The sequence below is a fragment of the Loktanella sp. M215 genome (assembly GCF_021735925.1).
Taxonomy (GTDB): domain Bacteria; phylum Pseudomonadota; class Alphaproteobacteria; order Rhodobacterales; family Rhodobacteraceae; genus Loktanella.
Genome location: NZ_WMEA01000001.1, coordinates 403,822 through 515,472, shown reverse-complemented (window position 1 = coordinate 515,472; position 111,651 = coordinate 403,822). Strand labels below are relative to the sequence as shown.

At 63.9% G+C, this 111,651-nt stretch carries 113 protein-coding genes and 1 tRNA gene (2 of these 114 cut by a window edge); 75 read left to right on the top strand and 39 right to left on the bottom strand.

Going from position 1 to position 111,651, the window contains the following annotated elements:
- Positions 1-662: the 5' portion of an NAD-dependent epimerase/dehydratase family protein gene (locus tag GLR48_RS02495; RefSeq protein ID WP_237058377.1), read on the bottom strand. 346 nt of this gene lie to the left of the window's left edge; only the first 662 of its 1,008 coding nucleotides appear in the window; it begins with the start codon at positions 660-662; the stop codon falls past the left edge of the window.
- Positions 663-746: 84 nt separating this feature from the next.
- Between GLR48_RS02495 and GLR48_RS02490 the strand changes: the two genes are divergently transcribed.
- Together GLR48_RS02490 and GLR48_RS02485 are read left to right on the top strand one after the other, a co-directional pair.
- Entirely contained in the window at positions 747-1,238 is a 492-nt protein-coding gene (locus tag GLR48_RS02490; RefSeq protein ID WP_237058376.1) for a DUF421 domain-containing protein, read from the top strand.
- Positions 1,239-1,318: 80 nt separating this feature from the next.
- A complete protein-coding gene (locus GLR48_RS02485) occupies positions 1,319-2,533 on the top strand; it encodes an MFS transporter (protein WP_237058374.1) in 1,215 nt (404 codons plus the stop codon).
- On the opposite strand, the gene GLR48_RS02480 is transcribed toward GLR48_RS02485, so the two are convergent.
- Entirely contained in the window at positions 2,530-4,209 is a 1,680-nt protein-coding gene (locus GLR48_RS02480) for an acyl-CoA dehydrogenase family protein (RefSeq protein ID WP_237058372.1), read from the bottom strand. The two genes, GLR48_RS02485 and GLR48_RS02480, sit on opposite strands and share 4 nt — an antisense overlap.
- A gap of 151 nt (positions 4,210-4,360) precedes the next feature.
- Between GLR48_RS02480 and GLR48_RS02475 the strand changes: the two genes are divergently transcribed.
- Positions 4,361-5,131, top strand: coding sequence for a sulfite exporter TauE/SafE family protein (locus tag GLR48_RS02475; RefSeq protein WP_237058371.1), 771 nt, complete (start codon positions 4,361-4,363; stop codon positions 5,129-5,131).
- 45 nt (positions 5,132-5,176) lie between these two features.
- On the opposite strand, the gene GLR48_RS02470 is transcribed toward GLR48_RS02475, so the two are convergent.
- The 5 genes from GLR48_RS02470 to GLR48_RS02450 form a co-directional block, all read right to left on the bottom strand.
- Positions 5,177-6,718: a phospholipase D-like domain-containing protein gene (locus GLR48_RS02470; protein ID WP_237058370.1), complete on the bottom strand. Its 1,542-nt coding sequence runs from the start codon at positions 6,716-6,718 to the stop codon at positions 5,177-5,179.
- 310 nt (positions 6,719-7,028) lie between these two features.
- Positions 7,029-8,303 (bottom strand): HlyD family type I secretion periplasmic adaptor subunit, encoded by a 1,275-nt coding sequence (locus GLR48_RS02465; RefSeq protein WP_237058369.1) that lies wholly within the window; start codon positions 8,301-8,303, stop codon positions 7,029-7,031.
- Positions 8,304-8,324: 21 nt separating this feature from the next.
- The gene (locus tag GLR48_RS02460; protein ID WP_237058368.1) at positions 8,325-10,901 is read right to left on the bottom strand and encodes a calcium-binding protein; all 2,577 of its coding nucleotides are present in this window, start codon (positions 10,899-10,901) and stop codon (positions 8,325-8,327) included.
- A complete protein-coding gene (locus tag GLR48_RS02455; RefSeq protein WP_237058367.1) occupies positions 10,898-12,703 on the bottom strand; it encodes a type I secretion system permease/ATPase in 1,806 nt (601 codons plus the stop codon). The genes GLR48_RS02460 and GLR48_RS02455 overlap by 4 nt, the downstream gene beginning before the upstream one ends.
- Positions 12,704-12,776: 73 nt before the next feature.
- Positions 12,777-20,357 (bottom strand): peroxidase family protein, encoded by a 7,581-nt coding sequence (locus GLR48_RS02450; RefSeq protein WP_237058366.1) that lies wholly within the window; start codon positions 20,355-20,357, stop codon positions 12,777-12,779.
- A 361-nt stretch (positions 20,358-20,718) separates the two neighbouring features.
- On the opposite strand from GLR48_RS02450, the gene GLR48_RS02445 reads away from it, so the two are divergent.
- The gene (locus GLR48_RS02445; protein ID WP_237058364.1) at positions 20,719-22,068 is read left to right on the top strand and encodes a sensor histidine kinase; all 1,350 of its coding nucleotides are present in this window, start codon (positions 20,719-20,721) and stop codon (positions 22,066-22,068) included.
- Here the strand turns inward: GLR48_RS02445 and GLR48_RS02440 are convergent.
- The 3 genes from GLR48_RS02440 to GLR48_RS02430 all read right to left on the bottom strand — a co-directional run bounded on the left by GLR48_RS02440 (position 22,049) and on the right by GLR48_RS02430 (position 25,145).
- Positions 22,049-22,726: a response regulator transcription factor gene (locus GLR48_RS02440; RefSeq protein ID WP_237058363.1), complete on the bottom strand. Its 678-nt coding sequence runs from the start codon at positions 22,724-22,726 to the stop codon at positions 22,049-22,051. The genes GLR48_RS02445 and GLR48_RS02440 overlap by 20 nt on opposite strands.
- Positions 22,727-22,949: 223 nt before the next feature.
- Entirely contained in the window at positions 22,950-23,486 is a 537-nt protein-coding gene (locus tag GLR48_RS02435) for a DUF3859 domain-containing protein (protein WP_237058362.1), read from the bottom strand.
- Positions 23,487-23,546: 60 nt separating this feature from the next.
- Positions 23,547-25,145 (bottom strand): phosphoenolpyruvate carboxykinase, encoded by a 1,599-nt coding sequence (locus tag GLR48_RS02430; RefSeq protein WP_237058361.1) that lies wholly within the window; start codon positions 25,143-25,145, stop codon positions 23,547-23,549.
- Between the two features lie 294 nt (positions 25,146-25,439).
- Between GLR48_RS02430 and GLR48_RS02425 the strand changes: the two genes are divergently transcribed.
- The 7 genes from GLR48_RS02425 to GLR48_RS02395 are packed head-to-tail and all read left to right on the top strand — an operon-like array spanning position 25,440 to position 30,776.
- A complete protein-coding gene (locus GLR48_RS02425; protein WP_237058360.1) occupies positions 25,440-26,141 on the top strand; it encodes a response regulator transcription factor in 702 nt (233 codons plus the stop codon).
- Positions 26,142-26,143: 2 nt separating this feature from the next.
- Entirely contained in the window at positions 26,144-27,877 is a 1,734-nt protein-coding gene (locus tag GLR48_RS02420; protein ID WP_237058359.1) for a sensor histidine kinase, read from the top strand.
- Positions 27,878-27,880: 3 nt separating this feature from the next.
- Positions 27,881-28,303, top strand: coding sequence for an HPr kinase/phosphorylase (locus GLR48_RS02415; protein ID WP_237058358.1), 423 nt, complete (start codon positions 27,881-27,883; stop codon positions 28,301-28,303).
- The gene (rapZ, locus tag GLR48_RS02410) at positions 28,303-29,223 is read left to right on the top strand and encodes an RNase adapter RapZ (protein WP_237058357.1); all 921 of its coding nucleotides are present in this window, start codon (positions 28,303-28,305) and stop codon (positions 29,221-29,223) included. The genes GLR48_RS02415 and rapZ overlap by 1 nt, the downstream gene beginning before the upstream one ends.
- Positions 29,220-29,612: a PTS sugar transporter subunit IIA gene (locus GLR48_RS02405; protein ID WP_237058355.1), complete on the top strand. Its 393-nt coding sequence runs from the start codon at positions 29,220-29,222 to the stop codon at positions 29,610-29,612. The genes rapZ and GLR48_RS02405 overlap by 4 nt, the downstream gene beginning before the upstream one ends.
- Before the next feature lie 2 nt (positions 29,613-29,614).
- Positions 29,615-29,884, top strand: a complete 270-nt coding sequence (locus GLR48_RS02400) for an HPr family phosphocarrier protein (RefSeq protein ID WP_237058353.1) — start codon at positions 29,615-29,617, stop codon at positions 29,882-29,884.
- Positions 29,877-30,776: a lysophospholipid acyltransferase family protein gene (locus GLR48_RS02395; protein ID WP_237064302.1), complete on the top strand. Its 900-nt coding sequence runs from the start codon at positions 29,877-29,879 to the stop codon at positions 30,774-30,776. The genes GLR48_RS02400 and GLR48_RS02395 overlap by 8 nt, the downstream gene beginning before the upstream one ends.
- Here GLR48_RS02395 and GLR48_RS02390 read toward each other — a convergent pair.
- The gene (locus GLR48_RS02390; protein ID WP_237058351.1) at positions 30,743-31,618 is read right to left on the bottom strand and encodes a 3-hydroxybutyryl-CoA dehydrogenase; all 876 of its coding nucleotides are present in this window, start codon (positions 31,616-31,618) and stop codon (positions 30,743-30,745) included. The genes GLR48_RS02395 and GLR48_RS02390 overlap by 34 nt on opposite strands.
- A 163-nt stretch (positions 31,619-31,781) precedes the next feature.
- On the opposite strand from GLR48_RS02390, the gene GLR48_RS02385 reads away from it, so the two are divergent.
- Positions 31,782-32,630 (top strand): DUF6473 family protein, encoded by an 849-nt coding sequence (locus tag GLR48_RS02385; protein ID WP_237058349.1) that lies wholly within the window; start codon positions 31,782-31,784, stop codon positions 32,628-32,630.
- A 52-nt stretch (positions 32,631-32,682) separates the two neighbouring features.
- Here GLR48_RS02385 and GLR48_RS02380 read toward each other — a convergent pair whose 3' ends face one another.
- The 6 genes from GLR48_RS02380 to GLR48_RS02355 all read right to left on the bottom strand — a co-directional run bounded on the left by GLR48_RS02380 (position 32,683) and on the right by GLR48_RS02355 (position 36,831).
- Positions 32,683-33,609 (bottom strand): electron transfer flavoprotein subunit alpha/FixB family protein, encoded by a 927-nt coding sequence (locus GLR48_RS02380; protein WP_237058347.1) that lies wholly within the window; start codon positions 33,607-33,609, stop codon positions 32,683-32,685.
- Positions 33,609-34,367 carry an electron transfer flavoprotein subunit beta/FixA family protein gene (locus tag GLR48_RS02375; protein ID WP_237058345.1) on the bottom strand — a complete coding sequence of 253 codons (759 nt, stop codon included), beginning with the start codon at positions 34,365-34,367 and terminating at the stop codon, positions 33,609-33,611. Before GLR48_RS02375 ends, GLR48_RS02380 begins: the two co-directional genes overlap by 1 nt.
- Positions 34,368-34,546: 179 nt before the next feature.
- Positions 34,547-35,119 carry a cob(I)yrinic acid a,c-diamide adenosyltransferase gene (locus GLR48_RS02370; RefSeq protein WP_237058343.1) on the bottom strand — a complete coding sequence of 191 codons (573 nt, stop codon included), beginning with the start codon at positions 35,117-35,119 and terminating at the stop codon, positions 34,547-34,549.
- A gap of 3 nt (positions 35,120-35,122) precedes the next feature.
- Positions 35,123-35,323 carry a twin transmembrane helix small protein gene (locus tag GLR48_RS02365; protein ID WP_237058341.1) on the bottom strand — a complete coding sequence of 67 codons (201 nt, stop codon included), beginning with the start codon at positions 35,321-35,323 and terminating at the stop codon, positions 35,123-35,125.
- A gap of 61 nt (positions 35,324-35,384) precedes the next feature.
- A complete protein-coding gene (locus tag GLR48_RS02360; RefSeq protein WP_237058339.1) occupies positions 35,385-36,212 on the bottom strand; it encodes an SDR family NAD(P)-dependent oxidoreductase in 828 nt (275 codons plus the stop codon).
- A 40-nt stretch (positions 36,213-36,252) separates the two neighbouring features.
- On the bottom strand, positions 36,253-36,831 hold the full coding sequence (locus GLR48_RS02355; RefSeq protein ID WP_237058337.1) for an SH3 domain-containing protein: 579 nt from the start codon (positions 36,829-36,831) through the stop codon (positions 36,253-36,255).
- 148 nt (positions 36,832-36,979) lie between these two features.
- Here GLR48_RS02355 and GLR48_RS02350 point away from each other — a divergent pair, with 148 nt between their 5' ends.
- Complete coding sequence (locus GLR48_RS02350; protein WP_237058335.1) at positions 36,980-39,319, top strand: DNA topoisomerase IV subunit A; 2,340 nt, start codon at positions 36,980-36,982, stop codon at positions 39,317-39,319.
- Positions 39,320-39,432: 113 nt separating this feature from the next.
- A complete protein-coding gene (gene tuf / locus GLR48_RS02345) occupies positions 39,433-40,608 on the top strand; it encodes an elongation factor Tu (protein WP_237058311.1) in 1,176 nt (391 codons plus the stop codon).
- Positions 40,609-40,993: 385 nt separating this feature from the next.
- Here the strand turns inward: tuf (GLR48_RS02345) and GLR48_RS02340 are convergent, their stop codons facing one another.
- Positions 40,994-41,491 (bottom strand): ferritin-like domain-containing protein, encoded by a 498-nt coding sequence (locus GLR48_RS02340; protein WP_237058334.1) that lies wholly within the window; start codon positions 41,489-41,491, stop codon positions 40,994-40,996.
- A gap of 150 nt (positions 41,492-41,641) precedes the next feature.
- Between GLR48_RS02340 and GLR48_RS02335 the strand changes: the two genes are divergently transcribed.
- The 11 genes from GLR48_RS02335 to rpoC all read left to right on the top strand — a co-directional run bounded on the left by GLR48_RS02335 (position 41,642) and on the right by rpoC (position 55,867).
- Positions 41,642-42,610: a hypothetical protein gene (locus GLR48_RS02335; RefSeq protein ID WP_237058332.1), complete on the top strand. Its 969-nt coding sequence runs from the start codon at positions 41,642-41,644 to the stop codon at positions 42,608-42,610.
- Positions 42,611-42,679: 69 nt separating this feature from the next.
- A tRNA-Trp gene (locus GLR48_RS02330) sits at positions 42,680-42,755 on the top strand.
- Positions 42,756-42,787: 32 nt separating this feature from the next.
- A complete protein-coding gene (locus GLR48_RS02325; RefSeq protein WP_237058331.1) occupies positions 42,788-43,708 on the top strand; it encodes a hypothetical protein in 921 nt (306 codons plus the stop codon).
- Between the two features lie 63 nt (positions 43,709-43,771).
- On the top strand, positions 43,772-43,969 hold the full coding sequence (gene secE / locus GLR48_RS02320; RefSeq protein ID WP_237058330.1) for a preprotein translocase subunit SecE: 198 nt from the start codon (positions 43,772-43,774) through the stop codon (positions 43,967-43,969).
- A 210-nt stretch (positions 43,970-44,179) separates the two neighbouring features.
- Positions 44,180-44,713 carry a transcription termination/antitermination protein NusG gene (nusG, locus tag GLR48_RS02315; RefSeq protein WP_237058329.1) on the top strand — a complete coding sequence of 178 codons (534 nt, stop codon included), beginning with the start codon at positions 44,180-44,182 and terminating at the stop codon, positions 44,711-44,713.
- Positions 44,714-44,820: 107 nt separating this feature from the next.
- Complete coding sequence (rplK, locus tag GLR48_RS02310; RefSeq protein ID WP_237058328.1) at positions 44,821-45,246, top strand: 50S ribosomal protein L11; 426 nt, start codon at positions 44,821-44,823, stop codon at positions 45,244-45,246.
- Positions 45,246-45,944 carry a 50S ribosomal protein L1 gene (rplA, locus tag GLR48_RS02305; protein ID WP_237058327.1) on the top strand — a complete coding sequence of 233 codons (699 nt, stop codon included), beginning with the start codon at positions 45,246-45,248 and terminating at the stop codon, positions 45,942-45,944. The genes rplK and rplA overlap by 1 nt, the downstream gene beginning before the upstream one ends.
- 244 nt (positions 45,945-46,188) lie before the next feature.
- Positions 46,189-46,701 carry a 50S ribosomal protein L10 gene (gene rplJ, locus GLR48_RS02300; RefSeq protein WP_237058325.1) on the top strand — a complete coding sequence of 171 codons (513 nt, stop codon included), beginning with the start codon at positions 46,189-46,191 and terminating at the stop codon, positions 46,699-46,701.
- Between the two features lie 73 nt (positions 46,702-46,774).
- Entirely contained in the window at positions 46,775-47,149 is a 375-nt protein-coding gene (rplL, locus tag GLR48_RS02295; RefSeq protein WP_237058323.1) for a 50S ribosomal protein L7/L12, read from the top strand.
- Positions 47,150-47,399: 250 nt separating this feature from the next.
- Entirely contained in the window at positions 47,400-51,539 is a 4,140-nt protein-coding gene (rpoB, locus tag GLR48_RS02290; RefSeq protein ID WP_237058321.1) for a DNA-directed RNA polymerase subunit beta, read from the top strand.
- A 68-nt stretch (positions 51,540-51,607) separates the two neighbouring features.
- Positions 51,608-55,867, top strand: coding sequence for a DNA-directed RNA polymerase subunit beta' (gene rpoC, locus GLR48_RS02285; RefSeq protein ID WP_237058319.1), 4,260 nt, complete (start codon positions 51,608-51,610; stop codon positions 55,865-55,867).
- A gap of 60 nt (positions 55,868-55,927) precedes the next feature.
- On the opposite strand, the gene GLR48_RS02280 is transcribed toward rpoC, so the two are convergent.
- Complete coding sequence (locus GLR48_RS02280) at positions 55,928-56,902, bottom strand: cation diffusion facilitator family transporter (protein ID WP_237058317.1); 975 nt, start codon at positions 56,900-56,902, stop codon at positions 55,928-55,930.
- Between the two features lie 137 nt (positions 56,903-57,039).
- Here GLR48_RS02280 and GLR48_RS02275 point away from each other — a divergent pair, with 137 nt between their 5' ends.
- The 30 genes from GLR48_RS02275 to GLR48_RS02130 all read left to right on the top strand — a co-directional run bounded on the left by GLR48_RS02275 (position 57,040) and on the right by GLR48_RS02130 (position 76,378).
- The gene (locus GLR48_RS02275; RefSeq protein ID WP_237058315.1) at positions 57,040-57,942 is read left to right on the top strand and encodes a DMT family transporter; all 903 of its coding nucleotides are present in this window, start codon (positions 57,040-57,042) and stop codon (positions 57,940-57,942) included.
- Between the two features lie 286 nt (positions 57,943-58,228).
- Positions 58,229-58,600 (top strand): 30S ribosomal protein S12, encoded by a 372-nt coding sequence (gene rpsL, locus GLR48_RS02270; protein WP_072857149.1) that lies wholly within the window; start codon positions 58,229-58,231, stop codon positions 58,598-58,600.
- A 63-nt stretch (positions 58,601-58,663) separates the two neighbouring features.
- Complete coding sequence (rpsG, locus tag GLR48_RS02265) at positions 58,664-59,134, top strand: 30S ribosomal protein S7 (RefSeq protein ID WP_072857150.1); 471 nt, start codon at positions 58,664-58,666, stop codon at positions 59,132-59,134.
- Between the two features lie 18 nt (positions 59,135-59,152).
- Positions 59,153-61,276 (top strand): elongation factor G, encoded by a 2,124-nt coding sequence (gene fusA / locus GLR48_RS02260; RefSeq protein WP_237058313.1) that lies wholly within the window; start codon positions 59,153-59,155, stop codon positions 61,274-61,276.
- A 66-nt stretch (positions 61,277-61,342) separates the two neighbouring features.
- The gene (gene tuf, locus GLR48_RS02255; protein WP_237058311.1) at positions 61,343-62,518 is read left to right on the top strand and encodes an elongation factor Tu; all 1,176 of its coding nucleotides are present in this window, start codon (positions 61,343-61,345) and stop codon (positions 62,516-62,518) included.
- A gap of 197 nt (positions 62,519-62,715) precedes the next feature.
- On the top strand, positions 62,716-63,156 hold the full coding sequence (locus tag GLR48_RS02250) for a hypothetical protein (RefSeq protein WP_237058309.1): 441 nt from the start codon (positions 62,716-62,718) through the stop codon (positions 63,154-63,156).
- Between the two features lie 189 nt (positions 63,157-63,345).
- Positions 63,346-63,657, top strand: coding sequence for a 30S ribosomal protein S10 (rpsJ, locus tag GLR48_RS02245; protein WP_056032218.1), 312 nt, complete (start codon positions 63,346-63,348; stop codon positions 63,655-63,657).
- A gap of 15 nt (positions 63,658-63,672) precedes the next feature.
- Positions 63,673-64,539 carry a 50S ribosomal protein L3 gene (gene rplC, locus GLR48_RS02240; protein ID WP_237058307.1) on the top strand — a complete coding sequence of 289 codons (867 nt, stop codon included), beginning with the start codon at positions 63,673-63,675 and terminating at the stop codon, positions 64,537-64,539.
- Entirely contained in the window at positions 64,529-65,149 is a 621-nt protein-coding gene (rplD, locus tag GLR48_RS02235) for a 50S ribosomal protein L4 (protein ID WP_237058305.1), read from the top strand. The genes rplC and rplD overlap by 11 nt, the downstream gene beginning before the upstream one ends.
- On the top strand, positions 65,146-65,442 hold the full coding sequence (locus GLR48_RS02230) for a 50S ribosomal protein L23 (protein WP_237058303.1): 297 nt from the start codon (positions 65,146-65,148) through the stop codon (positions 65,440-65,442). The genes rplD and GLR48_RS02230 overlap by 4 nt, the downstream gene beginning before the upstream one ends.
- A gap of 181 nt (positions 65,443-65,623) precedes the next feature.
- Positions 65,624-65,986, top strand: coding sequence for a hypothetical protein (locus GLR48_RS02225; protein ID WP_237058301.1), 363 nt, complete (start codon positions 65,624-65,626; stop codon positions 65,984-65,986).
- A gap of 245 nt (positions 65,987-66,231) precedes the next feature.
- The gene (gene rplB, locus GLR48_RS02220) at positions 66,232-67,074 is read left to right on the top strand and encodes a 50S ribosomal protein L2 (protein ID WP_237058299.1); all 843 of its coding nucleotides are present in this window, start codon (positions 66,232-66,234) and stop codon (positions 67,072-67,074) included.
- Between the two features lies 1 nt (position 67,075).
- Positions 67,076-67,354, top strand: coding sequence for a 30S ribosomal protein S19 (gene rpsS / locus GLR48_RS02215; protein WP_072857159.1), 279 nt, complete (start codon positions 67,076-67,078; stop codon positions 67,352-67,354).
- 3 nt (positions 67,355-67,357) lie between these two features.
- The gene (rplV, locus tag GLR48_RS02210) at positions 67,358-67,738 is read left to right on the top strand and encodes a 50S ribosomal protein L22 (protein ID WP_090189709.1); all 381 of its coding nucleotides are present in this window, start codon (positions 67,358-67,360) and stop codon (positions 67,736-67,738) included.
- Positions 67,738-68,454 (top strand): 30S ribosomal protein S3, encoded by a 717-nt coding sequence (gene rpsC / locus GLR48_RS02205; RefSeq protein WP_237058297.1) that lies wholly within the window; start codon positions 67,738-67,740, stop codon positions 68,452-68,454. Before rplV ends, rpsC begins: the two co-directional genes overlap by 1 nt.
- 12 nt (positions 68,455-68,466) lie before the next feature.
- Entirely contained in the window at positions 68,467-68,880 is a 414-nt protein-coding gene (gene rplP / locus GLR48_RS02200; protein WP_072857162.1) for a 50S ribosomal protein L16, read from the top strand.
- A gap of 126 nt (positions 68,881-69,006) precedes the next feature.
- Complete coding sequence (locus GLR48_RS02195) at positions 69,007-69,630, top strand: TIGR02466 family protein (RefSeq protein ID WP_237058295.1); 624 nt, start codon at positions 69,007-69,009, stop codon at positions 69,628-69,630.
- 181 nt (positions 69,631-69,811) lie between these two features.
- The gene (gene rpmC / locus GLR48_RS02190; protein ID WP_237058293.1) at positions 69,812-70,021 is read left to right on the top strand and encodes a 50S ribosomal protein L29; all 210 of its coding nucleotides are present in this window, start codon (positions 69,812-69,814) and stop codon (positions 70,019-70,021) included.
- 3 nt (positions 70,022-70,024) lie between these two features.
- A complete protein-coding gene (gene rpsQ / locus GLR48_RS02185) occupies positions 70,025-70,255 on the top strand; it encodes a 30S ribosomal protein S17 (RefSeq protein ID WP_072857165.1) in 231 nt (76 codons plus the stop codon).
- 85 nt (positions 70,256-70,340) lie between these two features.
- Positions 70,341-70,709: a 50S ribosomal protein L14 gene (rplN, locus tag GLR48_RS02180; RefSeq protein ID WP_009574016.1), complete on the top strand. Its 369-nt coding sequence runs from the start codon at positions 70,341-70,343 to the stop codon at positions 70,707-70,709.
- On the top strand, positions 70,709-71,014 hold the full coding sequence (gene rplX / locus GLR48_RS02175) for a 50S ribosomal protein L24 (protein ID WP_237058291.1): 306 nt from the start codon (positions 70,709-70,711) through the stop codon (positions 71,012-71,014). The genes rplN and rplX overlap by 1 nt, the downstream gene beginning before the upstream one ends.
- Positions 71,014-71,577 carry a 50S ribosomal protein L5 gene (rplE, locus tag GLR48_RS02170; protein WP_237058289.1) on the top strand — a complete coding sequence of 188 codons (564 nt, stop codon included), beginning with the start codon at positions 71,014-71,016 and terminating at the stop codon, positions 71,575-71,577. The genes rplX and rplE overlap by 1 nt, the downstream gene beginning before the upstream one ends.
- A gap of 15 nt (positions 71,578-71,592) precedes the next feature.
- Complete coding sequence (gene rpsN, locus GLR48_RS02165) at positions 71,593-71,898, top strand: 30S ribosomal protein S14 (protein ID WP_237058287.1); 306 nt, start codon at positions 71,593-71,595, stop codon at positions 71,896-71,898.
- A gap of 15 nt (positions 71,899-71,913) precedes the next feature.
- On the top strand, positions 71,914-72,306 hold the full coding sequence (gene rpsH, locus GLR48_RS02160; RefSeq protein WP_237064300.1) for a 30S ribosomal protein S8: 393 nt from the start codon (positions 71,914-71,916) through the stop codon (positions 72,304-72,306).
- A 10-nt stretch (positions 72,307-72,316) separates the two neighbouring features.
- Positions 72,317-72,853, top strand: a complete 537-nt coding sequence (gene rplF / locus GLR48_RS02155) for a 50S ribosomal protein L6 (RefSeq protein ID WP_237058286.1) — start codon at positions 72,317-72,319, stop codon at positions 72,851-72,853.
- 1 nt (position 72,854) lies between these two features.
- Positions 72,855-73,214: a 50S ribosomal protein L18 gene (gene rplR / locus GLR48_RS02150; RefSeq protein ID WP_237058285.1), complete on the top strand. Its 360-nt coding sequence runs from the start codon at positions 72,855-72,857 to the stop codon at positions 73,212-73,214.
- A gap of 106 nt (positions 73,215-73,320) precedes the next feature.
- Positions 73,321-73,932 carry a 30S ribosomal protein S5 gene (gene rpsE, locus GLR48_RS02145; protein ID WP_237058284.1) on the top strand — a complete coding sequence of 204 codons (612 nt, stop codon included), beginning with the start codon at positions 73,321-73,323 and terminating at the stop codon, positions 73,930-73,932.
- A gap of 12 nt (positions 73,933-73,944) precedes the next feature.
- Positions 73,945-74,133: a 50S ribosomal protein L30 gene (rpmD, locus tag GLR48_RS02140; RefSeq protein ID WP_072857172.1), complete on the top strand. Its 189-nt coding sequence runs from the start codon at positions 73,945-73,947 to the stop codon at positions 74,131-74,133.
- Between the two features lie 224 nt (positions 74,134-74,357).
- The gene (locus tag GLR48_RS02135) at positions 74,358-74,579 is read left to right on the top strand and encodes a DUF1127 domain-containing protein (RefSeq protein WP_237058283.1); all 222 of its coding nucleotides are present in this window, start codon (positions 74,358-74,360) and stop codon (positions 74,577-74,579) included.
- 287 nt (positions 74,580-74,866) lie between these two features.
- A complete protein-coding gene (locus tag GLR48_RS02130; protein ID WP_237058281.1) occupies positions 74,867-76,378 on the top strand; it encodes an ABC-F family ATP-binding cassette domain-containing protein in 1,512 nt (503 codons plus the stop codon).
- On the opposite strand, the gene GLR48_RS02125 is transcribed toward GLR48_RS02130, so the two are convergent.
- Entirely contained in the window at positions 76,375-76,875 is a 501-nt protein-coding gene (locus GLR48_RS02125) for an Lrp/AsnC family transcriptional regulator (protein ID WP_237058279.1), read from the bottom strand. The genes GLR48_RS02130 and GLR48_RS02125 overlap by 4 nt on opposite strands.
- A gap of 154 nt (positions 76,876-77,029) precedes the next feature.
- On the opposite strand from GLR48_RS02125, the gene trxB reads away from it, so the two are divergent.
- From trxB to GLR48_RS02105, 4 genes are all read left to right on the top strand, one after another.
- The gene (gene trxB / locus GLR48_RS02120) at positions 77,030-78,034 is read left to right on the top strand and encodes a thioredoxin-disulfide reductase (RefSeq protein WP_237058277.1); all 1,005 of its coding nucleotides are present in this window, start codon (positions 77,030-77,032) and stop codon (positions 78,032-78,034) included.
- A complete protein-coding gene (locus GLR48_RS02115) occupies positions 78,031-78,483 on the top strand; it encodes an RES family NAD+ phosphorylase (protein WP_237058275.1) in 453 nt (150 codons plus the stop codon). The genes trxB and GLR48_RS02115 overlap by 4 nt, the downstream gene beginning before the upstream one ends.
- Before the next feature lie 141 nt (positions 78,484-78,624).
- On the top strand, positions 78,625-80,670 hold the full coding sequence (locus GLR48_RS02110) for a bifunctional sulfate adenylyltransferase/adenylylsulfate kinase (RefSeq protein ID WP_237058273.1): 2,046 nt from the start codon (positions 78,625-78,627) through the stop codon (positions 80,668-80,670).
- 167 nt (positions 80,671-80,837) lie between these two features.
- Complete coding sequence (locus tag GLR48_RS02105) at positions 80,838-81,785, top strand: response regulator (RefSeq protein WP_237058271.1); 948 nt, start codon at positions 80,838-80,840, stop codon at positions 81,783-81,785.
- 80 nt (positions 81,786-81,865) lie between these two features.
- On the opposite strand, the gene GLR48_RS02100 is transcribed toward GLR48_RS02105, so the two are convergent.
- The 3 genes from GLR48_RS02100 to GLR48_RS02090 are packed head-to-tail and all read right to left on the bottom strand — an operon-like array spanning position 81,866 to position 82,876.
- Positions 81,866-82,234 carry a hypothetical protein gene (locus tag GLR48_RS02100; RefSeq protein ID WP_237058269.1) on the bottom strand — a complete coding sequence of 123 codons (369 nt, stop codon included), beginning with the start codon at positions 82,232-82,234 and terminating at the stop codon, positions 81,866-81,868.
- The gene (locus GLR48_RS02095) at positions 82,235-82,459 is read right to left on the bottom strand and encodes a DUF1150 family protein (protein ID WP_237058267.1); all 225 of its coding nucleotides are present in this window, start codon (positions 82,457-82,459) and stop codon (positions 82,235-82,237) included.
- A 3-nt stretch (positions 82,460-82,462) separates the two neighbouring features.
- A complete protein-coding gene (locus GLR48_RS02090; RefSeq protein ID WP_237058265.1) occupies positions 82,463-82,876 on the bottom strand; it encodes an Hsp20 family protein in 414 nt (137 codons plus the stop codon).
- A gap of 216 nt (positions 82,877-83,092) precedes the next feature.
- Between GLR48_RS02090 and GLR48_RS02085 the strand changes: the two genes are divergently transcribed.
- The 4 genes from GLR48_RS02085 (at position 83,093) to GLR48_RS02070 (ending at position 86,600) form a co-directional block, all read left to right on the top strand.
- Positions 83,093-83,311 carry a YdcH family protein gene (locus GLR48_RS02085; protein ID WP_237058263.1) on the top strand — a complete coding sequence of 73 codons (219 nt, stop codon included), beginning with the start codon at positions 83,093-83,095 and terminating at the stop codon, positions 83,309-83,311.
- 67 nt (positions 83,312-83,378) lie between these two features.
- On the top strand, positions 83,379-83,867 hold the full coding sequence (purE, locus tag GLR48_RS02080; RefSeq protein ID WP_237058261.1) for a 5-(carboxyamino)imidazole ribonucleotide mutase: 489 nt from the start codon (positions 83,379-83,381) through the stop codon (positions 83,865-83,867).
- Complete coding sequence (locus tag GLR48_RS02075) at positions 83,860-84,933, top strand: 5-(carboxyamino)imidazole ribonucleotide synthase (RefSeq protein WP_237058259.1); 1,074 nt, start codon at positions 83,860-83,862, stop codon at positions 84,931-84,933. Before purE ends, GLR48_RS02075 begins: the two co-directional genes overlap by 8 nt.
- A gap of 152 nt (positions 84,934-85,085) precedes the next feature.
- Positions 85,086-86,600, top strand: a complete 1,515-nt coding sequence (locus GLR48_RS02070; protein WP_237058257.1) for a YifB family Mg chelatase-like AAA ATPase — start codon at positions 85,086-85,088, stop codon at positions 86,598-86,600.
- A 66-nt stretch (positions 86,601-86,666) separates the two neighbouring features.
- Here the strand turns inward: GLR48_RS02070 and GLR48_RS02065 are convergent, their stop codons facing one another.
- From GLR48_RS02065 to cobU, 3 genes are read right to left on the bottom strand one after another with little or no spacing between them, the layout of a single operon-like run.
- On the bottom strand, positions 86,667-87,542 hold the full coding sequence (locus GLR48_RS02065; RefSeq protein ID WP_237058255.1) for a glutathione S-transferase: 876 nt from the start codon (positions 87,540-87,542) through the stop codon (positions 86,667-86,669).
- Positions 87,543-87,552: 10 nt separating this feature from the next.
- Positions 87,553-88,131 (bottom strand): histidine phosphatase family protein, encoded by a 579-nt coding sequence (locus GLR48_RS02060; RefSeq protein ID WP_237058253.1) that lies wholly within the window; start codon positions 88,129-88,131, stop codon positions 87,553-87,555.
- Positions 88,128-88,649 (bottom strand): bifunctional adenosylcobinamide kinase/adenosylcobinamide-phosphate guanylyltransferase, encoded by a 522-nt coding sequence (cobU, locus tag GLR48_RS02055; RefSeq protein ID WP_237058251.1) that lies wholly within the window; start codon positions 88,647-88,649, stop codon positions 88,128-88,130. The genes GLR48_RS02060 and cobU overlap by 4 nt, the downstream gene beginning before the upstream one ends.
- A 102-nt stretch (positions 88,650-88,751) precedes the next feature.
- On the opposite strand from cobU, the gene GLR48_RS02050 reads away from it, so the two are divergent.
- The 8 genes from GLR48_RS02050 to GLR48_RS02015 all read left to right on the top strand — a co-directional run bounded on the left by GLR48_RS02050 (position 88,752) and on the right by GLR48_RS02015 (position 96,973).
- Positions 88,752-89,630: an RNA polymerase factor sigma-32 gene (locus tag GLR48_RS02050; RefSeq protein WP_237058249.1), complete on the top strand. Its 879-nt coding sequence runs from the start codon at positions 88,752-88,754 to the stop codon at positions 89,628-89,630.
- 62 nt (positions 89,631-89,692) lie between these two features.
- The gene (locus GLR48_RS02045; protein ID WP_237058248.1) at positions 89,693-90,397 is read left to right on the top strand and encodes a ChaN family lipoprotein; all 705 of its coding nucleotides are present in this window, start codon (positions 89,693-89,695) and stop codon (positions 90,395-90,397) included.
- A 61-nt stretch (positions 90,398-90,458) separates the two neighbouring features.
- The gene (coaBC, locus tag GLR48_RS02040; protein ID WP_237058246.1) at positions 90,459-91,652 is read left to right on the top strand and encodes a bifunctional phosphopantothenoylcysteine decarboxylase/phosphopantothenate--cysteine ligase CoaBC; all 1,194 of its coding nucleotides are present in this window, start codon (positions 90,459-90,461) and stop codon (positions 91,650-91,652) included.
- A 44-nt stretch (positions 91,653-91,696) separates the two neighbouring features.
- On the top strand, positions 91,697-92,179 hold the full coding sequence (gene dut, locus GLR48_RS02035) for a dUTP diphosphatase (RefSeq protein WP_237064298.1): 483 nt from the start codon (positions 91,697-91,699) through the stop codon (positions 92,177-92,179).
- Entirely contained in the window at positions 92,176-93,243 is a 1,068-nt protein-coding gene (locus tag GLR48_RS02030; protein ID WP_237058244.1) for a HesA/MoeB/ThiF family protein, read from the top strand. Before dut ends, GLR48_RS02030 begins: the two co-directional genes overlap by 4 nt.
- A 28-nt stretch (positions 93,244-93,271) precedes the next feature.
- Complete coding sequence (locus GLR48_RS02025; protein ID WP_237058242.1) at positions 93,272-94,051, top strand: transporter substrate-binding domain-containing protein; 780 nt, start codon at positions 93,272-93,274, stop codon at positions 94,049-94,051.
- A gap of 7 nt (positions 94,052-94,058) precedes the next feature.
- The gene (locus tag GLR48_RS02020; RefSeq protein WP_237058240.1) at positions 94,059-94,826 is read left to right on the top strand and encodes an amino acid ABC transporter permease; all 768 of its coding nucleotides are present in this window, start codon (positions 94,059-94,061) and stop codon (positions 94,824-94,826) included.
- A 125-nt stretch (positions 94,827-94,951) separates the two neighbouring features.
- Entirely contained in the window at positions 94,952-96,973 is a 2,022-nt protein-coding gene (locus tag GLR48_RS02015) for a M3 family metallopeptidase (protein WP_237058238.1), read from the top strand.
- 1 nt (position 96,974) lies between these two features.
- Here the strand turns inward: GLR48_RS02015 and GLR48_RS02010 are convergent, their stop codons facing one another.
- Together GLR48_RS02010 and GLR48_RS02005 are read right to left on the bottom strand one after the other, a co-directional pair.
- A complete protein-coding gene (locus GLR48_RS02010; RefSeq protein WP_237058236.1) occupies positions 96,975-97,883 on the bottom strand; it encodes a cation diffusion facilitator family transporter in 909 nt (302 codons plus the stop codon).
- A gap of 38 nt (positions 97,884-97,921) precedes the next feature.
- Positions 97,922-98,476, bottom strand: a complete 555-nt coding sequence (locus GLR48_RS02005) for an SH3 domain-containing protein (protein ID WP_442915738.1) — start codon at positions 98,474-98,476, stop codon at positions 97,922-97,924.
- Between the two features lie 107 nt (positions 98,477-98,583).
- Between GLR48_RS02005 and GLR48_RS02000 the strand changes: the two genes are divergently transcribed.
- Complete coding sequence (locus GLR48_RS02000; protein WP_237058234.1) at positions 98,584-99,570, top strand: 2-hydroxyacid dehydrogenase; 987 nt, start codon at positions 98,584-98,586, stop codon at positions 99,568-99,570.
- 79 nt (positions 99,571-99,649) lie between these two features.
- Positions 99,650-99,982, top strand: a complete 333-nt coding sequence (locus tag GLR48_RS01995) for a hypothetical protein (protein WP_237058232.1) — start codon at positions 99,650-99,652, stop codon at positions 99,980-99,982.
- A gap of 119 nt (positions 99,983-100,101) precedes the next feature.
- Here GLR48_RS01995 and GLR48_RS01990 read toward each other — a convergent pair whose 3' ends face one another.
- From GLR48_RS01990 to GLR48_RS01975, 4 genes are all read right to left on the bottom strand, one after another.
- Positions 100,102-100,251, bottom strand: a complete 150-nt coding sequence (locus tag GLR48_RS01990; RefSeq protein WP_237058230.1) for a hypothetical protein — start codon at positions 100,249-100,251, stop codon at positions 100,102-100,104.
- Between the two features lie 198 nt (positions 100,252-100,449).
- Positions 100,450-101,262, bottom strand: a complete 813-nt coding sequence (gene panB / locus GLR48_RS01985; RefSeq protein ID WP_237058226.1) for a 3-methyl-2-oxobutanoate hydroxymethyltransferase — start codon at positions 101,260-101,262, stop codon at positions 100,450-100,452.
- Positions 101,259-102,101, bottom strand: a complete 843-nt coding sequence (panC, locus tag GLR48_RS01980) for a pantoate--beta-alanine ligase (protein WP_237058225.1) — start codon at positions 102,099-102,101, stop codon at positions 101,259-101,261. Before panC ends, panB begins: the two co-directional genes overlap by 4 nt.
- A 50-nt stretch (positions 102,102-102,151) precedes the next feature.
- Entirely contained in the window at positions 102,152-102,781 is a 630-nt protein-coding gene (locus tag GLR48_RS01975; protein WP_237058224.1) for a DUF7002 family protein, read from the bottom strand.
- A 170-nt stretch (positions 102,782-102,951) separates the two neighbouring features.
- Here GLR48_RS01975 and GLR48_RS01970 point away from each other — a divergent pair, with 170 nt between their 5' ends.
- Entirely contained in the window at positions 102,952-105,450 is a 2,499-nt protein-coding gene (locus GLR48_RS01970; RefSeq protein ID WP_237058221.1) for a GcvT family protein, read from the top strand.
- Positions 105,451-105,577: 127 nt separating this feature from the next.
- Here the strand turns inward: GLR48_RS01970 and GLR48_RS01965 are convergent, their stop codons facing one another.
- Complete coding sequence (locus GLR48_RS01965) at positions 105,578-105,970, bottom strand: winged helix-turn-helix transcriptional regulator (protein WP_237058220.1); 393 nt, start codon at positions 105,968-105,970, stop codon at positions 105,578-105,580.
- 99 nt (positions 105,971-106,069) lie between these two features.
- Here GLR48_RS01965 and GLR48_RS01960 point away from each other — a divergent pair, with 99 nt between their 5' ends.
- Positions 106,070-107,137 (top strand): SDR family oxidoreductase, encoded by a 1,068-nt coding sequence (locus tag GLR48_RS01960; protein ID WP_237058219.1) that lies wholly within the window; start codon positions 106,070-106,072, stop codon positions 107,135-107,137.
- 88 nt (positions 107,138-107,225) lie between these two features.
- Here GLR48_RS01960 and GLR48_RS01955 read toward each other — a convergent pair whose 3' ends face one another.
- The 6 genes from GLR48_RS01955 to GLR48_RS01930 form a co-directional block, all read right to left on the bottom strand.
- Positions 107,226-107,546: a hypothetical protein gene (locus GLR48_RS01955; RefSeq protein ID WP_237058218.1), complete on the bottom strand. Its 321-nt coding sequence runs from the start codon at positions 107,544-107,546 to the stop codon at positions 107,226-107,228.
- A 98-nt stretch (positions 107,547-107,644) separates the two neighbouring features.
- Positions 107,645-108,718, bottom strand: a complete 1,074-nt coding sequence (locus GLR48_RS01950) for an NAD(P)/FAD-dependent oxidoreductase (RefSeq protein WP_237058217.1) — start codon at positions 108,716-108,718, stop codon at positions 107,645-107,647.
- Entirely contained in the window at positions 108,715-109,647 is a 933-nt protein-coding gene (locus GLR48_RS01945) for an aldo/keto reductase (RefSeq protein WP_237058216.1), read from the bottom strand. The genes GLR48_RS01950 and GLR48_RS01945 overlap by 4 nt, the downstream gene beginning before the upstream one ends.
- 119 nt (positions 109,648-109,766) lie before the next feature.
- Positions 109,767-110,117, bottom strand: coding sequence for a DUF6614 family protein (locus GLR48_RS01940; protein ID WP_237058214.1), 351 nt, complete (start codon positions 110,115-110,117; stop codon positions 109,767-109,769).
- A 128-nt stretch (positions 110,118-110,245) separates the two neighbouring features.
- On the bottom strand, positions 110,246-111,331 hold the full coding sequence (locus GLR48_RS01935; RefSeq protein ID WP_237058213.1) for a BMP family ABC transporter substrate-binding protein: 1,086 nt from the start codon (positions 111,329-111,331) through the stop codon (positions 110,246-110,248).
- A 25-nt stretch (positions 111,332-111,356) separates the two neighbouring features.
- Positions 111,357-111,651: the final stretch of an ABC transporter permease gene (locus tag GLR48_RS01930; protein ID WP_237058211.1), read on the bottom strand. It continues 620 nt past the right edge of the window; only the last 295 of its 915 coding nucleotides appear in the window; its start codon lies off the right edge, out of view; the stop codon is at positions 111,357-111,359.

Below are 111,651 nucleotides of genomic sequence, written 5' to 3'. Positions count from 1 at the left end.
CCGACATTCGGCATCAGGGGCAACTTGCCCGAGATCATCTGTGCGATGACACCCAAAGATGTGCCGTAATGACGGTCGAGGGGCGTGCCGATGACGAGGCTGGGATTGATCGCAGTCAGCTGCATCGATGGGTGCTGTTCGGCAAAATCCCAGGCGGCGCGTTCGGCCAGCGTCTTGGATCTGGCATAGGCCGTCATGCTGACGTGGTTCAGGTCCGACCACATCTCTGCCGTTACCGTCGTGCCGTCTGGCAGATCGCGCTGCATGATGGCGGCGGTCGATGACGTCATCACGACGCGCCTGACGCCGGCAGCCTCGGCGGCCCGCAGCGCGCGCAGCACACCGTCGACGGCGGGGCGGATCAGGTCGGCCTCGTGCGCGGGTGTCTTGGCGGGAAAGGGCGAGGCGGTGTGGATGACGGCAGCGACCCCCTCCATCGCCGCGTCCCAACCGTCATCCGCCATCAGGTCCAATGTGACGAAGGACAGCCGTGTCAGGCTGGCGCGGTCTGTCAGGCGGGGTGCGATGGCGTCCCTGACCTCTTGCGCGCGGTCAGGACTGCGCAGCGACCCCCGCACGGCGTATCCGGCGTTCAACAGATCGGCCGCAATGGCCTTTGCGATGAAGCCGGTGATGCCGGTCAGTAAAATCGTCTGGGACACGGCAGGGATCCGATCAGGCAAATCATCAGGGGTGGAACGATCAATGGGTCTGACGTGTTCCTGTCACATCAGCAGGGGAACGTCATGTCGGATATCTTGGAAATCATCGTGCGGACCATCGTGGCCGTTGCGCTGGTCGTGACGCTGACACGGATCTTCGGCCTGCGGTCGTTTTCCAAGATGTCGGGGTTCGATTTCGCCGTGACGGTGGCGATCGGGTCCGTTTTGGCGGCGACGGCGATGTCGCCGGGGACGCCCTTCTGGCATGGCGGGTTGACGTTGGTCACCCTGTTTGTCGTGCAGACCGCCATTGCCCATGCCCGGTCGCGGATCAAGGGCGTCGTCGACGCAACAGACAACGACCCCTTGCTGATCATGCGCGACGGGGTGATCCTGCATGACAACCTGCGCGGCGCGGGCATGACCGAAGGCGACCTGATCGGCAAGCTGCGCGAGGCGAACGCGCTGGACTTCTCCAAGGTGCGGGCCGTCGTGTTCGAACCGACGGGCGATGTCAGTGTCCTGCATGGCGATACCTGCGATGATCGCCTGCTGAAGGGCGTCAGGGATGCGTAATCGACACCGCGTGTCGCATTCGGCATAGATGCAGGTGGTGCATCGTGTCACTCGCTGAGGCCTGACAAGGACTTTGCGTCATGATCGCGCCCCGCGCCCCCCTTTATCTGACCCACGCCCCCACGCCGAAAATCGCGGACTTTGCCCTTCTGGCGGCGCTGGAGGCCTGTATCCGCGCATCCCTGCTGTCGGTCATGCCACTGGTGATCTACCGCGCCTTCGGTGATGCGGCGATCGTCAGCCGCATCTATCTGTGCGTCGGCATCGGGTCGATGTGCGTCGGGCTGATGGTGCCCTTCGTGGCGCGCTGGGTGCCGCGCCGCTGGATGGTGACGCTGGCCTGTGCGTTCTACGCGACGGGGATCACGCTGGCCCTGACCGGCGGCCCGATGCTGAAGGCGCTGGTCCTGCTGTTCAACGCGATGGGTACGGTGACGTTCACCGTGTGCCTGAATGCCTACGTCCTCGACTACATCAGTCGGCTGGACCTGAGCCGGAACGAAACCATGCGTATGGTCTACAGCGCCATTCCATGGAGCGTCGGTCCCATTCTGGGCGTGACCCTGTTGAACTGGTGGGAACCTGCGCCGTTCATTCTGGCGGGCTGCTTTAACTTGGTGCTGGTGGCGGTGTTCTGGCGCCTGCGTCTGGGCAACGGGCGACAGATCACGCGGGCGCGGGCGCCCGCCCCCAACCCGCTGGCCTACCTTGGCCGGTTCGCGGCACAGCCCCGGCTGATCGCGGGCTGGTTCTTTGCCGTCATGCGGTCCTGCGGCTGGTGGGTCTATATCGTCTACCTGCCGATCTTCTGCATCGAGGCGGGCCTTGGCGACAAGGTCGGTGCCATCGCGCTAAGCCTGAGCAACGCGCTGCTGTTCACCACGCCATTGATGCTGCGTCAGGTGCGGAAATTCGGTGTGCGGGCTGCGGTGCGGACCGGATTTGCGGTCGCGTCCAGCCTGTTCATGCTGGGTTTCCTGATGTCCGGCGTCCCGGCCGTCACGGTCGCCTGCATCATGGGCGCATCGGTCGCGCTGGTCCTGCTGGACGTCTGTGGCGGCCTGCCGTTCCTGATGGCCGTCCGCCCGGCAGAGCGGACGGAGATGGTCGCCGTCTATGCCACTTTCCGCGACGCCTCTGGCATCGCCACGCCAGCGGCGGCCTCGCTGATCCTGCTTGCGGGTCCGGTATCGGTCGTTTTTGCGGCCTGTGGCATCGGGCTGGCGGCAGGGTTCCTTGTCGCGGGCCGGTTGCACCCGCGCCTTGGGCTGCCGCGTGCGGTCAATGCCGGTTAGGACAGCAGACGTCGCGCGATGACCTGCGCCTGAATTTCGGCGGCCCCTTCGAAGATGTTCAGGATTCGGGCGTCACACAGAATGCGGCTGATCTTGTATTCCAGCGCGAAACCGTTGCCGCCGTGGATCTGCAGCGCATTGTCGGCGCAGGCCCATGCGACGCGGGCGCCCAGCAGCTTGGCCATCCCGGCCTCCAGGTCGCAGCGGCGGTCGGCGTCCTTTTCGTGGGCGCTGAAGTAGGTCAGCTGACGGGCGACCATGATCTCGACCGCCATCATCGCCAACTTGCCGGATACGCGGGGGAAGGCGATCAGGGACTGGCCGAACTGCTTGCGGTCCTGCGCGTATTTCATGCCTTCGTCCAGCGCGGACTGGGCCACGCCGATCGCGCGGGCGGCGGTCTGGATGCGGGCGGACTCGAAGGTCTGCATCAACTGCTTGAATCCATTGCCGGTCTCGCCGCCCAGCAGGTTCTCGCCCTTCACCTTGAAGCCGTCGAACGCCAGTTCGTATTCCTTCATGCCGCGATAACCGAGGACCTCGATCTCTCCTCCGGTGATACCGGCGTCGGGAAAGGGGGCCTCATCGGTGCCGGGGGTCTTTTCGGCGAGGAACATCGACAATCCGCGATAGTCGGTCGTGTCGGGTTCGGTCCGGGCCAGCACGGTCATGACGTGCGTGCGGGAGGCGTGGGTGATCCAGGTCTTGTTGCCGGTGATCTGCCAGTCGTCACCGTCGCGGACCGCGCGTGTGCGCAGGGCGCCAAGGTCGGACCCGGTGTTGGGTTCGGTGAAGACGGCGGTCGGCAGGATTTCACCGGATGCGAGTTTCGGCAGCCACTGGGATTTCTGCTCGTCGGTGCCGCCGCACAGGATCAGTTCCGCCGCGATCTCGGACCGGGTGCCCAGCGATCCGACACCGATATAGCCGCGCGACAGTTCTTCGGACACGACGCACATCGCGGATTTCGACAGGCCGAACCCGCCAAGGTTTTCCGGGATCGTCAGGCCAAAAACGCCCATCTCGGCCATCTCGTCGATGATCGCCAGCGGGATCAGCTCGTCCTTCAGGTGCCAGTCGTGGGCAAAGGGTTCGACCTTTTCGCGGCTGAACCGGCGGAACTGGTCGCGGATCATCTCAAGCTCTTCATCAAGGCCGGAGGCGCCGACCGTCAGCTCTGCGCTGCGGTCCTGCATCAGCTGCGCAAGCTGCGTGCGCGCGGCCTGCGTATTGCCGCGCATCATCAGGGCTGCGGGCGCGGTTGCGTCAAGGGGGGCCAGATCGGCGCGGGTCAGCCCAAGGTCTGCGTATCGCACGACCTCTGTCTGGTTCATCTGGATGCCGCCCGCGATCTGCGACAGGTATTCGCCAAAGGCGATCTGCAGGATCAGGCGCTCGACCTCGGTGAACCGGTCGGCGGCGGTCAGGCGGTCGGCCCAGGCCTGCATCTGGTGCAGCGCCTGATGATAGGTCGCAAGCCACGCCAGCCCGTGGGCGGCGGTCTGGTGCATGTCGATCAACCGGGCCGAGACGCGGCCGCCCTCACTGACCATCGCGCCGACCGAGGCCTTGGCAGAGGCGAAAACCGCATCGACGGCAGGCAGGCTGGCGCGGGTCAGGGCGCACAGATCGGCCAGCACAGCGTTGTCGTTGATCGGGGTCTGTCCGTCGGCCATGGTCGAATCCTCGCTGGTTTGCAGATGCAGAGATAGCGACTTTGCAGTCGCAGCGCAATAATCATGCGCAGAACAATTCCTTAAATTACGAAAATGTCGCGGTCGATTTGCCGTGGCGGCGGCAATCATAATCCAGCAAAGTGCGCCCATCATGACAGACATCCTTGCCGTATTGCCGCTTCACCTCGTTGTTTTCGCCTGTCTCGTGACCTTGCTTGGCGGGTTCGTGAAAGGCGCCGTCGGCTTTGCGATGCCGCTGATCATGATCTCTGGCATGGGAATCCTGATCAATCCGCAACTGGTTGTCGCCGGCATCATCCTGCCGATCCTCGTCAGCAATGGCTGGCAGATCGCGCGATCCGGTCTGGGCCCGGCGCGGGCGGCGGTCGTCGAACACTGGCGCTATCTGCTGATCGTCTGCGTGATGATACTGATTTCGGCGCAATTCCTGACCGTGATCTCGGCGGATGCGATGTTCGTGATTCTGGGCGTGCCGGTCGTGGCCCTGTGCGTCGTGCAACTGCTGGGCTGGAAACCCGTCATCGGTCCGCGCTGGCGGCGCCCGTTCGAATGGGGGTCAGGTCTGGCCGCCGGCACGCTGGGTGGGCTGGCCGGCACATGGGGGCCGCCGACGGTGCTGTATCTGCTGGCGCTGGAAACGCCGCGCGACCGGCAGATGGCGGTGCAGGGCGTCATCTACGGTCTGGGGTCGGTGATGCTGTTCCTGGGACACCTGCAATCGGGCGTGCTGAACGGGCACACATGGCAGTTGTCGGCGCTGCTGGTGCTGCCAGCCATGCTGGGCATGCTGGCAGGCTTCCGCCTTGGCGACAGGTTCGATCAGGCATTGTTTCGCAAGGTCACGCTGATCGTTCTAATCGTCGCAGGCGTCAATCTGGTCCGACGGGGTCTGATCGGGTAAGCGACGGTCGTCCTGCCAACAAAGGTCAGCGCGTCGGCTGGCGCCTTATCGTCGCGACCGGATCCAGCGCTGCCAGGCCTTCCAACTCAGGAACCCCAAGGCGGCACCCCCTGCCATCAGGGCCAGATGCCGGGGTCTGATCCCCTCACCGGCGGATGCGGCCTGACTGGCATAATAACGCGGGTCCAGCAGGCGGGTGTTGGCCAGAAACCAGCCGACCGGCTCTTCCTGCAGGGGCATGATGCGCCGCAAACCGCGCCCCTGCGCCGCATTCAGCGTCTCGATCGTGGCGATCAGGCTGCCGGTCTGCTGCAATGTCTCGTCCAGAACCTGCCGCGTCGTATCGAGGTGCTCGCACAACAGCGTGCTGCGAAAGTCCGAGATCACGTCGGGCCTGTCCGCGATGGCGATATCGCATTCCGTGTCGAACCCCATGGAACGGTCGTCCAGATTGCTGGACCCGATATGCAACAGCGTGTCGTCCACGATCATGATCTTGGCGTGGACATAGATCGGCTGTGCGGCACTGTTGACCGGGTTCCAGATCCGGAACCGGTCCTGATGATCCACCTGTGTCAGCCTGTCGATCATGCGGCTCCGCAGGGTGTGCATCGCCTTGTCTTCCACAATGGACAGGGCCGCCTCCGGATTGATGACGATCACTTCGGGACCGCCGTCCTCTTTCAGGCGGCGTTCGATGGCATCACAGATGGTGTCCGCCGCGAAGTACTGAGATTCGATATAAATCGTGTCACGCGCCATTTCGATACTTGCAAGGTACAGCCGCTCGATCTCGTTGATCATCGGCGCGCCATCATAGGGGGGCTCGGTCCGCGCGATGGCGACGTCGATGTCCCGTGCCGCCACCTCCAGCGTGTCCGGCCAGATCTCGGCCTCCGACACATCGGGCCGCGACAGCGTATCGCCCGTCGCGCGCAACCAGCGCATGCGCGACAGCTCTGCCAAGGCGCTGGCGACGGGGCCGGTCAGCGCCGAGGTGACATCGTGCCAGGGTTCCGAGGGCGAGCCGTCCTTGCGCACCCGGCGGGGATCGTCGGGGCGATGTGCGGGCGTGTCCCACCGGTCTTCGGTGGCGTCGATGCAGCCGCAGAACGCAAAGGCATCGTCCGCGACGATGATCTTCTGATGATGGCACGCGCCAAAGGGATGATGCCCGTCCAGCGCGAAATGAATGCGGTCATCGCCGAAGACATGCAGCGCCAGCGTCGGCAGAAGCCGCCCCGGTGCGGCCAGCACGGCGCCGTTCCATTTCAGGATATAGATGTTCAGATCGGGCGCCTGCTTCACGACGGCTTCCAGAAAGGCGCCAAGCTGGTTGGGCATCCCGTCGGGCGCGCAGCCGTCATCGTCGCTCTCGCCGGGATACATCTCGATCTCGAAATCGAAATCCCAGCCGATCAGCAGCAGTTCGCGTCTGGCGGACAGCATGACCTTGCGCAGCATCTTGAAATAGTCGGCCGCATCGAAAATGAAGGCCAGACGGCTGGCGCGTTCGATCCGCCAGCACGTGTCGTCCGGTCTAAAAATCGACCCGGCGGTCGCCAGCCCTGCCTGTTGTTCGCCCACGTCGATTGTCTTTCGCTGATGTCTGTCGCGCAAGCCAACGGTCCCGCGGCGCCCCCTGTTCCACAGCATCGGTCAAGCGAGCAATCTTGGCAAGTTTGACAGGACCCCCGGCGGACCGGACATCATCCGTTCAGCCCGACCTGCGCAGGTCTGTCCTGTTACGGCATGGGGCGACGGACACATCGGTTGCCGGTCCGGACAACCGATGTGTCAGCTCTCGTTTCATCCTCTCACCTTCATTGCGCCGACAGGGTCAGGCGCCGTGTCGTGGCAACACGCCGGACGTCAGCGGACAGAGCCCCCCCCTCTTTCAGCGTTCTCTGAAGGCGTGTGCGAATCTGTCGGTGATGGGTTTGATGAGGTATGATGCGACGGTGCGGTCTTGTGTTGTGACGAAGACTTCGACGGGCATGCCGGGGATGAGGTGGCTGTCGTGGAGTTTTGCGATCTCTCCGGGGGCGATGTCGACGGTGGCCTGGTAGTAGGACTGGCCGGTCGCGCGGTCGATCGTGGTGGCAGGAGAGATGTGGACGATGGCGCCGCGCAGTTCGGGGGTGACGCGCTGGTTGAAGGCGGGAAAGCGCAGGCGGGCGACCCGGGCTGTCCCGGGGACGAGGTTGCCCAGTCCCTCGGCGGGGGTGACGACGCCGCCTAGGGTGTGGATGTTCAGCTCGTTGACGACGCCGTCGATGGGGGCGCGGATCTCGGTGCGGCTCAGCCGGTCGCGGATCGCGATCTCGCGTTCGGTCAGTTCGGCCAGCCGGGTGACGACGGTGCTCAGCTCGCGCTGCGCCTCGGTGCGGGCGGTGTCGTCGATGGCGAGGATCTGCAGGCGGATCTCGCTGGTGCGGGCGGCGGCGCGGGCGATCGCGGCCTCGATCTCGCCCATCTCGCCGGCGAGGCGGACGCGCTCGCGCTCGACCCCGTAGAGCCGCGAGACCTCGATCAGCTTGCGTTCGGTCATGGACCGGGTGCGGTCGTATTCGGCCTCGACCAGCGTGGCATCGGCGGCCTTGGCGGTGCGCTGGCCCTGCAGGCCCGCGATTTCCTCGGTAATCTGCGAGATGCCCAGTTCCAGCTGCTGGCGCTGGCTGTCGCGGGTCTGGCGCTGACCGTCGAAAAGCTTCGTCTCGCCGGCGATCATCTCGGCGGCCTCGGGGTGGGCGGCGATCCAGTCGGGGTCCAGCGCCAGCCGGTCGCGGCCGTCGCGTTCCGCCGTCAGCCGGGCGCTGCGCACTTCCAGTTCGGTCGTCTGGCCCTGCACGATGGCCAGTTCCGACGTCGTCTGCGCGTCGTCGAGGCGGATCAGCAGCTGCCCCTTGGTCACCACGTCGCCTTCGCGCACGGCGATGGCCGAGACGATGCCGCCGTCGCGGTGCTGGATCGACTGGACGTTCGCCTCGACCACGACCACGCCCTGCGAGATGACGGCACCGCCGAGTTCGGCCGTGGCGATCCAGCCGCCGACGCCGCCGATCAGCGCCGTGGCCAGCACGAGGCCGGTCAGCATCCGGGGCCAGAGGCGCAGGGCGTCCTTGTCTGCCGAGAGGGCCATCGGGGCCGTGCCGGGATAGGTCATCGTCATCGTGTCTCTCCGTTGGTCAGATCAAAGGGCATCGTGCAGGATCAGGACGTGGTGGCCCGTCAGGGTGATGAAGGCGTCGAACATGTCATCCTCGTGGATGTCGATCCGGGTGGTGTCGCCATCGGTGCCGGTCTCGTAGCTGAAGCTGAGGTTGAGCGGCCGCAGCGTGTCGGGCGGTGCTGCGCCATCGAGGCGCAGGCCGCCGTGATCGTCGCGCCCGTCGTCCTCGAAGAAGCGCCAGATCCGCGTCTCGATCGCATCGCCGATGCCGAAGTCGGTGATCGTCGCGGTATTCTGCGCGATGCCATCGACCGTGTTGAAGCAATAGACGTCGTCGCCAGCACCGCCGGTCAGGGTCACGGACCCGTCGCCGATGATGAACCGGTCGCCGCCTGTGGTGCCGATGATGACCTCGAAGCTGTCAAAGCTGTCCGCGGGGCCGGTGACGCCTGCGACGCGCCCGGTGCTGAGGTCGGCCACGACGGGGCCCTCGATCTGCGACAGATCCAGCGTATCCTGACCCGCACCGCCGTCGAAGCTGTCCGCCGACATGTCCTGCGTGACGACCATCCGGTCGCGGCCCTCCGCCAGCGTGACGGTATCGCGGCCCGCGCCGTCCACGACGGTCTCGTCTGCCGCACTGCCGCGGATGACGTCGTCGCCGCGACCCGCGATCAGGACCTCGAACCCGGCAAAACTGTCGTGCCCGCTGTCGGTGCTGTCGGCCACACCTGTGGTCATGTCGATGGACAGGGGGGCGGTCACGGCGCTGAAGTCGAGCGTATCGACGGCGCCTGTGTCCGGTGCGACGCCCGGTTCGGGTGCGTCGCCCTGGAAGGTGTCGTCGGCGCGGTCCGCGCTGACGATGACGGTGTCCGACCCCGCACCGCCGGTCACGATATCGGACCCGGCCCCGTCGGACAGGACATCGTCGCCGGTGCCGCCGAACAGCGCGTCATCGCCGGCCCCGCCGGTGATCGCATCGGCGCCGTCTGCACCGTATATCACCTCGTCCGCCGCACTGCCGCGGATGACGTCGTCGCCACGGCCCGCGATCACGACCTCGAACCCGGCAAAACTGTCGTGCCCGCTGTCGGTGCTCTCGGCCACACCTGTGGTCATGTCGATGGACAGGGGGGCGGTCACGGCGCTGAAGTCGAGCGTATCGACGGCGCCTGTGTCCGGTGCGACGCCCGGTTCGGGTGCGTCGCCACGGAAGGTGTCGTCGGCGCGGTCTGCGCTGACGATGACGGTGTCCGACCCCGCACCGCCGGTCACGATATCGGACCCGGCCCCGTCGGACAGGACATCGTCACCGGTGCCGCCGTCCATCATGTCGGAGCCCGCGCCGCCGAACAGCGCGTCGTCGCCCGCGCCGCCGGTCAGGACGTCGGACCCGTCGCCACCGTAGATCATGTCGTGGCCCGCGCCGCCGTCGATCCGGTCGTGCCCGGCCTCGCCATAGATGATGTCGTCGCCCGCCCCGCCATAGATCAGATCGTCGCCGGCCCCGCCAAGGATGCGGTCGGCCCCGTCGCCGCCGTAGATGACATCGTCGCCGCCCTGTGCCGCGATCTGGTCATCGCCGCGGCCCCCGGCGATCACGTCCACGCCATCGGTCCCTGTCAGGACGTCGGCTGCATCCGTGCCGTCCTGGAACACGGGGCGGATGTTCAGGTGCGCCATCTGCGCGACCGCGGCCTGACCGTCGCTGACCTGATAGGCAAGTTGCACGACACCGGCATAGCCGGGGTCCGGCGTATAGAGGAACCCGCCCGCAACCGGGATGAGCGTGCCTGCGGAGGCGGTGATGTCCACGACCCGCAGGACGTCGCCGTCCGGATCGCTGACATGTTCCAGCAGGTGTGCGGTGCCGATCAGGATCGCGCCGGTGCCCAGAATGTCGTCAAGGGTCACGGACCGCAGCCGCACCGGCGCCCGGTTGGGCCGGGCCGGCGGGACCGCCGGCGGTGCCGGCGTGTCGGTCACGGGGTCCTGGGGGTCCGGGGTCTGGATGTGTGGTGTCTGGGCGTGTGGTGTCTGGGCGTGTGGCGTCTGCGGGGCAGGGGCCGGACGTGGCGCCTCATGCCCGCCGGGTCCTGCGACGTCAGCGCCGCGGTGCAGGCTGTTCGCGTGCGGCGCAGTGCCGCCGTGGAAGGTCTGGACCCCTGCGGCCTGCGGGACGGTCCCGCCGTGCAGCGCGCCCGGACCCGCCCGGTCCAGCGCCACCGTGTTGTGGAACAGTGACACGACATTGCGGCCGGTGCTGATCGACAGGGTCGCGATGAAGGCCGTGGCATCGGGGTCGACGAAGGGGGCCTGCGCCGGTGCCGCATCGGCCTCGGCCGCCACGGGTTCCGCGCCGACCTGCGGATCCTCTGGCGCCGCGGGGCGCGGCTGGTCCGGCCTTGCGTCGGTCTGGGGCCGGGCGGCTTCGGTGTGCCCGCTCACCATTGAGCGCAGGTAGAAGGCGACCGACAGGACCGCCATGGCGATCGCCTGCGGCAACCCGCCCTTCGGTGCGCCGTCGTCAAAGCCGTAGGGCTGCGACGGGTCTTTCTGATCCGCATCGGACCGTGTCTTCTTGACCTTGATCATGCCGTCACCCGGTGTGCCGGTTGCAGGACCATCGGCTGCGGCTCTGCCGCCGCGGGCCTGTCTGTGGCGGGCCTGTCTGCTGCGGGTCGGTCTGCTGCGGGTTGCGGGACGGGCTTGGGCCCGATGATGTCGTCCTTCGGGCCGAAGGCGGTCAGACGCCCGCCCTGCACGACGGCGACCATGTTGACCGCGGCCAGCGCCGTAGGGCGGTGCGCGATGACGACGACGATGCCGCCGCGCGCGCGCACCTTGGCCACCGCTTCGGTCAGGGCCGCCTCGCCCTCGGTGTCGAGGTTGGAGTTCGGCTCGTCCAGCACCACCAGGAACGGGTCGCCGTAAAGCGCGCGGGCCAGTGCGATCCGCTGCCGCTGACCGCCCGACAGGGCGATGCCGCCCGCCCCCAGACGCGTCTGGTAGCCGTCGGGCATCTTCACGATCATCTCGTGCACGCCCGCGGCCAGCGCTGCCGCGACGATCGCCGTCATGTCCAGATGTTCGGCAAAGCGCGCGATGTTCTCGGCAATCGTGGCGTCCATCAGGCTGACGTCCTGCGGCAGATAGCCTGTGTAGCGGCCCAGTTCGGCCTCGGGCCACTGGGGCAGGTCGGCGCCGTCAAGGCGGACCGCCCCGCGCAGCACCGGCATGATGCCGGTCATCGCCTTGACCAGCGTCGTCTTGCCGCTGCCCGACGGCCCGATGATCCCCAGCGCCTGACCGGCCACCAGTTCCATCGTGACATCCGCCAGCAGCACCCGGCCCGATCCGGGGGCGGCCACGGTGATCGCGTCCAGCCGCAGGGATCCGACCGGTGTGGGCAGAGACAGCGGGGCGGGGGCGCTGGCCAGGGCGATGGCCGTCTCCTTCAGGCGGGCAAAGGCGGCGCGGGCGCCCACGACCTGCTTCCAGTTGCCGATCGCCATGTCGATGGGCGCCAGCGCCCGCGACGAGGCGACGGACGAGGCGATGATCGCCCCCGCCGACAGATCGCCGGTGATGGTCAGATAGGCGCCCAGACCCAGCAGCGCGGACTGCAGGATCATCCGCAGCACCCGCGACAGCGCGCCGAAGGTGCCCGAGATGTCGTTGGCCTTGGTATGCAGGTCCAGATGGTCGCGGTTGGCCGCGGTGAACCGCTCCACCGCGCGGCCGGCAAAGCCCATCGCCTTGATGACATCGGCGTTGCGGGCGTTGGATTCCGCGATGGCATTGCGCGCGATCACGGCCGCCTGCGTGGCCCCGGTCAGGCGGCGGGTCAGCAGTTCGGTGACGACGGCGATCATCGCCAGCACGACCATGCCGCCCAGCGTCAGCGCGCCCAGAAGCGGGTGCAGCATGTAGACGAAGATCAGAAAGACCGGCATCCAGGGAATGTCGAAGATCGCGACCGGCCCCTGACTGCCGAGGAAGGCGCGCACCGTATCGACGTCGCGGCCCCGCTCCAGCGCCTCGGCGGTGCTGTAGCCAAAGCGCGGCATGTCGACGACGACGCGGTGGGCGAGGGGGGCGATCTGCCGGTCCAGCCGCGCCCCGACCCGCACCAGCAGCTGCGAGCGCAGGATGTCGAAGAGCCCCTGGAACAGGTAGAGCCCGATCGCCAGCGCCGACAGCGTCAGCAGTGTCGGAATGCTGCCGCTGCCCAGCGCGCGGTCATAGATCTGCAGCATGTAGATCGACCCGGTCAGGGCCAGGATGTTGATGATCCCCGACAGACCGAAGATATAGACCAGCACGGACTTCAGCCCGGCGGTGATCTTCTGCACCTGCTTCATCTTGATGTGGTCTTTGGTGTCCCCTGCGCGCATGACGCTTCCCCTCAGGTGATGTGACTGACGTGTAGGGCCCCGGGCGGCGTGACGCCGCCCGGGGCCTGCGGGATCACAGGCTGAAGTCGCCCGCGGTCAGGTGATGCGATCCGCGGATCGCGATGGTGAAGTCGGCCTCTGCGTCATCGTCCGCCGTGCCCTGCACCAAGGTGAAGGTCTGGCCGTCGCGCACCTCCTCCGAGATCAGGAGTTGCCCCGCACCGGTCAGCGCGCCGCTGGTGATGGTGAAGGCCTGATCCCCGGCCTGTCCGGCCATCGCGTCGATCTGCGACAGATCGATGGTGTCGCCGGGCTGGAAACTCGACAATGTGTCGCCGTCCGCCGCCGCCGCACTGGTAAAGCGGAAGATATCCATGCCCGCCCCGCCGTCGATCACGTTGACGGCCGTGCTTGCGGTGATGACATCGTCGCCGGACCCGGTCACGACATTCTCGATGTCGTAAAGGATATCGGTCCCGGTCCAGCCGCTGTAGGCACTGCCGCGGCTGTTGCCGTCGGTCCCCAGATCGACCGTGACGGCCAGCTTGATCGCCGCCATGTCCAGCGTGTCCGACCCGCTGTCACCCCCCAAACCGTCGCCATGATAGATGTCATCGCCGTCGCTATAAGTCGCCACGAAGGTATCGTCGCCGGCCCCGCCGAAGACCAGATCCGTTCCGGCCCCGCCGGTGACGTAATCCGCCCCGTCGCCGGCAAAGATCCGGTCACTCCCGCCGTCGCCAAAGACCATGTCCGCCCCAGCACCCGTGATGATGTTGTCATCGCCGCCGCCGCCAAACACATGATCCGCCCCGGTCTCGGTCACCAGAGTCTCGGAGGCGTCGGTGCCGGTGAGGATCATCGGATCGGCGTCGGGAGCGGCAGGGGGACTGCTGTCGTCGCCCGTGCCCTGGACGTTGCCCTGATCCCCACCCTGATCTGCCTCGTGGCCGGTCTCGGTGTCATCCTCGTACTCATCCTGGTCGTCATTTCCGGTCTCTGGCTGCACCGGGCCGTCGCCAGCCGGGCGCATGATGACGTCCTGTGGACGTACCGGCCCCATGACGCTGTCGTTGCCGCCCTGCGTGTCGAACACGATGCGATGCGCCGAGGTGAGCCCGCTGATGTCCACGGTGTCATGCGCCTCCGACCCGTTCACGTGGATCGTGTTGTAGGCCAGACTGGTGGCACCGAATTCACCCGCGACGACGATGGTGTCGCCGGTCGTGCCCGGGATGGTCGTGGTGCCCTGACCCAGACCGACATTTGCCGCCAGATTCGTCGTGTTGAGCACGATCTCCTCGATGTTGTCGAGTTCGGCGATGATCTGGCCGTCGCGGACGACGACGATCTCTGTCCCGGCATAGAGCGGGCTGAACCCAAGGCCAGCGGCGACCGTGGAGGTCAGGATTTGGTAGGTCTCGGCGGTGCCGTTGCCGTTGATCGTGAAGGTATCGGTGCCATCGCCGCCATCGAAGAAATCGTGGCCGTCGGTCGCGACGGCATTCGGGCTATTCGCGAACCAGACCATGGAGTCGTCGCCGGCCCCGGCGAAGATCAGGTCGTTGCCACGGTTGCCGTTCAGTACATCCGCAGCAGCCGTACCGACCAAGATGTCATCGACGTTGGCGCCCGTGATGATGTTCCCTGGCTGGAAGATGACGCTGACGCGGGCCGACTGGCCGTCTGTCACGTGGTAGCGGAAGGCGTTGGTGCCGCCCTCGATGTCAGTCACGCTGATCAGGCCATCCGTCGGTCCCGCGGTGGTGAGGCCGTTGGCGTTGTAGGTGTCGGTGACCACGATCGGATCGCCGTCGCGATCGGTGTCGTTGGCGGTCAGCGCCCAGGTCGGGACGTCGAAGCTGGCGTCTCCGGCAACGATGCGGTCGTTGTTCAGGACAGGTGGAAAGTTCACCCCAAGCAGCTCCTGCAGGGACAGGGGGCCATCGGCGAACCGGAAGGTCTCGACGCTGACGACCAGGTCGGTTCCGTCCGTCGCCGCCCGGGTCAGGGCGGGGTCGGTGCTGGCCGTGCCGTTGTCCGTCAGCCGGACGCCGACGATTCTGTCGTAATCGGCAACGCGGTCCACCACTTCGTTGCCATTGATATCGACGGCCACCACGCTGTAATCCTCGAAGTTGCCCGAGAACTGGACGCTGTCGTTGCTGGTATCCAGCATCTTCAGGGGATTGCTTGCCAGATCATTGCCCAGATCGCCGACCTCGTTGGCGGCGCTGCCAAGGATCAGGTTCTTGAACTGTGCCGACCGCAGCATCTCGGTGAAATGCAGGGCATAGAGGCCCGCGGTTGCGGTCCCGTTCAGCAAACCGCCGATCAGGCTGGCGTCTGCGGCGACCCGGTGGTTGGCGCCGATCAGACTATAGGCGGTGTTGTAGGCGTCGGCCACGAAGCTGCCGTCAACCATCTTGCCGTAGGCCCCGATCAGCGCATCCAGACGGATTGCGCCGCCGATGATGACGTCGTTGCCGCCACGCTCGGCCAGAATGGCCTCCTGTGCGCCGTTCAGGCGGGCTGCGACATCGGCCTCGAAGGCGTCGGCACCCCCGGCACCGATCAGCCAGTTGTCCGTCACATCGCCCATGATGGTGTCGCTGGCCTGCGTGCCGATGATGCCGTCGATCTCGATCATGGTCGGCAGGACCTGGTTCTGGTCGATCAGGATCAGCGGATTGTTCTGGGCGTTCAGGTTCACTTCCAGCTGGAAGGCGGTGGTATTGTCCGACAGGTCGATCAGGTCGAAGCCGGCGTCGACCTCGTTGGTGTTGGCGAAACCGCCGACCACCTCGTCCGGGCCAAAGACGGCGTTGCCGGTGTTGCCGCCGCCTGCGTTGGCGGATCCTGCGGGGATGCCGGGGCGCAGGATGTCGTCGCCTTCCTGACCGAACAGGATGTCCTTGTCGTTGCCGCCGATCAGCAGGTCGTCACCGGCGTTGCCGTAGATGTTGTCCTGCTCGTCGCCGCCGTCCACGATGTCCGACCCGTCGCCGCCAAAGATGAAGGGGTCGGTATCGGCACCGCCATAGATCGCGTCGTCGCCGCCGTTGCCATAGATCTTGTCGATGCCGACGCCGCCATAGATCTTGTCGTCGCCCGCGCCGCCGATCAGCTGGTCGAACCCGCCGACCGATGTGCCGGAGTCGCCGCCATAGATGATGTCGTCGCCTTCACCACCGTCGACCACGTCGGGCGCATCGTCACCGTACAGGATGTCGTTGCCTGCGCCGCCATAGATCCGGTCGCCGCCGCCGCCGCCATAGACGATGTCGTTGCCGCCATCGGCATAGCCCGTATCGTCACCAAAACCGAGGTAGATCAGGTCGGCGCTGTCGGTTCCGGCCAGCACCTCGTTGGAATTGATGCCGGACGTGGGCGTCCCGTCCGTGTTCAGCGCGTCGGGCGCAAGGTCCGGACGCTGGTCGAGGATGTAAGAGATGCCGTTGATGACAACCACCTGTCCGCTGCCGGCCATGGAGGCGCCGCCATTGGTGTAGATGCCGATCGAGGCGCCCGGATGGTCGTCATTGTAGGCCGCGATGATGTCGCCGTACTTGTGCTGATCCGCAGGATTGCCGGCCACGTCGTAGTAGGCGATGGCCGGGTCGAAGTGCCCACCGACACCGACCAGCGGCGTGTTCGCGTGATCGCCGTTCGGACCGTAAAGGTTCACGGTCGCCAGACCGTTCGCATCGACCGGGATCGGGCGGGTCGCGGTATAGGCGACACCCTGTGCGTCGTAGTAGGTCGCCGCCGGATCGAAGACACCGCCCGGCACATCCGCCGTCAGGCTGACCTGATCCAGCAGCACCTGATTGGATCCGGCGCCGGGGCTGGTATTGGTGATCTCGATTGTCAGGGTATAACCCGTATACATCGGAAGGACCGGACCGGTGCTCAGTGACGTCACGGCCCAATGGCCGTCCATAGGCACTGCCAGCGGGATGCTGGACAGTTCGATCGTCTCGGTGCCGTTCGAGGCGAACAGGCGCATGATGCCGCCGCCGAAGATCGTGTCGTTGCGGTCGCCGATATTCACGTTCAGCGTGTAGCTCGTGCCGCCCCGCACCACGACGCCGGTGTCTTGGGACACCGAACCGCCGTTCTGCAGGTAGGCCACGTTGTTGCCCTGATGGCCCGCCGGGTCAATCGTGCCGGCAGGATAGTAGACGCCACCGCCGCCGGTCAGGGTCCAGCCCGCGATCGGCTGGGCCGCGTTCTCGGTGGTGTAACCGCCAAGCGCCTGCACGTCGGCCTCGAAAGAGGCGTTGACCAGGCTCACCTCGATTGTCCGGTCACCGCCCGACATCCAGACCAGCGGGTCGGCCACCGCACCGGCGCCGTCCGCGTCATAGAGTCGTTCCGTCGCGACTTGCGCGTCGCTCAGCTCGTAGTAGTTGTCGGAATAGCCGAAGATGTTGCCGTTCAGGTGGGTCGTGCCAGTATTGCGCTCGACCATGTCCTTGAACTGTTCGTTGATGATTTCGTCACCGAACTGCGTCCCGGCCAGACGATAGAGGTAGTAGAACCGGTCCCCGTCCATCAGGCGCTGGATCTGATCGACGAAGACGACGTTGAACGTCTCGCCCAGCAGACCGCCCGAGATATGCGCCTCGGCCAAACCGCCGATCCACATGTCGATGGCGTTGAAATCCGTGTTGCCGCCATTGAGGAAGTTCAGGGCGGCGACGTCGCCCGTAGCGGCGTTGTCGAGGATCGCCTGCGCAGAGGGAATGTCTCCGTCAAAGCTGTAGGCCGCGATGAAGTTCACCAGCGACGAGCTGTGATAGAGGTTCTGCCCGAAGTCGTTCCAGCTGGTATAGACGGTCAGGTCCAGCAGCGCGCGGGTCTGGTTCAGGGTCGGCAGGCCGACGTCACGGCCCCGCGCGATGTTGATCGCGGCAAGGTCCATCGGAAGACCCAGCAGACCCTGCTGCAGGGCGGGGGTGACGAATTCGTCGATGTCGTTCATTACCTGACGGGTCATGCCCATCACCAGCGAGGCCGCGCCGACCTGTTCGTACAGCGCTGGGTTGAGGAACGCCTGTTCCAGCGCGTAGCTCATGATGCGGCCGGTCATGTCACCGCTCGGGTCGATCGTGTCGATGGTCTCGCGCAGGGTGGAATGGCCGAAGCGGAAGGCGCCCTGCGAATAGGCCATGTTGATCGTGGCGTCGATATCCGTGGAATAGGCCGAAAACTCGGGGATGTCGGGCGACACCGCACGGGCGTACTGGTCGACCGCCGTGTGCTGGTATTCCATCTCGACCACCAGCTTGACGCCCTGGAACATGCGTTCCTGATCCCAGGACACGTGGCCCGCCGCATCGGTGTAGCTGCCCGTCGCGTCGATGGTCGCGCCGTCGCGTCCCAGAACGATGCTGTGCCCCATGGGCAGGTCGCCCGTGACGGTGCCATCGGCCACGACGTAGTAGTTGTTGTCGTCGTCGCGCGCCAGAATGCCATCGGTGGCGACCCAGATGTTCGTCGGCGCCGCGTCACCGTCGTCGGCGGATTCGATAAGGGCGTTGGCGGCAGAGACGGTGCCGACCGCTACGTCCGTCTTTACGCCCACCTGCCAGTCGTTCAGGATCGAATGGTCGCCCGCTGTCCCGTTCAGCGCATCCTGCTGGAACAGCGCGATTTCCAGGTTCTGGGTCTGGTAGTCATGCTCCATGTGAAAGATGTGGTGGATCGAGGTCAGCGCCACGTTCTCGTTCACGCGGCCGTCGCCAGCAACGTAGTGGTCGCCAACCGCGGCCATCATGACCTCTCCGACCGCCGCTGCGGCATCGGCAGACATGGCCGGGAACATGGCGTTCCCCACGATGTCGAAGGTTCCAAAGTTGATCCACGGGTAGAGGGCAGAGATGCCGGTCAGGACAACTTCCGATGCCCCCATCATGCCGGCGGGAATGGTCAGGCTGATGACGCCGTTGGCGTCCATGCCGAAGGACCAGCCCGTTACTGACCCCACATTGTAGGAGTCGACCTCGGCCGACAGCACGTCGATGACCGCCTGCGCGTCGATGACCGCCTGCGCGTCGCCACCGAGCGCAGCCAGCAGATGCGCCCCGTCGACACGCGGATTCATGTCCAGCAACAGGCCATGGCCGCTGCCCCCCGGCTGAACACCGGCCATGCTCGGGTCGGTATCGGCCAGCTGTCCGGCCGCATCGCGCTGGCGCAGGTCCAGAACGTCGGCCCATGTCAGGTCCTCGCGACCGGTTGCATGGACATGGGCGCGCAGTTCGTTGAGGGTCGGCAGGGTGGATGTCGTCTCGGTGCCGAAGCCATCGACCCATTTCACCGTGTGATCGCCGTCCAGCAGACGTGCGCCGGGGATGTAATGGCCGGGGTCGTTCGGGTCTTCGACCCATTCGCGCAGGATCTGTGTGATCTGCTCGACGCTGCCATAGGTCTGGCTTTGGTCGATATAGGGCGAGGTGTGGTTCTGATAGAGCGGCACGCCGTTCGCATCGAGATGATCGACGTTGGCGCGCGAGATGGTGATGGACGTGGTGGGACGGCCATCCTGACCGATCACGCCATAAAGCGGATCGTCCGTCAGCAGCGGAATGGTGATCTTGGTGCCGGACGCCCCTTTGCCGATGAAATCCAGACCGTGGTCGAAGAACTGGCCGAAGACGGCAAAGAAACCGTTGGTCGGGGCCACGCCGGGGTTCTGGCTTTCAAGGAAGAATTCGCCATTGTTCGCATTCTGACGGTCCGGCACGCCAATCTCGCCCAGAATACCGTAGGGGTTCATGCTGATGTCGATCAGCGTGTCGCCGTTGGACAACGCCGAGACGTCGATGTTGTGCATTGTGATCAGGTCAAGCTGGTCAACCGCCTCTTGCAGGAAGGGCACATCGATGCTGAGGCCGATGTGGCCGACCTGACCCGCCGCAGATACGCCCAGCGCCTGCATCAGCAGGCCATAGGCATAAAGCCCCGCATCATAGGTGCCTACGATGTTGGGCTGGGTGTTCACGATCGCCGTGCCCTCGACCAGCTTGGTCACGTCGATGCTGTTAACGTCAATCAGGGCGCGGTAGGCGGCGTCGGTGGCATAGGCGGTCGGATCCCAGTGAACGATGTGGTCGTCGGTGTCCAGCAACAGGCGGACACCGCCGGTCATGATCGTTTGCGTGATCATGCGGGGCGTGTAGTCCGTGACGTTGTCCATGATGACGGTCGTGCCGTCGCCACTGATCGTGTAGTTCGGCGCCTCCGCCGACAGATAGTTGCCCGTCGTGTAGTGACCGTAGCCAAGATCGCTCGCCGCACCCACGTTCAGGAACGGCACATCCGTCGCGCCCCAGTATTCATTGCCCACATGCAGGTTGTTGGCCACGCCGGCCACATCGCGCACGCCTGCGGCGTCGGCCACGGAATAATAGGAATGACCATATTTCGCGATGGCCAGAGCGGGGTCGAGCGGCGTGACCAGCGGATCGAACAGGAGGGTCTCCGGCGCGCCGGCGGCACCGGCCGAGGTCGCATAGATCGCGGTGTCGCCACCCCAGTTCATGATCAGATTACCGGCCGCATCGAAAAGCGGCGTCAGGTTCACTTGATCCAGAAGGAACGTGATGTCGCCGATGTTCAGCACGAAGGGTTTCAGTTCGACAGTCATGGCAAGCCTCCCCAGGCAGGTCTTTTGATGGCGGCCGCTGCCGGAATTGGCAGGCCGTAATGAATTTTTGCGGTTACTGGGTAAGCGTCGTGCGAAGTTCGGGCGGGGATTAATCCTTCCTTAACTTTCGCCGCGTAAATCAAATCTGTAAAAAAACCGTACCCTGAGAGTTGCGCGACACGACCCGGCACAACAGACGAATTGGTTCAGTCGTTTTTCAGCAGTTCGACAGGGTCTTTCAGCCTTTCGTCAGTCCCCGCGGCGCCACCAAGGTTCAATAAAGTATTAACCTTTGGTTTAATCCCGATAGACTTGATCCCCGTTGCCCCTACAGTCGACGCATACGGCGCGGAGGTATGGTATGTCGCTGAAACAAAAGTTTCTTCTGACAGCACTTCTGTCGATCGTGATCATCGTCGTCGGTCTCGGCTCGCTCGTCTCCACCAGCGTTTCGGCCTACCTGCTTGATCATACCAAGGTCTCGACCGCCTTCTACATGACCACCTTTCTTGAACCGAACGTGCAAAGCATGGCCGGTGGTCAGCCATTGTCGCAGCAGGACCGCGCGGCGCTCGACACGGTCATGAACAATCCGACGCTCCGGAGGCACGTTCTGTCGATCAAGATCTGGGACCCGACGGGCACGATCGTTCACGCCACCAACGGCGAACTGGTCGGACAGAACTTTGGAACCGACGATCTCGTCGTGCCTTTGACCGGCCAGCCCGCCGCCTATTTCGACAACCTCTCTGACGAAGAGAATGTGTTCGAGCGGGAATTCCAGGGTCCGATCTTCGAGATCTACGTCCCGCTGCGCAGCAGGGCCGACGGATCCATCATCGCCGTCGGGGAATTCTACGAAGACGCGACGCGGATACGCACCGAACTGTTCGCCCTGTTGCGGGGCGACTGGGTGGTCTTGACGGTGTGCGGGCTGGCGATCTTTGCGGGCCTCTTTGCCGTCTTCCGCCAAGGCAGCCGCACCATCGAATCGCAGAAGGCCGCCATTTTGCGCATTCAGGAAGAGCGTGAAGCGCTGCAGGCGGATACAGCACAGCTGCGGGCCGGACTGGAAACGGCGCGGGGGCAATTGGAAGACATGGACAAGGAGGTCAGCCGGCGGATCGGCCAGGAACTGCATGACGGTCCGGTGCAGATGCTGGGTTACCTCAGCCTTGCCCTGGACAATCTGGCGGTGGTGGGACGCCGCGGCGATGCCAGATCAGACGATGTCGACGATATGCAGGCGACCACGGACCGCATCCAGGTCGAGCTGCGCAAGATTTCCAACAGGTTGCTGGCGTCCGGCTGCGGACAGCCGGCGGCATTGTCCGATGTCGTCGCCGCCTACGCGCAGCGCAGCAAGGCCGACGTCGTGACGGATGGTCTGCAATTGACGGACCTTCTGCGCCTGCCGGCGCAGCGCGGCGTGTCGCGGATCGTGGAAGAGGCGTTGAACAACGGCTTTCGTCACGCGGCCGCGCGCGGGCAATCCGTGACCGCGGGCCTGTCCGACGGCAGGCTGGTGATCGAAGTCGCGGATCACGGGCCCGGTCTGCCGCCGGACGATGTGTTGGCCGACAAGGTGGCGGCCAACCATCACGGTCTTTCGGGGATGCAGGATCAGGCGCGGCGGATCGGCGCGCGGCTGGAACTGGACACGCCGGCCGACGGCGGCTGCATCGTGCGGATCAGTGTGCCAGTCCTTTAGCGAAGTCGCCCGACTCCGATGTCCGTTTCTGGTATTCCCGGACGGCACCGACGCGGTTCTTCACCCCAAGCTTCTGCATCGCACTCGACATATAGAACTTGACGGTCTGCTCGCTCAGCTTCAGCTGGCTCGCAACCTCGCGGTTGGTCAGGCCGTTTTGAACCTCGCGGATCACCTGCTCTTCGCGGTAGGACAGGTCGGTGGTCTGATGGCTCTTGCGCGACTGAGCGTTCGCGGCCGTCACCAGACGCATCGCGAATTCGGGCGAGACATAGGTCCGGCGTTCAAGGATGCCGTGCAACGCCTGCAACAGGTCGTCACCCTTGATCCCTTTCAGGATGTATCCTTCAGCGCCAAGCGACAGGGCCGCCATGGCCTTCAATGGATCGTCGCAGGACGTCAGGATGACACAAAACGTCTTCGGGGCGCGCTCCTTGATCTTGCGCAGGGCATCGATCGTGTTGCCGGGCAACCCGAGATCAAGAAGAACGAGGTCCGGAAGGTGTGTCAGTACACTGCTGACGGCATCGTCAGCGGTCTCGCCTTCGAAGACGACAGAGTATTGCATTGATCGCGACAGAACGGCTGATAGACCTTCACGGAACAAGGCGTGATCGTCTACAATCCCCACGGTCGATATTTTGGAAGCGACTGCCATAGGCTACAGTTCTCCAATGTGCTTAATTTTTAATATCGAATCGGCAAGAAGGCGCTTAATGAATCTTATAATAGGCGATTAAATGCTGATTTTGATTGAGAAGTCAATTTTTTCTTAACCTTTAGGGAGATGTGTTTTCTGACCTGATCGGCGCATGGCCGCAGTTGCGCGGACGGACAGGGCAGACGACACAGCGACGCCTCTGCCCGTGGGACCCTTGCCGTCAGGACAGCAGGTCTTCGAATCCGCAAATCCGCGCAAGTTCGGGCACGGTGCCGGGTGCGACCACCTCGAAGGTGGTGCGAAACAGGATGTCGCCATCTTTCGATGCCTCCATCTGCCATTCCCCCTGCACCAGCTCGTAGGCGAAATCGAACTGATAGAAGGTCAACGACGGTTCCGTCCCGTCAATGCGGGTCTGAAACGTCTGGCTGGTGATTCCGTCCTTGCCCATGGGCGGGTGCGTCACGGTCATCGTGACATCCTGCAGGCCGAACAGGTCGGCGGTCATGCTCTTGGCACCGAACCCGATGCCAATGACTGCCGGAACGCCATTGGACTTCGAGACGAAAGGCGGCTCTTCCTCGATCAGGTGAGTCGTTCCCGCAAGGGTGCCGGGTGCCTCGGATTCGCCGACAGAGGGGGGCGGGCAGATCACGCCCGTTTCCAGCGATGCGATCGCCGGGCTGGTCATCGTGGCCCCCTGCGCCACAAGCGCTGCGGGACACGACATGAGGCAAAGAAAAAGGGTCAGGCGCATGGCCTGACCCTATCGTCGTTACGCTGGCGAGGGCAGTGGTAAAATGCCGCCCGGCCTTGGTCAGCCGATCGCCGCGGCTTTCACATCGTCGTCGATGTAGGGCACGTATTTCGCAAAGTTGTCAGAGAACATGTGCACCAGCTTGCGCGCCTGCGCGTCATACGCCTCTGGAGAGGACCACGTCAGGCGCGGGTTCAGCAGCGTGTCATCGACGCCCTCGACATGAACCGGCACGTCGAAACCGAAGTTCGGGTCCTTGCGGAAGGTCGATTCAGCGAGGCTGCCGTCCAGTGCGGCGGTCAACAAGGCGCGGGTCGCCTTGATCGGCATCCGCGACCCGGTGCCATAGGCGCCGCCGGTCCAGCCGGTGTTCACCAGCCAGCACGTCGCGCCGTGGGATGCGATCTTCTCCTGCAGCAGCTTGCCATAGACCTCTGGCCGGCGCGGCATGAAGGGCGCACCGAAACAGGTGGAAAAGGTCGGCTCCGGCTCGGTCACGCCACGCTCGGTGCCGGCCACCTTGGACGTGAAGCCGGACAGGAAGTGATACATCGCCTGCGCCGGGGTCAGACGGCTGATCGGCGGCAGCACACCGAAGGCGTCGCAGGTCAGCATGATGATGTTCTTCGGATGCCCGCCCAGCGACGTGTCAGACGCGTTCGAGATATAGTCGAGCGGATAGGCGCAGCGCATGTTCGCCGTCAGGCTGGCGTCGTCGAAATCGAGCTCCAGCGTCTCGGGGTCATGCACCATGTTCTCGATCACCGTATGCGGCATCGTGCAGGTGGCATAGATTTCGGGTTCCGCCTCGGCGCGCAGGTTGATCGTCTTGGCGTAGCAGCCGCCTTCAAAGTTGAAGATGCCGCGGTCGGACCAGCCGTGTTCGTCGTCACCGATCAGCGTGCGCGACGGATCGGCGGACAGCGTCGTCTTGCCGGTGCCCGACAGGCCGAAAAAGACCGCCGTATCGACCGGGTTGCCGGTGGCGTGGTTGGCGGAACAGTGCATCGGCATGATGCCCTGTGCCGGCAGCAGGTAGTTCAGAAGCGTGAACACGGATTTCTTGTTCTCGCCGGCGTATTCCGTGCCGCCGATCAGGATGATCTTCTTGGCAAAGTTCAGCGCGATGACCGTCTCGCTCCGGCAGCCGTGGCGGGCCGGGTCGGCCTTGAAGCTCGGGACGTTGACGATGGTGAAATCAGGCACGAATTCCGCAAGTTCCGATTCCGCGGGGCGCCGCAGCAAGTGGCGGATGAACAGACCGTGCCACGCCAGTTCGGTCACGACGCGCACATCCAGACGGTACTTTGGGTCGGCGCCGCCGAACAGATCCTGAACGTAGGCGGTGCGGCCCTTCATGTGGTCCAGCATGTCGGCGTGCAGGACATCGAAATCCGCAGGATCCAGCGGCGGGTTGTTCTCCCACCAGATCGTGTCCTCGACATCAGGCGTGCGGACGACGAACTTGTCCTTGGGCGACCGGCCCGTATGCTTGCCCGTGGTGACAAGGAACGTGCCGCCCTTGCCATTGATGCCCTCGCCGTTGCCGACGGCGGCGGTCTGCAGGTCGGGGGCGGACTGATTATAATAGACAGCGCCCAGTCCTGTGATGCCTTGATCCTCAAGTTTCATCGCGGGGTTGACCGTTCCATGGTCCATGGGTGCGCTCCTTGGGTTGCGGCCGTTCCTGGCCTGCGCCCGTCTTAGCACCATGTTTTTCCGACGTAACAGCCCAGATTTGCGACGTTAGCGCAACCAGCGACATGTTAGCGCAATCAAACCGGGCTGCCGCGCACGATTGTGACCCATTAGCCATTCCTTCGGAAATTGTGGCGCAAATTAGGCACGGATCACTGGCTGATTCGCTTTAGAGGGTTGATTCGCTATGGCAAACCAACGAAAGATTTTTGAAAAAGCAGCTAATAACAACAATTGAGCAGTAGGGGAAAACCCATGTCTAAGATCGCACTGGTTGACGACGACAGGAATATTCTGACGTCCGTGTCGATGACTCTCGAAGCCGAAGGGTTCGAGGTCGAAACCTACAACGACGGGCAATCCGCCCTCGATGCCTTTAACAAGCGCATGCCGGACATGGCCGTGCTTGACATCAAGATGCCCCGCATGGACGGCATGGACCTGCTGCAGCGGCTGCGGCAGAAGACGTCGATGCCGGTCATCTTCCTGACGTCCAAGGACGACGAAATCGACGAGGTTCTGGGCCTGCGGATGGGGGCGGACGATTACGTCAAGAAGCCGTTCAGCCAGCGCCTGCTGGTGGAACGCATCCGCGCACTGCTGCGGCGTCAGGACGTCATCGGCGGCGAGGTCGTGGAAGAGACCGAGGAAAACAAGGTCATGGTCCGCGGCGATCTGACGATGGACCCGCTGCGTCATGCGGTGAAATGGAAAGGGACCGACGTCTCTCTGACCGTGACGGAATTCCTGCTGCTGCAGGCCCTGGCCCAGCGCCCGGGATTCGTGAAATCGCGCGATCAGCTGATGGACGTCGCCTACGACGACCAGATCTATGTCGACGACCGCACGATCGACAGCCACATCAAGAGGCTGCGCAAGAAGATGCGTCAGGCCGATGATGAGTTTTCGGCGATCGAGACGCTTTATGGTATCGGCTACCGGTACAACGAAGCCTGACCATGACCGACGCTGCCCGCCACATCGACGTCCGTGACCTGAATTCCGTGCGGCGGGCCGCACGGAATGAACCCGAACTGGTTCTGGGTGACGACTGGATCGCCCCGCAATCGGCGTCGGAGCGTGAAATGATGCGACAACGCAAGACGCGGCGGCTGGTCAATCTGCGGTCGTCGCCGATCGCGCGCAAGATCATCACCTTCAATCTGCTGGCAATGATCCTGCTGGTCGCTGGAGTCCTCTACCTGAACCCGTCGCGCGACAATCTTGCCTATCAGCGGGCCAACGGTCTGGTAAACGAGGCCGAATTGATCGCCGACGTGCTGGAGGCGCGGATGCCGCTGACGGTGCCTGTCGATCTGGTCAGCGGTGACGGGATCGACGTGGCCAGAACACTGGCCAACATGGACCTGCGCGGCGGCATCGACGTCAGTATCTACAGCCCGTCGGGGCAGATCGTGGCGACGGCAACGGGAAAGGGCGGCCCTGTCGTCCCGGACAATTCGCGTCTGGATCAGGGGACGACCGTGATAACCGACGCATTGTCGCGGCTCTGGGCCGGATTGCGTGGCCTGATCTCTGCCGAGGTGCCGACGATCGACGCGCCGCGCGACCTGACACCCGACGCCGTGGCCAGTGTGATCGCGAACGGGGCGAACGTGCGTGCGATCCAGACCGCGCAAGGCACGAATTTTATCGTATCGACCCCGATCGAACAGGGCGGCCGCGCCGTCGGCGTGGTGTCGATTTCCAGCGCGGCAGGCGAACTCGATGCCCTGGTCAGCCGCGAACGCGAACAGGTGCTGCGCCTGTTTCTGGTCAGCATGGCCGTCAGCGTGATCCTGAGCCTTGTTCTGGCGTCGACCATTGCCAATCCCTTGGCCGATCTGGCTGCGGCTGCCGAAATGGGCCGTGACAAGAACGCCCGCAAGATGTCACCGACGCGCGTGCGCATTCCCGATCTGACCGGGCGTCCGGACGAAATCGGCAGGCTATCTGGCGCGCTGCGCGGAATGGTGCAGGCCCTTTACGAACGGATCGAAGGCAACGAACAATTTGCGGCCGACGTCGCGCACGAGATCAAGAACCCGCTGGCGTCCCTGCGTTCTGCTGTCGGTTCGTTGCGGATCGTGAAGAAGGAAGACCACCGCGAAAAGCTGCTGGAGGTCATCGAACACGACGTGCGGCGGCTGGACCGGCTGGTCAGCGACATCTCGAACGCCTCGCGGCTCGATTCGGAACTGGTCAAGGAAGAGGAAGAGACGTTCGACCTGCTCAAGATGCTGGGCAACCTCAACGAATTCCTTGCACGAGAAGCCGAAGTGAAGGGCGTGGAATATATCTCTGACCTGCCCGACCAACCCTTGATGGTTCAGGGATTGGAAGGGCGTCTGGCGCAGGTTTTCGTCAACCTCATCACCAACGCAATTTCGTTCTGCGACGAGGGCGACGCGATCCGGGTCTGGGCGCGCCGCCGTGAAAACCGCATCCTCGTGGTGGTCGAAGATACCGGGCCGGGCATTCCGGACGGCGCCTTGGTAAAGATCTTCAAACGGTTCTACTCAGAAAGACCGGAGGGTCAGTTCGGCAACAATTCCGGCTTGGGTCTGGCGATCAGCAAACAGATCATCGAGGCGCATGGCGGGGTGATCTGGGCCGAAAATATCAGACCGACCGAAGCCGACATCACATCGGAGCCGCTGGGCGCCCGGTTTGTCGTGGGTCTGCCGGTCTAAGCGGTGACCGCTCCGCAAAGCGTTCACGCCACGGCCGTCGCCGTCATGGGAAAAGCCGTCCTGATCCACGGGGCGTCGGGCAGAGGCAAATCCAATCTGGCCCTGCGCATGATGGCGTTCGGCGCTGATCTGGTGGCGGACGACCGGGTCGTCCTGACATTGCGCGGCGCGGATGTGCTCGCCAGTTGTCCGCCCGCCTTGCGTGGCCTGATCGAGGCGCGCGGTATGGGCCTGCTGCGCGCCACCCCGGCGCCGCCGACACGATTATCCTGCGTCGTCGACCTTGACCGCGAAAGCGAGGCACGGCTTCCGGTCCCGCAGACGGTCACGGTCTTGGGATGCGACTTTCCCTTGCTTCATCCCGCACCGGGTCTAGACTTCGCGGCGGCGCTGATGCTGTACATGCGTGGCGGACGGACCGAGTGATGACGCCTGAAATTCTAAGAGCCGAAACCGTTGGAATCCGCCTTCTGCTGGTCACCGGCCCGTCCGGGGCAGGACGGTCGACGGCGATCAACGCTCTGGAAGATCTCGGGTTCGAAGTCATCGACAACCTGCCGCTCTCACTTCTGCCGCGGCTTCTGGATGGGCCTGCAACGGGTCCGCTGGCGCTGGGTCTTGATGTCCGGAACCGTGACTTCAGCAGCAACGCCCTGATTGCCGCCATCGACTCCCTTGCCCAGCGGCTGGGCCACACGATGCAGGTCCTCTACCTCGAAGCCGATGACGACACCCTGATCCGCCGCTATTCAGAGACGCGGCGCCACCACCCGCTCGCGCCCGCCGGCCCGCCCCTTGCCGGTATCGCGGCCGAGAAGGACCTGCTGGCACCCGTCCGCGTGCGCGCCGATGTCCTGCTCGATACCTCCGACATGAGCCCGCACGATCTGCGGTCGGAAATGGACCGTATGTTTGCGCCCGGTCAGGGCAAGCTGCTGGGGATATCGGTTCAGTCGTTTTCCTACAAACGTGGCCTGCCACGCGGTCTGGACATGGTGTTCGACTGCCGTTTCCTGCGGAACCCGCATTGGGATCCGCATTTGCGCGCCCACGACGGGCGTCACCCCGATGTGGATGCCTATGTGGCGCAGGATCCCAGGTTCGTGCCGTTCCTGACGCAGATCAAGGCGCTGGTCGATCTGGTTCTGCCCGGCCACAAGGACGAGGGCCGCGCCCATCTGGCGATCGGGTTCGGATGTACCGGGGGCCAGCACCGGTCGGTGGTCATGGCCGAAAGACTGGCGGCGTCCCTTGCGCAGGACGGCTGGCCCGTGTCTAAACGACACCGAGAGATGGAACGCCGCGCCACAACGACGGGCGGTGCAGACCGGGGACAGAACGCTTGATCGGTATCGTCATCGTGGCGCATGGCAATCTGGCACGGGAATACCTGTCAGCTGTGGAACATGTTGTCGGCCATCAGGACGGCATCTGCGCCATCGCGATCGCACCCGACGACGACCGCAGCAGCAAGCAGGCCGAGATCTGCGATGCCGCCGATGCGGTCGATGTGGGCGACGGCGTCGTGATCGTGACCGACATGTTCGGCGGCTCGCCCAGCAACCTCAGCCTCCGGGCCTGCAGTCCCGCGAATCGGCGCATCCTGTATGGCGCCAACCTGCCGATGCTGATCAAGCTTGCGAAGTCGCGCAACAAGTCGGTGCCGGACGCCGTGAACGCCGCGATCGAGGCGGCGCATCGCTACATCAATTCGCACAGCGTGGGGCCACAATGACGATGGCGCAAAGCAGACTTCAGATCCAGAACATCAAGGGCCTTCACGCCCGCGCCTCGGCCAAGCTGGTCGAGGTGGTCGAGGCGCATGATGCCAATGCGACGGTCAGCAAGGACGGCATGAGCGCCGGCGGCGACAGCATCATGGGTCTGCTGATGCTGGCCGCCACCAAGGGATCCTGGATCGAGGTCGAGACCCGTGGTCCGGAGGCTGATGCTTTGCAGGCCGCCATCATGGCGCTGGTCGATGACAAATTCGGTGAAGGTGACTGATCCCGCAAGCACGACAGCGCGCGACAAGGAGTCGGACGCGCCGGTCGTCTACGACCGCAGTGCGCTCAGCTACGCGACCTCCTTCGACAGCCCGGCGCGCCAGGCGTTCATCCGGTCGGTCGAATGGTTGACCGGCAAGGCCACGATCATCCGCATGGTGCGCGCCTATGAACGCAGCGGCCCGGCACAGGGACAGGCGTTCTGGGGGGCGACGCTGGCGGCACAGGGCATCACGGTCACGACGCCTGCCACACAGATCGCGCGCATCCCCAGGACCGGCCCCGTCGTGCTGGTCGCGAACCATCCGCATGGCATGGTCGATGGCATGGTGCTGGCCGATGTGATCGGGCGCCGCCGCCTGGACTATCGCATCCTGACCCGTTCCTTGCTGACGTCTCTCGACCCAGAGGCGTCACGCTTCATGATTCCCGTCCCCTTTCCGCACCAGCCTGACGCGCAGGCCCGCATGATCGACATGCGGCGCGCGGCGATGGATCATCTGGGGCAGGGGGGGCTGGTCGCCCTGTTCCCCTCCGGCGTGGTGGCCACGGCGCCGGGGATGTTCGCGCGCGTCCAAGAGGCGGAATGGAACGTCTTTACCGCCAAGATGATCCGCATGTCCGGTGCGGCGGTCGTGCCGTGCTTCTTTCCCGGGGCCAATTCACGCGCCTATCAGATCGCCAACCGGATCTCGCCGCTGCTACGGCAAAGCCTGCTGCTGCACGAGGTCGTCCGCACCCGCAACACCGCCTTTGCGCCCGTCATCGGAGACGCAATTTCCCATGACGAGGTCAAGGCGCGCATGGGCGATCCGCGCGCCCTCATGGCATGGCTGCGGGCGCGCACGCTGGCGCTGGGTCAGCGGGTCGGCACCGGCGCGTCGCCGCGATAATCGTAGAAACCGCGCTGTGATTTGCGGCCCAGCCAGCCGGCTTCGACATATTTCGTCAAAAGCGGGCAGGGGCGGTATTTCGTATCCGCCAAACCGTCGTGCAACACGTTCATGATGGCAAGACAGGTATCCAGCCCGATGAAATCCGCAAGCTCGAGCGGTCCCATCGGATGGTTCGCACCAAGTTTCAGCGACGTATCAATGGATTGTACCGAACCCACCCCTTCGTAAAGGGTATAGATCGCCTCGTTGATCATCGGCATCAGGATCCGGTTCACGATGAAGGCGGGGAAATCCTCCGACGCGGTCGAAGTCTTGCCAAGGCGGGCCACGACGCCTTCACAGGCGGAAAACGTCTCGTGGTCCGTGGCGATCCCGCGGATCAGCTCGACCAATTGCATGATCGGGACGGGGTTCATGAAGTGGAACCCCATGAAACGCTCTGGCCGGTCGGTCCGCGACGCCAGCCGCGTGATCGAGATCGAAGAGGTGTTCGATGTCAGGATGGTATCGGGCTTCAGATGCGGAATCAGGTCCTCGAAGATGGCCTGTTTGATCGTCTCGCGCTCGGTCGCGGCCTCGATGATCAGGTCGGTCTTGCCCAGGTCCGTCAGGGTCGGTGTCGTGACGATCCGCTTCATCGCCGCGGATTTCGTGGCATCGTCGATCATGTCGCGGCTGACCTGACGCGTCAGGTTGCGGTCGATCAGGGCAACCGCACGGTCCAGCGCATCCTGGCTGACGTCCGTCAGCAGCACATCATAGCCCGCAACCGCAAAGACATGGGCGATGCCGTTGCCCATCTGCCCGGCGCCGACGATGCCTACTCTTTCGATTGTCATGAGACCTGTTCCTTGCATGATTGGCCGCAGCATAGGCTGCGGCCTGCGGCGCGTTCAAGCGCCGGTCTTCGATAAAATCAGGCTTAAATGCCTAGCTTAGCGAAATCGAAATGCGAATAGGCGAATCTGTGTGTCGATGATGCTGTGACACGTGGTGAGGCCGATGAAACACGATGAAATTGATGGCGCCGGCCTGCACTATGCACCGTGCCGGTATGGGCTGTCGCGGATCTTTTTCCGCGGGCCAAAACGACGGCTGGACAGCCCCTACATTACCTTTGTGGGCGGGACCGAAACCTTCGGCAAGTTCATCGACCGGCCCCTGCCTGCCCTTGTCGAGAGAGAGATCGGGCAGGCTTGCGTCAATCTGGGCTGCGTCAACGGTGGCGTCGATGCTTTCGTGAACGATCCAACGATCATGGCGACCTGCCGCGATGCGGATATGACGGTCGTGCAGATCATGGGCGCGAACTACCTGTCGAACCGATTCTATTCGGTGCATCCGCGCCGCAACGACCGGTTCCTGCGGGCCTCGACGGTGATGCAGGCGGTCTATACGGACGTCGATTTTTCCGACTTCACCTTCACCCGTCACATGCTGACGGTGCTCTATGCCAAATCGCCGGAACGTTTCGACATCGTGGTGTCGGAATTACGCGAAGCCTGGGTCGCGCGGATGCGCAACATGCTCAACCAGATCGGCCCGCGGGCGGTCTTGCTGTGGTTCTCGAAAGAACCGTTTTGCGACACGCCCTGGGATTCGCGCCCCGGCAAGCTGTCGGTCGATCCCTTGTTCATCACCGCCAGCATGGTCGACAAACTGCGGCCTCAGGTGCTCGAGGTGATCGAGGCGCGGCCCACCGATGTGGCGCAGTCCATGGGCACCAAAGGCATGTATTTCTCGCCGGCTCAGGCCAAGGCCGCGTCAGAGATGCTGGGAATCGGCTGCCATCAGGAAGCCGCCGCAAAGGTCATCGCGTCCGTAAGGCGCCATGTCATCAAGGCGGCCTGACACGCAAAAGGGGCGCCGCAAGCGACGCCCCTTCACGCGTTAGTCTGTTTAATCAGAGCTTTTCGGTCAGCGCAGGCACGGCTTCGAACAGGTCGGCGACCAGACCGAAGTCGGCGACCTGAAAAATCGGTGCCTCTTCATCCTTGTTTATCGCGACGATGATCTTGCTGTCCTTCATGCCGGCCAGATGCTGGATCGCGCCGGAAATCCCGATCGCGATGTAAAGCTCCGGTGCGACGACCTTGCCAGTCTGGCCCACCTGCCAGTCGTTCGGCGCATAGCCCGAATCGACCGCGGCACGGGACGCACCCACGGCGGCACCCAGCTTGTCGGCCAGCCTTTCGATCATGGCAAAGTCTTCCTCGGACCCGACGCCACGCCCGCCGGACACGACGATGCCCGCGCTGGTCAGCTCCGGCCGGTCAGAGGCCGCGACCTTGTCCTCGATCCACTCGGACAGACCGGGGTTGCCGGCCGCGCCGATGTTCTCGACCGTGGCAGACCCGCCCATGGACGCGGCATCGAAACCGGCGGTGCGGATCGTCATGACCTTGACGCTGTCGGACGACTTGACCGTCTGGATCGCGTTGCCCGCATAGATCGGACGCTCGAACGTGTCGGCGTCCACCACGGCGGTGACTTCGGAAATGATCTGCGCGTCCAGCAGGGCCGCCACGCGCGGCATCACGTTCTTGGCGTCGGTCGTGCCCGGTGCGGCGATATGCGTGTAATCGCCAGCCAGCTTCACGATCAGATCGGCGGTCGGTTCCGCCAGACGGTGACCCAGCGCCGCATCTTCCGCGCACAGCACCTTTGCCACGCCGTCGATCTTGGCCGCCTCGGCCGCCGCGCCAGAGGCATTGGCCCCCGCACACAGCACCGTCACATCGCCCAGCGACTTGACCGCAGCCACGGCCTTGCCGGTCGCGTCGGCGTTCAGCGCGCCGTCGGTGACTTCACCAATCAGAAGAACAGCCATTACACAGCCCCCGCTTCTTTGAGTTTCTCGACCAGTTCGTCGACGGATTTCACGATGATCCCGGCAGAGCGCGTGGCGGGCTCCGTCGTCTTGACGATCGTCAGGCGCGGGCTGACGTCGACGCCGTAATCGGCGGGCGTCTTCTCATCCAGCGGCTTCTTCTTGGCCTTCATGATGTTCGGCAGCGACGCATAGCGCGGCTCGTTCAGGCGCAGGTCCACCGTCACGATGGTCGGCATCTTGACCTTGATCGTCTGAAGGCCCCCGTCGACTTCACGCGTCACGGTGGCGTGGTCGCCGTCGATCCCGACCTCAGAGGCGAAGGTCGCCTGCGACCAGCCCAGCAGCGCGGCCAGCATCTGGCCCGTCGCATTCATGTCGTTGTCGATCGCCTGCTTGCCGCAGATCACGAGGCCCGGCTGTTCTTCGTCCACGATGGCCTTCAGGATCTTCGCCACCGCCAGCGGCTCGATATCGTTGTGCACATCGTCGGACGCGACGACGAGGATGGCGCGGTCGGCCCCCATGGCGAGTGCCGTGCGCAGGGTTTCCTGCGCCTGCTTCACGCCGATGGACACGGCGACGACTTCCTGGACCTTGCCCGCTTCACGCAGGCGGATCGCCTCTTCGACGGCGATTTCGTCGAAGGGGTTCATCGACATTTTCACGTTGGCCAGATCGACACCCGAACCGTCCGCTTTGACGCGAACCTTCACGTTATAGTCGATCACGCGTTTGACCGGCACCAGCACCTTCATCGCGCATCACTCCCATGCTTTTTCAAATCTCGCCTTTTGAGATAGCAACGAGGCGTGAAAGGCAACAGGGCAAAACCGCCGGAACGTGGCGTCCCGCGACATGGCGCCCGGTTTAGCGCTAACGGATCAGCGGTTCTTGCTTCCGGGGACCGGGCCGTCCACTGGACGCCCCGCCGCTTTCAGCGGTTCGCCCCCGGAACCCACAAAACGTCGGCCCGCCCGTCGTCATTGGCGATCCGGCTGGCCTGAAAGAACCAGTCCGACAACCGGTTGAGGTATTTCAGTGCTGCCGGATTCACGTCGTCATGGGCGGCGAGTGCGACACACAGACGCTCTGCCCGGCGCGACACCGTGCGGCACAGGTGCAGATGCGCCGACAGCGCCGATCCGCCCGGCAACACGAAACTGCGCAATGGCTCGACTGCCTGCGTCATCGCGTCGATCTCGCGTTCCAGCCGGTCGACCTGCGCCCCGGTCATCCGCAGCGGCGGATATTCCGCCGTGGCGTCCGCGGCCATGTCGGGCCGGCACAGGTCTGCGCCCAGATCGAACAGGTCGTTCTGGATCATCGCCAGCTGCGCATCCATCTCACCGTCAGCGTGCAACCGGGCCAGACCCACCGTCGCATTCGTCTCGTCCACGGTGCCGTAGGCATTGACCCGGTCGTCGTATTTCTTGACGCGGCTGCCATTGCCAAGCGCGGTGTCACCGGCGTCGCCGGTCCGGGTATAGATCTTGTTCAGCACGACCATGGCTCAGTTTCCTCTCAGGTAGACGAACAGAAGGATCAGCGCGATGGCCACGGCCTGCAGGCCGATCCGCCAGCGCATGATCTTGTTGGCGTTCTTGCGGTTGTATTCACCGCCTTTGCCAAAGCTGCCGATGCCCAGCAACAGGACCGCCAGCACCGCAAGGCAGGCGATGGCGACCAGAATGAAAAGTGGATCGTTGGCCATATGCCCCCCGGTGCAAACTCTCTGCCGACATAGCAGAGGGTCGCGCAAAGGCCAGCCCCGGTCAGTTGCGCGAAATCAGCGCATCCAGCGCCCATGTCGGCAGCACACGCCGCATGGCGGCCGCAAGATACGTGGGCGTCGTGATGAAATAGCGCGCTTTGGGGCGTGGATGTTCCAGCGCGTGGCGCAATTTTGCCGTCACCGCACTGGCCGGCAGTTCGAACCGGTCCGGGCCGCCGCCCTCGTACAGGCGTCTGGTCAGGTCAGGATATTGCGCAGCCCGGGCAGAGGTGTCCGGCGTGAACCAGCGTTCGAAATGCGGGATCGCGTTTTCGCGGATGCGGGACGTGATCGGGCCGGGTTCCAGCAGGATGATCCTGATCGGCGTGTCGCGCATCTCCAGCCGCAGCACGTCGGTCAGACCTTCCAGCGCGAACTTCGTCGCCACGTAAGCCCCGCGCCATTTGTAACCCACCAGACCCAGGACAGATGAACAATTCACGATCCGCCCGTGGCCCTGCGCGCGCATCACCGGGATCACCTGACAGGTCAGGTCATGGACGCCAAACAGGTTGGTCTGAAAGATCGCCTCCAGCCCGCCGCGCGGCAGATCCTCGACCGCACCCGGACAGGCAAAGGCACCGTTGTTGTAAAGCGCATCCAGCGTGCCGCCGGTCGCCTGCAACACCTCGGCCAGACCGCGCGTGATGCTATCGTGATCGGCATAGTCGATCAGGGGGCTGTCAAAGCCCAAGGCGCGCAACCGCTCGCAATCCGCAGCCTGCCTGCAGGACGCGAACACGCGCCATCCGGCATCGCGCAACCCATGTGCGGCGTCAAAGCCGATACCGGAAGAGCAGCCTGTGATCAGAACGGTTTTTTGTGTCATGGCGCGTCTGTGGCGCAACCGCGCCCGGACGGCAACGGCTTTATCCGTTGGTCAGCAACCGCTCTGCCATCCAGCCCATTTGCCCGGTGCCGACGACGCGCACCCGCACCCAGCCGGTGCCGTCGCTCTCGATCACTTCGGTCTGGGTGCCCTGCGGCAGGGTATCCAGAACGGCATAAGAGGTGTCCGGGCCTTCCCTCATGTTGACCGCCCGCCCAGCAACCTCGCGCAGCGCCGTCATGTCAGGGCTGGCGGGCGCAGGGGCCGAAAGGGACGTAAAGCTCGGCGCGATACCGATGACATTCGTATCAGACCCCGCGAACGCGGAAGACGTGGTCGCAGAGACCGCGATCGGCGTTGTATCCTGCGCACTTTCGATGGCGGGCGGCGGTGTCATCGTCACAGGATCGACATCGACGGGCGCTTGTGCGGGCTCGACCGTTTCGGGCGCGACCGGGGTGATCAATGCAACGACGTCTGCGGGCGGCGTCTGCTCTGCAACGGGCTGGGCCGGTACGGCCGCTGCAACGCGGGTTTCAGGCGTGAAGGATGCGCCGCCGGACAGAACGTAGAATGTCCACGCGAGTATCCCGAATGTCCCAATGATGAACTTGCCCATGGTCAAGGCCCCCGGTGTTGTGCAGCGTTTGGCAGATGCAACAGGAACACCATAACGTGATTCTTTGTTCCCGCGGCGGGAAATTTAGCGGCGTGGTGAACCACAGCCGCCTTGCTGCGACAGGACCGCTTCGCTAAGGCTTGGCCCCATGACTGACGATACCGCCGATATCCCGAACCCGAATGATGTGACAGAAACGCTGCGCCATGCCATCGGTGAGCGCTATCTGACCTATGCGCTGTCCACGATCATGAACCGCGCGCTGCCCGACGCGCGCGACGGTCTGAAGCCGGTGCATCGCCGAATCCTCTATGCGATGCGCGAATTGCGGCTGGCCTCGAACGGCGGTTTCCGCAAATCGGCCAAGATTTCCGGCGACGTGATGGGCAACTATCACCCGCACGGCGACGCCGCGATCTATGATGCGATGGCGCGCCTCGCGCAGGATTTCAACGTCCGCTACCCGCTGGTGGACGGGCAGGGGAACTTCGGCAACATCGACGGCGACAACCCCGCCGCCGCCCGCTATACCGAAGCCCGCATGACCGCCGCCGCCGAGGCGCTGATGGAAGGTCTGGCCGAAAACGCCGTCGACTTCCGCCCGAACTACGACGGCACGCTGGAAGAACCCGTCGTCTTTCCCGCCGCCTTTCCGAACCTGCTGGCGAATGGCAGCAGCGGCATCGCCGTCGGCATGGCGACGAACATCCCGCCCCATAACCTGCATGAACTCATCGACGCCTGCCTGCATCTGATCAAGTCCCCGAACGCCGGCGACGAGACCCTGATGCAATACATCCCCGGCCCGGATTTCCCGACCGGCGGCGTGATCGTCGAAAAGCCCGAATCCATTGCCGATTCCTACCGCACCGGCCGCGGCAGCATCCGCCTGCGTGCAAGGTATGAGGTCGAGGACCTCGGTCGCGGCCAGTGGCAGGTCGTCGTCACCGAAATCCCCTATCAGGTCCCGAAATCCCGCCTGATCGAGAAGCTGGCAGAGATCGTGCAGACCAAGAAGGTCCCCCTTCTGGCCGACGTGCGCGACGAATCCGCCGATGACGTCCGCATCGTGCTGGAACCCCGGGCCAAGACGGTCGATCCCGAAGTCATGATGGGGATGCTGTTCCGCAATTCCGATCTGGAAATCCGCTTCAGCCTGAACCTGAACGTCCTGATCGACGGCCTCACGCCCAAGGTATGCAGCGTCAAGGAAGTCCTGCGCGCCTTCCTCGACCACCGCCGCGAGGTGCTCCTGCGCCGCTCGCAGTTCCGGCTGGAAAAGATCGACCACCGGCTGGAAGTGCTCGAAGGCTTCATCATCGCCTTCCTCAATCTGGACCGGGTGATCGACATCATCCGCTACGACGACGACCCCAAACGCGCCCTGATGGCCGAGGACTGGGCACTGCCCCACGTCCGCGCGGTCAACGAAAAGGACTACGTCTCGCCGCGCAAAGACGGCGACCCAGAGGTCAGCCTGTCCGACGTGCAGGCCGAAGCGATCCTGAACATGCGCCTGCGGTCCTTGCGCCGTCTGGAAGAGCTTGAACTGATCGCCGAGCGCGACGCCCTGATGGAGGAACGCGCCGGGATCGAGGATCTGCTGGACGACGACAGCCTGCAGTGGAAACGCATCGCCGAGCAACTACGCGAGACCCGCAAACAATTTGGCAAGGACAGCCCCGGTGGTGCGCGCCGCACGACATTCGCGGAAGCCGGCGAAGTCGCCGATGTCCCGCTCGAGGCGATGATCGCCCGCGAACCGATCACCGTGGTCTGTTCCCAGATGGGCTGGATCCGCGCGATGACCGGGCACATCCCGCTCGACCGCGACATCAAGTTCAAGGACGGCGACGGCCCGCGCTTTGCCTTCCACGCTGAAACCACGGACAAACTGCTGGTCTTCGGCTCGAACGGGCGCTTCTACACCGTGCAGGCCAGCACGCTGCCCGGCGGGCGCGGCATGGGTGAACCCCTGCGCCTGATGGTCGACCTGCCGAACGAGGCGCAGATCGTCGACATCCTGATCCACCGCCCCGGTGCCAGACTGCTGGTCGCGTCCAGCGAAGGCGACGGTTTCGTGGTGCCAGAGGATGACGTGATCGCGCAGACCCGCGCGGGCAAGCAGGTGCTGAACGTCAAGGACGGTGCGGCCAAGGTCGTCCGCCGCGTCACCGGCGATCACGTCGCCATCGTCAGCGAAAACGGCCGCTTTCTGGTCTTCGCACTGGACGAACTGCCCGAAATGGGCCGTGGCAAGGGCGTGCGCCTGCAAAAGTATCGCAAGGTGATCGGGCGTCAGGGCACGCTGGAACTCGACGGCGGTCTGGGCGACGTGACGACCTTCGACTGGGCCACCGGCCTGTCCTGGACGATGGGCGGCGGCAAGACCCGGACCGAGGCGGATCTGACCGAATGGAAGGCCGCCCGCGGCGGCGTCGGGAAACGCGCACCGCACGGATTCCCCAAGTCGAACCGCTTCGAGTAGTGCGATGCACCGGGGCGCAACTGACGGGTTGATTTCCGCCCCGATCCGCCATACATCGCCCGCGATGCTTCATACGGGGTCCACCGACCCCGCATTATTCAAGGGGGCCTGTCATGGCTAAGGCAAAGTTCGAACGCAACAAACCGCACGTCAACATCGGGACCATCGGTCACGTTGACCACGGCAAGACGACGCTGACCGCGGCGATCACGAAGTACTTCGGCGACTTCCGCGCCTACGACCAGATCGACGGCGCCCCCGAAGAGAAGGCCCGCGGCATCACGATCTCGACCGCGCACGTGGAATACGAGTCCGAGGCCCGTCACTACGCCCACGTCGACTGCCCCGGCCACGCCGACTACGTCAAGAACATGATCACCGGTGCCGCCCAGATGGACGGCGCGATCCTGGTCGTGAACGCCGCCGACGGCCCGATGCCGCAAACGCGCGAGCACATCCTGCTGGGCCGCCAGGTGGGCATTCCCTACATGGTCGTCTACATGAACAAGGTCGACCAGGTCGACGACGAGGAACTGCTGGAACTCGTCGAGATGGAAATCCGCGAGCTGCTGTCCAAGTACGACTACCCCGGCGATGACATTCCGATCATCCGCGGCTCGGCGCTGCACGCGATGAACGGCACCCGTCCGGAAATCGGCGAAGAGTCGATCAAGCAGCTGATCGCCGCTGTCGACGAATACATCCCGACGCCCGCCCGCGCCGTGGACCTGCCGTTCCTGATGCCGATCGAGGACGTGTTCTCGATCTCCGGCCGTGGCACCGTGGTCACCGGCCGCATCGAGCGTGGCGTGATCAACGTCGGCGACAGCATCGAGATCGTGGGTCTGAAGGACACCAAGACGACGACCTGCACCGGTGTCGAGATGTTCCGCAAGCTGCTGGACTCCGGCCAGGCGGGTGACAACGTCGGCGTCCTGCTGCGCGGCATCGACCGTGACGGCGTGGAGCGTGGTCAGGTGCTGTGCAAGCCGAAGTCCGTGTCGCCGCACACGAAGTTCGAGGCCGAGGCCTACATCCTGAACAAGGAAGAGGGTGGCCGTCACACGCCGTTCTTCGCGAACTACCGCCCGCAGTTCTACTTCCGCACGACGGACGTGACCGGCACCGTGATCCTGCCCGAGGGCACGGAAATGGTGATGCCCGGCGACAACCTGAAGTTCGAAGTCGAACTGATCGCGCCGATCGCGATGGAAGACGGCCTGCGGTTTGCTATCCGTGAAGGCGGCCGGACTGTCGGCGCTGGCGTGGTGTCGAAGATCCTCGCCTAATTCGCTTTGCGAATTTGGCGCGTGGGACATGGCAGTGGTTTGCTTGCAAACCATGACAATGTCCCACAGCGTGCCAAGCTAGGTGCTACAAAGGCCGCTTCCGAAAGGAGGCGGCCTTTCTCGTTTTAACATGATCTTCACGATGATGAGCACAGCGTGACGGTGACGCCTCGGATCGTGCGTCGAAGCGGCCCGTTCTCTCGGTAAAAGAGGGATGCCTTTACCCGTCGTTCATGAATTCTAACTTATTGTATTCAATTAACATAATATGTATCGCATGCGAAACATTATGTTTTTGACATGTATCCGCGCAGGGTGGCCTCGCGTGCGACACAAAAAAGCCCGCGCCAGATGGCGCGGGCTCCTCCGATCCAATTCCGGATGTTTACGCGGCGTCCTTGTTCACGCCGCCCTTCATCGCGATTTCCGTCATGCGGCGATCGCCGTCATAGGTGTGATCAAGGCACTTCTGCAGCACCGCCGCATCGCCGTCGAGGCCCAGACGGTTGGCAAAGGCGACCAGCGTGCCGTAGCCGGCCAGCGCGTAGTGGACCATGCGCTGATACTGCGGAATGATGGCCGCGTCGCGCACGTCGGCGTCGGTGATCTCGTCCGACAGACCGTGGGCGCGGGCTTCTTTCACGAGGCCTTCCATGCCCTTGCAGTGTTCTGCATTGGGGGCGATGCCATGATCGCTGCACAGTTTCGCAATCTCGTTGATACCGTCGTTGATGCCGTTGGCACCGTCGATCAGGGCTTCGGACAGGTCTTTGTCCTGCGCGGCGCGACCCAGCTCGTTCACGACCGCCATGGATTGAGTATTGGCGCTCCAGATGTCCTGAAGCTGGTCGAGGTAGATGTCCTTGAGGGAATTCATGGCCATGTCGATCTTCCTTTTCTATTGCAATCTGCTTGGGGTTCTAACGGAACGGCTGCTGCATTGTTCCGTGACCGTCGGGTGACATCGCCGCCTTTTTGCCCTTTTCGCGACGTGTTGGACCGCTAGGGTAGGGCCAGAAGTGTTGGAGCCTCCATGCCGTCCCACCATGCCCAGATGCCCATCGCCGCCGTTTTCATGGTCGAGCCGGGGGCCTACGAATGGCCCGCCGTGTTGCTGGCGGCGTCGTTGCGGGCCTTTGCCGGTGATGACATCCGGCTTTACGGATATTGCCGCGCCGCGTTGATCGACCAGCTGCATCCGGCGACGCTGGCCTTCTTCAAGGCGAATGGCGTCACGCTGGACGAGATCGATCCGGGGTTCGAGGTCATCTATCCGCAGGGCAACAAGCTTTACGCCTGTGCCGCACCCCGGGCGGAACCGGCGACGATCCTGTTTGATACGGACATGTTCATGCTGCAGCCCGCGCTGCTGTCGGAAACGCTGGTGCCGGGGGCGGTGTCTGGCAGGCCCACGGGCAACTGGATGTGGGGCAACACGCCGCAGGACTGGGTGCCGGCCTATGAAAGCGTGGGTCTGTCCCTGCCGCGCGGGCGCATGTCGCGGCCCGACCAGTCGTTCACCATGCCCTCGATCTCGGCCGGTTACGTGACCTACATGGGATCGCACTTTGGTGAACTCTGGCGCGATACGGCGCTGGCGATCGAACGGCGGCGTCTGGCCCGCGGGATTTATCCGACGCTGGACCAGATCTCTTTGCCGGTCGCGGTCGAACGGGCGGGGCTGCGGCTGAACATGATCGACGTGAAATGGAACAAGGCCGGCAAGATCAGCGATCAGGCCATCCGGCAGGTCGTCTGCTATCACTACCAGAAAGCCGACACGCTGTTGAAGTTGCCGGTCAAATGGCTCGCCGACCGTCTGCTGCACGAATACTCGCAGTGGCATACGGTCGAGGCGCTGCTGGCCTTCTATGACAAGGAGGCCGCCCGGCCCGACACGGTCATCAACAACGCGGGCTGGCGCGATGCGGTGCAGGCGGGCCAGCGCGAGGTCGATATCTCTCATGCGCAGGCGACGGGTCTGACGCGGACGAAACCATGAAGCTGCACCGAAACCGTGCGGAGGGACTTGATCCCGCCGCGGGCTTCCGTTAATCCGACGCCACGATGCAGGGGTATAGCTCAGTTGGTAGAGCGACGGTCTCCAAAACCGTAGGCCCACAGTTCGAGTCTGTGTGCCCCTGCCAGTTTCCCAATTCTTATGACACGGTCCCGTCGCATGTCTGATGTGTCCGTTAAGATCGTGTTTCACGTCGGCGCGCACAAGACCGCGACGACGCATCTGCAACATTCCATCCACGGCGCGCGCCGCCATGTCGAAGCCGCCGGCGTGCGATTCTTTGGTCCGCCCGCCCTGCGCCAGCCCGGCACGCGGATCGAGGCGCGGTTCAACCTGCACTTCAACCCGCGCAAATCCGTGGCCGACCTGCGGCCGGCATCGGAGGTGCTGGCAGAAATGCTGGACGGTGGCACGCGGCTGGTGCTGTCAGAGGAAAACTTCATCGGTGCGCTGTTCGACCGCCGCTATGCCGGGCCGTTCCACAGCATGCCCGTGCCGCTGTATCCGGATGCGGCGGACCGGCTGTCGGCGCTGGCGGCCTGCATCGCGCCGGATAGGGGAATCGACCTGTGCATCGGTATTCGGGATCCCGCCAGCTTTCTCAATTCAGCGTACGGGCTGGTGTTGCAGGCAGGGTCCGGCGTCGCGATGGAGAATTTCAAGCGCCGCAATCCATTGGCGCATATCGACTGGGTCGATCTGGTGCGCCGCCTGCGTCAGGCGCCCGGCGTCGCCAGTCTGACCGTGTGGCGCCACGAGGATTACCATCGCCTGTTCGATCCCGTTGTCGCGGCGTTGCTGGGGGCAGGGGTCGGTCCGATCCGCCCGGTCGCGCGGGTCGTCAATCCGGGTCTGTCGGCGGCCGCGGTGGCCTGCGCGCTGGAGTTGAAGGCTGCCGGTGCCGACGGGCCGATCGTGCAGCAGGCGCGTGACAGGTTTCCGGTCGGGCCTGACACCCCCGCCCATGATGGTTTCGATGCCGAAGAACGTGCGCTATCCGCCGAATTCTATGCCGTCCAGGTGGCGGAGATCGCGCAGATGCCGGGCGTCACCCTGTTGCGACCTGCCCCCCTTGGCTAAGCGGGCTTGAAACCGACGGGCAGAGGCCGTATGTCCGCCACGTCACCCCGGAAGGACGCAGCCATGGCCACCAATCCCGTCAAGTTCATCAACGAGACCCGTGCAGAAATCGCCAAGGTCGTGTGGCCCACGCGGCGCGAGGTCGTTCTGACGACGGTGATGGTGTTCATCATGGCGGCGCTGATGGCGACGTTTTTCAGCATCGTCGATCTGGTGATCCGTCAGGGCCTGCAGTTCATCCTGACGTTCTTCGGCAGCTGACGCAAAGCTGCGGCACAATCTGTCCGCACCCCCTTGAATTCAGGTGGCTGCGGCGGTAATAGCCCACAACTTACCCGGATGGCGTGCGGCGAATCGTGTTGCACGCCAAAAATTTATTGTCGGGGCAGGCCGTGTTATGCGGCTGAAAGAACTGGAATTTATGCGGCTACGCCCCCGGGTGACTGTCGCAGGTGCGAGGTGACGACGAACATGGCGAAACGTTGGTATTCGGTTAGCGTTCTGTCGAACTTCGAAAAAAAGATCGCAGAGACCATCCGTCAAAAAGTGTCGGAGCAAGGTCTGGAAGAGCAGATCGACGAAGTTCTGGTGCCGACAGAAGAAGTGATCGAGATCCGCCGGAACAAGAAGGTCACGACCGAGCGTCGCTTCATGCCCGGTTATGTGCTGGTCCACATGGAGCTGTCGGACGAAGGCTATCACCTGATCAACTCGATCAACCGGGTGACGGGTTTCCTTGGTCCGCAGGGTCGTCCGAGCCCGATGCGCGATGCCGAAGTGCAGGCGATCTTGGGTCGCGTGCAGGAAGGCGAAGACAGCCCGCGCACGCTGATCCACTTCGAGATCGGCGAAAAGGTCAAGGTCAACGACGGTCCGTTCGAGGACTTCGATGGCATGGTCGAGGAAGTGGACGAGGACAACCAGCGCCTGAAGGTGACGGTCTCGATCTTTGGCCGGGCCACCCCGGTCGAGTTGGAATTCACGCAGGTCTCTAAGCAGGGCTGACGTGTTTCGGACGTGGGAGCAGTGATGCGAACCACGGCAAGTTGGCCCCGTCGCGGGGCCGTTGTAGGGCGGATCTGATCCGCCGCTGATGATGAAGGAGAGGCCTCATGGCCAAGAAAGTAATGGGTTCGCTGAAGTTGCAGGTTCCGGCCGGCAACGCAAAGCCGTCCCCGCCCGTCGGTCCGGCTTTGGGCCAGCGCGGCATCAACATCATGGAATTCTGCAAAGCGTTCAACGCCAAGACCGCAGACATGGAAAAAGACGCACCTTGCCCGACCGTGATCACGTATTACGCGGACAAGTCGTTCTCGATGGAAATCAAGACGCCGCCCGCGTCCTATTACATCAAGAAGGCCGCCAAGCTGTCCTCCGGGTCCAAGGCGCCGGGCAAGACGACCGCCGGGTCGATCTCTGCCAAGCAGGTGCGTGAGATCGCCGAAGCGAAGATGAAAGATCTGAATGCGACCTCGATCGAGGGCGCAATGCTGATCATCGCGGGCTCTGCCCGGTCCATGGGCATCGAGGTGAAGTAATGGCAAAGTTCGGAAAACGCACGACGGCCAACCGCGCCGCATTCGAAGGCAAGGCCAACGTCAAGGTGACGGAAGCCGTGTCGCTGGTGAAGACCGCCGCGACCGCCAAGTTCGACGAGACGATCGAGATCGCCATGGTTCTGGGCGTCGACCCGCGTCACGCTGACCAGATGGTCCGTGGCACGGTCACGCTGCCCCACGGCACCGGCAAGACCGTGCGCGTCGCCGTCTTCGCCCGTGGCGACAAGGCAGACGAAGCCAAGGCCGCTGGTGCCGACATCGTCGGTGCAGAAGACCTGATGGAAACCATTCAGGGTGGCACGATCGATTTCGATTGGTGCATCGCGACCCCTGACATGATGGGCGTCGTCGGTCGTCTGGGCAAGATCCTTGGTCCGCGCAACCTGATGCCGAACCCCCGCGTGGGCACGGTCACCATGGATGTGAAGCAGGCCGTCAAGGACGCCAAGGGCGGCCAGGTCCAGTTCCGCGCCGAAAAGGCCGGTGTGGTCCACGCCGGAATCGGCAAGGCCTCGTTCAGCCAGGAACAGTTGGAAGAGAACCTGAAGGCATTCGTCGACGCCGTGCAGAAGGCCCGTCCGGCGGGCGCCAAGGGCACCTACATGAAGAAGGTCAACCTGACCTCGACCATGGGCCCGGGCGTGTCGGTCGACATCGCGTCAGCCACTGGCAATTAAGAATTTGGCGGGTCCTTCGGGGCCTGCCATCTCGCAGCGGCAAACCATCGTCGCTGTGCTGTCCGAGACGGAGGGTGCAGGCATCTGCCTGTCATAATTCCTTCCCGAGATGGGAAACGAGAACAAGATTTCCGGGGGAAACCTCGGGCGATATTGGCCTCGGGACCATCATACGGACCCGAACGCCCCCTGAAGTCCGGGGGCAAAATTGAGCCGGGGGAAACCCCAAACTTGGAGTAAAACTGTGGATAGAGCACAAAAAGAGAAGCTGGTCGACGAACTCGGCCAGATCTTTGAAAGCTCTGGCGTCGTGGTGGTTGCCCGCTACGAAGGCATGACAGTTGCAGAAATGCAGGATCTGCGCGCAATGATGCGTGTTGCAGGCGGATCCGTGCGCGTTGCCAAGAACAAGCTCGCCAAGATCGCCCTTGAAGGCAAACCCAGCGCTTCCATTGCTGAGTACCTGACGGGCATGACGGTCCTTGCCTATTCGGAAGACCCTGTCGCTGCGGCGAAAGTGGTCGACGACTACGCCAAGAAAAACGAAAAGCTCGTTGTTCTTGGCGGTGCCATGGGTGAGACCGCATTGGATCCAGCCGGTGTGAAAGCCGTTGCCGGGATGCCGAGCCGCGAGGAGCTTATTGCTTCCATCGTGGGTTGCATCGCAGCACCTGCCGCAAACATCGCCGGGGCCATTGGCGCGCCTGCTTCGAACATCGCGAGCATTCTTTCGACCATCGAAGAGAAAGCTGCATAAAGCAACCTGAACTGCCTTGGGGGTTGTAACCCCTGACGTTGGAACACACTTAAGCAAACGGAAAGCATATCAAATGGCTGATCTGAAAAAACTGGCTGAAGAGATCGTCGGTCTGACCCTTCTCGAAGCACAAGAACTGAAAACCATCCTCAAGGACGAGTATGGCATCGAGCCCGCCGCTGGCGGCGCTGTGATGATGGCTGGCCCGGCTGCCGCTGGCGCCGAAGCTGCCGAAGAAAAGACCGAATTCGACGTCGTGTTGAAGGAAGCCGGCGCACAGAAGATCAACGTGATCAAAGAAGTGCGCGCGATCACCGGTCTGGGCCTGAAAGAAGCCAAGGACCTGGTCGAAGCTGGCGGCAAGGTCAAGGAAGGCGCGTCCAAAGCCGAAGCCGAAGAGATCAAAGCCAAGCTGGAAGCAGCTGGCGCCAAGATCGAACTGGCCTAAGCCGGAACGGCGGGCCCCTTTCGGGGGTTCGCACCGCAAGACAAGGCTGGATCTGCATCTCGCAGGTCCAGCCGCACCTGTCTTAAAGGATGGCTGTGAACACAGCCCTCCTTTTGGGGAGGTGGCACCGTCGGGAGGCCTCTGGTGGGACAGAGGTCACGTATGGACGGCACGCCCCCAGTCATAAGCGTCACACCCCGCGGCCCGGGCGAGGTGAGATGCGACAGACAGATATAAGGTGATATCACACATGGCTTCTTCCTTCCTTGGCCAGAAACGCCTGCGCAAGTACTACGGCAAAATCCGTGAAGTTCTGGAAATGCCGAACCTGATCGAGGTTCAGAAATCCTCTTACGACCTGTTCCTGCGGTCCGGCGACAGCCCGACCCCGCTTGACGGCGAAGGCATCATGGGCGTGTTCCAGTCGGTTTTCCCGATCAAGGACTTCAACGAGACCGCCGTGCTGGAGTTCGTCAAGTACGAGCTGGAAAAGCCCAAGTACGACGTCGAGGAATGCCAGCAGCGCGACATGACCTACTCTGCGCCGCTGAAGGTGACGCTGCGTCTGATCGTGTTCGATGTAGACGAGGATACCGGTGCGAAGTCCGTCAAGGACATCAAGGAACAGGACGTGTTCATGGGCGACATGCCCCTGATGACCCAGAACGGCACGTTCATCGTGAACGGCACCGAGCGCGTGATCGTGTCCCAGATGCACCGTTCGCCCGGCGTGTTCTTTGACCACGACAAGGGCAAGACGCACAGCTCGGGCAAGCTGCTGTTCGCCTGCCGCATCATTCCGTACCGTGGTTCCTGGCTGGACTTCGAGTTCGACGCCAAGGACCTGGTGTTCTGCCGCATCGACCGTCGCCGGAAACTGCCGGTCACGACGCTGCTTTATTCGCTCGGCCTCGACCAGGAATCCATCATGGATGCCTATTACAACACGGTCGAATTCAAGCTGGACGACAAGGGCCAGAACTGGACCACCAAGTTCTTCCCAGAGCGCGCGCGCGGCACCCGTCCGACCTATGACCTGATCGACGCCGCCACCGGCGAAGTCATCGCCAAGGCCGGCGAAAAGGTGACTCCGCGGTCGGTGAAGAAGCTGATCGACGAAGGCAACGTCAAGGACCTGCTGGTTCCCTACAACCACATCGTCGGCAAGTTTGTCGCACGCGACATCATCGACGAGGAAACCGGTGCGATCTTTGTCGAGGCCGGTGACGAGCTGACGCTGGAAATGAACAAGGCCGGCGAAGTCGACGGCGGCACGCTGAAGGAACTGGTCGACGCTGGCGTCACGACGATTCCGGTGCTGGACATCGACAACATCAACGTGGGCGCCTATATGCGCAACACGATGGCGGCCGACAAGAACATGAACCGGGAAACCGCGCTCATGGACATCTACCGCGTCATGCGCCCGGGCGAGCCGCCCACGGTCGATGCGGCCTCTGCGCTGTTCGACACGCTGTTCTTTGATGCCGACCGCTACGACCTGTCCGCCGTGGGCCGGGTCAAGATGAACATGCGTCTGGATCTGGATGCGGAAGACACCCAGCGCACGCTGCGCCGTGAAGACATCATCGCCTGCATCAAGGCGCTGGTCGAGCTGCGCGATGGCAAGGGCGACATCGACGACATCGACCACCTTGGCAACCGCCGCGTGCGGTCCGTCGGTGAGCTGATGGAAAACCAGTACCGCGTCGGTCTGCTGCGGATGGAACGCGCGATCAAGGAGCGGATGTCCAGCGTCGAGATCGACACGGTCATGCCGCAGGACCTGATCAACGCAAAGCCCGCTGCCGCGGCTGTGCGTGAATTCTTCGGCTCCAGCCAGCTGTCGCAGTTCATGGACCAGACGAACCCGCTGTCGGAAGTGACGCACAAGCGTCGCCTGTCGGCCCTGGGGCCGGGCGGTCTGACCCGCGAACGTGCCGGTTTCGAAGTGCGCGACGTGCACCCGACCCACTATGGCCGGATGTGCCCGATCGAGACGCCGGAAGGCCCGAACATCGGTCTGATCAACTCGTTGGCTACTTTTGCCCGCGTGAACAAGTACGGCTTCATCGAAACGCCCTACCGCAAGGTCGTGGACGGCAAGGTGACGGACGATGTGCAATACATGTCCGCAACCGAGGAAATGCGTCACACCGTGGCGCAGGCCAACGCGAACCTGAACGAGGATGGCTCTTTCGGGAACGAACTCGTGTCGACCCGCAAGAACGGCGATTACACCCTGTCCCCGCGTGAAAACGTGGACCTGATCGACGTGTCGCCGAAGCAGCTGGTGTCCGTCGCCGCATCGCTGATCCCGTTCCTTGAGAACGACGACGCCAACCGTGCGTTGATGGGATCGAACATGCAGCGTCAGGCCGTGCCGCTGCTGCAGGCAGAGGCGCCGCTGGTCGGCACCGGGATCGAGGAAGTGGTCGCGCGCGACTCTGGCGCGGCCATCATGGCGCGTCGCGGTGGTGTCATCGACCAGGTCGATGCGGCCCGTATCGTTGTGCGCGCCACATCCGATCTGGAGCTGGGCGACGCGGGTGTGGACATCTACCGCATGCGCAAGTTCCAGCGGTCGAACCAGAACACCTGCATCAACCAGCGTCCGCTGGTGAAGGTGGGCGATACGGTCGAAAAGGGCGAGGTCATCGCAGACGGTCCGTCGACGGACATGGGGGAACTGGCGCTCGGCAAGAACGTCATGGTCGCCTTCATGCCGTGGAACGGCTACAACTACGAGGACTCGATCCTGATCTCGGAGCGGATCACCCGCGACGACGTCTTCACCTCGATCCACATCGAGGAATTCGAAGTCGCCGCCCGTGACACGAAGCTGGGGCCGGAAGAGATCACCCGCGACATCCCGAACGTCGGCGAGGAAGCCCTGCGCAACCTCGACGAGGCCGGCATCGTCTATATCGGTGCGGAAGTCGGGCCTGCGGACATTCTGGTGGGCAAGATCACGCCCAAGGGCGAAAGCCCGATGACCCCGGAAGAAAAGCTGCTGCGCGCGATCTTCGGTGAAAAGGCCAGCGACGTGCGCGACACGTCCCTGCGTCTGCCGCCGGGCGATTTCGGCACGGTGGTCGAGGTGCGTGTGTTCAACCGCCACGGTGTGGAAAAGGACGAACGCGCCCTGCAGATCGAGCGGGAAGAGGTCGAGCGCCTGTCGCGTGACCGCGACGACGAGATGGTGATCCTGAACCGGAACATCTACGCCCGTCTGAAGTCGATGATCCTTGGCAAGATCGCCGTGAAGGGCCCGAAAGGCCTGAAGGCGAACTCCGAGGTGACCGAAGAGGTGCTGGCTGACCTGTCGAACGGTCAGTGGTGGCAGATCGCCCTGAAGGACGAAGCCGACGCACAGGTCGTCGAGGCCCTGAACGAGCAGTACGAGATCCAGAAGAAGACGATGGATGCGCGCTTCGAGGACAAGGTCGAGAAGGTCCGTCGTGGCGACGACCTGCCGCCGGGTGTGATGAAGATGGTCAAGGTCTTCGTCGCGGTGAAGCGCAAGCTGCAGCCGGGCGACAAGATGGCCGGCCGTCACGGCAACAAGGGCGTGATCTCGAAAGTGGTGCCGATGGAGGACATGCCGTTCCTCGCCGATGGGACCCCGGTCGATTTCTGTCTGAACCCGCTGGGTGTGCCGTCGCGCATGAACGTCGGTCAGATCCTTGAAACCCACATGGGGTGGGCCGCACGCGGTCTGGGTCTGAAGATCGACGAAGCCTTGGGTGAATATCGTCGTCACGGCGACATGACCCCGGTGAAAGAGGCGCTGCGCATCGCTTACGGTGACGACGTCTACGACGAAGGCTTTGCCGAGATGGAAGAGGGCGCGATGCTGGAAGCGGCGGGTAACGTCACCCGCGGTGTTCCGATCGCAACGCCGGTCTTCGACGGTGCGAAAGAAGCGGACGTGAACGACAGCCTGCGTCGTGCCGGCTTCGACACTTCGGGTCAGTCGATCCTGTTCGACGGCCGCACGGGTGAGCAGTTCAGCCGCAAGGTGACGGTGGGTATGAAGTACCTGCTGAAGCTGCACCACCTGGTCGACGACAAGATCCACGCCCGGTCCACGGGGCCGTACTCCCTCGTCACGCAGCAGCCGCTGGGTGGTAAGGCGCAGTTCGGTGGTCAGCGCTTCGGTGAGATGGAGGTCTGGGCGCTTGAAGCCTACGGCGCCGCCTACACCCTGCAGGAGATGCTGACGGTGAAGTCGGACGACGTGGCGGGCCGGACCAAGGTCTACGAGAGCATCGTCAAGGGCGAGGATAATTTCGAGGCTGGTGTGCCGGAATCGTTCAACGTTCTGGTCAAAGAAGTCCGGGGCCTCGGCCTCAACATGGAACTCCTGGATGCAGAGGACGGGGAATAGGGTCCGATCCCTTGGGGCGGCCTGACGCCGCCCCGTCCCACTCTGCACCCCAATTCAAGGAATTGAAGATGAACCAGGAACTGACAAACAACCCGTTCAATCCGGTTGCCCCGGTAAAGACGTTCGACGAAATCAAGGTCTCTCTGGCATCACCAGAGCGGATCCTGTCGTGGTCCTTTGGCGAGATCAAGAAGCCCGAGACCATCAACTACCGCACGTTCAAGCCAGAGCGGGACGGCCTGTTCTGCGCGCGTATCTTTGGCCCGATCAAGGATTACGAATGCCTGTGCGGCAAGTACAAGCGGATGAAGTATCGCGGCGTCGTCTGCGAGAAGTGCGGCGTTGAAGTCACGCTGCAGAAGGTCCGCCGCGAGCGGATGGGCCACATCGAGCTGGCCGCACCCGTCGCGCACATCTGGTTCCTGAAATCGCTCCCTTCCCGCATCGGCCTGATGCTGGACATGACGCTGCGCGATCTGGAACGCATCCTGTATTTCGAAAACTACGTCGTGATCGAACCGGGTCTGACGGACCTTACCTACGGTCAGCTGATGACCGAGGAGGAGTTCAACGACGCGCAGGACGCCTACGGTGCCGACGCGTTCCAAGCGAACATCGGTGCGGAAGCCATCCGCGAGATGCTGGCCCAGATCGATCTGGACGCCGAAGCAGAGCAGCTGCGTGCTGACCTGAAAGAAGCGACTGGCGAGCTGAAGCCCAAGAAGATCATCAAGCGTCTGAAGATCGTCGAGAACTTCATCGAATCCGGCAACCGTCCGGAGTGGATGGTGCTGACCGTCATTCCGGTCATCCCGCCAGAACTGCGCCCGCTGGTGCCGCTGGACGGTGGTCGTTTCGCGACCTCTGACCTGAACGACCTCTATCGTCGCGTCATCAACCGGAACAACCGTCTGAAGCGGCTGATCGAACTGCGTGCGCCCGACATCATCGTCCGCAACGAAAAGCGGATGCTGCAGGAATCCGTCGACGCCCTGTTCGACAACGGTCGTCGTGGCCGCGTCATCACCGGTGCCAACAAGCGCCCGCTGAAGTCGCTGTCCGACATGCTCAAGGGCAAGCAGGGTCGCTTCCGTCAGAACCTTCTGGGCAAGCGCGTCGACTTCTCGGGCCGGTCCGTCATCGTGACGGGTCCGGAGCTGAAGCTGCACCAGTGCGGTCTGCCCAAGAAGATGGCGCTCGAACTCTTCAAGCCGTTCATCTACTCGCGGCTGGAAGCCAAGGGTCTGTCGTCGACCGTGAAGCAGGCGAAGAAGCTTGTGGAAAAAGAGCGTCCCGAGGTCTGGGACATTCTGGATGAGGTCATCCGCGAACACCCTGTGATGCTGAACCGTGCGCCGACGCTGCACCGTCTTGGCATTCAGGCGTTCGAACCGGTCCTGATCGAAGGCAAGGCGATCCAGCTGCACCCGCTGGTCTGTTCTGCTTTCAACGCCGACTTTGACGGCGACCAGATGGCTGTGCACGTGCCGCTTTCGCTGGAAGCCCAGCTTGAAGCCCGCGTTCTGATGATGTCCACGAACAACGTGCTGTCGCCTGCCAACGGCGCGCCGATCATCGTGCCGTCGCAGGACATGATCCTCGGCCTGTACTACACCACGATCCAGCGCGACGGGATGAAGGGCGAAGGCATGTCCTTCTCTAACATCGAAGAAGTCGAACATGCGCTGACGTCGGGCGAGGTGCATCTGCACGCCAAGATCCAGGCGCGCATGAAGCAGATCGACGACGAGGGGAACGAGATCGTCGTGCGGTTTGAAACCACGCCGGGCCGTCTGCGGCTGGGCGCGCTTCTGCCGCTGAACGCCAAGGCCCCCTTCAGCCTGGTCAACCGTCTGCTGCGCAAGAAAGAAGTGCAGCAGGTCATCGACACGGTCTATCGCTACTGCGGACAGAAAGAATCCGTGATCTTCTGCGACCAGATCATGACGATGGGCTTCCGCGAGGCCTTCAAGGCCGGCATTTCCTTCGGCAAGGACGACATGGTCGTGCCCGACACGAAGTGGCCGCTGGTCGAAGAAACCCGTGACCTCGTCAAGGATTTCGAACAGCAGTACATGGACGGTCTGATCACCCAGGGTGAGAAGTACAACAAGGTCGTGGACGCCTGGTCGAAGTGTAACGACAAGGTCACCGACGCGATGATGTCCACCATCTCCAAGGCGGGCAATGACGAGAACGGTGCTGAAAACGAGCCGAACTCGGTCTACATGATGGCGCACTCCGGTGCCCGTGGTTCCGTCACGCAGATGAAGCAGCTGGGCGGGATGCGCGGTCTGATGGCCAAGCCGTCGGGCGAGATCATCGAGACGCCGATCATCTCGAACTTCAAGGAAGGTCTGACCGTTCTTGAATACTTCAACTCTACCCACGGTGCCCGTAAGGGTCTGTCGGACACGGCGTTGAAGACGGCGAACTCGGGCTATCTGACGCGGCGTCTGGTGGACGTGGCACAGGATTGCATCATCCGCGAAGTCGATTGCGGCACCGATCGTGCGATCACGGCAGAAGCTGCCGTGAACGACGGCGAGGTCGTGTCGTCGCTGGCGGAACGCGTTCTGGGTCGTGTCTCGGCCGATGACGTGCTGCGTCCGGGAACGGATGAGGTGATCGTCGAGGCCGGTGAGCTGATCGACGAGCGCAAAGCCGACATGATCGACGTCGCCGGTGTCGCCAAGATGCGCATCCGGTCGCCGCTGACCTGTGAAGCCGAAGACGGCGTCTGCGCGACCTGCTACGGTCGTGACCTTGCACGCGGTACGCGCGTCAACATCGGTGAAGCTGTGGGCATCATCGCCGCGCAGTCCATCGGTGAACCCGGCACGCAGCTGACGATGCGGACGTTCCACATCGGCGGCGTGGCACAGGGTGGTCAGCAGTCGTTCCTTGAAGCCAGCCAGCCCGGCAAGGTCGAATTCCGGATGGCGTCGCTGCTGGAAAACACCGCGGGTGATCAGGTCGTCATGGGCCGGAACATGGTTCTGGCGATCGTCGATGAAACCGGTGTGGAACGTGCGACCCACAAGGTCGGCTACGGCTCTAAAGTCTTCGTCAAGGAGGGTCAGGAGATCCACCGTGGCGACAAGCTGTTCGAATGGGATCCGTTTACCCTGCCGATCATCGCCGAAAAGGGCGGCAAGGTCCGTTACGTGGACCTGGTCAACGGGATCGCGGTCCGCGAGGACACCGACGATGCGACGGGCATGACCCAGCGGATCGTCAGCGACTGGCGCGCGGCCCCCAAGGGCAACGAGCTGGCGCCGAAGATCATCATCGCAGGCCCCGACGGGGAACCGGCGTTGAAGGACGACGGCAACCCGGTCAGCTATGCCATGTCGGTTGACGCTGTTCTGTCCGTCGAAGACGGCGAGGACATCCAGGCCGGTGACGTCGTGGCGCGTATCCCGCGTGAAGGCGCCAAGACCAAGGACATCACCGGTGGTCTGCCGCGTGTGGCCGAACTCTTCGAGGCACGTCGCCCGAAGGATCACGCCATCATCGCGGAAATCGACGGCTATGTCCGCTTCGGCAAGGACTACAAGAACAAGCGCCGCATCGCGATCGAAGCGGGCGACGATTCCGAGACCCGCGTCGAATACATGGTGCCGAAAGGCAAGCACATCCCGGTGGCTGAAGGCGACTTCGTCCAGAAGGGTGACTACATCATGGACGGCAACCCGGCCCCGCACGATATTCTTGCGGTCATGGGTGTCGAGGCGCTGGCCGACTACATGATCGACGAGGTGCAGGACGTGTACCGACTGCAAGGTGTGAAGATCAACGACAAGCACATCGAAGTCATCGTGCGTCAGATGCTGCAGAAGTGGGAAATTCAGGACAGCGGCGATACCGTTCTTCTGAAGGGCGAGACCGTGGACAAGGCCGAATTCGACGAGGCCAATGCCAAGGTTGTGGCCCGCGGCGACCGTCCGGCAACGGGCGAGCCGATCCTGCTGGGCATCACCAAGGCGTCGCTGCAAACGCGCAGCTTCATCTCGGCGGCGTCGTTCCAAGAAACCACGCGGGTTCTTACGGAAGCCTCCGTGCAGGGCAAGCGTGACAAGCTGGTCGGTCTGAAAGAGAACGTCATCGTGGGTCGTCTGATCCCGGCAGGCACCGGTGGGGCGACCAGCCGCATCCGTGGCATCGCCGCGTCGCGTGACAGCATCGTGATCGAAACGCGTCGCGAGGAGGCAGAAGAGGCCGCCCGTCTGGCAGCCCCCGAGCCCGCGCCCGCGCAGCCGGATGTCGTCGGTGGCGACGTTTTCGATACGATGATCGTGGACACGCCGGAAAGCCGCGACGAGTAAATCGCGACCCACGGTGAGGCCATCAAAAGGCCCCGGCAGATTGCCGGGGCCTTTTTTCTGTCAGGCGCTGACGATGTCCGGCGTTTCCGCGATGATCCTGCGGTGGCCGTCGCGGGACTGGACCTCCAGAAAGACGGAGTTCACGATGGCGAAGGTTTCCCTGATGTCGTGGTCAAGGTCGGTGACGATCGCCTCGATCCGCTGCGACAGCACATCGTCCGCAAAGTCGATGCTGAGTGTCAGCAGCACCTGATGCGGCCCAAGGTGCAGGCTGCGGATTTCGTTGATGTGCTTGATCTCTGGGATCGACCTGACCATTTCGTGGATGCGGTCGGTCATCTCGGGGGCGGCGGATTCCCCGATCAGCAGGCCCTTGACCTCGATCGCGAGGGTGACGGCCGTGATGCCGAGCACCACGCCGATCACGATCGAGGCGCCCGCGTCGAACAGCGGGTTCGCCAGATACCATGACAGCCCGACGCCGATGGCGGCGATGATCAGACCCAGACAGGCGGCGCTGTCTTCGGCCAGGACGACGAAGATGGCGGGGTCCTTCATGTCGCGCAGATCGCGGATCAGTCCGCGCCCGGCGCGCAGCTTCATGAATTCGCGGATCGCGACCGACAGGGAATAGCCTTCGAAGCAGAACGACACCCCCAGCACGGCGAAGGGGATCCATGGCACGCCGTCTGCCTCGTGCCCGCCGTGCAGGATGGCGCGCACGCCTTCATATATCGACAGGCCCGCGCCGAGGGCAAAGATCAGGACGGCCACGATGAACGACCAGAAGAACACCTCTCCGGCGTAGCCGAAGGGGTGCTGCGCATCCGCGGGCTTCTTGCCGCGCGACATGCCGAGCAGCAGGAACCCTTCGTTGGCGGTATCGACGGTCGAATGGATCCCTTCGGCCAGCATCGCCGAGGATCCCGAAAAGGCGGCGGCGATGAACTTGGTCACGGCGATGCCGAGGTTGGCGAAAAGGGCGGCATAGACGGCCGCCTTGCCGCCGTCGTCGTGTGATGCTGTATCGGCCATGCGGTGCTCCACCATTGTTCAGTGGTATGACGCAAAGCGGTGATCGTGGGTTCCCGCAGCATGCGACCTGCGTAAAAACGAGGGGGCGTGTTCAGACCCTCTGGCGTGGGGCAGGGGGCGCTGATACGCCTCAATCCATGGCACCCTTATCCGATAACATGCGCGGCGCGGCCCTGATGGCGGCAGCAATGATGACCTTCACGGTCAACGATACATTCACCAAGACGCTGTCCGACGTCCTGCCGCTGTCGCAGCTGCTGTTTCTGCGCGGGATCGGCGTGATGATCTGTCTGGCCGTGATGGCCCGCGCGATGGGACAGTTGCGGTTCGATCTGTCGGTGCGGGACTGGGTCTATATCGGCCTGCGCACGCTGGGTGAAATCGGTGGCGCGTATTTCTTCATCACTGCGCTGTTCCACATGCCCATCGCCAACGTCAGTGCGATCCTGCAGGTCCTGCCGCTGAGCGTGGCGCTGGCCGGCGCGCTGTTCATGAATGAACCGCTGGGGTGGCGGCGGCTGGTCGCGATCATGGTGGGCTTTGGCGGTGTCATGCTGATCGTCAGGCCCGGCGGTGCGGATTTCAACATCTTCTCGCTTTATGCCCTTGCGGCGGTGGCCTGCGTGACCCTGCGCGACCTTGTCGTGCGCAAACTGTCGCGGTCGGTGCCGTCGCTGATGGTTTCACTTTCGGCCGCTGTCGGGATCACGGTGTTTTCGGGCGTCGCGTCGATCTGGGTCGATTGGCAGCCCATGTCGGGGCAAGAGGTGTTCCGCCTGGGCGGGGCGACGGTCTTTGTCGTCTTTGGCTACATCTTCTCGGTCGCCGCCATGCGCGTGGGCGAGATCGGATTTGTCGCGCCGTTCCGCTATGCCAGCCTGCTGACGGCCTTGGTGCTGGGCATGATCGTGTTCAAGGAGTTTCCATCGACCCTGACGCTGATCGGTGCGGGAATCGTGGTGGCGACGGGCATCTTCACCCTGTTCCGCGAACAGCAACTGGCCCTGCGCCGCCGGGTCGTACCGGACCGCATCCGCTAGGTTTTGTTGATCTTCGGGCGGTCCGTGCGCAGTGTTGACACCCCCAGTGCAACGGCCTATACGGCCCCTCATCCGGGTCAGGGCGCACTCCGTCCAAATCCGATATCAGAGTTGAAGTGGTCAAGAACCGGGCTGGCAAGGCCTTGTTCCTCTGGAACCCACCGCACCGAACCTCCGGTAAGGGTTCGACTGCGGATTTTTTGTGCTTTTCCGAACGGATTTGCACGCGTCATCAATCCGCGGCCCCCGGTGGTCGCCACACAAGAAAGATGGGGACAACAGCCCAATGCCAACGATCCAGCAGCTGATCCGCAAACCGCGTCAGCCCAAAGTCACCCGGTCGAAATCCATGCACCTTGAAGGCTGCCCGCAGAAGCGCGGCGTCTGCACGCGTGTCTATACGACCACGCCCAAGAAACCGAACTCCGCCATGCGGAAAGTCGCCAAGGTCCGTCTGACCAATGGCTTCGAGGTCATCTCGTACATCCCCGGTGAGAGCCACAACCTTCAGGAACACTCTGTCGTCCTGATCCGTGGCGGCCGTGTAAAAGACCTTCCGGGTGTCCGTTACCACATCCTGCGCGGTGTGCTGGATACCCAAGGCGTCAAAGACCGTAAGCAGCGTCGCTCCAAGTATGGCGCGAAGCGGCCGAAGTAAGAAACTCGGCCGACCCGGGCCTTGCCCGGGGTTTCGCCCGCAACTTGATAAGAGGAAAAAGACATGTCACGTCGTCACGCCGCTGAAAAACGCCAGGTCCTGCCGGACGCCAAGTTCGGTGATACCGTTCTGACCAAATTTATGAACAACCTGATGGTTGACGGCAAGAAAGCCGTCGCCGAACGGATCGTCTACAACGCTTTCGAGCGTGTGGAAGGCAAGCTGAAGAAGTCGCCCGTGGAAGTGTTTCACGAGTGCCTCGAGAACATCAAACCCTCCGTCGAAGTGCGTTCGCGCCGCGTCGGTGGTGCGACCTACCAGGTCCCCGTCGAAGTCCGCCCCGAGCGGCGTGAGGCGCTGGCCATCCGCTGGCTGATCGCCGCTGCCAAAAAGCGCAACGAAAACACGATGGAAGAGCGCCTTGCCGGCGAGCTGCTGGATGCGGTCAACAACCGCGGCACCGCCGTGAAGAAGCGCGAAGACACCCACAAGATGGCCGACGCGAACAAAGCGTTCAGCCACTACCGCTGGTAATTCAGGAGCACCACCACAATGGCACGCGACTATCCTCTGCAGCGCTACCGGAACTTCGGGATCATGGCGCACATCGACGCGGGTAAAACCACGACGACCGAACGCATCCTGTTCTATACCGGCAAGTCCCACAAGATCGGCGAAGTCCACGACGGCGCCGCCACCATGGACTGGATGGAGCAGGAGCAGGAGCGGGGTATCACGATTACCTCTGCTGCGACGACGACCTTCTGGCAGCGTCAGGAAGACCCGACCGCTGACGGCATTTCGGACACGAAGTACCGCTTCAACATCATCGACACCCCCGGCCACGTCGACTTTACCATCGAAGTCGAGCGTTCGCTGGCCGTGCTTGACGGCGCGATCTGCCTGCTGGACGCCAACGCCGGTGTCGAGCCGCAGACCGAAACCGTCTGGCGTCAGGCCGACCGTTACAAGGTTCCGCGGATCGTCTTTGTCAACAAGATGGACAAGATCGGCGCCGATTTCTACAAGTGCGTCAAGATGATCAAGGACCGCACCGGTGCGACCGGCGTGCCGATCAGCCTGCCCATCGGGGCCGAAGACAAGCTGGAAGGCATCATCGACCTGATCAAGATGGAAGAGTGGGTCTGGGAAGGTGAAGACCTCGGCGCAAGCTGGGTTCGCAAGCCGATCCGTGACGATCTGAAAGAGCTTGCCGACGAATGGCGCGCCACGCTGATCGAGACCGCCGTCGACATGGACGACGACGCGATGGAGCAGTACCTGGAAGGCGTCGAGCCCGACGAGGCGACCCTGCGCAAGCTGATCCGCAAGGGCACGCTGTCGCTGTCCTTCGTGCCGGTGGCCGCTGGGTCCGCGTTCAAGAACAAGGGTGTGCAGCCGCTGCTGAACGCCGTCATCGACTTCCTGCCCAGCCCGCTGGACGTGGTCGATTACATGGGCTTCAAGCCCGGTGACGAGACTGAAACGCGCAGCATCCCCCGCCGCGCGGACGACGACATGCCGTTCTCTGGCTTGGCGTTCAAGATCATGAACGACCCCTTCGTGGGCTCTTTGACGTTTACCCGGATCTATTCGGGTCAGCTGAAGAAGGGTGATGCGATGCTGAACTCGACCAAGGGCAACAAAGAGCGCGTTGGCCGGATGATGATGATGCACGCCATCAACCGCGAAGAGATCGACGAGGCGTTTGCCGGCGACATCATCGCGCTGGGTGGTCTGAAGAACACCACGACCGGTGATACGCTGTGTTCGGAAAAGGAACCCGTCGTTCTGGAAACGATGACCTTCCCCGAGCCGGTGATCGAGATCGCCGTCGAACCCAAGACCAAGGCCGACCAGGAAAAGATGGGCGTCGCACTGGCCCGTCTGGCCGCCGAGGATCCGTCCTTCCGCGTGGAGACCGATTTCGAATCCGGTCAGACCATCATGCGCGGCATGGGCGAACTTCACCTCGACATCCTGATCGACCGCATGCGTCGCGAGTTCAAGGTCGAGGCCAACATCGGTGCGCCGCAGGTGGCCTACCGCGAGACGATCGGCCACGAAGTCGAGCATACCTACACCCACAAGAAGCAGTCGGGTGGTTCGGGTCAGTTCGGTGAAGTGAAGCTGCTGATCATGCCGACAGAGCCGGGCGAAGGCTATTCGTTCGAATCCAAGGTCGTGGGTGGTTCGGTGCCGAAGGAATACATTCCGGGCGTCGAAAAGGGCATCAAGTCGGTCATGGACTCAGGTCCGCTGGCAGGTTTCCCGGTCATCGACTTCAAGGTGCAGCTGCTGGAAGGCAAGTACCACGATGTCGACTCCTCGGTCCTCGCGTTCGAGATCGCGGCACGGATGTGCATGCGTGAAGGTCTGCGCAAGGCTGGCGCCAAGCTGCTGGAACCGATCATGAAGGTCGAAGTCGTGACACCGGAAGAATACACCGGTGGCGTCATCGGCGACCTGACGTCCCGTCGCGGGATGGTGCAGGGGCAGGACAGCCGCGGCAACGCGAACGTCATCAACTGCTTCGTGCCGCTGGCGAACATGTTCGGCTACATCAACAACCTGCGGTCCATGACCTCCGGTCGTGCGAACTTCACCATGCAGTTCGATCACTACGAGCCCGTTCCGCAGAACATCTCGGACGAGATCCAGAAGAAATACGCATAAACGGCGTGCGCGGGGCCTGTCCCCGCGCCCCACATTCCCCATTCATCGAATACCAAGGAGGCCATCATGGCTAAGGCAAAGTTCGAACGCAACAAACCGCACGTCAACATCGGGACCATCGGTCACGTTGACCACGGCAAGACGACGCTGACCGCGGCGATCACGAAGTACTTCGGCGACTTCCGCGCCTACGACCAGATCGACGGCGCCCCCGAAGAGAAGGCCCGCGGCATCACGATCTCGACCGCGCACGTCGAGTACGAGTCCGAGGCCCGTCACTACGCCCACGTCGACTGCCCCGGCCACGCCGACTACGTCAAGAACATGATCACCGGTGCCGCCCAGATGGACGGCGCGATCCTGGTCGTGAACGCCGCCGACGGCCCGATGCCGCAAACGCGCGAGCACATCCTGCTGGGCCGCCAGGTGGGCATCCCCTACATGGTCGTCTACATGAACAAGGTCGACCAGGTCGACGACGAGGAACTGCTGGAACTCGTCGAGATGGAAATCCGCGAGCTGCTGTCCAAGTACGACTACCCCGGCGATGACATTCCGATCATCCGCGGCTCGGCGCTGCACGCGATGAACGGCACCCGCCCGGAAATCGGCGAAGAGTCGATCAAGCAGCTGATCGCGGCTGTCGACGAATACATCCCGACGCCCGCCCGCGCCGTGGACCTGCCCTTCCTGATGCCGATCGAGGACGTGTTCTCGATCTCCGGTCGTGGCACCGTGGTCACCGGCCGTATCGAACGTGGCGTGATCAACGTCGGCGACAGCATCGAGATCGTGGGTCTGAAGGACACCAAGACGACGACCTGCACCGGTGTCGAGATGTTCCGCAAGCTGCTGGACAGCGGCCAGGCCGGCGACAACGTCGGCGTCCTGCTGCGCGGCATCGACCGTGACGGCGTGGAGCGTGGTCAGGTTCTGTGCAAGCCGAAGTCCGTGTCGCCGCACACGAAGTTCGAGGCCGAGGCCTATATCCTGAACAAGGAAGAGGGTGGCCGTCACACGCCGTTCTTTGCGAACTACCGCCCGCAGTTCTACTTCCGCACGACGGACGTGACCGGCACCGTGATCCTGCCCGAGGGCACGGAAATGGTGATGCCCGGCGACAACCTGAAGTTCGAAGTCGAACTGATTGCTCCGATCGCGATGGAAGACGGCCTGCGCTTCGCCATCCGTGAAGGCGGCCGCACCGTCGGCGCTGGCGTGGTGTCGAAGATCCTCGCCTAATTCGATTTGCGAATTTGGCGGGTGGGACATGGTAGTGGTTTCGCAGAAACCATGAGAATGTCCCACAGCGTGCCAAGCTAGGTGCTAAAGAAGGCCGCTTCCGAAAGGAGGCGGCCTTTTCTGATTGTTACGCTGAAGCATGACGATAAAGATTGCAGTGTAAGAACCGGCGCAGCCTTCAATTAAAGTAACCTCCGATGTTTGGCTTTTTCAAAAATACCGCTTTCTTGGTCGTCCTTTGTGTATCCCTAGCAATTTCTACGGCATCACTTTTGGCAAAGACCGTCATGTTAACGGCTGAAGTGGCAACTTTGTCAGCCTCTGCTGCGGGCACAGTTATAGCTAACCGCAAGGCGATAGCTTCAGCGGTAGTGAAAGCAAAAGCTAAAGCTCGGATAAGGCGCTATGTTGCAGCAATCCCGCTCGTTGGCATTGCAGCCGTTGCTGCGTTTGAGGCGCAGGATTATCTCGAATGGCAGGACGAAAACCCTGACGGTTCTAAGTCCGACTATGCTTGTGACATGGCGGAGGCGAGTGCGTCGGTGGTCGATGAGGTTCTACAGGATTTACCTGAGAAAATACGCCCTTCGAACGACTATATATTATCGTATCTGCCAGACTGCGAAAACCCGGATTGAAGCGTCGCCAATCTGATCGGCGAGCAAACTGCCCCTAGACACCATCCCCGACTCACCCTATAGGGACCCAACTTGCCAAGGGTGCGCCGTCGCGTGCCCTTTTTAAGTTAAACAGAAGACGCGACGAGGGGGCCGGATGAGCCTGTCTCCTCCTCTCCGATCTCAGCCCTAGTTGAAGGGTGATGTCACATGGCAGCCAGCCAGAACATCCGCATTCGCCTCAAGGCGTTTGACTACCGCGTCCTCGACGCCTCCACCGCAGAGATCGTCTCGACCGCCAAGCGCACCGGCGCGTCGGTCCGTGGCCCGATCCCCCTGCCGAACAAGATCGAAAAATTCACCGTTCTGCGCGGTCCGCACATCGACAAGAAGTCGCGCGACCAGTTCGAGATCCGCACGCACAAGCGTCTGCTGGACATCGTCGACCCGACCCCGCAGACCGTTGACGCCCTGATGAAGCTCGACCTCGCCGCTGGCGTGGACGTGCAGATCAGCGTTTAAGGGAGGATATTGCATATGCTCCGTACAGGATTGATCGCGAAGAAGCTGGGCATGACCCGTCTCTTCATGGAAGACGGCCGCCAGATCCCGGTGACCGTCCTCGCCCTGGAAAACCTTCAGGTCGTCGCACAGCGCACGCCAGAGCGTGACGGCTATACCGCCGTTCAGCTGGGCGCAGGCACAGCCAAGGTGAAGCGCGTCAGCGCGCCGATGCGTGGCCACTTCGCCAAGGCGAACGTGGAACCCAAGCGCAAGGTCGCGGAATTCCGCGTCGCCGCCGAGAACATGATCGACGTCGGTGAAGAAATCACTGCGAACCACTACTTTGCTGGTCAGTATGTCGACATCTCCGGCACCTCGATCGGTAAGGGTTTCGCCGGCGTCATGAAGCGCCACAACTTCGGCGGCTTGCGCGCGTCGCACGGTGTGTCCGTGTCGCACCGTTCGCACGGCTCTGTCGGCCAGTGTCAGGATCCGGGCCGCATCTTCAAAGGCAAGAAGATGGCCGGTCACATGGGGTCCGCCCGTGTCACCACCCAGAACCTGCAGGTCGTCCGCACCGACGCCGACCGTGGCCTGATCATGGTCAAGGGCGCCGTTCCGGGGTCCAAGGGCGCATGGGTCACCGTCAAGGATGCCGTCAAGAAGGCGACACCCGAAGGCGTGATGTACCCCGCTGGCCTGAAGTCGCTGGACGACGAAGCCAAGCGTCTGGCACAGGAAGCTGCCGATGCAGCCGCCGCTGAAGAAGCCGCAGCCGCCAAGGCCGCAGCCGAGGCAGAGCAGGCCGCAGAAGAAGCCGCCGCAGCGGAACTGGCGAACGACGCCAAGTCCGTGGATGAAACCAACGCTGAAGAAGGTGGTGACAAAAATGAAGGCTGATGCAATCAAACTCGACGGCGCAGCTGCTGGTTCTGTGGAACTGGACGACGCCATCTTCGGGCTGGAGCCGCGTGCGGACATCCTGCACCGTGTGGTCCGCTGGCAGCGCAACAACGCGCAGCAGGGCACGCACGCCACGCTGGGCCGGTCCGACGTGTCCTACTCGACCAAGAAGATCTATCGCCAGAAGGGCACCGGTGGCGCACGTCACGGGTCCAAGGGCGCGCCGATCTTCCGTCACGGTGGTGTCTACAAGGGTCCGACCCCGCGCAGCCACGGCCACGAGCTGACCAAGAAGTTCCGCAAGCTGGGTCTGCGTCACGCGCTGTCCGCCAAGATGCTGGCCGGAGAGCTGGTGGTCATCGACCAACTGGCCGTCGACAATGCCAAGACGCAGGCACTGGCCAAGCACGTGAACGATCGCGGCTGGAAGCGTGCGCTGATTATCGACGGGGCCGAGGTCAACGCCGACTTCGCCCGTGCAGCGCGCAACCTGGCCAATCTGGACGTCCTCCCGTCGATGGGTGCCAACGTCTATGACATCCTGAAAAGCGACACGCTGGTCATCACGAAGGCCGGTCTCGAAGCACTGGAGGCTCGTCTGAAATGAGCACGAAAGCTGAACACTACGACGTGATCCGCAAGCCGATCATCACCGAAAAAGCGACCATGATGTCCGAATCCAACGGCGTCGTGTTCGAGGTGGCGATCGATGCCAACAAGCCGATGATCAAGCAGGCCGTCGAGGCCCTGTTCGGTGTGAAGGTCAAGGCCGTCAACACGACGATCACCAAGGGCAAAGTGAAGCGCTTTCGCGGCTCATTGGGTACCCGCAAGGACGTCAAGAAGGCCTACGTGACGCTTGAAGAAGGCAACACGATCGACGTGAGCACCGGTCTGTAAGACTGGTCGAACGGTTGGAATGAAGGAGGCCCTCGCGGGAACGCGGGGGCTTTTTTTGTCGCAGCGCGTCGTCAACCAAAGAAATCGACAATCGCGGATGTCCAGAAAAAGGGTCACTACTTGATTTCACGGCATTGTCACCACACGTCAAGGAGGTAAATCATTAGGGAAATACATCATAATGCCTACTTTCAAAGCTGCCGTTCAATACGATGATTTAAAAGGTACTGTCGCTGTAGATGAGAGCGATAACCACAGGATTCATACGATGCTGACCGAGCAAGGAATTGCTAGGGCCGATGAAATCCTTGTTGGCTTCAGGATCGGATCAGGCTGTGTGGATAAGGGGCCAGTCGATAGTGTGAGCCTCGTCGTATACCTTTCAGCCACCACGTTTGATCGAGGGGTGTCGAAAATCCGAGCTGTGGACATCCAAATGACTCCTGGTGAAGCGTTGGCTTACTTTAAGCGATTTGATTTGGTAGCTGTGCGCAAAGATCTGGACGTTTCGAGTGCTGAAGTCGATGGTCCCCACTACGACTAAATTTCACGTGATTTAGTTGGTTCGCTGGGGCAGACCGCATTTCCGCAAGTTTATCATAGGTTGCGCGATTAGCGTGGATCGATTTTTTCCACCCCTTGCCACCCCACCCCCTCCCTGCTATCAGCCGCTCACTCAACCGGCCCCGGATTCGTTCCGGGGCCGTTTAGTTTATTCTTTGGCACCTACGGGGGCCTTCACTTCAGGGGCCGCCCAGCGGTCCCGCCAAGCAAACGGAAGACAGAAACATGGCACTCAAGTCGTACAAACCGACGACGCCGGGCCAGCGTGGGCTGGTGCTGATCGACCGTTCGGAGCTTTGGAAAGGACGTCCCGTCAAGTCCCTCACACAGGGTCTGACGAAATCGGGCGGCCGGAACAACACCGGACGGATCACCATGCGTCGTATCGGTGGGGGCGCAAAGCGTCTCTATCGCATCGTCGATTTCAAGCGCAACAAGCTGGACATGTCCGCTGTTGTCGTGCGGATCGAATACGACCCGAACCGCACCGCCTTTATCGCGCTGATCCAGTACGAAGACGGCACACAGAATTACATCCTGGCCCCGCAGCGCATCTCGATCGGTGACAAGGTCATCGCATCGGCCAAGGCTGACATCAAGCCGGGCAACGCCATGCCTTTCTCTGGCATGCCGATCGGTACCATCGTCCACAACATCGAGCTGAAGGCCGGCAAGGGCGGTCAGATCGCCCGTGCGGCTGGCACCTACGCCCAGTTCGTCGGTCGTGACGGTGGCTACGCCCAGATCCGCCTGTCCTCTGGCGAACTGCGTCTGGTCCGTCAGGAATGCATGGCCACCATCGGTGCCGTGTCGAACCCCGACAACTCTAACCAGAACTACGGTAAAGCCGGTCGTATGCGCCACTACGGCGTGCGTCCTTCGGTCCGTGGTGTCGCCATGAACCCGATCGACCACCCGCACGGTGGTGGTGAAGGCCGGACCTCGGGTGGTCGTCACCCGGTCACCCCGTGGGGCAAGGGCACCAAGGGCAACAAGACTCGCGACAAGAACAAGGCCTCCTCGCGCCTGATCGTTCGCACGCGTCACCAGAAGAAGAAAGGCCGCTAATATGGCTCGCTCTGTATGGAAAGGCCCTTTTGTCGACGCGTATGTGTTGAAAAAGGCCGAAGCGTCCCGCGAAGGCGGCCGCAACGAAGTCATCAAGATCTGGTCGCGCCGCTCGACGATCCTGCCCCAGTTCGTGGGCCTGACGTTTGGCGTCTACAACGGCAAGAAGCACATCCCTGTCAACGTCTCTGAGGACATGATCGGTCAGAAGTTCGGTGAGTATTCCCCGACGCGGACCTATTACGGTCACGCAGCCGACAAAAAAGCGAAGCGGAAGTAAGCCATGAGCAAGGACAAGAATCCCCGCCGCGTGGCTGACAACGAAGCCCGCGCCAAGCTGCGGATGCTGCGTACCAGCCCGCAGAAACTGAACCTCGTGGCCGCGCTGATCCGTGGCAAGAAGGTCGAGAAGGCCCTGACGGACCTGACCTTCAGCAAGAAGCGGATCGCAGGCGACGTGAAGAAGTGCCTTCAGTCGGCCATCGCCAATGCCGAGAACAACCACAACCTGGACGTCGACGAACTGGTCGTCGCCGAGGCCTATGTGGGCAAGAACCTGATCATGAAGCGCGGACGTCCCCGTGCCCGTGGCCGGTTCGGCAAGATCGTCAAGCCGTTCTCGGAAATCACAATCCTGGTCCGCCAGATTGAGGAGCAAGCATAATGGGTAACAAAGTCAATCCCATCGGCATGCGTCTGCAGGTCAACCGGACCTGGGACAGCCGCTGGTATGCAGATACCAAGGACTACGGCAATCTGCTGCTGGAAGACCTCGCCATCAAGGCTTTCATTCGTAAAGAGTGCAAGCAGGCCGGCATTAGCCACGTGATCATCGAGCGTCCGCACCGCAAGTGCCGCGTCACGATCCACGCGGCCCGTCCGGGCGTCATCATCGGCAAGAAGGGTGCGGACATCGAAGGTCTGCGCCAGAAGCTGGCGAAGCTGACGAAGTCCGAACTGCACCTGAACATCGTCGAAGTGCGCAAGCCCGAGATGGATGCGGCCCTGGTCGCTGAAAACATCGGTCAGCAGCTGGAACGCCGGGTGTCCTTCCGTCGTGCCATGAAGCGCGCCGTGCAGAACACCATGCGTATGGGTGCCCTTGGCATCCGTGTGAACCTTGCGGGCCGTCTTGGCGGCGCCGAGATTGCACGGACCGAATGGTACCGTGAAGGCCGCGTGCCCCTGCACACCCTGCGGGCTGACATCGATTACGCGCTCTACGAAGCCATGACCCCCTATGGTATCATCGGGATCAAGGTCTGGATCTTCAAAGGCGAGATCATGGAGCATGACCCCCAGGGTCACGATCGCAAGCACGCCGAGCTGCAAGAGGGCGCGATTCCCCGCGGTCCCGGCGGCCCGCGTCGTGACCGGTAAGGAGTAGAGAAGATGCTGCAACCAAAGCGCACCAAATTCCGCAAGATGCACAAGGGCCGGATCCATGGCGATGCGAAGGGCGGGTCTGACCTGAACTTCGGCACCTATGGTCTGAAGGCTGTTGAGCCCGAGCGGATCACCGCACGCCAGATCGAAGCCGCACGTCGTGCCATGACGCGTCACATGAAGCGTCAGGGCCGCGTCTGGATCCGGATTTTCCCGGATCTGCCCGTCACCTCCAAGCCCGTCGAAGTGCGTATGGGTAAAGGTAAGGGTTCGGTCGATTTCTGGGCCGCCAAGGTCAAGCCCGGCCGCGTGATGTTCGAGATCGACGGTGTCGATGAAGTCACCGCACGCGAGGCCCTGCGCCTTGCCGCGATGAAGCTGCCGATCAAGACCCGCACCGTGGTCCGCGAGGACTGGTAAGTCTTCACGCGGTGGGGGAAAGCGGTTGGCGCAGCCAACTGCGGCCCCACACGGTCAATCATTACGAAAGCCCCGCTGTCACAAGCGGGGCTTTTGCCTTTTCACCCCATCGGATAAGCTTGCCCCATGTCAGATATCTCCTCTCTCTTCGTGACCCGCCTGTATCGTGCCAAGCTGTCAGAGCATGGCAAACCCGTCGATCCCGCCGAGCTGGAGGCGACGTGCCTGTCGATTGCCGAGGATGACGAGGCGGGCCAGGCGTGGTGCGAGGAGCATGACTTTCCGGGCTACACATCCTACGCGTCGCTGACGGACCTGCCGTGGCGGATGCCGATCTTCAAGACGCTGAAGAAGGCGCTCGACAAGCACGTGAGGTCCTTTGCCGCCGACCTGGCCTTCGATCTGGGCGACAAGAAGCTGAAGCTGGAAGACCTCTGGATCAATATCCTGCCGGAGGGGGGCATCCACACCGCCCACATCCACCCGCATTCCGTCATCTCCGGCACGACCTATGTGGCGATGCCCAAGGGCACCTCTGCCATCAAGTTCGAGGACCCGCGCCTGCCGATGATGATGGCCGCCCCCGGTCGTTTGAAGGATGCGGAGCAGGCGTTGCGCCAGTTCATCTACGTGGCCCCCGATGTGGGCGACGTGTTGCTGTGGGAAAGCTGGCTGCGCCACGAGGTGCCGATGAACATGGCCGAAGAGGACCGGATTTCGGTCAGCTTTAATTATCGCTGGGGCGACTGACGGATCACCGGTTAGCTTGGTCACACGGGCCGACGCCGTGGCGTCGCCGGGGACCGAAAGACTCTTGTGGCTATGGGGTTGTCAGATGAGTGCAACACCTGTAGAGGAGCGCTTCATCGTGAACTCCACTGGACGAAGGGTGACCCGTAAGGGCCCTCCAGTGATGTTGAAAGGAAATGGCATGAAAGCCAACGAACTGCGTGACAAGACGCCCGATCAGCTTCGGGAAGAGCTTGTAAACCTTAAGAAAGAATCCTTCAATCTGCGTTTTCAGCAGGCCACCGGCCAGCTGGAAAACACCGCAGGCATCCGCAACGCCCGTCGTGGTGCGGCCCGTGTGAAGACGATTCTCAACCAGAAAGCGGCAGACGCCGCCAAGTCGGAGGCGTAAAGAATGCCCAAGCGTATCCTGACAGGCGTCGTGACGTCGAACCAGAACGAGCAGACCGTGACCGTGTCGGTCGAGCGTCGCTTCAAGCACCCGCTGCTGCACAAGACCGTGCGGAAGTCGAAGAAATACCGCGCCCATGACGAGAACAACGCGTTCAACGTGGGCGATCAGGTGCGCATCCAGGAATGTGCGCCGAAGTCGAAGACGAAACGCTGGGAAGTGATCGCGTCCTAAGACGCCTTCATCATCAGTTTAACGAAACCCTAGGGCCCGCCGGACAGAAATCGGCAAAGCGCCTTAAAGGTCGAAAGGTAACCAAATGATCCAGATGCAGACCAATCTGGATGTTGCTGACAACAGCGGCGCTCGCCGTGTTCAGTGCATCAAGGTTCTGGGCGGTTCTCACCGCCGGTATGCTTCCGTGGGTGACATCATCGTGGTGTCGGTCAAGGAAGCGATCCCCCGTGGTCGCGTAAAGAAAGGTGACGTCCGCAAGGCCGTCGTCGTGCGCACCGCAAAGGAAGTTCGCCGTGAAGACGGCACCGCGATCCGTTTCGATCGCAACGCGGCTGTTATTCTGAATAACAACAACGAGCCCGTCGGCACCCGTATCTTCGGGCCGGTCGTGCGCGAGCTGCGTGCCAAGAACTTCATGAAAATCATCTCTCTTGCGCCGGAGGTGCTGTAATGGCTGCCAAACTTCGCAAAGGTGACAAGGTCATCGTGCTGGCCGGCAAGGACAAGGGCCTGACCGGCGAGATCAAGTCCGTCGATCCGAAGGCCGGCAAGGCCATCGTCGAGGGCGTGAACATCGCGATCCGTCATGCCAAGCAGTCGCAATCGTCCGAAGGCGGTCGCACGCCCAAGCCGATGCCGATCCAGCTGAGCAACCTCGCTGTGGCCGACGCCAACGGCAAGCCGACCCGCGTCGGTTTCCGCATGGACGGCGACACCAAGGTGCGCTTCGCCAAGACCACAGGGGATGCACTCTGATGTTGGACCAAGCAAACTATACCCCGCGCCTCAAGCAGCAGTACATGGATACGATCCGTGCCGCGCTGACCGAGGAATTCGGCTACAAGAACCAGATGCAGGTTCCCAAGCTGGACAAGATCGTCCTGAACATCGGCTGTGGTGCTGAGGCTGTCCGTGACAGCAAGAAGGCCAAATCCGCACAGGAAGACCTGTCCACCATCGCCGGCCAGAAGGCCCTGACCACGCGCGCCAAGAAATCCATCGCTGGTTTCCGCGTCCGCGAGGACATGCCGCTGGGTGCGAAAGTCACCCTGCGTGGCGACAAGATGTACGAATTCCTGGACCGTCTGATCACCGTCGCAATGCCGCGTATCCGCGACTTCCGCGGCGTTTCCGGCAAGTCCTTTGACGGTCGTGGCAACTACGCCACCGGCCTGAAAGAGCACCTGGTGTTCCCCGAGATCAACTTTGACAAGATCGACGAGAACTGGGGCATGGACATCGTGATCTGCACCACCGCCAACACCGACGCTGAAGCCAAGAGCCTGTTGAAAGCCTTCAACATGCCCTTCAACAGCTGATTGGGAGAATAAGTTATGGCCAAGAAATCCATGATCGAGCGCGAGAAGAAGCGCGAAAAGCTGGTGGCGCAGTATGCTGAGAAGCGTGCAAGCCTGAAGGCGATCATCAACGACCAAGAGAAGCCCGTCGAAGAGCGGTTCAAGGCAACGCTGGCCCTCACCAAGCTGCCGCGCAACTCCTCTGCCGTGCGTCTGCACAACCGTTGCCAGCTCACCGGGCGTCCGCACGCCTATTACCGCAAACTCAAGATCAGCCGGATCGCGCTGCGGAACCTTGGTTCCAACGGCGAGATCCCGGGCATGGTCAAGTCGAGCTGGTAAGGAGAATTTATCATGATGAACGATCCTATCGGTGACATGCTGACACGTATCCGCAACGGTCAGATGCGCGGCAAGGCTGCGGTGGAAACACCTGCGTCCAAGCTGCGTGGCTGGGTGCTGGATGTGCTGGCCGACGAAGGCTACATCCGCGGTTACGAGAAGCGCGACGGCAAGGACGGTCACCCGGCCTTTTCGATCGAGCTGAAGTACTACGAAGGCGAAGCTGTCATTCGCGAAGTGAAGCGGGTCTCCAAGCCCGGTCGTCGCGTCTACATGTCCGTCAATGATCTGCCGAGCGTCCGTCAGGGCCTTGGTGTGTCGATTGTCTCCACCCCCAAGGGTGTGATGTCTGATGCAAACGCACGTGCCGCCAATGTTGGTGGCGAAGTGCTCTGCACCGTCTTCTAAGGAGAGCAAGATGTCTCGTATTGGTAAGAAACCGGTCGAGCTGCCCTCCGGGGTTGAGGCGAAAGTCTCCGGCCAGACCGTCGAAGTGAAGGGCCCGAAAGGGACCCGCTCCTTCAAAGCAACCGACGATGTGACCCTCGCGGTCGAGGACAATGCAATCACTGTGACGCCGCGCGGCAAGTCCAAGCGCGCCCGTCAGCAGTGGGGTATGTCCCGGTCGATGGTGGAAAACCTCGTTACCGGCGTCACCACCGGTTTCAAGAAAGAGCTTGAAATCAACGGCGTTGGTTACCGTGCCACGATGCAGGGCGACAAGGTCCTGAAACTGGCATTGGGTTACAGCCACGATGTGAACTTCGAAGTGCCGGAGGGCGTCACCGTGACGGCCCCCAAGCAGACCGAAATCATTGTTGAAGGTATCGACCAGCAGCTTGTTGGACAGGTCGCCGCGAACATTCGCGAGTGGCGTGCACCCGAGCCCTACAAGGGCAAGGGTATCAAGTACAAAGGCGAGTACATCTTCCGCAAAGAAGGTAAGAAGAAGTAACATGGCAAACAGCAAACGTACCCTGTTCCTCAAGCGCCGCATGCGCGTCCGGAACAAACTGCGGGCTGTGAACGCCGGGCGCATGCGCCTGTCGGTTCACCGGTCCAACAAGAACATCAGCGTCCAGCTGATCGACGACGTGAAAGGTCTGACGCTTGCGTCCGCTTCCACGCTCGAAAAGGATCTGGGCGTTGTGGGTCAGAACAACATCGAAGCCGCCAAGAAGGTGGGCACTGCGATTGCAGAGCGTGCCAAGGCTGCCGGTGTGGACACCGCCTATTTCGACCGTGGCGGTTTCCTGTTTCACGGCAAGGTGAAGGCAGTTGCCGACGCCGCCCGTGAAGCTGGTCTGAAAATCTAAAGTGCAGGCGGGTGCCCTCGGGCGCCCGCCTCGATGATCGGGGGGCCTCTTGTCCCACTGCGATCGCATCAATGGCGGCAACGCCACCCAAGATAAGGATGCCAACATGGCAGAACGTGATAACAATCGTGGCGGCGGCCGTGGCCGTCGTGAAGAGCAGACGCCGGAATTTGCCGACCGCCTGGTCGCCATCAACCGCGTGTCGAAAACCGTCAAGGGTGGTAAGCGCTTCGGTTTCGCAGCCCTCGTCGTCGTCGGTGACCAGAAGGGTCGCGTCGGTTTCGGCAAGGGCAAGGCCAAGGAGGTCCCCGAGGCCATCCGCAAGGCCACCGAGCAGGCCAAGCGTCAGATGATCCGCGTCGCCCTGCGCGACGGCCGGACGCTGCACCACGACATGGAAGGCCGTCATGGCGCCGGTCGCGTCGTGATGCGTCAGGCCCCCGCCGGTACCGGTATCATCGCCGGTGGTCCGATGCGTGCGGTGTTCGAGATGCTGGGCGTGCAGGACGTTGTGTCCAAGTCGCTGGGATCGACGAACCCCTACAACATGATCCGGGCCACCATCGACGGCCTGAACAAGGAACAATCGCCCCGCTCTGTGGCGCAGCGTCGCGGCAAGAAAGTCGCCGACATTCTGCCCAAGCGTGACGATCACGTGACCGAGCAAAGCGACGTGGCCCACAACGCCACCGAAGCCGACGCTTCGGCTGACGCGTAAGGAGATCTGAGCATGGCTAAAACAATCGTCGTCAAGCAGATCGGGTCCCCGATCCGCCGCCCCGCCGTTCAGCGTGCCACGCTGGTCGGCCTTGGCCTGAACAAGATGCACCGCACGCGGGAGCTGGAGGATACGCCCTCCGTCCGCGGCATGGTGAACAGCATCCCGCACCTCGTCGAGATCATCGAAGAGCGCGGCTAAGCGGCCTCCGCCACACCTTCGGGTGCTGGCCACACGACGCCTCCGGTGAAAACCGGGGGCGTTTTGCGTTTGCGGCAGGCCGCGCCGTCATGCGCAAAACGCATGGATGGTATGGTTTTCCAGCCGTTGTCTAAAGTTTTCAGAGTGCCTAATTCCTTAGCACAAACGTCATATATCACGCGTACAGGATTCGCTGTGCCGCATTTACTCTGAAAGCTCCTCCCATGCCCTACAGCTCCAACATTGCCCCCCACGTCTCCAGCGCCAGCTTTGGTCAGGTCGTCGTGGATGCCTTCGCCGATCTGCGCGATGCCTTCGCCCGCCGCCGCGCCTATCGCACGACCGCCCGCGACCTGAACGCCCTTTCGGATTACGAACTGGCCGATATCGGCGTGACCCGTGACATGATCACGGACATTGCCCGGTCCGGTGCCGCACGCCTCTGATCCGCAGAACGATCCGGTCCGGAACGCCCTCGAACCGCCGTTCGGGGGCGTTTTGCGTTTCGCACCCAGCGGACCGCCCCGGGCGGTTGACCGGTGGTGCGGCGCTGCCTAACATTACACAACGGTCATATTCACAACGGGAGGGCAAAGGCTGAACATGCGCATCATTCGCCGTCTTCAGCATGGTCCCCGTGACGCCCTGCAGATCCGTTTGCAGGGCTGACCAGATCCGGTCTGCCCATCCCGCCGCGCGTGCCGCGGCACAGATTTCATGTGCAGAGACCGCAATGACCCTCATCGACATTCAATCCCTCGGGGTGACCCTTGGCGACACGCTGTTCACCGACCTGACCCTGACCATCACCAAGGGCGATCGCATCGGCCTTGTCGCGGCCAACGGGCGTGGCAAATCCACGCTGCTGGGCTGTATCGCCGGCCACATTGATCCGACACAAGGCGAAATCACCCGCGCCCGCGGGTTGCGCATCGGCCATGTCGGTCAGCACCTGATCCCCGATGATGCCGACCTGACGCTTTATGACGTGGTCCTGCGCGCCCTGCCGCCGGAGCAGGCCGATGGCGAGGCGTGGCGGGTGGATGTCGTCCTTGATGACCTGCAGGTGCCGCAGGAGTTGCACCAGCAGCGCCTGTCGACGCTCAGCGGCGGCTGGCAACGCACGGCGCTGCTTGCCGCCGCCTGGGTGGCAGAGCCGGATGTGCTGTTGCTGGACGAACCCACCAACCACCTTGACCTGCACCGCATCGGCCTGTTGCAGGGCTGGCTGGCCGCCCTGCCGCGCAGCGTGCCGGTCGTCGTGACCAGCCACGACCGCGCCTTTCTGGACGCCGTCACCAACCGCACCCTGTTCTTGCGGGCCAGCGATAGCCGCAGCTTTGCGCTGCCCTATACCCCCGCGCGCGCCGCGCTGGCGGAGGCGGACGCCGCCGACGCACGTCGCTTTGCCAACGATCTGAACAAGGCCCAACAGTTGCGCAGGCAGGCGGCAAAGCTCAAGAACATCGGGATCAACTCCGGCTCTGACCTGCTGATCACCAAGACCAAGCAGCTTGGCGCGCGCGCCGACCGGATCGAGGCTGCGGCCTGGCCCGCCCATGCCGAGAAGGGGGCAGGGGAGATCCGCCTTGCCAACAGTGGCACCCACGCCAAGGCCCTGGTCACGCTGGAGGATGTGGCGGTCGCGACCCCGGACGGACGGCTGCTCTATCGCACGGGGCAGACGTGGATCACGCCGGGCGACCGGGTCGTCCTGCTGGGCAGCAATGGCACCGGCAAGACGCAACTGGTCCGCCTGATCCATGCGGCCGTGACCGGTGCTGCGTCGCAGATCAGATGCGCGCCCAGCGTCAGCATGGGATATTCCGACCAGCACCTGAGCCAGCTGTCCCGCACGGATACCCCGATGAATGCCATCGCCGGTCAATTTGACGTGGGCGACAGCCGGGCGCGGGGGCTGCTGGCCGGGGCAGGGATCGACATCCGGATGCAGGATACGCCCATTGCAGCGCTGTCGGGCGGGCAGCGGGCGCGGCTGGCGATGCTGGTCCTGCGCCTGCAACAGCCGAACTTCTACCTGCTGGACGAACCGACGAACCACCTCGACATCGACGGGCAAGAGGCGCTGGAGGACGAGCTTGTCAGCCAGGGCGCCGCCTGCCTGCTGGTCAGCCACGACCGGCAGTTCCTGCGGGCCGTCGGCACCCGATTCTGGCAGATCATCGGCAGGCGGCTGGTCGAGGTCGATGACCCCGAAACCTTTCTGGCCGGTGAAATGGCTTAGGCCTCGCGGGCCAGCCGTTCTTCGAGCACGTCGAAGGGCACGCCCGGCTCGTCCTTGGCGCCCCGGATGACCAGCGATGTCTTGACGCTTGCCACGTTGGGCGCGCTGGTCAGCTCTTCGGTCAGAAAGCGCTGGAAGGACCGCAGGTCGGGGGCCACGCACTTGAGGACGAAATCGACCTCGCCGTTCAGCATGTGGCACTCGCGCACCAGCGACCAGCCCTTGCACTTGGCCTCGAAGGCACTCAGGTCCGCCTCGGCCTGACTGACAAGACCGACCATGGCAAAGACCTGCACTTCGAACCCCAGTTCGCGCGGGTCGATATCGGCATGGTATCCGCGGATATAGCCCTGCTCTTCCAGCGTGCGAACGCGGCGCAGGCAGGGCGGCGCGCTGATGCCGACGCGCTTGGCCAGCTCCACGTTGGTCATGCGGCCGTCGGCCTGCAGTTCCGCCAGAATCATCCGGTCGATCTCGTCCAGCTTGGCACCGGGCATCGCGTCTATCCTATCAGGTCTTTTGCAATTCCTACGCGTTGCGGCGCAGAGACGCAATATTCTATCACGCACGCGCAACATCTGACAATCCGCAGTGCCTTTTCATACGGCAACCGCAGCCCTATATCAGGCCACAGACCAGCAGGAGTTCACCATGTCCCAACAGCCGACGCATACAAAGGTTCTGATCGTGGGGTCCGGCCCCGCAGGCTATACCGCCGGCGTCTATGCCAGCCGGGCCATGCTGGAGCCCATGCTGATCCAGGGCATCGAACCCGGCGGCCAGCTGACCACCACGACCGAGGTCGAAAACTGGCCCGGCGATACCGAGGTGCAGGGTCCCGACCTGATGGTCCGGATGGAGGCGCATGCCCGCGCGATGGGCACCAACATCGTGCATGACATCGTGACCTCCCTCGATCTGTCCAAGCGTCCCTTCACCGCGACCTGCGACAGCGGCGGCGTCGTCACTGCCGATGCCGTGATCCTGGCCACCGGTGCGCGCGCCAAATGGCTGGGCCTGCCGTCAGAGGAGAAGTTCAAGGGCTTTGGCGTCTCTGCCTGCGCGACCTGCGATGGCTTTTTCTACCGCGGGCAGGAAATCGTCGTCGTCGGCGGCGGCAACACGGCCGTGGAAGAGGCGCTGTTCCTGACCAATTTCGCCTCGAAGGTCACGTTGGTGCATCGCCGCGGCGAGTTGCGCGCCGAGAAGATCCTGCAGAACCGCCTGCTGAAGAACCCCAAGATCGAAATGCTCTGGTACCACGCGGTCGAAGAGGTCGTCGGCACTACCGATCCGCTGGGCGTCGAGGCGGTCCGCGTGAAGCATGTCGAGACCGGAGAGATCACCGAGATTCCCGCCAAGGGGCTGTTCATCGCCATCGGCCACGCGCCCGCGTCCGAACTGGTCAAGGATCAGCTGGAGCTGCACCACGGCGGCTACGTCAAGGTCGAGCCGGGCACGACCCGCACTGCCATCCCGGGTGTTTTCGCCGCCGGCGATCTGACCGATCATATCTACCGTCAGGCCGTGACCTCTGCGGGGATGGGCTGCATGGCGGCGCTGGATGCGGAACGCTTCCTGGCCGAGCAGGGCGAAACCGACGCAAGCACGGAACTGCCGTTGGGCTACGGCGCGCCGGAGGCCGCCGCCGAGTGATCGCATGGCGCGGCACGGCGTGGCGTCTGATCGACGCCGCCGCCGTCGACCGCGCCACCTGGCCCGTCCCCTCTCCGGAAGGGCGGTTCCACCACGACGGCCAGCCCGCCATCTACACCTCGCTGACGCCCGAGGGCTGTGGCATCGCGATCAGGGCCTACCTGAGGGCCGACGGCCCCCCGCGCATGCTCGTGCCGCTGACCATCGCGGCGAAGCGGGTGGTCGATCTGCGTGAGGCGGGACTTGCGCCCTCCATCGTCTGGCAGGACATCCGCGCCAGCGGCGCGCCGTCGCCCACATGGGCGCTGTCGGACATGGCCCGCGACCGGGGCGCGCAGGGCCTGTTGTACCGCTCCCGCTCTCGCCCGGATCTCGTTCATCTCGTGCTGTTCGACCCTGCCGCAATCCGCGACGCCGGCCCGGCGCAGGCCTGGTCCGCTTCCGTCTGACACACCGACTGTCGCGGAAACGCACACAGACCGTTGCGGGCAAAGTTTGTTCTTTCATGAACAGACTTTTTGAGGCAAAGAGCGTTCAAGCATGAACATATATCGAATCGCCGCACTGTGACTGTCCTGAAACCCGTTCTTATGACCGATGCCGAGGAGGGCCTGTTCCGCCTTCTGCGGCAGCTCGATCTGGCGCCCTTTGCCAGCCAGCGCGAGACGGCGGCGGCGGTGGGCGTGTCGCTGGGGCGGCTGAACGCGCAGATCAAGCAGGCCATCGCCGACGGTCACGTCAGCCTGGGTGAGCAATCCGGTGCCGACCGGCGCAGCCGTGTGGCCTACGGCCTGACCCACAAGGGCGCGGCGCTGAAGGCCCGCCTGACCGACAGGTTCCTGGCGCGCAAGTTCGCCGAATATGACGCCCTCCACGCCGAGCTGACCGGACAGGCCAGCGGCTATGCCTTCACCCTGAACAGGATTTCGACCATGCAGAACAACCTTTCGCCGATCCCAGAACTGTACGTTTCGCCAGACAGCGCGCAGCGGCTGAAGGCCGAGGCCGGCGATCTGGTCAGCCACGATCTGACGTCACGCCAGATCTGCGATCTTGAATTGCTGATGAACGGCGGCTTCTACCCGCTGAAGGGGTTCCTGCCAGAGGCCGACTACGATTCCGTCGTGTCCGACATGCGCCTGTCCGACGGCAAGCTCTGGCCGATGCCGATCACCCTTGATGTGTCCGAAAAGTTCGCCGAGACGGTCGAGGTCGGCACCGACATCGCCTTGCGCGATCAGGAAGGCGTGATCCTTGCCACCATGACGGTCACCGACAAATGGGTGCCGAACAAGCAGCTGGAGGCCGAAAAGGTCTTCGGCGCTGACGATTCGGCCCACCCGGCCGTCAATTACCTGCACAACACCGCTGGTGCCGTCTATCTGGGTGGCCCGGTGACCGGCATCCAGCAGCCCGTCCACTATGACTTCCGCTCGCGCCGCGACACGCCGAACGAACTCCGCGCGCTGTTCCGCAAGCTGGGCTGGCGCAAGGTCGTGGCCTTCCAGACCCGCAACCCGCTGCACCGCGCGCATCAGGAACTGACGTTCCGGGCCGCCCGCGAGGCGCAGGCCAACCTGCTGATCCACCCGGTCGTCGGCATGACCAAGCCCGGCGACGTCGATCACTTCACCCGCGTGCGCTGCTACGAAGCCGTGCTGGACCAGTATCCCGCCTCCACCACCTCGATGTCGCTGCTGAACCTCGCCATGCGCATGGCTGGCCCGCGCGAGGCGGTCTGGCATGGCCTGATCCGCGCCAACCACGGCTGCACCCACTTCATCGTGGGCCGCGACCACGCGGGCCCCGGCAAGAACTCTGCCGGCAAGGACTTCTACGGCCCCTACGATGCGCAGGATCTGTTCAAAAAATACCAGGACGAAATCGGCGTTGAGATGGTCGATTTCAAGCACATGGTCTATGTGCAGGAAAAAGCGCAGTATTTCCCCGCGGATGAAGTCCCCGAGGGCGGCACCGTGCTTGACATCTCGGGCACCGAACTGCGTCGCCGTCTGGCCGAAGGTCTGGAAATCCCCGAGTGGTTCTCTTTCCCGCAGGTCGTCTCCGAATTGCGTCGCACGCGGCCCGCGCGCAACAAGCAGGGCTTCACCGTGTTCTTCACCGGCTTCTCCGGTTCCGGCAAGTCGACGATTGCCAACGCGCTGATGGTCAAGCTGATGGAAATGGGCGGTCGCCCGGTGACGCTGCTGGATGGTGACATCGTGCGCAAGAACCTGTCGTCTGAACTGGGCTTCAGCAAGGAACACCGCGACCTGAACATCCGCCGCATCGGCTATGTCGCGTCCGAGATCACCAAGAACGGCGGTATCGCGATCTGTGCGCCCATCGCCCCCTATGCCACGACCCGCCGTGCGGTGCGCGAGGATGTCGAACAGTTCGGTGCCTTCATCGAAATCCACGTCGCCACCTCGATCGCGGAATGCGAACGCCGGGACCGCAAGGGTCTTTACAAGCTGGCGCGTGAAGGCAAGATCAAGGAATTCACCGGGATTTCTGACCCCTACGACGTGCCGGAAAGCCCCGAAATGCGGCTGGAGACAGAGGCGACCGAGGTCGACAACTGCGCCCATCAGGTGATCCTCAAGCTGGAATCGATGGGCCTGATCACCGCCTGATCGCGCCGGTCGCACTGCATTGACAAGAGGCCGGGCCATGTGCCCGGCCTTTTGCCTGCCTGCCTATCACGCATTCACCGCAGTATCGCCGCGTTGCAAACACGATTGGCCGTTAACCATGATGGGCCGTCACCCTGTTTTGCGGTCACCCGTTGCGGAGTTTCACCATGCGTATCCTTGCCATCGACGACGATCCCATGATCCTTGAACTGCTGCAGTCACCGATGTGGCTGGGTGGCGTCTACGACCTGACCTGTGCCGCATCGGCCGAAGAGGCGTTGGAGATCATCGCCGCGGCCGACAATCCCTTCGATGCGTTTCTGGTCGATATCGTCATGCCGGGTCGCGACGGGATCAACCTCTGCGCCGCGCTGCGGGCCATGCCGCGATACACGGCCACGCCCATCATCATGATTACCGCCAGTCAGGCCGCCGACGCCATGGAGCGCGCGTTCCGGGCCGGTGCGACGGATTTCGTACGCAAGCCGCTCGATGGCCTTGATCTGGGCGCTCGTCTGCATGTGGCCGCCATGCTGAACGCCAGTGTCCGGCGCGAACGCAAGGCGCGCGCCGAAACCGACACCCTGCGCAGGCGGGCGGCCCTGGGGTATGACGACAGCATTTCGGCCGGAAAGAACGGGGCGCCCGTTCCTTTTCTGGCGCTTCAGAATGCGCTGCTGGAATTGCCTGCGGGCTGCCACGCGCTGTCTCTCTTCGCGGTCCGGATCTCGCCGGTCCAGTCGTTGGGGGCCAACACCGACAAGGATGTCGTGAAGCGGCTTCACCTGACGGGCAGCATGCTGGCCGACTGCTGCCACCATGCAAACACGCGTCTTGCCTATGCGGGCCGCGGTCTTTTCGTCGGCGCGACACCCGGTCGCCGGCGCGAAAAGATGGAGGAGTTGCTGAAGGTCAGCGCCGCTGCGCTGCGCGACATCTGGTTGGAACAGCGCCTTGCAGGATCGCCGCCGGATCTTTGCCCCTATCCCATATCGACACTCGGCGTCTGGACCGGGCAGTCAGCGGTTCAGGCACTGCGCGCGGCGGTCGCCGCCCAGCCCGATCCCCGCTTCGACACACCGGAAACCCTGATCTCGCGTATGATCGGCGCGTGATCGACGGACGCCGCACGATCACTGAGGTCGAGGCGCTTGATGCTGTAGGGAAAGATTGAACCCGAACGCGGGCACAGCGGCTAGCAGCGGGTCACACCCGTCGCATCCGTCCGGCACCCGATGCCTGCGCCGCTCGTCTGCGGCTGCTGTGTCATGTTCCGGAACGCCGCACCCACATCTTCCGTCTCGTCTTCACCGCGCAGGGCGGGGATGTTCACAGGGTCCTGTGACGTCGTGCCGTCGCGCAGGATGCCGACGCTGTCGGCTTGATAGCGTGGCGCGGCACTGCATTGCGTGACGCCGCCGGCGTCGGTGACACAGGTAGAACCCTGGGCATGACCGGCGCCCGCACCCATGGCGAACCAGATCAGCGCAGTTCCCGCCAGCCGCAGCATCGCGCGGGGCGCGCGACCAGCGCCGCGCGCCACATCTGCCGAATGGCCAGACATCTAGTGCAGCGTGACCAGTTGCATGTGATGCTCTGCCGCCAGGTGGGTCGCGATACCTTCGCTCGCCACCAGGGCCACCTGTTCACCCTTGGTGTTATGGACCGCGAACAGCACGTCCAGATCGCCCGCCTGAGCGCGCACCTCTTCCGGCAGGTCCTGCGTGGCCACAGGCTTGAGGTAGACGATGTTCTCGCCCAGCGATTGCAGATCTTGCTTGGTAAACATGAACTATCCTTTCCGGATCTGTATTGTCTGTATAACGCGGTCGGGTTCGCTTCGGTTCAGATCGATGTGCAGCAGGCCGTTCACGATCGTGGCAGTCCCCACCTCGACCCCCTCGGCCAGAACGAAGGACCGCTGGAACTGTCGGCCCGCGATGCCGCGATGCAGGAACACCCGCTCGCCCATGTCCTCGGTCAGGCGACCGCGCACGACCAGTGCGGAATCCTCGATCGTGATCGACAGGTCCTCCTCTGCGAAACCGGCCACGGCCAGCGTGATCCTGTAGGACCGCTCGGAGGTCTGTTCGATGTTGTAGGGGGGATAGCCGTCATTGCCGGTCTTCGCCGTCCGCTCGACCAGTCGTTCCAACTGTTCGAACCCCAGCAAGAACGGATGCGTTCCCAAAGCCATTTTTGTCATGCGCCACGTCCTTCGTGATAAAGCGACATCTGCAAACCGGTCCCGCAGGCGGCAACCGATGACCTCAATATGGGAAACCGGGCGCGATGGCGCAAGATCAACCGCCGGCGGAGGTCAAGGCTGCGGAAAATTCCTAGGTGTTTGCCCGCAAAGGCGGTAAGGCAATGTAAACCTGTGTGTCCCTACCGTGGCGCGCACCCAGATCGAAAGACCACCATGAATTCCTCTACCCGCATGAACGAGGCGGAGGTCCTGACCGTAGAACTCGCCGTGTTGCGCGGCGAACACCGCGATCTTGACCTCGCGATATCCGTGTTGCAGGAACGCCACCCCGGCGACGTTCTGACGCTGAAGCGCCTCAAGAAAAAGAAGCTGTTTCTCAAGGATCAGATCGCCCGGTTGGAAGACCGCCTGAACCCCGATATCATCGCCTGACAGGCCCCGCTTGCCGCCACGGCACAGCCCGGTATAAAGCGCGCCTGACGGGCAGAAGGGGCATTCGATGGCAGACGTGCAGATCGGCATCATCATGGGCAGCCAGTCCGACTGGCCGACGATGAAAGAGGCAGCCGCGATCCTCGACGCCCTTAGCGTGCCCTACGCCACGCGGATCGTCAGCGCCCACCGGACCCCGGACCGTCTGTGGGACTACGGCAAGACCGCCGTGGACCGGGGCCTCAAGGTCATCATCGCGGGTGCGGGCGGGGCCGCGCATCTGCCCGGGATGATGGCGTCCAAGACCCGCTTGCCGGTGATCGGCGTGCCGATCCAGACCCGCGCATTGCACGGCGTGGACAGCCTTTATTCCATCCTGCAGATGCCGCGCGGCTATCCTGTCGCGACCATGGCCATCGGCGCCGCCGGGGCGGCCAATGCCGGTCTCATGGCCGCTGGTATCCTCGCCCTGAACGATCCCGCCCTCGCACAGCGCCTCGATCAATGGCGCGCCGACCTCTCCGCCTCCATCCCAGAGGAACCGACCGATGACTGACCCGCTCGCCCCCGGCGCCACCATCGGCATCCTCGGCGGCGGCCAGCTGGGCCGCATGCTGTCGGTCGCAGCCGCGCGCCTCGGCTTCAAGACCTGCATCTTTGAGCCTGCGGGCGATTGCCCGGCCTCCCATGTCTCCAATTTCCACCTGGCCGCCGGATACGACGATACAGCGGCTCTCACGCGCTTCGCCGAGGCCTGCGACGTCATCACCTATGAGTTCGAGAATATTCCCACCGCGGCCCTCGACACGATCGAGGCGCTGCGCCCGATCCACCCGCCGCGCCGCGCCCTTGCCACCTCTCAGGACCGCCTGACCGAAAAGGCGTTCCTGCAGTCCCTCGGCCTGACCGTCGCGCCCTTCGCCGACGTGACCGACGCCGCCACCCTCGATGCCGCATTGGCCAGGATCGGCACGCCCGCAATCCTCAAGACCCGGCGCATGGGCTATGACGGCAAGGGGCAGGCCCGGATCAAATCCCCGGACGATGCATCAGAGGCGCTCGCCACGATGGCCGGACAGCCCGCCGTGCTGGAAGGCTTCGTCGATTTCACGCACGAGGTGTCCGTGATCGCAGCCCGCGGTCAGGACGGCGCCGTCGCCTGCTTCGACCCCGGTCAGAACGTCCACCGCGACGGCATCCTGCACACAACGACCGTCCCCGCGACATTGACCCCGACCCAGCGCACCGACGCCATCCTGATCGCCGCCCGCATCCTGAACGCCCTCGACTACGTCGGCGTGCTGGGCGTGGAGGTTTTCGTCACCCCGCAGGCCCTCATCGTGAATGAGATCGCGCCCCGCGTGCACAACTCCGGCCACTGGACCCAGAACGGCTGTGCTGTCGACCAGTTCGAACAGCACATCCGCGCCGTTGCGGGCTGGCCGCTGGGTGACGGGTCACGTCACAGCAACGTCGTGATGGAAAATCTGATCGGCGCCGATATGGACCGGGTCCCGCAGATCGCCAAGACCGATGCCAGTCTGCACCTCTATGGCAAGCCAGAGGCGCGCCCCGGCCGCAAGATGGGCCACGTCAACCGCGTCACCGGTCCCGTCGCCTAAATCCGACGAGGGTCCTCGCTTTTTTCCAAATACTCCCGCCGGAGGCTTCGATTTTCCGCAAGGCGGAAAATCGAACGCCATCCGCGGCCGATTAACTATTTGGCAACTACCCCGCCGGTACCTGTTAACCAAAGTGAATGGGGAACGCACAGATGGTCGCCATGGCCTATACGGTTGCCTTCGACGGCATCGACGCGCGGCTGGTGCAGGTGCAATGCGCAATCAGCCCCGGCCTGCCGGGCTTTGCCATCGTCGGCCTGCCGGACAAGGCCGTGTCAGAGGCGCGTGAACGCGTCCGTGCCGCGCTCACCTCCATGGCGATCGCGCTGCCCAGCCAGCGGATCAGCATCAACCTCTCGCCCGCCGACTTGCCGAAGGAAGGCTCGCACTTCGATCTGCCCATCGCCTTGGCGGTACTGGCCGCACTCGAAATCGTGCCCCACGAAGAGGTGTCAGACCTCGTGGCCCTGGGTGAGTTGTCGCTGGACGGCACCCTCGTCCCCGTCGTCGGCGCCTTGCCCGCCGCGGTGGCCGCCGGGGATGGCGACCGGTCCCTGATGTGCCCCGCCGCCTGCGGGGCAGAGGCGGCCTGGGTCGACAGCGTCCGCGTCATCGCTCCTTCGTCCCTAGCTCAGGCCATAGCACACCTGACCGGTCGCGCCGTCCTCGACCCCGCCACGCCGGGAGAGGTCACCCACGCCAGCGGCGCCCGCTGCCTGTCAGAGGTCAAGGGGCAGGAACGCGCCAAGCGCGGGCTGGAGATCGCCGCCGCAGGCCGTCACCACCTGCTGCTGGTGGGTTCGCCCGGGTCCGGCAAGTCCATGCTGGCCGCTCGCATCCCGGGCATCCTGCCGGCGCTGACGCCGGTCGAGGCGCTGGAGACCTCGATGATCCACTCGCTCGCGGGACTGCTCGACGACGGTGGCATTTCGCGCACGCGACCTTTTCGCGAACCGCACCACACGGCGTCGATGGCCGCCATCGTCGGCGGCGGGCGGGGGGCAAAACCCGGAGAGATCAGCCTTGCGCACAACGGTGTCCTCTTCATGGACGAGTTCCCCGAATATCCCCGCGCCGTCCTTGAAACCCTGCGCCAGCCGATCGAGACCGGAGAGGTCGTGGTCGCCCGCGCCAACGCCCACGTCCGCTATCCCTGCCGCTTCATGCTGGTGGCCGCGGCGAACCCCTGCAAATGCGGCTACCTCGCCGATGCCGCGCTTGCCTGCGGGCGTGCACCGATCTTCGGAGAGGACTACATGGGCCGGATCAGCGGCCCGTTGATGGACCGCTTCGATCTGCGGGTCGAGGTGCCGCCGGTGTCCTTTACCGACCTCGACCTGCCGATGACGGGCGAATCCTCTGCCACGATCGCCGCCCGCGTTGCCACGGCGCGGCAGGTGCAGGTCGCCCGCTACGCAGGCCACGCGGGGATGTGGGCCAACGCCGATGCCCAGGGCGCGGTGCTGGAGGATGTGGCCACCCCCGATGCGGAAGGCCGCGACCTGCTGTTGCGCGTGGCCGACCGCTTTGGCCTGTCGGCCCGCGGCTATCACCGGGTGCTGCGGGTGGCGCGCACCATCGCGGATCTGGATGGATCGGAGGCGGTGCGCCGCAACCATGTGGCCGAGGCCGTGAGTTTCAGGCTGACGCTGACAAAGGAGGTCTGATGCCATTTCGGCTGCGCCGAAGCGCGCCGCGCGGGAGTATTTGTGAAAAAGCGAGGACTGGGTGCGTCAGACCAATGCCATGAAGGCGGGCCAGGCGGCGGGGTCGGCGATGGTCTTGTCGCGACAGAACGCGTTGCAGAACCCGAAGGTGCGGCCACCCATCTGCATCAGGTGCGTCACCGGATCGCCGGAGTAGGGACACGCGGCGTTTTCCGGGGTGCCTGTGTCGACGGCGGTGGCGGGCAGCGGCGCGGGGCCGGGCCAAGGGCGGGTGGGGCCGTCGTGTTCGAAGGTTGCGGACACCTTGCCCGCCGCCAGCCCCATCGCGCGCCAGCGCCGCAGGCTGCCGTCGGCCAGATGGGCCGCGACATAGGCGCGGGTCGTGGGGGCCGTGTCGAAGCCGTAGTTCGCCAGCCGCACCGCCATCGGGGCAAAGATCGCGTCCGCGATGCTGTAATCGCCGCAGAGCCATGGCCCCTGCGACCCGGTGACAGCGCGCGCGTGGGTCCAGACCGTCTCCAGCCGGGCGCATTCCGCTGCGACGTCGGCGGGGGGCGTGATCGGCTGATAGCTGTGGTGCAGGTTCACCGGCCAGCCGCCGCGCAATGCGCGAAAGCTGCTGTGCATCTCGTTCGCAAGCGTCCGGGCGGTGCCGCGGGCCACCGGGTCCTGCGGCCAGAGGCCCGCCGCGGGATAGCGCGTCGCCAGTTCCTCTGCGATGGCCATGCTGTCGGACAGGATCGCGCCGTCCTGTGTCACCAGTGTCGGCAATGTCCGGGCAGGGGCAAGGTCGGTCATCAGCGTGCCGACGCCATCCTCCGTTTCCGGGTACAGCACGGTCGTTCTGACATGGTCCGACAGGCCGAAGCGGTCGACCATCAGCCAGGCGGCCAGAGACCAGCTGAAATAGAGGCGATTGCCGATGTAGAGGGTGTGGGTCATGGCCTGCTCCTCAGGCGACGTGATTGATCCGGCCGATCCGCCAGCCGGCGGGCGTCAGGGTCATGTCGGTGACCCCGAGGGGGTCGATGCGGTGCGACATGGATTGCGACGCGGTTTCGCCTGTCGCGCGGGGGATCTGCGACATGATGGCCCCCATGTGCGCCACGATCACCAGATGCGCCGGGCTGTGGTCCGCGATGGTGCGGTCGATGGCCGCGGCGACGCGGGCGGTGACGGCATTCCAGCTTTCGCCGTCGGGCGCTGCAATGTCGCCGGGCTGGTCCCAGAACTGCCGCGACAGCACCGGATCGCGCGCCGCGACGTCATCGCCAGACATCCCGTCCCATGCGCCGAAGTCGATTTCCCGCAGGTCCGCCTGATGGGGCAGGCGACGGCGCTGCCCTGCGACGGCATCGGCGGTGGTCACTGCCCGGATCAGGTCCGACGACACGATCAGCGCGTTCCCCGGCAGGTAGGCCGACAGGCGCACCAGCGCGTCCCGGTCCGATAGGTCGGCGGGCACGTCGCGCCAGCCGGTCATCGTCTTCTGATGGGTGGGTCCGTGGCGCACCAGCCAAAGCGTCGTCATGGCAGATCCTCTTTCAACGCCAGTGGCAGGCCGGCCATCACCGCCACGACCGTATCGGCCTGCCGTGCGAGCCGTTGGTTCAGGTGGCCCTGCGCCGCACGAAACCGCCGCGACAGGGCGTTGTCGGGGACGATGCCCTGACCGACCTCGTTCGAGACGACGACCACGGGGCAGGGGCAGGCGGCAAGGGCTGCCAGCAACCCGTCGCCCGCCGCCGCCACATCTTGATCCGCCAGAAGCACATTGGTCAACCACAGGGTGACGCAATCCAGCAGCACGACACCGGCGGGATCCTGCGCGACAAGGATTGCCGCGGGGTCCAAAGGCGCCTCGATCGTGGTCCAGCCTGTGCCGCGGGCGGTTTTGTGGGCTGCGATCTTTTGGCGCATCTCGTCATCGAAGGGCTGCGCGGTTGCGATGTAAGTCTTTGGTTTTGAAGTGTTGTTCACCAAGCCTTCGGCGTAGGCCGATTTGCCGGACGCGGCGCCGCCTAGTATGAAAGTCAGGTGATGCAACATCTTGTGGGAACTTTCCCGCGGTCATGTAAGTTTCGGTGTCATAGAAACTGCATCGTCGTCCGACACAAGCAGTTCGTGCAATGCTCTTGGGGGATTATGACGATGGCTTTTGACGGATTTTCGGATCAGACACTGTCGCGCACCGCGATGAAAGCAGAGCTGCTGGATGCAGAAACGGAGTTGCGCCTTGCCTATGCTTGGCGCGACGAGGGGTGCGAGGAGAGCCTGCACCGCCTGATCACTGCCTACATGCGCCTTGCCATTTCCATGGCTGCAAAGTTCAAGCGCTACGGCGCGCCGATGAACGATCTAATCCAGGAAGCCTCTGTCGGTTTGATGAAAGCGGCCGAGAAATTCGATCCCGACCGGGGCGTGCGGTTTTCGACCTATGCCGTCTGGTGGATCAAGGCGTCGATCCAGGATTACGTGATGCGCAACTGGTCGATGGTCCGCACCGGGTCCACATCCTCGCAGAAATCGCTGTTCTTCAATCTGCGCCGTGTGCAGGCACGGCTGGAGCGTGAGGCCGCCGCCGAAGGCCGCAAGCTGGAAGGCCACATCATGCGGCAGATGATCGCCACCGAAGTCGGTGTGCCGCTGCATGATGTCGAGATGATGGAGGGCCGGTTGTCCGGTTCCGACTTCAGCCTGAACGCCACGCAATCCTCCGAGGATGAAGGCCGCGAGTGGATCGACGCGCTGGAAGACGATTCGACCCAGGCCGCCGAGAACGTGGAGCTGTCCCACGACAACGCACGCCTGCGTCAGTGGCTGCTGACGGCACTGGGCGATCTGAATGACCGCGAGCGGTTCATCGTGCGCGAGCGTAAGCTGCGCGACGATCCCCGCACGCTGGAAAGCCTTGGCGTCGAACTGGGGCTGAGCAAGGAGCGTGTGCGTCAGCTGGAGGCCGCGGCCTTCGGCAAGATGCGCAAGAACCTTGAAAGCCAGAGCCGGGAAGTCCTGTCGTTCTTCGCATGATGCGTTGGTCGGTCCTGTGCGCAGCCCTATGCGCCAGCCCTGTTTATGCGGATGTCGGCCCCTTGCCCGGGGCCGACATTTTCGTGTTGGGCGAGGTGCATGACAACCCGACCCATCATGCCACGCAGGCCGGGATCGTGGCGCAGGTGCAACCATTGGCGCTGGTGTTCGAGATGCTGACGCCAGCACAGGCCGCGGCGGCGATGACCGTGGACCGCACCGATGCGGCGGCTGTCGCCACGGCGACCGGCTGGGCCGACAGTGGCTGGCCGGATTTCGCGATGTATGCGCCGATCTTTGCGGCAGCGCCGGGTGCCACGATCGTCGGCGCCGCGGTCCCGCGCGACGACATGCTGCGCGCGATGAAAGAGGGTGCTGCCGCCGTCAGCACATCGCCCGTGCCGCCCTTGACCGATGCGCAACTGGCGGTGCTGTCGCAGGAACAGGCCGAGGCGCATTGCGGCGCCCTGCCGCCCGAGATGCTGCCCGGCATGGTCGAGGCGCAGCGTCTGCGCGATGCGGATTTTGCGGGTGCGACCCTGTCCGCTTTTGATGCCACGGGCGGGCCGGTGGTGCTGATCACCGGCACTGGTCACGCGCGCACGGATGTGGGCGTGCCGGCTGCTCTGCGCCTTGCGCGGCCCGATCTGAAGGTCTGGTCGCTGGGCCAGATCGAGGGCGCGGCGGAGGCCGACGCACCCTTCGATGCCGTGGCTGTCACCGGTGTCACCGATCGCCCGGATCCCTGCGCCACCTTCACGCAATAGCCCGTTGTTGTCATCGCCCCGGCTGCCGCCTACATCTGGGGCCAACAAAGGGGACTGAGCCATGCTGCACGACAAGCGGATCCTGCTGATCATCGGCGGCGGCATCGCGGCTTACAAATCATTGGAGCTGATCCGCCTGCTGCGCACGACCGGCGCCGCGGTCACGCCGGTGATGACGCGTGCGGCGGCGGAATTCGTGACACCGCTCAGCGTGTCTGCCTTGGCGGGAGAGCGGGTCTATACCGACCTTTTCGATCTGACCGACGAGGCCGAGATGGGCCACATCCAGCTGAGCCGCGTGGCCGACCTGATCGTGGTGGCTCCCGCCACCGCCGACCTGATGGCGAAGGCGGCGACGGGGCTGGCGGGCGATCTGGCCAGCACGCTGCTGCTGGCGACGGATACGCCGGTGTTGATGGCGCCCGCGATGAACGTGCGGATGTGGGTTCATCCGGCGACCCAGCGCAATCTTGCGACGCTGAAAGGCGACGGCCTGCGCTTCGTCGGGCCCGACGTGGGCGACATGGCCTGTGGCGAACATGGTCCCGGACGGCTGGCGGAACCGGCCGCGATCCTGACTGCGATTTCAGGCCATTTTGCAAAGGGGCCGATGGCGGGGCGGCATGTCATCGTGACCTCCGGTCCGACCCATGAACCGATCGACCCGGTGCGCTATATCGCGAACCGGTCGTCGGGGGCGCAGGGCACGGCCATTGCGCGGGCACTTATCGCGCTGGGGGCCGATGTGACCTTCGTCACCGGGCCGGCCACCGTGCCGCCGCCTGCGGGTGTGACGGTGATCCGGGTGGAAACGGCGGTGCAGATGCAGGCCGCCGTCATGGAGGCCCTGCCGGCAGAGGCCGCCGTCTTTGCAGCCGCCGTGGCGGACTGGCGCGTGACGCAGGCGGGCGCGCAAAAGATGAAGAAGACCGCCGGTGGCCTGCCCGTTCTGGACCTGACCGAAAATCCTGACATCCTCGCTGCCGTCTCGGCGCCCGGTCCGCAACGACCGCGGCTGGTCGTGGGCTTTGCTGCGGAAACGCAGGATGTGACGCGACTGGCCACGGAAAAGCGCCTGCGCAAGGGCTGCGACTGGATCGTGGCGAACGACGTATCTGACGGGACCGGGATCATGGGCGGGATTGAGAACGCGGTGACGCTGATCACGCAGGACGGCGCCGAGGACTGGCCCCGCATGGGCAAGGACGCGGTGGCCGTCCGTCTGGCGCAGCGGCTGGCCGAGGCGCTGGCATGAGCGCCGGAGCCTCCGGCGGGAGTATTTCGGGAAAAAGCGAGGACATGCCCGTCGCGGCGCAAGCCGTGCGGATTGCCGTTGCATACGACACCGGCGCCGACCGGAGCGTGCCGCTGCCGGACTATCAGACCGCGGGGGCGGCGGGGGCGGACGTCTGTGCCAACCTGGGTGCGGCTGACCGGGCGGGAGGTGTTTTGGTGCGCCCCGGCGCGCGGGCGCTGGTGCCGACGGGGCTGCGGCTGGAGATCCCGCAGGGGTTCGAGGTGCAGGTCCGGGCGCGGTCGGGGCTGGCGCTGCGGCATGGCATCGCGCTGGTGAATGCGCCGGGGACCATCGACAGCGATTATCGCGGGCCGCTGGGCGTGCTGATCGTCAATCTGGGCGAGGCCGATTTCACCGTCACGCACGGGATGCGGATCGCGCAGCTTGTCGTGGCCCCCGTCGTGCGGGCGGCGTTCGGGCTGGCCGATCTGGACCAGACCGCGCGGGGCGCGGGCGGATTCGGGTCGACGGGGGTGCTGCCATGATCATGGTCGGTTTCCTGATCGCCGTGATCTGGGGCGTCGGGGCTGCGATGAAGGCGCCGCGGCAGGCGCGCTGGATCATGGTCGGCATCCTGATGGTCGCGGTCATTGCGGCGCAACTTGTGTTGCCGGACGGTCATCCGCTCCGCGCGGCGACGGGCGGCGACGCGCGGCTGTGGCTGCTGTTGCTGGGGCTGGGTGCGGTCGTCTGGGGCTATGCCGCCGTGCTGCGCGCGGTCAAGGCGCGGGTCAGGCCGGCGGTGGCGGTGCCGGTCTCGGGCGGTTTTTCCGAGGACGAGCTGACCCGCTATGCCCGCCACATCATGCTGCGCGAAGTCGGCGGGCGGGGCCAGCGGGCGCTGAAGGATGCGCGTGTGCTGGTGGTGGGCGCGGGGGGCCTCGGGTCGCCGGTGCTGCTGTACCTTGCGGCGAGCGGCGTCGGCACCATCGGGGTGATCGACGACGACCGGGTCGATGCCAGCAACCTGCAACGGCAGGTGATCCACCGCGACGGCGGACGCGGTTTGCCCAAGGTGCAGTCGGCACTGCAGGCGGTGGCCGAGCTGAACCCCCATGTGACCGTCCGACCCTATGACCGTCGTCTGACCGAGGACATCGCGGCGGATCTGATCGCGGATTACGATCTGGTGCTGGACGGCTGCGACAACTTTGACACGCGGTATCTGGTGAACCGGACCTGCGTCGCTGCCGGCGTGCCGCTGATCGCCGCGGCACTGACCCAGTGGGAAGGGCAGATCAGCCTTTACGATCCGGCGCGGGGGACGCCCTGCTATGCCTGCGTGTTCCCCGACCGGCCCGCACCGGGCCTCGTGCCGACCTGTGCCGAGGCCGGGGTGATCGGCCCGCTTCCCGGCGTCATGGGGTCGTTGATGGCGGTCGAGGCGGTGAAGACCCTGACCGGCGCGGGCACGGGCCTTGGCGGGCGGTTGCTGATTTACGATGCACTCTATGCCGAGACGCGGATCGTGCAGGTGCCCGCAGCCCCCGATTGCCCGGTCTGCGGCGGGCGGGGCTTGAAGGTGGCTGCAGCACAGGCCAAGGTCTGAGCCGAACATCCTGAGGGGGACTGCCGAGATGAAACTTCTGATGACACTTGCTGCGGCCCTGTGCGCCACCGCGGCCACGGCACAGGACGCCCTGCCGGACCTTGGCGGGCGCGACGTGACGGTCGTGACTGAAAACGCCTATCCGCCGCTGCAGTTCGTGCAGGACGGCACTGCCGTCGGCTGGGAATACGACGCCATGGCCGAGATCGCCAAGCGTCTGAACATGACCGTGACCTACGAGAACTCCAGCTGGGACGCGATGATTCCTGCGGTCTCGCAAGGGCAGTACGACATCGGCATGACCGGCATCACGATCCGCGACGACCGCAAGGAGGTCGTCGATTTCTCTGACCCCTACATGACGTCGGAAATGGTCATGCTGGTGCGGGGTGACGAGGACCGCTTTGGCGATGCCGCAAGCTTTGCCGCCGATCCGGACCTGCTGATGGCGGCCCAGCCCGGCACGACGCCGTTCTATGTCGGCGTCTACGATGTGCTGGACGGTGACGAGGCCAATCCCCGGATCAAGACGATGGAGACCTTTGGCGCCACCGTGCAGGCGCTGCGCGCCGGTGACGTGGACCTCGTGCTGACCGACGGCACCGCCGGTGCGGGCTATGTCGCCGCCAGCGACGGCGGGCTGAAGATCGTGGGCGAAAAACTGGGGACCGAGGATTTCGGGTTCATCTTTCCGAAGGGCTCCGACCTTGTCGCACCCGTCAATGCCGCGATTGCCGCGATGAAGGCCGACGGCACGCTGGACGCGCTGAACACCACATGGTTCCTCGACTTCAAGATGGGCGAATAAACCGCCCATGACGTCGCCGGACCGCGACTTTCCCTGGTGGCTGGTCGCGGTCGTGATGATCGGGGTGGGCCTGTTTGCCGGCGTCCTGTCGGACCCCGCGTCGTCCAAGGTGCTGGGCACGCTGATGCAGGGCGTGCAGACGACGATCATGGTCACACTTGTCAGTTATGCGATGGCCTGCGCGCTGGGGCTTGGGCTGGCGCTGATGGCGGGGTCGGGGTCCATCGTGCTGCGGCAGATCGCGCGGTTCTACGTCGAGGTGATGCGCGGCATCCCGATCCTCGTCCTGCTGCTGTATGTCGCTTTCGTGCTGGCGCCGGCACTGGTCGCGGGCTGGAACGCGCTGGGCCTGCCGGAGGCGCGGACGCGGGATTTCCCCCTGCTGTGGCGGGCGATCATCGCGCTGTTCCTCGCCTATTCCGCCTTTCTGGCAGAGGTGTTCCGCGCGGGCCTGCAGGCGGTGGATGCGGGCCAGATCGAGGCGGCGCACGCGCTGGGCCTGTCGCGGTGGCACCGGTTCCGCTTCGTTGTCTGGCCGCAGGCGCTGCGCACGATCCTGCCGCCGCTTGGCAACGATTTCGTCGCGATGGTCAAGGATTCCTCCTTGGTCAGCGTGCTGGGCGTGGCGGACATCACGCAGCTGGGCAAGGTGATCGCCGCGGGCAATTTCCGCTATTTCGAGACCTACAATGTCGTGGCGCTCGTCTATCTGACGATGACGATTTCCCTGTCGCTCCTGCTCCGCCGGTTCGAGAGAGGGCGCCGCCGATCTTGAGTATTTTGAAAAAAGCGAGGACTTGGCCCCGCGCGGTTGGAGGCCAGTTTATTTGGTCGCCCGGCGCGGGGGCGGTGGCACTTCACCGGGCGCGGTCCTAGGTTGTGGGGCAAAGGAGACCTGTCATGACCAATCCGCTGCTGTCCGACTGGACCACACCCCACGCCCTGCCGCCCTTCGATGCGATCAGGGACGCTGATTTCGCACCCGCCGTCGACGCGGCGCTGGCCGAGGCGCGGGCCAATATCGCGGCCATCGCCGATAACCCGGACGCGCCGACATTTGCCAACACAATCGAAGCGTTCGAGCGGGCCGAGGCGACGCTGGGTCGCGTGCTGGGCGTGTTCTACGGCGTGGCGGGCGCCGACAGCAACCCGGCGCGCGAGGCGCTGCAGCGCGATTTCTCGCCTTTGCTGAGCGCCTTCGGGTCCGAGGTCACGGCGAATGCGGCGCTGTTTGCGCGGATCGAGGATCTGTGGGCGCGCCGCGACGATCTGGACCTGACGGCCGAGCAGGCGCGGGTGCTGATGCTGACCCGGCGCGGCTTCGTGCGGCAGGGGGCGCAGTTGCAGGGGCCGGCGGCGGACCGGCTGCGCGATGTGAAATCCCGGCTGGCGGTGCTGGGCACGCAGTTCACGCAGAACCTGCTGGCGGACGAACGCGACTGGTTCATGCCCCTGTCAGAGGATGATCTGGCGGGTCTGCCCGATTTTGTCGTCGATGCCGCACGGGCGGCGGGCGAGGCGGGCGACCATGCCGGCCCCGTCGTGACCCTGTCGCGGTCGCTGATCGTGCCCTTCCTGCAATTCTCGCCCCGACGTGACCTGCGCCAACGGGCTTATGCCGCCTGGACCGCGCGCGGGATGAACGGGGGGGCCACGGACAACCGGGCGCTGGCGACCGAAACACTGGCCTTGCGGGCCGAACGCGCCGACCTGCTGGGTTACGACAGCTTTGCCGATTACAAGCTGGAGACGGAGATGGCCGGCACGCCGGACGCCGTCCGCGATCTGTTGATGCAGGTCTGGGCCCCCGCCAAGGCCGCGGCAGAGGCTGATTCCGTCAAGCTGACCGCCATGATGCACGCCGACGGCGTCACCGGCCCGTTGGAGCCGTGGGACTGGCGCTATTATTCCGAAAAGCGGCGGCAGGCGGAACACGATCTGGATGAGGCGGCCTTGAAGCCCTACCTGCAGCTCGACCGGATGATCGCCGCCAGTTTCGACTGTGCCACGCGGCTGTTCGGGCTGGAATTCGAGCCCTTCGACGGCCCGGTCTATCATCCTGACGTGCGGCTGTGGAACGTAACCCGCGACGGCCAGCACGTGGCGGTCTTCGTCGGCGACTACTTCGCGCGCGCGTCCAAGCGGTCGGGCGCATGGTGCATGGCAATGCAAAGCCAGCACCGGATGGCGGGCGACGTGGCCCCCATCGTCGTGAACGTCTGCAACTTCGCAAAGCCCGCCAAGGGTAAGCCGGCGCTGCTTTCCTATGATGACGCGCGCACGCTGTTCCACGAATTCGGCCACGCGCTGCACCAGATGCTGTCGGATGTGACCTACGAGTCGATCTCCGGCACATCCGTCGCGCGGGACTTCGTCGAACTGCCCAGCCAGCTGTACGAGCATTGGCTGGAGGTGCCGCAGGTGCTGCAGACCTTTGCCACCCATGCCGTCACGGACGCCGCGATGCCGCAGGACATGCTGGACCGGATGCTGGCGGCGGCGACCTACGACATGGGCTTTCAGACCGTCGAATACATCGCCAGCGCGCTGGTCGATCTGGAATTTCATGCGGGCGACGCCCCCGCCGACCCGATGCAGCGGCAGGCCGAGATCCTTGAAGATCTGGGCATGCCCCATGCCATCGGGATGCGCCACGCGACGCCGCATTTCGCCCATGTCTTTGCGGGGGACGGCTATTCCAGCGGCTACTACAGCTACATGTGGTCAGAGGTAATGGACGCCGACGCCTTCGCCGCCTTCGAGGAGGCGGGCGATCCGTTCGATCCGGCGCTGGCCAAGCGGCTGGAGGAAACGGTGTTGTCCTCTGGCGGGTCCGTGGATGCGGCGACGCTTTATCAGGACTTCCGCGGGCGGATGCCGGGAGTCGAGGCGCTGCTGAAGGGGCGCGGGCTGGCGGCCTGACCTAAGCCGACGGATCGTCGGGGTGTTTTTGCACCCCGACGGGATCCTTGTGGATCAGCACATCGGCGCGCGGATAGGCGTGCAGGATCGCCCGGCGCAGGGACGCGCCGATCGCATGGGCGCGGTGCAGCGATTGTTCGCCGTCCAGTTCGATATGCAGGTTCACGAACACCCGGCTGCCCGCGCGGCGGGTCTTGAGGTCGTGAAAGCCGCGGACGCCTTCGAAATCGCGGGCGATGGCGGCGATCCCGTCGATCATCGCGGGATCGGCCTGCCGGTCCATCAGCGCGTCCCAGGCGCCCTTGCCGATGCGCAGCGCACCGACGGCCAGCAGCAGGGCGGCACCCAGGGCCACGACGCTGTCGACCTGCGCCAGACCCAGCGCCTTTGACGCCCAGAGGGCGACGATGGCGCCCACATTGGGGATCAGGTCGCCCAGATAATGCAGGCTGTCGGCCTTCACCACCGGGTTGTCGGTGCGCGCGGCGACGCGACGTTGCCAGACCACCAGCCCCAGCGTCAGCACGATCGAGAAGACGACGATCGCGATCCCGCTAACCTCGTTGCGGGGCAGGGCCGGATCCCCCTGCCACAATCGCCAGACCGCGGCAAAGCCGATCACGCCCGAGGAGATCAGGATGATGACCGATTGCGCCAGCGCCGCCAGATCCTCGGCCGAGGTATGGCCGAAGTTGTGGTCGTCGTCGGCGGGCTTGGCCGCATAGGCGATGGCGGCCAGCGCCCCCAGCGACATCATCAGGTCCATGGCCGAATCTGCCAGCGTCGCGGCGATGGCCAGCGATCCGGTCTGCCCGAAGGCCCAGAGCTTTGCCACGACCAGCGACAGCGCCACGGCGCAGGACAGAAGGCCGGCAGACAGGTTCAGGCGGGTGTTGGACTTTTCATTCATGGCACCGTCCTAGCGCAGCGCGGACGGCACCGAAAGCGTCAGTTGGGGGCAGGGGCCGCGTCGACGCCCCACAGGACCGACCGGTGCGCCCAGCCGCTGTAGCCGCCGGCGGTCAACTCGCACCAGTCGCCTTCGCAATCGCCAAGGCGGGCGATGACGTTCTGTTCCAGCTCGGCCCGCTCTGCCGCCGTGTCCGAGGGATTCGCCCGCAGGGCCATGCGGTCCTGATCGACGATGACCGTCCGCACGCCGGACAGCATCGTGTAATGCACCCAGCCGCCCTGACCGTCGCGGTCAATCACCCGGCGCCAGTGGCCGTATTCCGCGATCACCTGCAACGGCATGTCGCGCCGCTTGAAGACCCAGTCGATGCGGTGTGTCAGGCTGGGGCCGCGGCGGACGTTCGCCTCTTTCGCCTTCAGGCTGACGTAGCGGGGCAGGGGCATGTTCGTTTCCGGCCCGACGTCCGGCGCCGTGAAACTGGCGGATGTCGGGGCGACATCGTCCATGGTTTCGGGGGTCGCCTCTTGCGCCGCCAAGGGTCCGGCACAGAGCAGTGAAATCACGACGCAAAGGGTTCGCGCAAAAGTCATGGGATAGCCTCGATCTGCCTGGCGGGCGCGATGGTTCTTGTGCCCCGCGTCCCTGACTGGCAACGTGCCACCAATCACGGGTTTTGGAAAGTGCCGCAGGAGGGCCGATGCCGGGGAAGAAGCTGAGTGTTGTCGTGACGCGACGGTTGCCGCCGGCGGTCGAGACGCGGATGACGGAGTTGTTCGACGTGACCCTGTCGCCCGACGATGTCCCGATGACGCGCGAGGCGCTGGCCTCTGCCATGCAGGACGCCGACGTGCTGGTGCCGACGATCACCGACCAGATCGACGCGCGGCTGCTGGCGCAGGCGGGCGACCGGCTGAAGCTGATCGCGCATTACGGTGCGGGCGTGGACAACATCGACGTCGCCACGGCGCGGCAGCGCGGCATCCTGGTGTCCAACACGCCCGGCGTGCTGACCGACGACACCGCCGACATGACCATGGCCCTGATGCTGAGCGTGCTGCGCCGCATCCCCGAAGGCATGCGCGTCGCCCAGTCCGACGACTGGTCCGGCTGGTCGCCCACCGCCATGCTGGGCGGACGCATCGCGGGGCGCAGGCTGGGCATCCTTGGCATGGGCCGGATCGGACAGGCCGTGGCCCGCCGCGCGCGCGCCTTCGGCATGCAGATCCACTATCACAACCGCAAGCGTCTGCGCCCAGAGGTCGAAGCGCCGCTGGAAGCGACCTACTGGGACAGCCTCGACCAGATGGTCGCGCGGATGGACGTGATTTCGGTCAACTGCCCGCATACGCCGTCGACCTTCCATCTGATGAACGCCCGCCGGCTGAAGCTGATGAAGCCGCAGGCCGTCATCGTGAACACCAGCCGCGGCGAGGTGATCGACGAAAACGCCCTGACCCGCATGCTGCGCGCACAAGAGATCGCGGGCGCCGGCCTTGACGTGTTCGAGCGCGGGCACGAGATCAATCCGCGTCTCAAGGCCCTGCCGAACGTGATCCTGCTGCCGCACATGGGGTCCGCCACGGTCGAAGGGCGGGTTGAGATGGGCGAGAAGGTGCTGATCAACATCAAGACCTTCGCCGACGGCCACAGGCCCCCGGATCTGGTCGTCCCCGGCCTGATGTAGGGTCATTGGATTGACGCGGGCGCGAAATGCGCCACCTCAGCACGAAACGATAGGAGCGATGAGAATGAAGAAAATACTGATGTCCGCTGCCGGCCTGGCGGCCATGGCGGCCTGCGCGACACCGGTTCCGGTGGGATATAACGGCACCGCGGCCCAGGTGGGCACCCCGATCCCGCTGGTCATCCCCTCCGTGCCAGAGGCCGTGCCGCCGCCTGCGCCGGTCACGACATCGTCGCTCGACGGGCCGGCCTATGCGCCCACGCCGCTGCCATCGACCAACGGCATGGCACCGCCCCCGGTCGAAGTCGGCGTGGTCGGGCCGATCCCGGACGAGCTTCCGACCTTTACGCCAACACCTGCGGCCCCGCTGGGCGGGTCATCGGCCCCGCTGGTGATGGACGAAGACATGTAAGACAGGCGCGCGACCGGCCCTGCGGGTCAGGTCGCGCGCCAAAACAGGACGCTCAGGTCAACTGATGCGTCTTGCGATGCAGGCCCTTGCCGACATGCATCAGACGGACAGGTCCGCGATCAGTCGGCACGCTCCATCAGCGTCATGTAATTCATGCTGGAAAACCGCAACATGTCGTTGTCGGCGCGGCCCGTCACAGAGTCTGCGGGCGACATGCAGCCACCCAAGACCATCAGTGCAGCCAGCGCAATAAGCGTGGTGCGTTTCATACTGCTCTCCTCAAGTCCGCATCTGACGTGCGGTATCTTTTGTTATAACGGGTGCGGCGCAAATAAGATCCCCGTTGACGCGATCCGGCCTCAATTCAGCGTGCGACGTGTCAAAAATACAAAGTAGGTCAGAGTCTGACCGGGAAATGCGGCGCAAATGTGGCGAAGATCCGCCGCATTTGCGCCGCACCCTGCGCGTCAGCGATAGACTTCGTCGTCCGTCGGAAAGGCCCGGGATTTCACATCTTCCGCGTAACGCTTGACCGAATCCTCGATCATCGGACCCAATTGTCCGTAAACCTTGACGAACTTCGGCGTCCACGGATTCAGGCCCAGCATGTCCTCCAGCACCAGGATCTGCCCGTCGCAGTGCACGCTCGCACCGATCCCGATGGTGGGAATCGCCACCTCCTGGGTGATCTTTGCCGCCAGCGGCTCGACCATCCCCTCCAGCACGACGGCAAAGGCCCCGGCCTCGCTGACTGCGCGGGCATCCTCGCGGTGGGCGTCCCATGTCGATTCGTCGCGGCCTTGCGTCTTGAACCCGCCCATGACGTGGGACGACTGCGGCGTCAGCCCCGTATGCGCCATGACGGGAATCCCGCGTTCCACCAGAAAGTGGATCGTCTCGGCCATGCGGGCACCACCCTCCAGCTTGACCGCGCCGCAGCCGGTTTCCTTCATGACCGTGGCGGCATTGCGAAAGGCCACGTTCGGGCTTTCCTCGTAGCTGCCGAAGGGCATGTCGACCACGATCAGCGCGCGCTTCGTGCCGCGCACGACGGCCTTGCCGTGCATGATCATCAGGTCCATCGGCACGCCGACCGTGCTTTCCATGCCGTGCATCACCATGCCAAGGCTGTCACCCACAAGGATGAAGTCAGCGTATTTATCCACGATCGCGGCGGTATGCGCGTGGTAGGATGTCAGCGACACGATGGGATCGCCGCCCTTGCGGTTGCGGATCTGCGGCACGGTCGTGCGGCGAATGGTTTCGGTCTGGGTGCTCATGGGTCGATTTCCTTCTGGTCGATCAGCAAGACATCCCCGAACTGGGCAGAGATCATGATGCCGATGGGGGCGGTGGGATCGCCGGTCGCCGGGGTAAAGTCGGCGACATTGACGATATCGAGGCCGGTCAGCGTCGCGCGCGGCTCGTCCGCGACGATCTCGTGGATCGTCTGCACGGCCTCCTGCACGGTGCCGCCGCGATGGATCGTGTCCTCGGCGGCACGCAGGGCGCGGTGCAGCACACGGGCGGCAGCGCGGTCGCCGGGCGTCAGCCGCACATTGCGCGACGACATGGCAAGGCCGTCGTCCTCGCGCACCGTGGGCACGCCGTGGATGGCAATGGGGATGAACAGGTCTGCCACCATGCGCCGGATCACCGCCAACTGCTGATAGTCTTTTTCCCCGAAATAGGCGGCATCGGCGCCGACGATGTTGAACAGCTTCGTCACCACCGTCGCCACGCCGCGGAAATGTCCCGGCCGCACGGCGCCGTGGTAGGACTGCGCCAGCGCCACGGTTTCGACCACGGTCTGGTCGCCGGGGGGATACATGACGCCGGCATCGGGCATGAAGACCGCCGCCACGCCGGCATCGCGCAGCAGGGCCAGATCCGCGTCTTCGGTCCGGGGATAGGTGTCAAGGTCCGCCGGATTGCCGAACTGCGTCGGATTGACAAAGATCGTCGCCACGACAGAGGCATGATCGGCCTGTGCGGCCGCGATCAGCGCCATGTGGCCCGGGTGCAGCGCGCCCATGGTCGTCACCAGCCCGACGCTGCCGGCCTGACGCAGGTCGCTGACGGCGGCACGCACCTCGGCCACGGTCTTGCAGATCAGCATGGATGCGCCCCCCTTTTTCCGGGCCGTTCTAGGCCACGGCACAGGCCATGTCACGCCTCGCGCGTGATCCGCAACACCGACAATTGCGGCCCCGGGATATCGCAGCGCAGACTCAGTTCCGCCACCGCGTCGCGGCTCTTGACCAGATCCCGCTTGATCCGGTTGGTGCGGAACGCCTCGACCGTGGCGGTGGCAGGGACATAGATCCACGGCCCCCGTCGCGCGGGCTTGCGCAGTGCCGCACCGGAGTTGATGGGCGCAAGATCCAGGTTGTCCGCATAGATATCGAACAGCCCGCCCGCGTCGATTTCCAGCACCACCAGATGCGCGTCCGCGCCAAAGCTGTCGATATAGCTCTGCCGCATCCGGCGCGGCCAGAAGAACACCCGCTCGTCCAGTTGCATCGCCCAGTCGCGCAGGCTGCCCGACGACAGAAAGTCCCCGGCATTGTCCTCTCCGGCCAGCAGCGGGCGCTGATGGTTCAGCGTCATCGGCCCCGCATTTGCAACGATGGTCTCGGGATCCTTGCGCAGGGCCACGTCGGCGGGTGCAAAGCCTGCCTGACGCGCCGCCTCTGCCGGGCGCAGCAAACCGCGCGCACCGATGCCGGTCATGTTCGACTCCAGCGTGACGTGGAATACGCTTTTTCCGACCAGCCGGATGAAATCGTCACGCGTCATGGGGTTAGCATCCTCTCCGGCCAATTTCCCCCACTTTCCGTGAAGCGGTCGGCAATGCAACCCATCAAAGCCCGGCGCGTCGTATTCATGCGCAATTGAGTCGGCTGGTTCTTTCAACCGCACGCGCTTTCCAGCAGATTGCGGACACGTCATCAGCCGGGGAATCGCACATGAAGACCAACGTCAAGGCACTTGTCATCGGCGGCGGTGCCGTCGGCACCTCGATCGCCTACCACCTCGCCCGCGCCGGCTGGGACGACGTCATGCTGCTGGAACGCGACGAACTCACCTCCGGCTCTACCTGGCACGCGGCGGGCCTGCTGCCCTATTTCAACATGAGCTTTGCCACGACCCACATCCACGATTATTCCATCCGCTTCTACAAGACGCTGGAGGAGGAGACGGGCCTGAACGCGGGCTTCGCCGTGGTCGGCAACCTGCGCATGGCCCAGACGGACGAGCGGATGGAGGAATACCAGCTTTACGCCTCTACCGCCGAGACCTGCGGCGTCCCATACGTCTTTCTGACGCCAGAGGAGATCAAGGACCGCTGGCCCCTGATCGAGACGTCCGACCTCAAAGGCGCGCTTTACCACAGCACCGACGGCTACATTAACCCCGCCGACGTGACGATGGCGATGGCCAAGGGCGCGCGGCAGCGTGGCGTGATGATCGAACGCCGCTGGCAGGCCGACGCGTTTCACTGGACGGGCACCCATTGGGAGGTGACGGCAACCAAGATGATCGAGAAGGGCGGCAACCTCGTCCCCTCCGACGAACAGATCGTCATCACCGCCGAACACGTCGTGACCGCCTCTGGCAACCACGCGCAGCGCACGGCCAAGATGCTGGGGATCAAGATCCCGGCGATCCCGGTCGAGCATCAGTTCATCGTCATGGACCGCGACCCCAAACTGGTCGAATGGCGCAAGGACAACCCGGAACACCCCGTCGTCCGCGACGCCGACGCGCAAAGCTACGTGCGCGAAGAGCGTGGTGGCTGGATCCTTGGCGTCTACGAACGGAACGCCCCCGCCCGTTTTGAGTATGGCGTCCCCGACAGCTTCCGCGCGGACCTCTTTGAGCTCGACCTCGACCGGATCGAGGATCAGTACATGGCGATGAACCACCGCATCCCTTCGGCCGAGGACTGCGGGCTGAAAAACAACTTCAACGGCCCGATCTGCTACACCCCCGACGGCAATCCGCTGGTCGGCCCGGCGCCCGGCCTGCGCAACATGTGGCTGGCCGAAGGCTTCTCTTTCGGCATCACCGCCGCCGGCGGCACCGGCTACTACCTCGCGCAGATGATGGTCGACGGCGAGGCCGAGATCGACATGGCGAGCCTCGACCCCAAGCGCTACGGTCCGTGGATGACCACCGAATGGGCGGCGCGCAAGAACGAGGAAGCCTACGAGCACGTCTACATCCTGCACCACCCGGACGAGGAACGCCCCGCCTGCCGCCCGCTGCGCTGTTCGCCCGCCTACGACCGCCAAAAGGCCCGCGGCGCCCAATTCGGTCTGGTGAACGGCTGGGAACGCCCGATCTACTTCGGCCCCGTCGATGCACCCGAGACGTTCGACCACGACAGCCGCAGCTTCCGCCGCGGTGCGTGGTGGCAATACGCGGTGGAGGAGGCCAAGGCGATCCGCGAGAATGTCGGCCTGATCGACGCCACCGCCTTTGCCAAGCATCGCATCAGCGGCCCCGGTGCGACCGCCTTCCTCGACGGGTTTACCACCAACAAGCTGCCGAAGGTCGGCCGCATCAACCTGACCTATGCCCTGACCGCCCACGGCACGACGCGCACGGAATACACCATCGTCCGTCTGGCAGAGGACGATTACTACCTCGTCTCTGCCGGGGCCTGGCACGCCTATGACGAGGATTACCTGTACAAGGCCATCGCCGACGCCGAACCCGCCGTGGGCCGCATCAACGCGGAAGACGTCACCACGAAATACGGCGTCTTCGCCATCGCAGGCCCCAACGCCCGCGCCGTGCTGCAATCGGTCATCAAGGACGCGGATCCCGCGACTGCCTTGTCGAACAAGCGGTTCCCCTGGCTCTCCGCCCGCCAGATCGAACTCGGCATGTGCCCGGTCAACGCGATCCGCGTGGCCTACACCGGCGAGCTTGGCTGGGAACTACACCACCCGATCGAGATGCAGAACTACCTCTTCGACCTGCTGGAAAAGGCGGGCGCTTCGTTCGGGATGAAACTCGTCGGCGCCCGCGCCCAGAACTGGCTGCGGCAGGAAAAATCCTACCGCGCCTTCGGTAACGAACTCGGCCGCGACGCGACCCCGCTGGAGGCGGATCTGCCCCGCTTCGTCGACCTCGCCAAGGATTTCCATGGCAAGGCCGCGATGCAGGCCAAGGGCATCCGCTCCACCTGCGTCACCCTGCTGATCGACGGCCCCGCCGACGCCGACCCCTGGGGCCGCGAAGTGCTCTATGCCGGCGACACCCGTGTCGGCCGCCTGACCTCGGGGGGCTATTCGGTTCACTTCGGCAAGAGCATCGGCATGGGCTACGTCCATCCCGATCACGCGGCTGTCGGCACGCAATTGCAGGTCAAGATGTTCGACCAGCTCTGGCCCTGCGAGATCGTCGAGGATTCCCCCTACGACCCGCAGAATGCCACCATCCGCAAGGACGCCTGATCCGCATTCATCCGACCGGATAAACTCCAAAGGAGGGTGCCGCCCGAGGGCAGCCCCCTCTACGCCGCCACCTTCGGACCCGTTGCACAGGGCTGTGAAAATCCGCCGGACCCTAAGCCCGCGGCCGTCACGCCTTCGGCACCGCAGCGGTACGGCCGCGACGCGCACCGTCGCGCGGCTGCAGTGCGTCCAGCGCGTCGGCGTTGTCGCGGCCCCAGTCATAGACCATGTCCACAAGGTCCACGAACCGCAGACCCAGCGGCGTCAGGGCATAGGTCACCGCAGGCGGCACGGTACTGTCGACCGTCCGGTCGATCAGCCCGCTGGTTTCCATGTCGCGCAGGGTCTGCACGAACATCTTCTTCGACAGCCCCGGCAGGCTGCGGTGCAGGATGCCGCTGCGGGCGGCCCCCCGGTGGCGGGCCTGCAGGGTGTGCAGGATCATGCTGGTCCATTTGGTGGCAAAGATCTCCATCACGCGGCGGGGCGCGCAATCCTCGCGCCAATCGTCATCCAGCATCCCGGTCTCCTTTCGGTGCCTAGGTTCCATTTTGGTGCCGTCTAGCGAAACCGCGCCGGGCTGGCTAGGTGCAGGTCAACCAATGCAAGGACACAGCATATGACCAAGACCGCACTCGTCGTCGGCGCGACCGGCATTCAGGGCAGCGCCATCGCCGCGACACTCGCCGCCGACGGCTGGACCGTCCTCGGCCTTGCCCGCACGCCGCAGGATCAGCCCGGCGTCACCCCCGTCGCCGCTGACCTGCTGGACCCCGCGTCGCTGGCGCAGGCGCTGGACGGCCTGGCACCCACCCACGTCTTTCTGACCACATGGTTGCGGCAGGATACAGAGGCCGAGAACATCCGCGTCAACCGCACCATGGTCCGCAACCTGCTCGACGCCCTGCGCCCCGCGGGCAGCGTGGAACACGTGGCCCTCGTCACCGGTCTGAAACACTACCTCGGCCCGTTCGAGGCCTACGGCAAGGGCACCCTGCCCAAGACCCCGTTCCGCGAGGATCAGGGCCGTCTGGACGTGGCGAACTTCTACTACGCGCAAGAGGATGAGGTTTTTGCCGCCGCCGAGCGCGACGGCTTCGGCTACAGCATCCACCGCCCCCACACGGTGATCGGCAAGGCCGTCGGCAATGCGATGAACATGGGCACGACGCTGGCCGTCTACGCCACGCTCTGCAAGGCGACGGGGCGGCCGTTCCGCTTTCCGGGCTCTCAGGTGCAGTGGGACGCGCTGACCGACATGACTGATGCGCGGCAACTGGCGGATCAGGTGATCTGGGCCGCGACCACGCCTGCCGCCCGGAACGAGGATTTCAACATCGTGAACGGCGACGTCTTCCGCTGGAACTGGATGTGGCACCGGATCGGGGACTACTTCGGCGTCAAGGTCGAAGACTTCGACGGCACCGAACGGCCGCTGGCGGATCAGATGAAGGACGACGCCGCCCTCTGGGCCGACATCGCCCGGCAGCACGGTCTGGCGGAAAGCGACCTCACGCGCCTCGCCTCGCCTTGGCACACGGATGCCGACCTTGGCCGCCCGATCGAGGTCGTGACCGACATGAGCAAGAGCCGTGCGCTGGGCTTCACCGGTTACATCGCGACGGACCGGGCGTTCTTCGACCTCTTCGATCGCCTGCGCGCCGACGGCATCATTCCCAAAGCCTGATCGGGGGACGGGCGCGCGCGTCACACTTTCGGTTATCCCCGGCAGTCAACCTGCCGGGAGCAATCCTGTGTCTCTCATCTTCAGGCTGTTAGCCCTTGCGCCGCCGGTTGCGAAACGTCTCGGCGCGGCGGCGCAGGCGGATGAGCGCCCCGGATACGGGCCGCCGCAACCACGGCACGTCGACCGCCAGCAACAGCAGGCCCACGGGGATCATCCACAGCCCGAAGACCGGCAGGATCGCCAGCAGGCCGCCCAGAATGAACAACACGCCCACCGGCACCCGCACCAGCGCCCAGCCGGGTCGGCTGATCCGCTGCAGCATCGCACCCGCACGCGGGTAATCCCTTCGCAGACGCGCGAACTGGCGTTGCAGGCGGTGGCTCTCTCGGGTGGCGGGGGGCTGTGTCATGACTGGCAGATGGCAGGCGGGGCCGGATCGTCAAGGGGCCGTCGCGGCGGTTTGTCGCGCGACTGTGACAATCCGCCAACGTCCCACAGAAACCGCCCTCAGCCGAACCGGGCCGGCGACAGGGCCTGCGCCAGATCAGCCCCGATTTCGGGCACTCGCTCCGCCAGAATATCGGCGATCAGGGCAGAGGCGGCAGGGGCCGTCTGAAAGCCGTAACCGCCTTGCCCGGCACACCAGACGAAGGACGGCGCATCCACCGCGCGACCCAGCACCAGCTGGCGATCGGGGGCAAAGGTGCGCAGCCCCGCCCATGTGGCAATCGGGCGCGTGACCTCTGGCGTGAAATATTCCTGATAGCGAAACAGCCCCTCGGCCAGCGTCATGTCGTCGGGATAGGCGTCATGGGGATCGACCGGCACTTCCTCGGCCGGGGACACCAGCAGGGCACCCGCGTCGGGTTTGGCGTACCAGTGTTCCCCCGGTCCGAACATCATCGGCCAGCCGCGCAGATCGTGCCCGCCGGGGGCCGCCAGCCGTGCCATCGACCGGCGCAGGGGCTGCAGACCTAAGGTCTTCACCCCCGCCATCGCGGCGATCTGATCGGCCCAGGCGCCCGCCGCATTGACCAGCACCGCAGCCGTCACATCGCCTTGCGGCGTGATCACGCGCCAGCCCGTCGCCTCGCGCGCGATGGCGCTGACGCGCGATGCCGCCATCAGCGTGCCGCCGTTCCCGCGCATCTCGCGCAGGAAGTTCTGCATCAAAAGCTCTGTGTCGATGTCCCAGGCGTCAGCGTGATAGGCCGCCCGGTCCGCGTGGTCCGACAGGATCGGGACCAGCGCACGCGCCTCGGCGGTGGAAATCTCGTCCAGCCCCATATGCGCCAGATCGACGTCAAAGGCGTCTTTCTCGGCGGCGCTGCCCAGCAGCAGCAGCCCGCGCGGCGACAGCACGCCGCCGTTCGCGCTCTCGTGATAGGGGCGGCTGGCGGTGTTCAGCGCGACCGTCGTGGGCTTACCATAGGTCTCCTCGAACAGCGCCGCCGACCGGCCGGAACTGTGATAGCCGGTCTGCGCCTCCGCCTCGATCAGCGTGACGCGGCCCAGGTGCGACAAACGTGCTGCGGCCGAGATTCCGGCCACGCCGCCGCCGATCACGATGAAATCGGTCATGCCTCCTCCAGCCGGTCCGTGGCGGGCGGCGGCGTCGGCGACAGGGCAGTGATGCGGTCGTACAGGTCCGCCGTCATCTGAAACGCATTCGCGGCCAATGACGGGTCAAGCTGCGCCACCGACTTGGCCGAGATGATGGGCGAGGGGGCGGTTGGATGCGCCGCGACCCAAGCCACGGCCAGCGTCGCCGCATCGGTGCCGACCGCGTCCGCCATGTCAGCAAGGGCAGCGCCCGCATCATGCATCCAGTCCCGGCCATAGCGGGCGGCGTACATCTTGTCTTCGGACAACCGGCCCGTTTCGCCGCGGGCATATTTGCCCGTCAGCAGCCCGCCGCCCAGCGGCGAATAGGAACAGACCTTAATCCCCTGATCCGCCGCCATCGGCAGGATCTCGACCTCGGCCTGCCGCTTGACCAGATTGTACATCGGCTGCATCACGTCGATCCGCGTCTCGAAGGTAGCGCAGACCGCCTGCGCCTTCATCACCTGCCACGCGGCATAGTTCGACACGCCGATGTGCCGGATCGCCCCGTCCGCCTGCAGGCGCGCCATCGTGGCAAAGGTCTCCTCCAGCGGCGTTTCGTCGTCCCAGCGGTGCAGATACAGCAGATCGACGCTGTCCATCTGCAGCTGGCTGCGGCAGATATCGAATTGTTCCAGAATGTTGACCCGTCCCGCGCCACCCGCATAGGCCACCTTGGTCGCCAGATAGATCGCGTCACGTTCGGGTGCCACCATCGGCCCCAGCAGCGTCTCAGCCGCCCCTTCCGTATAGCGGACGGCGGTGTCGAAATGGTTCACCCCGGCGGCGCGGGCCGCATCATACATGGCGCGGCTTGTCGCCGCGTCGGCGCGACCGCCGAACTGCATGGTACCAAAGGTCAGGCGGGACAGGGCGGTCCCATCGCGTGTGTGCAAATGTGTCATGGACCAAGCTTTGCATGCCGCCCGTTGGGGCGAAAGGGGGGCCATGCGCCGTCACGTAAAAAGGCGGTGCATGCGCCCCTTGCGATGTCGACCGGGCGCCGGTAACCGCACCGCAGCTGTCAGATCAGCGCCATCCGTTCAGCGCGTTCCGGATCGGGGAAGGGCCGGTAAAGCGCGACATCGACCTCTCCCACCATCTGGTGAACGGTCGTGTAAAGACGTTCGGTCACGTCGTCCTTTGCCGCGGTAAAGCGAAACGCCTGATCCAGTTGCGACAGATCCGCGACCTCGATTTCCAGCAGGAAATCCCGCGCCCGCGGCGCACCAAAGCCCAGTTTTCTGCGGCACATCCGCCAGGACCCGATCACGCCGCTGGTCTTCAGGTGCGTCATCCACGCCTCGACCGCGACGGCAAAGGCGATGGCCTTGGTGTTTTCCTTCAGATCGACCGAGCAGTGGTAAAGGTTCATGTCCGTCCCGCCAGAGAGGTGTGCCGCATCACCTTGCCCGCAAAGCGCTAACAACCGGTTGACGACGCTCTCTGAACGACAAAAGGCCCGCCATCGTTGGCGGGCCTTCCGTGACACTGCAAAACAGATCAGGACGGAATGTCGCCCTCGATCCCCTCGACGTAAAAGTTCATGCCCAGCAGCGTGCCGTCGTCGGCCTTTTCGCCCTCGGCCAGCCAGACGGACCCGTCCTGCTTGTTCACCGGCCCGGTAAAGGGATGCGTTTCGCCGGCCGCGATGGAATCGCGCAGCGCTTCGGCACTGGCCTTGACCTCGGCGGGCACGGCGTCAGAGATCTCGCCGATCTTGACCATGCCGTCGCCGATGCCTTCCCAGACCTGATGCGTCTCCCACGTGCCGTCCATCACGGCGCGGGTGCGGTCGATGTAGTAGGGCGCCCAGTTGTCGATGATCGACGACACCCGGGGAGAGGGCGCATATTCGGCCATGTCGGACGCCTGCCCGAAGGTGATGACGTTACCTTTGGCCTGTGCCGCTGCCTGCGGTGCTGTCGAATCCGTGTGCTGCAGGATCACGTCGGCACCCTGTTCGATCAGCACGTTGGCGGCCTCGGCCTCTTTCGCGGGATCGAACCAGGTGTAGGCCCAGACGATCTTGAACTGTACGTCCGGGTTCACGGCCTTGGCCGCAAGGTAAGAGGAGTTGATGCCGCGGATGACCTCGGGGATCGGGAAGGACCCGATATAGCCGATGATGTTCGACGTGGTCATGTGACCCGCGATATGCCCCTGCACGGCTCGGCCTTCGTAGAAGCGGGCCGAGTAGGTCGCGAGGTTCGGCGCGTCCTTGAAGCCCGTCGCATGCTCGAACTTCACATTCGGGAACTTGGACGCCACCTCGACCGTCTGGTCCATGTAGCCGAAAGAGGTCGTGAAGATCAGGTTGGCACCCTTCAGCGCCATGTCGGTCATGACGCGCACGGCATCGGGGCCTTCGGGGACGGATTCCACGAACATCGTCTCGACGCTGTCGCCGAATTCCTGCTCGATCGCGAGGCGGCCCTCGTTGTGCTGATAGGTCCAGCCGCCGTCGCCCACCGGGCCGACGAAGATGAAGCCGACCTTGGTCTTGGTGTCCTGCGCCAGTACGGGCAGGCCGGTCAGGCCCAGCGCCGCGGCAGCCGCACCGCTGGCCAGCAAAGTTCTTCTTTTCATTGATCGTTTCCCCTGTAGTGCCGCGTTACCGTGCGGCGTGAAAGATACGGCCCAGTGACCCGGGTGCCCGTCCGGCGGACATGATCACCAGAACCGCGATGGTGGCAAGGTAGGGCGACATCGAAAGATACTCGACCGGCACCGCCACCCCCGCCGCCTGCAGATTAAGCTGCAGCACTGTGACGCCGCCGAATAGATAGGCACCCAGCACCAGCCGCCCCGGTTTCCAGCTGGCAAAGACGACGATGGCCAGCGCGATCCAACCTGCGCCCGCTGTCATCCCTTCGGTCCACTGCGGCACGCGCACAAGGCTCAGATAC

What these genes read in the sequence shown, in the direction of transcription:
- rplA (WP_237058327.1), top strand. Translation starts at nt 45,246, where the DNA reads ATGGCAAAGTTCGGAAAACGCACGACGGCCAACCGCGCCGCATTCGAA.
- rplE (WP_237058289.1), top strand. Translation starts at nt 71,014, where the DNA reads ATGTTGGACCAAGCAAACTATACCCCGCGCCTCAAGCAGCAGTACATG.
- rpsG (WP_072857150.1), top strand. Translation starts at nt 58,664, where the DNA reads ATGTCACGTCGTCACGCCGCTGAAAAACGCCAGGTCCTGCCGGACGCC.
- GLR48_RS02420 (WP_237058359.1), top strand. Translation starts at nt 26,144, where the DNA reads ATGACCGACGCTGCCCGCCACATCGACGTCCGTGACCTGAATTCCGTG.
- rplP (WP_072857162.1), top strand. Translation starts at nt 68,467, where the DNA reads ATGCTGCAACCAAAGCGCACCAAATTCCGCAAGATGCACAAGGGCCGG.
- GLR48_RS01940 (WP_237058214.1), bottom strand. Translation starts at nt 110,117, where the DNA reads ATGAACCTTTACCACTGCTCGGTCGATCTGAAGGAAAACACCAAGGCC.
- GLR48_RS02400 (WP_237058353.1), top strand. Translation starts at nt 29,615, where the DNA reads ATGGCGCAAAGCAGACTTCAGATCCAGAACATCAAGGGCCTTCACGCC.
- secE (WP_237058330.1), top strand. Translation starts at nt 43,772, where the DNA reads ATGGCCACCAATCCCGTCAAGTTCATCAACGAGACCCGTGCAGAAATC.
- GLR48_RS02105 (WP_237058271.1), top strand. Translation starts at nt 80,838, where the DNA reads ATGCGTATCCTTGCCATCGACGACGATCCCATGATCCTTGAACTGCTG.
- GLR48_RS02125 (WP_237058279.1), bottom strand. Translation starts at nt 76,875, where the DNA reads ATGCCCGGTGCCAAGCTGGACGAGATCGACCGGATGATTCTGGCGGAA.
- nusG (WP_237058329.1), top strand. Translation starts at nt 44,180, where the DNA reads ATGGCGAAACGTTGGTATTCGGTTAGCGTTCTGTCGAACTTCGAAAAA.
- rpmD (WP_072857172.1), top strand. Translation starts at nt 73,945, where the DNA reads ATGGCTAAAACAATCGTCGTCAAGCAGATCGGGTCCCCGATCCGCCGC.
- tuf (WP_237058311.1), top strand. Translation starts at nt 61,343, where the DNA reads ATGGCTAAGGCAAAGTTCGAACGCAACAAACCGCACGTCAACATCGGG.
- GLR48_RS02485 (WP_237058374.1), top strand. Translation starts at nt 1,319, where the DNA reads ATGATCGCGCCCCGCGCCCCCCTTTATCTGACCCACGCCCCCACGCCG.
- GLR48_RS02475 (WP_237058371.1), top strand. Translation starts at nt 4,361, where the DNA reads ATGACAGACATCCTTGCCGTATTGCCGCTTCACCTCGTTGTTTTCGCC.
- GLR48_RS02335 (WP_237058332.1), top strand. Translation starts at nt 41,642, where the DNA reads ATGCCGTCCCACCATGCCCAGATGCCCATCGCCGCCGTTTTCATGGTC.
- GLR48_RS02365 (WP_237058341.1), bottom strand. Translation starts at nt 35,323, where the DNA reads ATGGCCAACGATCCACTTTTCATTCTGGTCGCCATCGCCTGCCTTGCG.
- GLR48_RS02085 (WP_237058263.1), top strand. Translation starts at nt 83,093, where the DNA reads ATGAATTCCTCTACCCGCATGAACGAGGCGGAGGTCCTGACCGTAGAA.
- GLR48_RS02355 (WP_237058337.1), bottom strand. Translation starts at nt 36,831, where the DNA reads ATGGGCAAGTTCATCATTGGGACATTCGGGATACTCGCGTGGACATTC.
- GLR48_RS02195 (WP_237058295.1), top strand. Translation starts at nt 69,007, where the DNA reads ATGTCAGATATCTCCTCTCTCTTCGTGACCCGCCTGTATCGTGCCAAG.
- GLR48_RS02435 (WP_237058362.1), bottom strand. Translation starts at nt 23,486, where the DNA reads ATGCGCCTGACCCTTTTTCTTTGCCTCATGTCGTGTCCCGCAGCGCTT.
- GLR48_RS02465 (WP_237058369.1), bottom strand. Translation starts at nt 8,303, where the DNA reads ATGACGATGACCTATCCCGGCACGGCCCCGATGGCCCTCTCGGCAGAC.
- GLR48_RS02030 (WP_237058244.1), top strand. Translation starts at nt 92,176, where the DNA reads ATGATCATGGTCGGTTTCCTGATCGCCGTGATCTGGGGCGTCGGGGCT.
- coaBC (WP_237058246.1), top strand. Translation starts at nt 90,459, where the DNA reads ATGCTGCACGACAAGCGGATCCTGCTGATCATCGGCGGCGGCATCGCG.
- rplD (WP_237058305.1), top strand. Translation starts at nt 64,529, where the DNA reads ATGAAGGCTGATGCAATCAAACTCGACGGCGCAGCTGCTGGTTCTGTG.
- GLR48_RS02380 (WP_237058347.1), bottom strand. Translation starts at nt 33,609, where the DNA reads ATGGCTGTTCTTCTGATTGGTGAAGTCACCGACGGCGCGCTGAACGCC.
- GLR48_RS02275 (WP_237058315.1), top strand. Translation starts at nt 57,040, where the DNA reads ATGGCACCCTTATCCGATAACATGCGCGGCGCGGCCCTGATGGCGGCA.
- GLR48_RS02100 (WP_237058269.1), bottom strand. Translation starts at nt 82,234, where the DNA reads ATGTCTGGCCATTCGGCAGATGTGGCGCGCGGCGCTGGTCGCGCGCCC.
- rpsE (WP_237058284.1), top strand. Translation starts at nt 73,321, where the DNA reads ATGGCAGAACGTGATAACAATCGTGGCGGCGGCCGTGGCCGTCGTGAA.
- GLR48_RS02385 (WP_237058349.1), top strand. Translation starts at nt 31,782, where the DNA reads ATGAAACACGATGAAATTGATGGCGCCGGCCTGCACTATGCACCGTGC.
- GLR48_RS01935 (WP_237058213.1), bottom strand. Translation starts at nt 111,331, where the DNA reads ATGAAAAGAAGAACTTTGCTGGCCAGCGGTGCGGCTGCCGCGGCGCTG.
- GLR48_RS02000 (WP_237058234.1), top strand. Translation starts at nt 98,584, where the DNA reads ATGCCGGGGAAGAAGCTGAGTGTTGTCGTGACGCGACGGTTGCCGCCG.
- GLR48_RS02430 (WP_237058361.1), bottom strand. Translation starts at nt 25,145, where the DNA reads ATGGACCATGGAACGGTCAACCCCGCGATGAAACTTGAGGATCAAGGC.
- GLR48_RS02480 (WP_237058372.1), bottom strand. Translation starts at nt 4,209, where the DNA reads ATGGCCGACGGACAGACCCCGATCAACGACAACGCTGTGCTGGCCGAT.
- GLR48_RS02250 (WP_237058309.1), top strand. Translation starts at nt 62,716, where the DNA reads ATGTTTGGCTTTTTCAAAAATACCGCTTTCTTGGTCGTCCTTTGTGTA.
- GLR48_RS02390 (WP_237058351.1), bottom strand. Translation starts at nt 31,618, where the DNA reads ATGACAATCGAAAGAGTAGGCATCGTCGGCGCCGGGCAGATGGGCAAC.
- GLR48_RS02095 (WP_237058267.1), bottom strand. Translation starts at nt 82,459, where the DNA reads ATGTTTACCAAGCAAGATCTGCAATCGCTGGGCGAGAACATCGTCTAC.
- GLR48_RS01970 (WP_237058221.1), top strand. Translation starts at nt 102,952, where the DNA reads ATGAAGACCAACGTCAAGGCACTTGTCATCGGCGGCGGTGCCGTCGGC.
- rpsH (WP_237064300.1), top strand. Translation starts at nt 71,914, where the DNA reads ATGAACGATCCTATCGGTGACATGCTGACACGTATCCGCAACGGTCAG.
- GLR48_RS02110 (WP_237058273.1), top strand. Translation starts at nt 78,625, where the DNA reads ATGACCGATGCCGAGGAGGGCCTGTTCCGCCTTCTGCGGCAGCTCGAT.
- GLR48_RS02340 (WP_237058334.1), bottom strand. Translation starts at nt 41,491, where the DNA reads ATGGCCATGAATTCCCTCAAGGACATCTACCTCGACCAGCTTCAGGAC.
- rplB (WP_237058299.1), top strand. Translation starts at nt 66,232, where the DNA reads ATGGCACTCAAGTCGTACAAACCGACGACGCCGGGCCAGCGTGGGCTG.
- trxB (WP_237058277.1), top strand. Translation starts at nt 77,030, where the DNA reads ATGTCCCAACAGCCGACGCATACAAAGGTTCTGATCGTGGGGTCCGGC.
- tuf (WP_237058311.1), top strand. Translation starts at nt 39,433, where the DNA reads ATGGCTAAGGCAAAGTTCGAACGCAACAAACCGCACGTCAACATCGGG.
- GLR48_RS02440 (WP_237058363.1), bottom strand. Translation starts at nt 22,726, where the DNA reads ATGGCAGTCGCTTCCAAAATATCGACCGTGGGGATTGTAGACGATCAC.
- rplF (WP_237058286.1), top strand. Translation starts at nt 72,317, where the DNA reads ATGTCTCGTATTGGTAAGAAACCGGTCGAGCTGCCCTCCGGGGTTGAG.
- GLR48_RS02060 (WP_237058253.1), bottom strand. Translation starts at nt 88,131, where the DNA reads ATGACGACGCTTTGGCTGGTGCGCCACGGACCCACCCATCAGAAGACG.
- rpsL (WP_072857149.1), top strand. Translation starts at nt 58,229, where the DNA reads ATGCCAACGATCCAGCAGCTGATCCGCAAACCGCGTCAGCCCAAAGTC.
- GLR48_RS02075 (WP_237058259.1), top strand. Translation starts at nt 83,860, where the DNA reads ATGACTGACCCGCTCGCCCCCGGCGCCACCATCGGCATCCTCGGCGGC.
- rapZ (WP_237058357.1), top strand. Translation starts at nt 28,303, where the DNA reads ATGACGCCTGAAATTCTAAGAGCCGAAACCGTTGGAATCCGCCTTCTG.
- rplK (WP_237058328.1), top strand. Translation starts at nt 44,821, where the DNA reads ATGGCCAAGAAAGTAATGGGTTCGCTGAAGTTGCAGGTTCCGGCCGGC.
- rplN (WP_009574016.1), top strand. Translation starts at nt 70,341, where the DNA reads ATGATCCAGATGCAGACCAATCTGGATGTTGCTGACAACAGCGGCGCT.
- GLR48_RS02360 (WP_237058339.1), bottom strand. Translation starts at nt 36,212, where the DNA reads ATGACACAAAAAACCGTTCTGATCACAGGCTGCTCTTCCGGTATCGGC.
- fusA (WP_237058313.1), top strand. Translation starts at nt 59,153, where the DNA reads ATGGCACGCGACTATCCTCTGCAGCGCTACCGGAACTTCGGGATCATG.
- GLR48_RS02490 (WP_237058376.1), top strand. Translation starts at nt 747, where the DNA reads ATGTCGGATATCTTGGAAATCATCGTGCGGACCATCGTGGCCGTTGCG.
- GLR48_RS02135 (WP_237058283.1), top strand. Translation starts at nt 74,358, where the DNA reads ATGCCCTACAGCTCCAACATTGCCCCCCACGTCTCCAGCGCCAGCTTT.
- rplR (WP_237058285.1), top strand. Translation starts at nt 72,855, where the DNA reads ATGGCAAACAGCAAACGTACCCTGTTCCTCAAGCGCCGCATGCGCGTC.
- GLR48_RS02425 (WP_237058360.1), top strand. Translation starts at nt 25,440, where the DNA reads ATGTCTAAGATCGCACTGGTTGACGACGACAGGAATATTCTGACGTCC.
- GLR48_RS02445 (WP_237058364.1), top strand. Translation starts at nt 20,719, where the DNA reads ATGTCGCTGAAACAAAAGTTTCTTCTGACAGCACTTCTGTCGATCGTG.
- GLR48_RS02325 (WP_237058331.1), top strand. Translation starts at nt 42,788, where the DNA reads ATGTCTGATGTGTCCGTTAAGATCGTGTTTCACGTCGGCGCGCACAAG.
- GLR48_RS01945 (WP_237058216.1), bottom strand. Translation starts at nt 109,647, where the DNA reads ATGACACATTTGCACACACGCGATGGGACCGCCCTGTCCCGCCTGACC.
- GLR48_RS02070 (WP_237058257.1), top strand. Translation starts at nt 85,086, where the DNA reads ATGGTCGCCATGGCCTATACGGTTGCCTTCGACGGCATCGACGCGCGG.
- GLR48_RS02280 (WP_237058317.1), bottom strand. Translation starts at nt 56,902, where the DNA reads ATGGCCGATACAGCATCACACGACGACGGCGGCAAGGCGGCCGTCTAT.
- rpsJ (WP_056032218.1), top strand. Translation starts at nt 63,346, where the DNA reads ATGGCAGCCAGCCAGAACATCCGCATTCGCCTCAAGGCGTTTGACTAC.
- GLR48_RS02225 (WP_237058301.1), top strand. Translation starts at nt 65,624, where the DNA reads ATGCCTACTTTCAAAGCTGCCGTTCAATACGATGATTTAAAAGGTACT.
- GLR48_RS02050 (WP_237058249.1), top strand. Translation starts at nt 88,752, where the DNA reads ATGGCTTTTGACGGATTTTCGGATCAGACACTGTCGCGCACCGCGATG.
- cobU (WP_237058251.1), bottom strand. Translation starts at nt 88,649, where the DNA reads ATGTTGCATCACCTGACTTTCATACTAGGCGGCGCCGCGTCCGGCAAA.
- GLR48_RS02460 (WP_237058368.1), bottom strand. Translation starts at nt 10,901, where the DNA reads ATGATCAAGGTCAAGAAGACACGGTCCGATGCGGATCAGAAAGACCCG.
- GLR48_RS02350 (WP_237058335.1), top strand. Translation starts at nt 36,980, where the DNA reads ATGACTGACGATACCGCCGATATCCCGAACCCGAATGATGTGACAGAA.
- rpmC (WP_237058293.1), top strand. Translation starts at nt 69,812, where the DNA reads ATGAAAGCCAACGAACTGCGTGACAAGACGCCCGATCAGCTTCGGGAA.
- GLR48_RS01965 (WP_237058220.1), bottom strand. Translation starts at nt 105,970, where the DNA reads ATGCTGGATGACGATTGGCGCGAGGATTGCGCGCCCCGCCGCGTGATG.
- GLR48_RS02005 (WP_442915738.1), bottom strand. Translation starts at nt 98,476, where the DNA reads ATGACTTTTGCGCGAACCCTTTGCGTCGTGATTTCACTGCTCTGTGCC.
- GLR48_RS02010 (WP_237058236.1), bottom strand. Translation starts at nt 97,883, where the DNA reads ATGAATGAAAAGTCCAACACCCGCCTGAACCTGTCTGCCGGCCTTCTG.
- GLR48_RS01960 (WP_237058219.1), top strand. Translation starts at nt 106,070, where the DNA reads ATGACCAAGACCGCACTCGTCGTCGGCGCGACCGGCATTCAGGGCAGC.
- GLR48_RS01975 (WP_237058224.1), bottom strand. Translation starts at nt 102,781, where the DNA reads ATGACGCGTGACGATTTCATCCGGCTGGTCGGAAAAAGCGTATTCCAC.
- rpoC (WP_237058319.1), top strand. Translation starts at nt 51,608, where the DNA reads ATGAACCAGGAACTGACAAACAACCCGTTCAATCCGGTTGCCCCGGTA.
- rplX (WP_237058291.1), top strand. Translation starts at nt 70,709, where the DNA reads ATGGCTGCCAAACTTCGCAAAGGTGACAAGGTCATCGTGCTGGCCGGC.
- GLR48_RS02025 (WP_237058242.1), top strand. Translation starts at nt 93,272, where the DNA reads ATGAAACTTCTGATGACACTTGCTGCGGCCCTGTGCGCCACCGCGGCC.
- GLR48_RS01955 (WP_237058218.1), bottom strand. Translation starts at nt 107,546, where the DNA reads ATGACACAGCCCCCCGCCACCCGAGAGAGCCACCGCCTGCAACGCCAG.
- panB (WP_237058226.1), bottom strand. Translation starts at nt 101,262, where the DNA reads ATGAGCACCCAGACCGAAACCATTCGCCGCACGACCGTGCCGCAGATC.
- rpsN (WP_237058287.1), top strand. Translation starts at nt 71,593, where the DNA reads ATGGCCAAGAAATCCATGATCGAGCGCGAGAAGAAGCGCGAAAAGCTG.
- rpsC (WP_237058297.1), top strand. Translation starts at nt 67,738, where the DNA reads ATGGGTAACAAAGTCAATCCCATCGGCATGCGTCTGCAGGTCAACCGG.
- rplV (WP_090189709.1), top strand. Translation starts at nt 67,358, where the DNA reads ATGAGCAAGGACAAGAATCCCCGCCGCGTGGCTGACAACGAAGCCCGC.
- GLR48_RS01990 (WP_237058230.1), bottom strand. Translation starts at nt 100,251, where the DNA reads ATGAAACGCACCACGCTTATTGCGCTGGCTGCACTGATGGTCTTGGGT.
- GLR48_RS02065 (WP_237058255.1), bottom strand. Translation starts at nt 87,542, where the DNA reads ATGACCCACACCCTCTACATCGGCAATCGCCTCTATTTCAGCTGGTCT.
- GLR48_RS02020 (WP_237058240.1), top strand. Translation starts at nt 94,059, where the DNA reads ATGACGTCGCCGGACCGCGACTTTCCCTGGTGGCTGGTCGCGGTCGTG.
- GLR48_RS02230 (WP_237058303.1), top strand. Translation starts at nt 65,146, where the DNA reads ATGAGCACGAAAGCTGAACACTACGACGTGATCCGCAAGCCGATCATC.
- GLR48_RS02015 (WP_237058238.1), top strand. Translation starts at nt 94,952, where the DNA reads ATGACCAATCCGCTGCTGTCCGACTGGACCACACCCCACGCCCTGCCG.
- GLR48_RS02090 (WP_237058265.1), bottom strand. Translation starts at nt 82,876, where the DNA reads ATGACAAAAATGGCTTTGGGAACGCATCCGTTCTTGCTGGGGTTCGAA.
- GLR48_RS02450 (WP_237058366.1), bottom strand. Translation starts at nt 20,357, where the DNA reads ATGACTGTCGAACTGAAACCCTTCGTGCTGAACATCGGCGACATCACG.
- GLR48_RS02130 (WP_237058281.1), top strand. Translation starts at nt 74,867, where the DNA reads ATGACCCTCATCGACATTCAATCCCTCGGGGTGACCCTTGGCGACACG.
- GLR48_RS02455 (WP_237058367.1), bottom strand. Translation starts at nt 12,703, where the DNA reads ATGCGCGCAGGGGACACCAAAGACCACATCAAGATGAAGCAGGTGCAG.
- GLR48_RS01950 (WP_237058217.1), bottom strand. Translation starts at nt 108,718, where the DNA reads ATGACCGATTTCATCGTGATCGGCGGCGGCGTGGCCGGAATCTCGGCC.
- rplL (WP_237058323.1), top strand. Translation starts at nt 46,775, where the DNA reads ATGGCTGATCTGAAAAAACTGGCTGAAGAGATCGTCGGTCTGACCCTT.
- GLR48_RS02375 (WP_237058345.1), bottom strand. Translation starts at nt 34,367, where the DNA reads ATGAAGGTGCTGGTGCCGGTCAAACGCGTGATCGACTATAACGTGAAG.
- GLR48_RS01995 (WP_237058232.1), top strand. Translation starts at nt 99,650, where the DNA reads ATGTCCGCTGCCGGCCTGGCGGCCATGGCGGCCTGCGCGACACCGGTT.
- rpoB (WP_237058321.1), top strand. Translation starts at nt 47,400, where the DNA reads ATGGCTTCTTCCTTCCTTGGCCAGAAACGCCTGCGCAAGTACTACGGC.
- dut (WP_237064298.1), top strand. Translation starts at nt 91,697, where the DNA reads ATGCCCGTCGCGGCGCAAGCCGTGCGGATTGCCGTTGCATACGACACC.
- panC (WP_237058225.1), bottom strand. Translation starts at nt 102,101, where the DNA reads ATGCTGATCTGCAAGACCGTGGCCGAGGTGCGTGCCGCCGTCAGCGAC.
- purE (WP_237058261.1), top strand. Translation starts at nt 83,379, where the DNA reads ATGGCAGACGTGCAGATCGGCATCATCATGGGCAGCCAGTCCGACTGG.
- rpsQ (WP_072857165.1), top strand. Translation starts at nt 70,025, where the DNA reads ATGCCCAAGCGTATCCTGACAGGCGTCGTGACGTCGAACCAGAACGAG.
- GLR48_RS02370 (WP_237058343.1), bottom strand. Translation starts at nt 35,119, where the DNA reads ATGGTCGTGCTGAACAAGATCTATACCCGGACCGGCGACGCCGGTGAC.
- rpsS (WP_072857159.1), top strand. Translation starts at nt 67,076, where the DNA reads ATGGCTCGCTCTGTATGGAAAGGCCCTTTTGTCGACGCGTATGTGTTG.
- rplC (WP_237058307.1), top strand. Translation starts at nt 63,673, where the DNA reads ATGCTCCGTACAGGATTGATCGCGAAGAAGCTGGGCATGACCCGTCTC.